Source organism: Haladaptatus sp. R4 (assembly GCF_001625445.1).
Lineage (GTDB): Archaea > Halobacteriota > Halobacteria > Halobacteriales > Haladaptataceae > Haladaptatus.
This window is the reverse complement of record NZ_LWHG01000021.1, coordinates 941279-1049977: the sequence shown is the minus strand read 5'-3', so window position 1 is coordinate 1049977 and position 108699 is coordinate 941279. Positions and strand designations below refer to the sequence as shown.

Genomic DNA, 108699 nt, shown 5'->3' with positions numbered 1-108699 from the left:
TTAAGCCTGTCTGCGTTTCGGTCAGTACTGGAGTGCGCGAGCCTCTGGGAAATTCGATTCGCCGCCTCCATTCATACTTCATTCATTACCCTCACAGAGCCACCGCTCTGTGGGGGTTTCTCTATTTCTATACCCCGGTGTAAGACCGCTACGTTTAAAGTGAGCGACTTCAAAGAAGAGACTGCGCCAAGGTGGCAGAGTCCGGCCGAACGCAGCGGCCTGCAGAGCCGCCCATCGCCGGTTCAAATCCGGCCCTTGGCTTTTCGAATTACTGACCTCCGAGCGATCGCTCTCCCATCTGTGATCGCTTACGTACTTTTGATACTACTCTCGGTAATATCGCTTCACTCCGATTTACCAGTCTGCTGTCCGTTTTTCCGTGACCGAGTGACATCTATCTGGCACCTAACGTACTCAAAATCGGGTAGGTCTACTGCTCAGAGTGAAACAGGTCGGTTTTCGTCCGCGCTTTGATATAGAGCGTCGATGACCTCCATCGTTCGGGTTGCATCGTCCGCGTCGGTCTCCGGGGACGATTCGGTTTCGATGCAGTCGACGAACTGCTCGATTTCGAGTACGTACTGGTTTACGTGGTCGAAGTATTCCGTGGCACGACGATCGTCGATTTGATACTCCAGTGTCGTTCCGTCGTCGCTTTGTGGGAGGAATGGTTCGGCTGCTTCGAGCCATCCGTTCGTCGCTTCGATACGGCAGTGTTGTGTGGGCTGTGTCGTGAACGAGGAAGATATCTCCGCTGTCACACCGTCTTCGTATTCGAGGATCGCGGTCAGTTCCGTTTCGACGCCGTTGTGCATCGTGGTTGTCGTCGCGTACACTTGCTCCGGTTCCCCGAGGAACAATCGAACAATGTTGACTGCGTAACTGCCGACGTCCATGAGGCTCCCTCCTGCGAGGTCGGGGTCGAAACGGACGTCGTTCGGTTCGTCCAGTACGAATTGGAAGCGGGCCTTTACTGATCGGATATCCAACTCACGACACAACTCGGCTGCACGTCGTGTTCGGGGGTGGTAGCGGTACATGAACGCTTCCATCAGTGTCACTCCCCGCTCGTCGCAGTACTGACCCAACTCTCGGGCTTCGTCGGCGTCCACTGCAAGCGGCTTTTCACAGAGGACGTGTAGGCCGTGATCGGCGGCCCGTTTCGTCCATTTGGCGTGGAGCGCGTTGGGGAGCGGATTGTACACGGCTTCTATCTCGTCATCGTCGAGCAGTTCCTCGTAGGTCTCATAGGCTCGTGGTATTCCGAGTTGCTCTGCGACCTCCTGTGCACGTGCGCGATTCCTCGACGCGATGGCAACGACTTCGTGTTCGGTCTCCTGAATCGCGGGGATGACGGTTTCCGTACCGATGTTCGCGGTACTGATGATGCCGAATTTCATATCTACTGTCTATCCTTCTCCGTTATGAATGGAAGTGTCCACTATGTCGGCAAGAACGAACGGTAGAAACTAGCGAAGTCGTTCTACGTGCGGGTAACCCATGCGAGGGCCGCACCGATACCGATCGCGGCGATCGCACCAACTATCTGCCCGACCATTAGTAGGGCACTGCCCGATTTGTGCGCCCATGGCATTCCGACGAGGGTTCCGATTCCGATGAGTACGAGCAGAATCCCGAACGCGACGCCGAGTGGTTCGAGTGGATCTTCGATATAGCGGTTCATATCCGTGTTCTGCGTTCGGACGACTTATAATATCTCCTGAACGGTGTCGGCCGCACGTTTCGAGATCCGGTCACGCTCGCCGAGCGCGCGCTATGCAGCGCTCGCCCAATCATTTCGGGGTGAATTTCGGCCGGAACGACGCTTGTGTTCGTTCGCTTCGGAAGCGCTTCGCGCTTGTGCTCACGTCTTCACCGTTCATTGAGGCGCTTCGAGCCTCGGTAGCGCTCACGAACTGCGTCTGTTCTAGTTCAAATCCTTCGGGCCGCTTTGCTCGTCACGTTCGTTCCTCGCAAAAGCGGGCTGGAAGGGATTTGAACCCCTGGCCGTCTGGTTAAAAGCCAGACGCTCTGCCTAACTGAGCTACCAGCCCTCATCTCCTCTTGCGAGTTGCGACGTTTAAACGTTTGCCATTCTGATCCGGATTCCGCATCCATCTCCGGGGTGCGTACAGTTTTCTCCCCCGGTACCCACTGTCAAATCATGACCTCGTTCGAGACCGAACAGGGGGACGAGTTGCGTGATTTCGTCCACCAGCTCTGTTCGTTCGACACGACCGGTGGAAAGGAAGGCCCCGCACAGGAATGGCTCCTCGACCGCCTTTCCGAGATGGGCTTCGAGACGTACGAATGGACGGCGCATGCCGAGGAACTGGCGGAACACCCGTCGTTTCCCGACGACCCCGTCGAAATCGAACACACCGAGGCGAGTGCCGGCGGGCCGAGCCTCGCGGAGCGCCCGAGCGTCGCGGGCGTGTTGGAGTTCGGTAATCCGGACGACGGGCCGACGCTCGTCCTGAACGGCCACATGGACGTGGTTCCGGTTGCCCGCGAATCGTGGGAGACCGACCCGTTCGAACCGACGTGGGACGGTGACGACCTCACCGCGCGCGGCGCGGTGGATATGAAGTCCGGGGTTGCCGCCTGCGTCTTCGCCGCGAAACACCTTTCGGACCATGCCGAGGGCTTGAACGGCCGTCTCGTCGTCGAGAGCGTCGTCGGAGAGGAGGAGGGCGGCTTGGGTGCGGCGGCCGCCGCGCTGTCGAATCCGTATCCGTTCGAACGCGATGCGGCCATCGTCGCGGAGCCGACTGATCTCACGCCGGTCACTGCCGTCGAGGGAACGGTGATGAAACAACTCCACATCGAGGGACGATCCGCCCACGCGGCGACGCGGTGGCGCGGCGAAAGCGTCCTCCCGCATTTCGAGGCGATTTCACACGCGTTCTCCGAACTCGAAGCGGAGCGGAACGAGTCCGTCACGCATCCGCTGTACGACGAGTTCCCCATCTCGTGGCCCATCGTCATCGGCACCGTCGAGGCCGGAACGTGGTCGTCGTCGGTTCCCGCGACGCTCACCGCGGAGATGCGGTTCGGCGTCGCGCCGGGTGAAACAGTGGACGAAGTAGAAGCGATGTACGAAGAGCGCCTCGCGGACGTCGTCAAGGAGAACGACTGGCTTCGCGAGCATCCGCCCACGTTCGAGCGGTTTTCCATCCAGTTCGAGTCCGCGGAGACGGACGCGGACGAACCTATCGTCGGCGCGCTCCAATCGGCGATGGACGATTCGGGTCTCGACACGACGCTTCGCGGCGAGACCTACGGTGCGGACTCGCGCCATTACGTCGCCGCGGGAATTCCGACCGTTCTCTTCGGACCGGGGACAATCGAACAGGCCCACTTCCCGAACGAGACGGTTCACTGGCCGGACGTGGTTACTGCAGGAACCGTGTTGACGGGGACGGCTCGAACGTTCCTCGGCTAGCCCGGGACTCGGTTACTCCAGTTCCTTTTCGAGCGCCCGCGCGACGACCTGTTCCGGTTCTTCGCCCGCGAGTGCGGCTTCCCGACGGAGCTCGCGATACAGGTCGGCCGGGAGCGAGAGGGTGACTTCACCCAGGGTCACGTCGTGGGTTCGTAGCGCGCGCTCGGGTGCGGTCCCGTCGTTGATGTCGCTGACGATGGCGCGCACTTCGCGTACGGTCAACGAGTTGTCGAGAATCGCCCACGCCAGCAGATAGCGAGCGTCGCCGTCCACGCGGGCGATGTGTTTCGCCGCCGTCGGTGCGATGTGCCCCATCGCGACGTGGCGTCGGATCGAACGCGGCAGGTCGTGCACCCGTGCCCACTTTCTGATGAACGCGACTGTCGTCTCCCCTCCCGCCCGCTTTGCAGCACCCTTGTAGGAGCCGACACCTCGGACGAGCGCTGCACAGGCCGCTGCCCCACGCAACATGTAGACGTTGTCTTCTCGCCCCGGGCTTCCCTCCGCGAACGCACGGACCGTTAACGCGGCTTCCTCGACGCTCTCGGGGTCGTCGGGGTCGAACGCTTTGGCTTCCCGTGCGTGCGCGCCGGTAACCGACACGTCTCCACGGACGACTGGTTTTCCGACCGGGGATTTGCGATCCGCAGGTGGCTCCTTCTCGGGGCCGTTGGTCATTGTTCATGCTGTGGAAGGGACGAGGTAAAAAGGAACCGTTCAACGGAACGTGTTTATATTCTTATATTCGATGCGAAAGGTCCGCTCACTCCATGTAAATCGAATCGATGTCGTCGGAGAAGCGTGAGCGGATGTTGCGACGCTTTTTCTTCATCGTGGGGGTGAGCAGGTCGTTGTCCTCGGTGAACTCGATGGGGACGAGGCGGAACTGCTTGATCTGCTCGTACGATTCGAACTGGGGGTTGATCCGCTCGATTTCGTCTTCGATCCAGTTGGAGACCGTATCGTTCCGACAGAGTTCACGGTCGTCGTCCGGGAGGGAAATCCCCTCGCGGGCGGCCCGCTCACGAACCTTCTCGACGTTGGGGACGATGAGCGCGCTGACGAATTTCCGGCCGTCGCCCATGACCATGCACTGTTCGACGATTTCGCTGGCGGCGAAGGCATCCTCGATGGGGCCCGGTGGGACGTTCTTGCCGGTCGAGAGAACGAGCAACTCCTTGGCGCGTTCGCGGAACGCGATGTAGCCGTCCGGTCGGATCTCCACGATGTCGCCGGTTCGGAACCACCCATCCTCCGTGAAGGCGCGTTCGGTCTCCTCGGGTTTGTTCCAGTAGCCGTCGGTGACGTTCGGACCTTTGACGAGCAGCTCGCCGACGTCTCCCGCCGCTTCCGAGAAGTCCTCCCCGACGATCGATTCGTCGACCCGAACCTCGACGTCCACGACGGGGTAGCCGATGGTGCCGATTTTCGGCGCTTCGGGTGGGTTGACGCAGATGACGGGCGAGGTTTCCGTGAGTCCGTAGCCTTCGAGGATCGGCAGTCCCATGCCATGATAGAGCGCACACAAATCGGCCGACAGACTGCCACCGCCGCTGATGAAGAAGTCGATGTTGCCGCCGAGGCCCTCCTTTACCTTGTCGAAGACGAGTCTGTCCGCGAGAGCTTTCTGTGCACGGAGACTCAGGCTTGGAGAGTCCGTTTCGTGGTACGCAACGCCGACGTCCGTCGCCCAGTCGAAAACGCGGCGGCTGAAGTCGCTCTCGTCGGCCTGTGCGCGAATCGCATCGTAGATCCGCTCGTAGACGCGAGGGACGCTGGTTCCGGTGGTCGGTTTCACCGTTTGGAAGTCGTCCTGTAGCGTGTCCGGGCTTTCCGCGTAGGCGATGCACGCACCGGCGGCGAACAGCATGAAGTGACCCGCGGTCCGCTCGAAAACGTGTGCGAGCGGGAGGAACGAGACGGCTTTCGAATACTCGTCGATGACGGGACACTCCTTGTCGGGGCGCGGTCCGAACCGACGATAACATTGGTTGACGTTCGACCGGAAGTTCCAGTGGGTAAGCTTCACGCCTTTGGGTCGGCCCGTCGTCCCGCTGGTGTAGATGAGCGTGGCGAGGTCGTCGGGGTCGCGGGCGTCGAGCCACGATTCGTACTCGTCGAGGTCGAAGGCCGCCTCTCCCCGGTCGTGTACCTCGGCGAGGGTGTAGATGTCGTCTCGGTCGTACTCCCGCGAGAGCGAATCCATCACGACGATGAATTCGAGGTCCAACGCGTCCTCTGCCTCGAACACCCGCTCCAGCAAACTTTCGTTTTCGACGACGACGCCCGTGGCTTCGGGGTCTCCGAGGAGGTATTCGACCTGTGAAACGGAAGAACTCCTGTACACCGTCGTCACGACAGCGCCTGCGGCGAGCAACGCGAAGTCACTCTGTGCCCACTCCATTCGCGTGTCCGAAAAAATCCCGACTCTGTCGTCCGCTTCGACGCCGAGGTCGCGGAATCCGGCGGCGAGGTTCCGGACGATATCGCGCATCTTCGGGTACGAAATCGACCGAAACTCGCCGTTCGGTGCCGCCGGGAGCACGGTTTCGGTCAGTGAGCGACGGTAGATACCGCCCTTGTACTGCTGTGCGGGACGATTTTCGTGTCGTTCGGCGCTGTCTTCGAACATTCGGGACAGCGTCGTCCGCTCGATGACGGGGTCGGTAAACTCTTTCTCGGCGTCACGCCACTCCATACCAATCACTTGTGTGTTCTCCCCCATTAAGGTAGTATAAAACGATATGAAAGTTTATGGAAGTTTGTGCGATTTCTCCTGTTTCACAGCCCTTCGTGCGTGTCGAGATAATGGAGAACGCCGCGGGTGTTCAATTTCGTTTCCTCGTGAGCCTTCGTCTCTCCCCAAACCTCGTCCATCTCCTGTTGGTCGATGAGTCGCCCGATGATTTCCTCATCGTCGTCCGTGGCGGCACGTTGGGCCTCGACCGCCGCGACCCACTGTGAGAGGACTTCGCCGTACTCGTCCATCGCCTCGTCGGAGTACTCCCGCGGCCCGAAATGGGTGTAGAGGAGCGTGCTCGGGGAAATATCTCGGATCGTCTCCACGTCGTCCAAACACTGGTCCAGATCGAAATCCGTCGGTGGCGAGGTTTCCCGAACTTCACTGATGCTCGGCACCCAAATCCCGGCCGAATCGGCGGTGAACACCGCGTCGTTCGCCTCGTCGTAGAAGATGACTTGGTGTGGCGCGTGGCCCGGCGCGTGGAAGACCTCCAGGTCGTGACTGCCACAGTCGATACTGTCTCCCTCCGTCACTTCCACGATTCGGTCTTCCGGTACCGGTTTCGGTTCGGCGTAGAACTGCCACTGGTCGCCGACGGCCGCTTTCGTTCCCTTTACCAGATACTCGGGATTCACGAGGTGACGTGCACCGATTTCGTGGACGTACACGTCCGCGTTCGGACAGGCTTCCGCGAGGAAACCCGCACCGCCTGCGTGGTCCAGGTGCACGTGTGTCGGCGCGATGACCGCCACGTCCTCCCGTGCGATGTCCAACTCGTCGAGCGCGTCGAGGATTCGTTCGTAACCCGTCCCGATACCCGTCTCCACGATTGCCGGGCGCTCGGTGTCGAGGATGTACACCGCACCGTAGGCCTCCGTGTCGTACATTCCCGTGTCCAGATAGTACAAGTCGGAACAGTCACCCACCGTGACTTCCCGTAGGTCGCCGATTCCCATACCATACCTCGCGTCGGGAAACGGGAAAAACGATTCGCGTCGTCCGCGCTTTTATCCTTCTGCCGACCGATTAACGGGCATGCATCGGCGAGACTTTCTTCGCACGGCCGCCGTGGGGGGGAGCGCTGCGTGTCTATTCTCGACGGGTGGCATCGGGGCCAATTCGGCGGGCAATTCGTACCAACCACTGGGACACGTGTCCATCGAGGACGCCAAGGAGACGGTCGTCGGGGACGACGGGTACACCGCGTTCGTCGCGGCGACTGACGGGTTCGTGACGGTCGACATCCGGAATCCGGAAAATCCGCACGTACTGACCGAGCGGCGCGGTCTGCTGGAGAAACACGACGGCGGGCCGCTGACCGAGATTTGGGACGTGACGGTGGACGACGACCGACTGCTGGTCGTTGGCCCGGCGAATCCGGTTGCGAGCGACGAGGGACACGGAATCCTGCTGTACGACGTGAGCGATCCATCGAAGCCGAAGCGAGTCGCGTTCCACGAGACGGCATTTCCGATCCACAACGCCTACCTCACGGACGACATCACGTATCTCACGGGTAACAACGGGGACGGCAACCCCCTCGTGTTGGTGGACGTATCGAACGACGACCCGAAGGAAGTGGGCCGGTGGTCGATGGTCGAGTACGACCCGAAGTGGTCGGGGGTCGATTCGTGGGTGCGCACGCTCCACGACGTGTGGGTGCACGACGGCCGGGCGTACCTCGCACAGTGGGACGCCGGAATTTGGGTCGTGGACGTCTCGAATCCGAGGCATCCGACACACGTCGCGCACTTCGGCGGGCGACCGCTGGAGAAACTCGCGGAAATCCCATCGTCCGACGAGCGGGATGCCGTCGTCGGTCTGCCGGGGAACGCCCACTTCGTGATGACGAACGAGGATGCGAGCCTGCTCGCCTGTAACAAGGAGGCGTGGGATACCGACGGCCCGAAGCGAACCGGACCCGGCGGCATCGACCTCTGGGACATTTCGACAATCGAACGTCCGCGAAAGCTCACCACCATCGACCCGCCGAAAACGTCCGACCCGAGTTACGACGTTTCCCCCCTGTCGTCCATCGTCGCCGCGCTCTCGCCGGTCGACGTCGCCTCGGCACACGGTTGCCACGAGTGCGGGGAAGTCAGTTCGTCCGGCCAGTGGACGACCTCGCACAACTTCGACTTCGTCGGCGACCGACTCTACACCTCGTGGTACAACGGCGGCGTGAAGGTGTTCGACGTGAGCGACCCGTCGAACCCGGCGGAACTCGTTTGGTGGCGCAAGCCGAACGAGACCGCCTTCTGGAGCGCCGAGTACGTCTCCGATACCGTGTTCGTCGGGGGGAGTATGGGAGGGGACGGCGACGGCAGAGGCGGCGTGTACACCTTCCCAAATTACACGGGAGAACAGAAATCCTCGCCGCCGCTCACGAACGGAAACACCGCGGCAACGACGGCAACCGACGAGCAGACGGACAACGTCGCCGCGACGACGGGCCAACCCGGCTTTGGAGTCGGCGTCGCTGGCCTCTCCCTTCTCGGATTCTCGCTTCTGGCGCGTAGACGGCGGAACGAGGACTGAGTCCGAACGAGTGACCCCGGACGAACGAAGGCCAACAACCCGCGTGATCTTTCGGGAACGATTCGCTCCATAATCGACGACTCGAACCCCAAGATTACCATACTTCGAGTTCCTATGGGTGTGTATGAGTAAACAGGGCGCGACCGAATCGGCGGGGTCCGAGGACGACCTCGAATCGCGGGTCGAACGCTGGCTGACAGCCCAGATGCCCATCATCCAGATGCACGGCGGGACGAGCGCGGTCAGAAAGGCCGACCCGGAATCCGGCGAAGTCGTCATCGAACTCGGCGGGGCCTGCGGCGGATGCTCCATCACACCCATCACGTCCCAGAACATCGAGGTCGAACTCCTGAAGAAGTTCGACGAGGTTGACGACGTGACCGTCCGCATCGCCGACGACGGAACCAGCCAATGGAAGACGGATCAAGCCGAGAGCGTCATGGGAATCGACCGCTCCGAAGGCGGCCGCGGCGGTAAACTGAACGTGCCCGGCGACGACGAGCACTTCTAAACCACCTTTTTATTGCGAGGATCACTCCGCGACCCTCGATAAAAATCTGGACCAAAAGCAGCGGAAGACGTTCCTGCTCGCTTCCGCTGCGCGGGCGTGCGACTTCCTGGCCTTCCTTCACTATGTTCAGGAAGACACTCCTCACCCTCTCCGGAAGACCTCCGGTCTTCCGTGCTTTGCTTCACTTCGTTCAGCAAGACCTCGGGGGGTCCTTGGCCCGGAAAATCGGAGATTTTCCGGTAAGGATGCTGGTCTCCGCGGTTGTGTCACTGGCCGTCGAAGATTTATCGTAGAGTTATGTCCAGTATACTATGTCCGAATTCGAGACGGCGAGAGGCCGATGTCGAGTCGAAGATGGGACGATTCGGATTCAAACGAGCGTGATGGGTACGGTTCGGCGACGGATACAACATACTCCACTGAAGTTGGTCACCTTTCTCGGCGTTCTCGTTGTCGCGCTCGTGCTGAGTTTAGTGATTTTCTCCGACAAAGTGCTTCTGTTTGGCATTTTGGGCGGTGGCATCTTGGCCATCCTTTTGTTCGTCGCCCTGCAATTCCGCGTCAGCAAACTCTCGCGGGCATCGGAAATTCCGGCGTCAGCAGTAACAAAAATCGTCTACGTCGATGGCGGGAAGAGGGGCATAACGAGATATCTCGTTTACTTCGAAACGGAAGGAGAAACCAACGTTAGAGTCCTTTCGATGGGAACGTTCGGAGACACGATAGGCGATGTCGAAGGAGCGAGACGGGCCTTCGGGCGTGCTGGTCTCGAAGTCACCGAGAGTGAATTGAACGACTCGTCGTAACTACCGAAGCACTTTCTCCACGCTCGCCGCGACGCTTTTGGCCTTCTCAGCCAGTTCCTCGGAGATGTTTCCTTTCTCGACGGCCGTATCGAGTTCGTCGTCGTCGACCCGTTCGACGGTACCGTCCGGCCGCTTCACGACATCGACGTGTAGGTCCACGTAGCGAACCGAGTTGGGAAACAGTTCGACGGGCGTACAGACGTTGACGTAGGTTCCCTTCGATTCGCCGTCCTCGCTCCGGTAGGCCGTCGGATACCACCATCGCCCCTCGCGGAACTTCGTGATGGCCACGTCGCCGCGTTCGCGGTCGGTGCCGATGGCGTCGTAGGTTCCCGAACTCCCCATCGTCCGACGAACGGTGTATTTTCCGGCGTCGGGGTCACACTCCGCGACGGTGCCTTTGCCGAGCGAGAAACAGCGCCCGTCGGGCTTGCCGTGGTCGATGAACACCTCGCCGTCCGGTTCCGGACCGAACTGACGGAGGGTCGCGCCGGTCGGCGCATCCTCGGGGTGTTCGTCCGGGTCGTACAGGTCCTCGGCGAAATCGACCGCCGTACTCGCGGCGGAGTCTGCGGCCTTGATTCGGTGGTGGCCGGGCAGTGTCGTCGTGACTTCGCGCCGAGCGTCGTCCAACGCGAAGCGCGACTCCCGGCCGAACCAGCACCACGCCGTGGCTTCGGGTTCGGCGACTACCCCGGGTGTTTCGGCTGACTCGGGAGTGTCTGCAAGCGCGTCCTCGATGGTTTCGGCACCTTCCACGGCCCGCGAGAGCGCGTCGTTCATCTCGTCCAGCGTGGCGTCCGCGGCGGCGTACTCCCACCGAACGCCCCACTCGTCGGGCACGTCCGTCGGAAGCATCTCCGTCGTCCGGGCGAGTTCGCGCCGACTGGCATCGTCCGGCGCGCTGGCGACCACGCTGTCCACGCCCTTCGAGAGGCTGGCCACGCCGCCGTACACCCGAACGTCGGTCCCGAGAAGGGAGCGGTCGCGCGACCACGGCGGTTCCGGGTCGTGGACCTGTACGCGGACGCTGTCACCCTCGTCGATTCGCCGGTCGATGGAGCGGAACGGGAGGAAGCCTTCGCCGTCCCCGAGGCTCACGACTGCACCGCTTCCGAGGGTTTCGTCCACGACGCCGTCGAACAGCGCCCCCCGCGGTGCCGGGTCCTCCCAGCGGAAGGTATCGATGTCGAGGCTCGCCAACTCGTCGGCGATTCGGGTGACGGTTTCGGCGTCGCCGAAGACCCCGACGCCCTGTCTGTCGTCGGTGGTCTCGACCGTGGCGTCGTACTCGCCGGTCGCGAACTCGGTATCGAACCGCCGTCGGATGGGCGGCGAGGCCTGCACCACGTCGAAGCTCTCGCCGAGCAGGCGGGTGAGTGCGGTGGTGTAGATGCCTCTGATGCGAACCGTGCTCATAGCTGGTAGTGGAACCGACACCGAATATTCTGCGTGTGAGTCGAGAAAGCGTGCATATACCTCCCGGTTTGCGGGGAGGGGATTTCAGGATAACGAGGTTCGACTGCGGGAACTTAGTCGTCGGCGGGAACGGTGCCCGTCCAATTCGCGTCGGTGACGCTGGAATTGGAATCGGTTACGGACGGTGCTTCGACGGTATTCGACTCCGTGGCTTCCTCTTCGGTGGACTCGTCTTTCTCCCGTCGTGTCGTTTCTTTCGGCGGTGCCGAGTACATAATTCCTCGACTGTGGCTGATGGGTGTCATAGTGTACCACGTTGGGCTATTCTTCTTATTAAGCGTACTCCTACAGGAGTAATACGCCATATATACACATATTAATTCCATTAGGAAGATCATGCCGAACGGTTTACTCCTCATCCATGTGATATTGAAACATGGACGAGAAACGAGACCCGGTCGCTCGCGGAATGGACGACTCGGTCGATCTGTACGGCATCTCGACGTGGGAGGAGCGGACACGGCTCGACTGGTTTGCGACGAAGGTGTATGGGGGACTTTCCATCGTGGCGCGCGCATCCGTGATCCTTCTCGCGGCGGCGATTTTACTGCTCCAGATAGTTTTCGGCGGCTTGGCGGTGGTGGGCAACAATCCGTGGGTCGGCGTTTTCGTTTTCCTCTCCGTCGTCCCCGCGTTCGCCCTCGCGGCCTACATCTGGTATGCGGACGCGACGATGTCCGAACCCCTCCCGCTCCTCGTCGGGACGTTCTGCCTCGGCGTCCTGTTCGCCATGTTCGCGGCGGTGTTCAACTCCCGGTTGAAGCCGCTGTTCACCGGAATTCCACTCTTCGGGGCGGTCATCTACTTCTACCTCATCGTCGGACCGGTCGAGGAGACGGTCAAGTGGCTCGCCGTCCGCCTGTTCGCCTACCGGAGTGACAAGTTCGACGCCGTCATCGACGGTGCCGTCTACGGGGCGATGGCCGGACTGGGCTTTGCGACCATCGAGAACGCCATCTACATCAGCCAAGGCGTCCTCTCGTCGTCGGACGCTAATCTGATTCTGAGTGCCGGGAACATAGCCGTCTTCCGACTGTTCGCCGGACCGGGACACGTCATCTACTCCGCGTTCGCTGGCTACTACCTCGGGTTGGCGAAGTTCAACCGCGAGAACGCGGGTCCCATCGTGATCAAAGGCCTGCTCATCGCCGCGTTCATCCACGCGACGTACAACACGCTCGTCGGTTTCGTCCCCGACCTCATCGCCGCGTTCTACCCCGGTATCACCCCCGGTATCGGCTACATCGCCTTCGTTTTCGTCTACGACGGCTTCTTCGGCTACCTGCTCTACCGAAAAATCTCGCGCTACCGCGCCATGTACGCCCAAGTCGAAAATCGGGGCGAAATGGAGAACGACAACGACGGAACTCGATCCGTCGGATTCGACTCCCAAAGCGAACTGCGCGACGTGGACGGACGGGTGGATACCCAGCGTGAAGCGGAAACCCGAACGAGCACGAACGGTGGAACCGGGAGTAGCCTCCTCGGAAACGACGGAAGTGACCGTCCCGGCAACGACGAACGTGATCGTCCCGGCAACGACGCCGTCTACGCGAACCGGGAGGACGAGAACGAAAACGACGAGAACGAGAATCGGGACGGCGAAACGGACGAGGAGTCCGGAACGTCCGGCTTCGAGTTCTGAGGACTCCTATCGCTGTCCGGCGAGCAGTTCGTCCGCGTACTTCGCCAGCACGTCAACTTCGAGGTGCACCGGGTCACCGGATTCCTTCTCCGAGAGGTTCGTCACCCGTCGCGTCGTCGGGATGATGGCGACGGTGAACGTCTCCTCTCCCTTCTCGGCCACGGTGAGGCTGATGCCGTCGAGAGCCACCGATCCCTTGTCCACGATGTACTGACCGTAGCCCTCGGGGAGCGCGAATTCGTACTCCCAGTCCTCGCCGACCTCCCGCACGTCAACGACCTCGGTCGTCGTATCGACGTGCCCCTGCACGAAGTGGCCGTCGAGGCGGGCGTCGGCGCGAAGCGCCCGTTCGAGGTTGACGACGTCGCCTTCCTCCACCTCGCCGAGGTAGGTCTTTTCGACCGTCTCGGCGGCCAGAAACACCTCGAAGCTGCCGTCGTCGAACTCCTCGACGGTCAGACAGGCCCCGTTGACGGCGATGCTCGCGCCGTCCTCCACGTCCGAGAGCACGTCGTCGGCCGCGATGGTGAGTCGCCGACCGCCGTCCGAATCCTCGACCCGACGAACCTCGCCGACTTCCGCAACGATTCCGGTAAACATAACGGAACTGTGACGCCGCGCGGTTGAAAACGGTTCCGGAACCGGGCGCGATGGCGGCGGGTTTTTGGTCGGTGGCGCGGAACGAACGGGTATGACGATTGGGGGCGGGAGACCATGACGATGGGAATCCTCGACACGGTGAGTCTGGCCGCGACATTAGTGTTCGCCATTCCCGTCGCGCTCTTCGGCATCGACCGCATCGTCGCCGGGCAGTTGATTCTCGGCGGTGCGTTCGTCGCCATCGGCGTCGGTATGGTGCTGGTCCGCGAGAAACTCACGACGCCCACCGACATCCCCTCCAGCGCCGCCCAGAAAGTCGTCGGAAGGGTGGCGAAAACGGACGAGGACGAGGAAGAATAGTTATAGACGATGTGGTCGGTGGCTATGACTGTTTGACCCAAGTAACGAGCGCCCATGTTATTACTCCAGCAACAATCGTGAGAGCAATTGTGGCTGCTCTGGAAATACCTCTGGTAGGAGTCATAAACCAGTACAGGACAGCAATAATTGCTATCGTAGCGATGAAACTGGGCGATACGTTCTTAGATACCGATTTTATGAGTTCCATTCTTATTTCTAGAAAGGATATGGAAAAATAATAATTTTTGACACAAACCGAAAGCACCTCCCTTCGATTCAGTCCAACTCGTATATCTCGCCGTACTTCTCGGTCACGTAGTCGAGGAAGTACTCCGCGGTCAGCGGTTCGCCGGTGGCTTCCTCGATGAGTTCGTCGGTGGTGTACTTCTGGCCCTGCTCGTGGATGTTCTCGGTCAACCATTCGCGGATGGGGCCGAACTCGCCTTCCCGAATGAGTTTTTCCGGGTCCTCGATTTCCTCCTCGATGGTGGCCCAGAGTTGGGCGGCGAGGACGCTCCCGACGGTGTAGTTCTGGAAACTGGCGAACCCGCTCGTCCAGTGGATGTCCTGTAGACAACCCTCCGAGTCCGTGTCCGGAACGATGCCGAGATACTCCTCCATCAGTTCGTTCCAGCGGGCGGGGATGTCGTCCACGTCGAGGTCCCCGGCTACGAACTCTTGCTCGATTTCCGAACGGAGGATGATGTGCATGTGGTAGGTCAGTTCGTCGGCCTCGACGCGGATCATGTTGTCCGTGAACACCTGATTGGCCGCCTCGTAGGCCTCCTCGGCGGTCACGTCCTCGAACTCCGGGAAGCGTTCCGTGACGGTCGGGAGGAACAGTTCCCAGAACTCCTTCGTCCGACCAACATGATTTTCCCAGAAGCGCGATTGGGATTCGTGAATCCCCGAACTGCGAGGTTCGCCGAGCGGCGTGCCGTAGGCATCGTCCCGCAGGCCGAGTTGGTAGGTCGCGTGTCCGAACTCGTGAATCGTCGCGGTCAGCGGGTCCACGAAATCGTGGTCGTGGTACCGGGTCGTCACGCGGGCGTCGAACTGCGTCCCGGACATGAACGGGTGCGGCGCGGTGTCGAAGCGCCCACGGTCCCAGTCGTAGTTCAGGAGATCGAGCGCATCCCGACAGAGCGCCTCCTGATCCTCAGGGTCGAAGGTTCCGGCGAAGGCGTCGTCCGCGATGTCAGCGCCATTCTCGTGGACGTCCTCGATGAGCGGAATCAGTCCCTCCCGCAGTTCGTCGAAGATTTCCTCGACGCGGGAAAGCGGGAGGTAGGGTTCGCTCTCCTCGAACATGACCACGTAGGGGTCTTCCTCCGGATCAACGTGCTCAGCCAGTTCGATGTGAAGGTCGCGGAGGCGGTCGAGATACGGCGCGAACGTCTCGAACTCGTCTTCCGCCTTCGCCTCGCGCCACGCCGGTTGGGATTCGCTCGACGTTTCGGAAATCCGCTCCACGAGGTCGTTCGGGATGGCGACCGCGCGGTCGTACTCGCGGCGGACCTCGCGGACGACGGCGGCTTGTTCGTCGCCCAACTCCTCGGCTTCGAGTGCTTCCAGTAATTCGCCCGTTCGCCCGTCGGTCAGCAGTTCGTGGCCGATGGACTGGAGCGCCCCCAGTTGCTTCGCACGGGCCGGGGTTCCCCCTTCGGGCATCTTCGTCTGTTGGTCCCAGTAGAGAACCATTCCCGCGTTCCGAACGTTCGAAATCCGTTTTCGTCGGTCGAGGAGTTCCGCATACGGCGAGTCGAGTTCCGATTCGGCGGTTGCCATGGAAAGCAGTTGCTCTGGCAAACGCTATCAATGCGCGGGTATCGGAAAAGGGAGAATTCGGTTATTCGGCTTCGGCTTCGATTTCGCTCGTACCTTCGTCGAGGATGTCCTCGACCGATTTGCCGTTCGGTTCGTTGTACAGCAGTACGTCGAGTTTGAGCGTCGGTGCGCCGCTGACGAGGTTCTCCATGACGACGAGGCGCTCGCGAGCACGGCTCATTCCGACGTAGAAGACGCGGCGTTCGTTGTCGGTGAGGACCGGGACGGGGTCGGTTCCGGCGGTGAACTCCTCGTCGCCGGGGACCTCGATGCCCTCGTTTTCGACCGATGCCGCCATCTGCTCGACGACCTTCTCGGTCAGGTCGGTGCCGATGAACACGTGGTCAGCCTCACGACCTTTCGCGCTGTGGATGGTACCGATACGGACGCGGTCCCGCGCCGTGTCCTGATACCGTCCGCTGAAGTACGCCTTCATGGAGCGCTTCTGATAGCTCGTCACCTTCCGAACCATGTCGGAGGCGGATTTCCGTCCGGGCATGAACGGCGCGAAGTTCTTCACGAAGTCGGCGTCGAACTCCAGTTCGGTGAGGTCGTCCGCACCCTCCGCTTCCTTTCGCTCGTCGATGGCGTCGAACATCTCGTCGCGGTCGTTCGTACCGAAGGTGGACTCGGTCAGCATGTCCGCGAGACGTCGCGCCTGCAGGCCGTCGATGGGTTCGCCGTCCTCGATCTGTTCGACGGCTTCGACGTACTGGTTCAGACGGTCGGTCCACATTCGCTGGTCGGTCAGCGTGCGGAACGGGATGCCCTCGTCGATGAACTCGTCCACGAAGCGGAACATCTGGTAGCGGGCACGGAACAGTACCATCACGGTACCGTCGAACTCCTCGATGGTGTAGCGGACGTTCCGCACGAGGTCAAGCATCGACGGGTTCTCGACCGCTTCGACGGTGCCGCCTTCCTTGCGCGGTTTGAGGTTCTTCTCCTGTCGCTCCTCGATGTGGCTGACTTCCTTCTGGACGACTTTGAGAACGCGGGAGGGAGTCGGTGGGAGGTGTCGAGAATCACGTCTTCGCCGCCCTCGCCGAGCAGGAGTTTGGGGTCCGCACCCTGCCACGCGTAGACGACCTGGTCGTCGTCACCGGCGATGAGGACGTTTTCCATGTGCTCTTTCCATTCCTCGTAGATGTCGAACTGCAGTTGCGTGATGTCCTGAAACTCGTCGATGATGAGGTAGTCGACGCTGGGGAGAAGCGAACGCTGTTTCACGCGTTCGAGCATGTCGGCGAACCCGACGAGTCCGTTGTCACCCTTGTACTTTCGCCACCCACGGATGGCTTCCGGAACGTCGAATCGGTCGTCACTGCTCGGCCACGTCGGGGTGTACTTGTTGCCCTCCTGTGCGTTCGGGTCGATGTCCGGCGCAGTCGAACCTCTTCGACGTCCCACTGGAACGGAACGTCGTGCCAGTCGGCGACCTGCCGTCGGGTTCGCTGGAGCCACTGGGAGGTTGCGATAATCTTGTTGCCGAGCGTCGTCGAACGGGCCGTTCGACGACCGGAACCGCTGTACTCGTCCTCGTATTCGAGGCCGAACTCCTCACAGAATTCCTGTTTATCCTTCTCACCGACGACGTCACCACGGGAGAGATTGAGCAGTTCGTAGGCTTTCGCGTGCATCGTACAGACGTTCCCCTGGAGCGAGCGTGGGTCGACGTCGAGACGCTCAGCGAGCCGTTCTCGAACCTCGTTCGCGGCAGCACGGGTGTACGACACGACGAGGAGGTCTTTTACCGTGACTCCGTCCTGTGCGAGAATGTCCTCTACCCTATCGAGTAGTTCGGTGGTTTTACCGCTTCCCGGCCCACCGAACAACCGGGTTACTCTTGCGTCCGTCTCTGCCATTGGCGTAGTCATTACACCAGCACAGGTTCCGGGAACGTATAAAACGACGTGAATCGGAGTCGTGCCCGTTACGTGCCGCTGGACGAGCGTGTATCGCGTACCACCGCACCGTCCCGAACCTCGTCCTCGCAGTTCGGACAGACGCGCGGACCGGTCGTTCCAGGCGGTGTTGAACACACGTGCGTACGACGCCGTCACGAACGAGCCGAAATTCTGACACTCTGGGATTTATTCTGCAATATCTTGTGGGAAATAATCTCTCTTGTTCTACCGGCAGTACGGGTTACGCGAGTTTCCGGTCGGTCGAGAGACGTCAAAGAAAGAACGATCGTAGCCGGTGTTCGATATTCGTGCGACGAGTCTGTTGGCGAATCAACGGGGACTACGGATTCCAACCACAGACCGTACATTCGGTCGCCGTAAGATTATGAAGTCCACCACATTCCGGACACTGCTTTTTGTTATACTCCTGCTCCCAGTCTACTTGCTCGGTCTCGTGACCACGGTCTTCGAGGAACTGGTCGAACACGGATTCGTCGTCTCCGGTTGGTGCGGAGGCCATACATGCTATGCTAATGCACACCATCCATATAACCCTGATGGTTAAACAGACCCATACATAGCTTTGGTTGCAAAATTCGGGCGAATTGAGTCAGGGAACCGGGTCGAAATATCGGGCGAGTTCCGTCCCGAACTCCGCGGCCAACGCCCCGACCTCGTCGCCCGAAAGCACGTCGTACTCCCGTTTCATCGCCGATTCGACGTGGGCACCGAGCGCGGCGTCGAGGACGGCATCGCTCCGAAGGAACGGCACCGCGTTCGTGAACTCCCGCTCCCGTTCGACCACGTATCGGTCGCCATCGATGAACGGACCGTACGCATCCGAGTCGGCGTACTTCTCGTAGAACCCGGTCGCGTGAGCACGCACGTGAACCGGCGGTCCGTCGTGGCGCTCGATTGCCGGTCGCTCGGCCACCGACAGTTCGAAGAACAGTACGGCGGTGTCGTCGGCGAACAGTTCCGACCTGAGGACGTCGAATCCCCGCCGCGACAGCGCGTCAGCGACGCCCGACAGCGATTTCTGAAGCTGTGGATACAACTGGTCCTCCACGATGTCCGGCGCGTCGAACTGAATCGCCACGGGCGTCGTCCCGCGCTCGCCGACGAACTCGCGCACGTCCTCGGCCGTCAACGGCTTCGGCGACTGCGGGAAAAACACCGATTCGCGCGGCTTCTCCAGCAGGTCACGGGCGTAATGCTGGAGTCGTGCGACGTTCTCGGCCGAAAGGACGGCCGCCACGTTGCGCTCCGGGTCGGTCGGGTCGATGACGACCAGCGGGTCGTCGAACGTCGCCGTCCCGTGGTCTTCCGGGTCGAAGCGGACCTGCGGTGTCCACTCCGCGGCCGCCTCCAACACGCCGCGAAAGCTCCCGTATTCGAGGACGAGTAGTTCCGCAAGATACCCCGAAAATCCCTTCGTCCTGAGGTCGCTTCCGTACGCGCCGATGCCCTTCAGGAACTGCTTGAACAACAGCACCTCTCCGGCCAACTCGTCGTCCAACCGTGCTTCGAGATACTGCGTGTGAAACGGCGTCCGGTCCACCGCCGACTGGATATCCGTCGCCGACTCGACGCGATAGCAGGGGACGAAATCCACGTCGAACCCGTCGAACGCCCCTTTCACGTAGGGATGCTCGGCGTATTCCTCGTGTCCGTCCGGCAGGACGGCGTGGCCGATTTTCAGCCCGAGCGATTCCAATTCCTCACGGTCGAGGTCCGGCGGGAAGCGAACGAACAGGTCGATATCCCGGTCGCCGCTCGTCCACGTCCCGCGGGCGGTGCTCCCCACTTGAATCACGTCGGCGTCCACCGACAGGTCGGCAATCGCCGCTTCGGCGCGTTCTGTCAACTCCCGAACCGCCGCTCGCAGCCGACGTCGCTCCTCGGCGTCCGGCTGTATCCCCGCTCGAACCGCCGAAGCGACCTCCTCGAACCGTTCCATCGGGCGAACGTTTTCCACGAACGCGTGAAAACGTATCGATGCTGTCGGACGAAAACGAAAGCCCTATCAAACAACTCGGTCTATGGATGAATGCAGTCGGAAGCCGCCGTAGCTCAGTTGGTAGAGCACCTGGTTGTTACCCAGGTTGTCCCAGGTTCGAGCCCTGGCGGCGGCGTTTCTTCGAATTCGTTATTTCCGTCAGAGGGTTCCCTTTGTCTCCCACCGACGCGAGCAGAACCCGGTACGCTAAAGAGGTGTGGCAAATTAGAGTTGGTTGATACGGGCCCTTAGCTCAGTCTGGTTAGAGCGCTCGGCTCATAATGACATCTGTCGATTTCAGGTGGCATGGGATACCGGGTGGTCATTGGTTCGAATCCGATAGGGCCCATTTGCTGGTGCGAACTTCGTTCGTGAGCGGCAGCAATATGTCGCCCGAAGGTTCGAATTAGACCGGACACGCGCAACATCGTGAGCATGCCCGGGCATTGTTCGAATCCGATAGGGTCCACTTCTGCCGAACGACCCGGTTAATCGAGGCGGTTTCCAACGCCTTCCGGTTGAGCGATGAAGGAGATGTAGCGACACACGACTCGCCGTCGGGTTCTTTGCCGTGCCAGTGCACCCCTCCGGGCGAGAGTATCACGTGAACGTATTCTCTATGACTGTCGGTAACTAGTCCTCGGATCGGGTCGCTGCCTCGATTTCGTAGGGAAGCGTTGCTGCCAGTCGTTTTGCGACTGTCGGGCTCAAAAAACCGGCCAGTTCCATCGCTTCCGCTTCGTACGAATCGAGGTCCAGCACGCTCCGAAAAAACCACGAGACGGTTACATACGTTTCGTGAAGCGTTGCAGCCCGCTCACGTCCAGCGTCCGTCAGCGTCGCGCCCTTGTACGGCTCGTAGGTCACGAGCTCGTCGTTTTCGAGTCGCTGGAACATCGCGGTGACCGACGCCGGTGACTTGTCCAGCGTTTCAGCGACGACGTTCGTCTGGATCGGCGGCTCTCGTCGGTGTTCGAGGATGTACAAGGCCAACAGATACTGTGTAACTCCACTCATCGCGATTCGGCGGACCCCTCCGAGACGACGTCTCTGTCGTTCGCCAGTTCGTCGGGGTCGTCGCCCGTATCGTCATCGAGCTTTTCGGGGGGTTCGAAGAGCGTCGCGTACACCCACGCCCACGCTTGGGTGCGGGCACGACGGGAACGAGGGATCACGGTTCAGGCCCTCCGAACCAAGTGCTGGCGCACCGCTCGTTGGCACTCTTCACACGTACTATCGAGCCGAGCAACCGTCGTCAACACCGGATAATCGACCGGGAAATCCTGGTAGATGTATGGGATCAGATTCCGATGGCTTATCCCGATTTCACCGCCGTGATTCGTGGTACTCCGGAGAAACTCCTGGCGCTGCCGAGCGAGCGCCTCGCATCGGTCGCGATGGTCCGTGAGCGTCTCGTGACGACGGTGGAGTTCATCGAAATCGAGGGCGGTTAGAGGTGTCTCGTTTTTCGCGGTGATCCACTCCGTGATGTCGGTGACGACTGCGCCAGCATCGTCGAGTCGTGAGGCTTCGCGTCGGAGTGCGCGTCGTAACACGTCCACCTCCACCCGTCGGATATTTGCCTCCGAGACGACCGCTTCCTTGAGTTCGGGCGAGAATGACGTCTCCGTCGTCGGTGCGAGCGCAACTGCCAGTGATTCCGAAAATTCGGCCTCGATAGTCGCGTGGAGGGACTCCGATTTTTCGGCGTCGTCGGTGATCTGGGGTCGGATCGTCTCGGCGAACGTCCGCCGAACGATCTGACATCGATCCTCCGTCGAGTGACTTACGTGGGAAAGTGCGCCCGCTGCAGCCGTGACGCCCTGCACTGACCGCGGTGTCGGCTCGGGTGGCAGTTCTTTCACTCGGTCGGTGAAGCGTTTGATCGCGTCGAGCTTCGCTTCGGTTGCGTCTCGTTCACACCGAATTCGTGTTTTCGCGTCGTCTATATGTGTACTCACAGACATTCTATACCTCCGTTTGAATTGGTGCACTAACGAGCCCGCCCGGAGATGGGTACCGAGCGAGGCCGAAGTACGCATCCATGACCGCCGATTCGGCACCGTCGTGGACAGTACCCGAGAGTGCCTCCAAGACGACCGTGCTGCCGTACTTCACGTTGCCTCGTCGGGACGGAGGCTCGTGTGCGATGCTCTCTCTCAACACGTATTTTAGGTGCACCTAAAACACCATAACTACTTCGATTTTTAGGACAACCTAAATCAGAATCTCTGTGTGCTTTAGGTGGCGTAAAAACATGCGGTAGCGACGGAGACCATCGCCGAGTTCGTACGGACAGTCGATTACGACGACTTCGACGAGCAGGTGATGGGCGAGCGAGGTAGACCGAAGTATCGAACGACGACCACGATCATTGCTGTGATCGCTTCGAGGATGTGAACTGATCGGTGTAAATCCGTGCTAGTTGGGTGCGCCGCCGGAACGGTCGGAAAACAGCGACTGTGTATCGATTTCATCGGTAGTAGCGAGCGCTTCGAGTTTTTCCCCGCCGATCGCTCCGTCGAGATACCAGCGACCGATCTCCGTGATCGCGTAGTAGTTTCCTCGCTCAGGGTCTTTAAACACGAGGCCGTTATCCTTCAGAACACGGATTCGGCGTTTGACTTGCGAGTGAGAAACCGGGACGGTGAGGTTGGATTGAATCACCTTCGGTGGGGCCGCAATGTCCTGCTCGGCAAGCCATTCGAGGATCGCGTCGTCCACTTTTGTCATCCATGAAACAAGTGGCCGCATTGCTTGAATACTCGTTCGGGAGTCTCACTCTTAAATGTGCTGTGAAGCCGATTCCCGCTACGCTTCCGGTCGTCACACCACGTCTCAGGGGACGATGAAAACACGAATTTTTGCATCTATGATCTGAAAAATAACAATGAATAAGTTCTGCGAGCGGTAATCGCGACCAGTATGGACCCCGCAAACCATTTGGGAGGCGGAAGTTCGATACGACGGTTCAAGGCTGGGGTCGCGTACACTCGCCGCTGTTTCCGATTTCAACTTCGCCATCCGGTGGTCGTTTGCTTCGGTCTCGCTCAACTCGTCGGCGTGTGGGGGATACTGTCCGTCGTTGGCCTCTTTTCCCTCACCTCGACGAACGCGATATTCGACCCGCTGACCGTTCTGGCTGTCGTACTCGGTTACCTGCTCGCTTCGGTGTTCACTACGCTCGGTAACGCCGTCATTTCCGGATACGTTCTCGCGGTCGAATTGGGTACGCCGGGACCACTCACGTACACGTTACAGCACGTCCGCCGTCGCCTTCCGGAACTGCTCAAGTACGCCGTGTTCTCCGCCGTCGTCCTTAGTTCGATCCGGCTGTGTACCGTAGCCCTCCGTCAGAAGACCGCGGCCGGGGAACTGCTCGCTCGGTTCGTTTCGGGGACACTCTTGATAACGTGGTACGCCGCGACGATCTATGCGATTCCGATCCTGCTGTTCGAGGGCGGAGGGTCGATGAAACGTGTCTTCTCACGGAGTACGTCGCTCCTGCGCGAAACGAAGTGGAGATATGCGACCACGATGTCGGCGTGGCCGGTACTGCTCGCCTCCGTTATCATCGGTGTCGAACTGCTGTTTTCGATCGGTGGCGTCGTTGGCCTGTCTTGTCTTTTCGTCGCCGTTGTCTCCGGCGCTGTGGTTTATCGAACCTACAATGCGATGTTCAGGATGTACCTCTACGGCGAAGTCGCGGGCCCGTTCTCCCTCTCGAATACGCAGTGACGGCGCACGTTTTCACGGACGAAAGAATAGTGTCTACTGGTTCTCATCGTGGGATTCCGAACCGTCTCAGCAGAAGCCCGCTCGTCCGCAAATCGCACTCGCGGCGGCACCACAGCCCAGATACTCCACGGCCTCGACGATGACGGCACACGCGCCCGAGCACACGACGTATCCGACACCGGTCTCGACGGCGGGTGCACAGATTTCGAGACATTCCGTAACGCCCACCGGGTTGCCAGCGGAGCACAGTTCGTTGACCACGAACTTGCACGTACCGCAGCTAAGGCTGGCTTCGGTCGTGAACTGCCCCGAGTCGGTTGTCAGGTCCCGCTCGACCTGGTTTATCATGACCGGCTGTTCGTCTCTGGTACCGTAGAACCTGAGGGAGCCAGTTCCCGCTTCCGTGTCCCGTTCCCCGACCATCGCGAACGATGCGAGCGTGACTTTCGAGTCTCCGTCGTCCGCGAGAAGGACGTTGAGAAATCCTGCCTTGTCCTGTCCCGCTTCCGATTCGAACGGCAACGCATGCAGTACTGGGTTGTGAGCGTCGAGTTCGCTGTCGGTCGTCGTGAGCGAAAGGCTGACAGTTCCTGCCGGGTTGGGGGACAGCGCCTCTTCGCTCCGCAGGTGACCGCTCAGTGGCTGCTCCGAAACTGCGGAATTGGCGTGCGGCCGCACGCTATCGGTACTGATCAGTTCGGTACCGGTGACGTGTATTTCCGAATCGGCCCCGCTCTGGGCTTTTGCGCTACCGAGCATTCCCATCCCGGTACCGAGTCCGGCACCGGCTACACCGATGCTTTTCAGTAGTGATCGACGATCGAGGTCGGCTCTCTTTTCTTTCTCATTAGAGTCTTCTTGACTCATTGCATTTCAGAACTATATTTCATTACAAAATACATTATTTGCTGAAACAAGATTGCGGGTTGAGAATCGTTTGGACCGTACGCACTGTTCACGCGGTGGGAAATCGGCACGGGTCGATTCCGAACCGGAGTGTGCGCCGTTCGAAACGAGAGCAGGGTCGGTGACAGAGCGTCCGCTTCGTCGGAGGTTCGTTCCCCGGGAACAATATCATCTTAGAGAATTGTTCTCTCGTCTGTGAGTTCGAGAAAAACGGCTTCGAGGTCGGTTCCGCCGTCGGTACCCATTCGGTGCTTGAGCGCCTCGGGGGATCCTTCGGCGATCAACACTCCGTCGTAAAGAATCCCGACGAGGGTGGCGACCGCTTCGATTATCGGCAATACGTGCGTGGAAAGGAATACGGTTCGTCCCGATTCGGCAAATTCGACGACGAACTCCTCCAACACCTTCGATGACCGGGGATCCAATCCGGAGAACGGTTCGTCGAGAAAGAGTACGGCCGGGTCGTGCATGAGTGATTGAACGAGACCGATTTTTTGTTTCATACCCTTCGAATAGGTCGAAATCCTGTCTCCGAGATCGGCGGTTATCTCGAATCGGTCGATCAGGTCCCCCAACCGCCGGTCGCGCTTCCAATCCGGCGCGTCGTGAAGTCCGGATGCGTACTCCAGTTGTTCGTATCCAGTGAACTCCTCGTACACCGGTGGCCGTTCGGGCAGATATCCTATCGAGGACGAAAGATCGGATCCGGCGTCGAGCGGATGACCATCGATCCGTGCTGTCCCCCGAGTGGGTTCGGTCAACGTCGTAAGCATCCGTGTCGTCGTCGTTTTCCCGGAACCGTTCGGACCGAGAAACCCGTAGATCTCTCCTTCGGGAACACGTAATTCGAGATCCTTCACAGCGGTCGTCGTTCCATAACGCTTCGTCAAGCCGTCCGTTTCGATTGCGTTCATACTGAATCTGGACGAGGGTAAAGCACAGTTTTGCTGTCCGGATTTCGCTACCGCTCACGACGTGAGTTCGTGTCATGAAGCCACACGAACCGTCGCATACAGACGGGTCGTCCCTCCCGTGTATATATCTGTCGAACTGACGCACCCATATAGCGAATTTTTGATCCAAACAGAGTCTTCTTGCACCCATTCAGTATTATTTTCAGTTTTTAATAGTTGAAAATAAAAAAGTTTATGTGCCTGCCTTCGAACCTGTGAAACGGATGATTTCGAACGACCCTCCATCGAGACGGAGAACGAACGATACGAACCGGGTGGTCGAAAACGATGAGTGATCACGGCCAGTCGGAGAAATCGTTGGCAGAAAAGTTCCACGAGTGGAACCACAATCCGTCCAAGTATCCGAAACGGACGGGTGCAGTGATGGCCGTCGTCGTGTTCGTGATCGTCGCTATCGGCGACTTTCTCACCACGTATCAGCGATTGGGTGTGGACATCAAACTCTCGATAGTGAGCGGACTCGTTCTCGGTTTCGTCGTGGCAATCGTAACGTACTTCGCGGCCCAGTCAGCCATCACCGGAAACTCGTCCGGCAACCGAGGTGGCGGTTTCTAACGTAGATCACCGAACAGTCACAATGGGCGACAAAACGACCGAATGGGTCACGAAGAGCGTTCGTATCGGCCGAACGGAGGCTGTACGGACGTGGCGGTCAGTCACACGAAACCGCCGTCAACTGCTGTTACGAGTCGTCTTGAGGATTCCCCTCATCTCGATGTTGACGGCGATTTCCGTCGTTTTTGGATTGCTCGTTCGTAACGACCCACCTCGAACCGTCTCCACCCGCCTTCGACTCGTCGTCGTCCTCTGTTGGGTATTCTTCGCCTTCATATTCGCTGTCCGGGCGTTCGGGAAGACACACCGTGTCGATCGGATCGATCTCCTGCTTACGACGGTTCCTCCACGGGTAGTCGTGGGAGGATTACTCATCGCGGAATTCGTGAGGGTGGGAACCAGTATACTCGTCCCCCTGTTCCTGATGGCCGTCGGGTTTTCGTACGGATCCGGCGATATCGTTACCCTCTTTACGATGGTGAGCGGCGGCCTGTTGGCCATCGTCAGTGCCCTCTTCGTTGGATATGCCGCCGGTATTTGCGGTGCCATTTTCGTCACCCGATCCGAGATAGTCGCTCGCCATCGAACGGGAATCAGTGTCCTCTTGCTGGCTATCATGGTGCCGACTGCGCTCGCCCTGCAACTTTTTGGTCACGCTGGCGCTCGTTCGCTCGATGGTTTGACTCCCGTGGTTCGGTACGTTCCGATCGGTTGGTACGCCGATATCGTTTTTTCCGGGACGCCACTTGCCGTTTCGACGGGACACGTCGTGGGCGGTGTCGTTGGAACGTTCGTCCTGGTTCCCCTTCTCACGTTCAGCATCGAACAGCTAGCGACGATCCACTGGTACGGTGAACGTATCCAACCGCCCTCGGAAACGAAACGCGACGACGAAAGAGTGGACCCGGATTTCGATGCGCTCTCGGCAGCCCTCGGGGCAGTTGCCCTACTGTTTCCCGCCGGGATATCGTATCCGACCGAACGGGTCTCCAAGAAGACGCTCCTCCGCGCCCTCCGTCGTCCGAGCAAACTGAGCCATCTCGCGTTACCGATCGGAATCACTGCGGTCATGGTCGCGACCATTCCCCACGAAACGCTTCGAAACGAATTACCCGTGATTACGGCACTGATGGGCTCGTGGACCGCCGGTGCCGCTTTCACGCTCAATCCTCTCGGTGACGAGGGTCCGATGCTGCCGCTTACACTCAGTTCGTCACTCACCGGTGAGCAGTTCGTGTCCGGCCTGTTGCTCCCTGGAGTACTCATCGGCGTTCCAGTCGAAACGCTCCTTACGCTGATTGCGTGTGTTTCCGACGGTTGGCGATTGCTTCCGACGATCGAGATGGGTGTCGTCGGCGTTCTCCTCGGCCTGACGGCCGTCGTCTTTGCGGCGTGGATCGGTATATCGGCACCTCGTTTCGATGGGGTAACCGTCTCCCAGCGACGAGGGCTCGGTACGCCGAGCACGACTGCACTCGTCGCCTATTCGGGATTCGTTATCGGTGTCAGCTACACGGTGTTGCTGCTTTTACGAACACCATCGACAGCCCGAGCGATTACGACGTTTGGCCCCCTGTCAGGGGGCGTTCCGCTGCAATGGTTCCGCGTCGCTGGATACGCGTCGTTGCTCTCCATTTCGACGGGGGGCAACCTGATCGCATGTAGAAACGCTGTCAAACACTTCCGTCATTCGAGTCTAAACTGAATAATGAGTTTAACTTTATATTATATATGTGAAAAAAGGATTAATATGTTAGAATCCCTGTCTTTCACTATAGGCAATAACTCCTGAAAGAACGAAGCCACTTTGGTAGCGTGATTACCCATAACCATACTGTAAAAGAAATCAAGCTGACATAAGAGAAAATGAATCAGATAATCGATGCCGAATGGTCCTCCGAGATAACGCAGACCTGGGAGAGTATAGAATTCTTAACAGGCTCGTCCCGTCGCATCCATATCCTCCGTGTGCTCAGCGATCGAACGCTGGATTTGCGTGATCTTCGGGACCGATTGGACGTTCCGAGGACGACGCTTCAACGGAACCTCACGACGCTCGAACAGGAGGGATGGGTCAAGTTCCCCGCCGCGGAAAACGGGTATACTGCCACCGTATCGGGGCGATTGGTGGTTCAAGCGTTCATGGATACCATCAGCACGGTACGTTCCGTGGAGAATCTGGAGCCATTTTTGCGGCATATCGCCCCCGATTCGGAGTTGAACGTCGATCTGTTCGCGGATTCCACGGTAGTCACGCCGGAACCCAGCCAGCCGTACAAACCGGTAAACGAACTGTTCGAGATGATAGAGACCGCCGACAGCAGCCGGTCGTTCATGATTTGGCCCACGATCTCGAAATTCTTCATCGATCTACGCCGTCGATCCACGAAAACAGCCGCAGACAAGCGAGTCATCGTTCCGAGACGATCGGTCGCATCCTCTAGCCAATCGCTCCTGAAAAGCCTCGGTGATTCGTTCGAAGTCCGATCTCCGGAGTTGTACTCCTACGATGGGTCCATTCCGTACGGATTCATTCTATTCGACTCGACGATCGTCCTGCTAGCGATCGACGAAATCGGACGGGTAAGCGTGTTCGTCAAATCACAGTCTCCCGAGGCCGTCGAATGGGGTGAAACCGTATACGAAGAGTACTACAGCGACTCCTCGCGTATCGCGGACGACGCTTTGACCGAGTAGAGTGTGCTCTCCCTTCGAGTACTCGCTCGATGAGCGATGCATATGAAAAAATAATTGCATTTCCCAATGATAATATTAATAACGCCACGCTATATTCGTTAAAATATGGTCCTCAAGCTACTGACCGAGCCGGAATCGTTTTTCCGTGATCGAGTCGAAAATCCGGGAATTCTCATCCCCACGGTTATCGTCCTCCTCGTCGCACTGGTCGCGGCCGTCGGTACCGTACCGCGAGCGAACATCAGCGGACAGTTCGCTTCGACCGCGGTACAGTCCCAGGGGCAGCAGATGAATCAGTCGATGTCGAACGCTATCGGCGGGGTGGCGAGCACCGTGACGATCGTCTTCTCGTTCGTCGGAATCCTACTCGCGTGGGCCGTGTACAGCATCGCTTTTTACGCCATCGCACGCTTCGCGTTCGGCGGTTCCGGGTCCCTGGGCGACACGTTCGCGTTCACCGGTTGGGGGTACGTGCCACTCTTCATCCATCAGGTCATCGGCGCGATCGCCGCCTACTACGTGTACAGCGGTGTGAACCTCCCGAGCAACGACGACGCCGCAATGACCGCATTTCAGAATTTACAGTCCGATCCCGCCCTCTTCGTGGCAGGTATCGTCGGTGTCGTCCTGTTGTTGTGGAGCGGTTGGATCTGGACGACCGGGATGGAAAAGTTACACGACCTCTCGCGCCGAAACGCGGTTATCACCGTCGGAATCCCGGTCGGAATCGCGGTGATACTGCGAATCTCGGGGTTGGTGTAGTACGGAGAGTGCGACCGTAGCAGGAGCGCTCGCCGATAGCATTTACAATTGACATACCACCAACCAACGAAATCATGAATACGAACGAAACAGCCGTTATAGACGTTTCGAACGTCACGAAACAGTTCGGTTCCGTAACCGCCCTCCAAGAACTCAATCTGACGGTCAACGACGGGGAGATCTACGGGTTTCTCGGCCCGAACGGTTCCGGGAAATCCACGACGATCAACGTCCTGTTGGATTTCATTCGCCCGACGAGCGGACAGGCAACGTTGTTCGGCCAGGATTCTCACGCCCATTCACACCGAATTCGCGAGCGTATCGGCGTCCTTCCCGACGGCTTCGACGTGTACGACCGCCTCACGGGGTACCAACACATCGAACTGACTGTCGAGTCGAAGCGAGCGGCCGACGACCCGATGAGCATCCTCGAACGGGTCGGTATCGAGGACGCCGCCGACCGAAGGGCGGGTACCTACTCGAAAGGGATGACACAGCGGCTCGTGCTCGGAATGGCGCTCGTCGGCGAACCGGAACTCATCATTCTCGACGAACCGTCGACCGGTTTGGACCCGAACGGGGCGCGTGAGATGCGCGAAATAATCCTCGAAGAGAACCGCCGCGGAGCGACCGTCTTCTTCTCCAGTCACATTCTCAGCCAGGTCGAAGCGGTGTGTGACCGCGTCGGCATCCTCTCGAACGGGTCGCTCGTGGCCGAGGATTCGATTCGGAACCTCCGCGAGAGGATGGACGCGACCACCCAGTTGACGCTCGTCGTCTCCGAAACGACGCACCGCGTGCTCGACGCGATTCGGAGTTGCGATGGGGTCGAAAGCGTGACCGCGGAAGGTGATCGAATAGCGGTCGCAATCGGGAACGGGTCGAAAGCGGACGTGATCGAAGCCGTCGAATCGTCCGGCGTCGAGTTACGGGACTTCTCGGTGGTTGAGGCGTCGCTCGAAGACCTCTTTGCGGCGTATACGGAAGGCCAGGAGGTGATCGCATGAGTTGGCGTGTCATCGCAAAAAAGGAGTTTCGGGACGCGAGTCGGTCACGACGCCTGTTCGCACTCATCCTCGTGTTCGTGCTCTTCTTTGCGGGTACGTCGTTCGTCATCATCAAAATCATCGACGTACTCGCGGAAACGACACGACGAACGTTCCCGTTATCGCGTCGCTCATGACGCCGATCGGAATTTTCCTCCCGGCGGTCGGTATCTTCGCCGGTTACCGTTCGATAGTGAGTGAACGTGAGTCCGGGAGCCTCAAACTGCTGCTCTCGCTTCCACACACGCGAACTGACGTCGTTATCGGGAAGTTCATCGGACGCACCACCATCGTCGCAATCGCGACGGTGATCGGATTCGTCGTCGGCGGTGGCATCATCCTCGCTCTCGGAGCGACGTTCCCGGTCGGAAGCTACCTCTCGCTTCTGGTACTGTCGTTGGTTCTCGGTGCCGCGTTCGTCAGTATCAGCATCGGTGTTTCTGCCGCTCTCAAGTCCGAGGACCTGATCGTTCTGATCGGGTTCGGACTGGTCATCCTGTTCACGCTCCTGTGGGGTATCCTGACTGGGATTTTCGGACTGGTGCTCGACCGTTATGGCATCGGCTCATCGGCGTTCCAACAGGATTTGCTGTCGTTTATCCAGATTCTCAACCCGAAGACGGCGTTTAACTACGCGTTTTCCACCGTTTCGGCGGTGAACAAGATACCGGAGGGCCATCTGTTCTGGCAACACGGTTGGATCGGGTTCGTCGTCCTCGGTCTCTGGATCGTGCTCCCGTTGGCGTTCGGTCGATGGCGGTTCGCCCACGCGGAGTTGACCTGAACGGACTGCGACGAAAGTGAACGGCGGACGGAGCTATCGAACCGGTTCACACGTCGGGGGTTTCCAGAATGCGCGGCACGCCCTGTGCGGTGATCGTTTCACCGACGAGGTACGACGAGGCCGGACTGGCGAGGAACTGCGCGATGTCTGCGATTTCCTCGCTCGTTCCGATACGGCGCTTCACGTCCCCTCGGTCGATGTTGTCGGCGCTGACCCCCATCTGAGTCTCGACGCCCGGCGTGGCGACGAACCCGGGCGCGATGCAGTTGACGCGAACGTTCTCGTCGGCCCACTCGAACGAGAGCGTTGACGTCAGGTTGATGACGGCGGCCTTCGCCGCGCCGTAGTGGCTCATCTGCGGCGCGCCACCCTGCCCGGCGACGCTGGCGAGGTTGATGATAGCACCGCCGCCGTTCTCGCGCATACGCTCCCCGGCGACCTGCGTGCAGTGGAACGTCCCGTGAAGGTTGATGTCCACGATGGTCTCCCACCCGTTCTCGCTGATGTCCTCGAACGGGGCCATGAAGCTCGCACCGGCGTTGTTGACCAACACGTCGATGCCCCCGAACTCATCGACGGTGGCGTCCACGAGCGCCTCCACGGCATCGCGGTCGGTCACGTCGCACTCGACCGCCAGCGCGCGACCCGAGGCGTCGCTCGCCGCTATCCCTTCGGCGACCGGGTCCACGTTCCCCTGTTCGCGCGAGCAGACGACGACGTTCGCGCCGTCGTCGGCGAACCGCTCGGCAATCGTTCGTCCGATACCGCTCGATGCACCCGTCACGATTGCGGTCTTCCCGGCGACGCTGAACTGTTCGACGGTCATACGCGATCCTCCGCTGTCGGTCGTCCCGCGACTGAAATTTCCATTGGTAACTACAGTCGCCAATATTTCGCCGCATGGTAATAAATGTGGATTCCCCTCTTCGATCGTTATCTTGATCTCCCGGGAACGCCAGTACACAGCTGATCGTGGGAGATGAACCCCTGACCATGCAAGACGAACGAGGGAACTGGCGGGCGGTGTTCTGGGACATCGGCGGCGTCATCCTCGATACGGCGTCCGTCCGACGTGCACACGAGGAGTTCGTCGGAACCATCGTCGCGCAGCGTTCGGGTGACGAATCGGTCGAGGATGCCATCGAGCGCTGGCGAACCGCCGTCGGCGAGCATTTTCGGGAGCGCGACGGAACGGCGTTCCGGAGCGCACGAACCGCCTACGACCGCGCCGTGGACGAAATCACGGGGGAGGTGATTCCCGAGGACGAGTGGCGACCCGTCTTCGAGCGCGTGATGGCCGAAACGCTGCGACCCAATTCCGGTGCCGTCGAGACGGTCGAGCGACTGGCGACGACGGACCTCCATGTCGGCGTCATCAGCGACGTGGACACCGAGGAAGGAATCCATATTTTGGAGACGTTCGGCGTGCGGAACCAGTTCGATTCCATAACGACCTCCGAGATGGTCGGTCGAACGAAACCGGATCGACGGATGTTCGAGACGGCCCTGGACGCCGCGAACGTTCCGGCGAGCGACGCGCTCATGATCGGCGACCGGTACGACCACGACATCTTCGGGTCGTCGGCGGTCGGCATGACGGCCGTCGCGTACGGGGCGGACGACGGGCCGGAAACCGACTACGCCATCGACGACTTACGGGAAATCCTCTCGATCGTCGGCGTCGAACCGGAAAAAGAAGAATCGGACTGACGACTATCCGTCGTACCGAACCAGATGCTCGACTTCGCTCGGGTCGAGGTCCGAAAACGCGTCTCGCGCGATAACTCGCTTGTGGACCTCGTCCGCGCCGTCCACGATGCGGAACTGGCGGACGCTCTCGTAGAAATCTGCGAGCGGGAGGTCCTTTCCGATGCCGTTGCCGCCGCAAATCTGGACGGCCGTGTCGATTGCGTCCTGAACGACGTTCGCGGCGTACACCTTGCTCATCGACACCGCGATACGGGCCTCCTCGCCCGCCGCGATTTGCCCGGCCGCGTGGCGAACCATCGTCCGAACCGCGTGGAGTCGGGTCTCGATTTCGGCGATTTCGAACCGGATCGCCTGCTTGTCCGAGAGCGGACCGTCGAAGGCCTGTCGCTCGTCGGCGTAGGCTTTGGCGATGTCGAGGGCGCGTTCGGCCATGCCCGAGTAGCGCATGCAGTGGGTCAACCGCGCCGGACCGAGTCGCTGTTGGGCGATGGCGAACCCGGCGTTCTCCTCCCCGAGCAGGTTCTCCTCCGGGATTCGAACGTTCTCGTACTTGATCTCCGCGTGGCTCATGCCGGTGACGCCGCCGCCGACGTGCGGGATGTCGCGCACGACTTCGACGCCGGGGGTGTCGGACGGGACGAGGAAGATGGAACACCCCTCGTAGGGGTGGGCGTCCGGGTCGGTCAACGCCATCACGAGGAGGACGTCGGCCTCGCTTCCCTGCGTCGTCCACCACTTGTGGCCGTTTATCACCCACTCGTCGCCGTCCTGCTCTGCGGTTGTACCGCTCCGCTCCGAGGCGCTCTGCGCCTCGCGTTTCTCCGCGGTCGTTCTGAGCATCTTCGGGTCCGAGCCAGCACCCGGATTCGGTTCGGTCATGGAGAAACCGGATTTGGCGTCGCCCGCGACCAGCGGGTCGAGCCAGTTCTCCTTCTGCTCGTCCGTTCCCACCAGTTCGAGGGTGTGCATGTTGCCCTCGTCCGGGGCGTCCACGCGGATGGCGGCGGGTCCGAGGAGGCTCCGCCCGGCTGCCTCGAAGACGGGGAGCATCTCGTGGAACGCCATCCCCAATCCGCCGTGTTCCTCCGGAATCTGGGGTGCGTACACGTCGTACTCCTTCGCTTGCTCGCGGAGTCGCCGCATGGTGTCGTCGGAAACGGGTTCCCCGCCGAGATGCTCGCGTTCGACGGGAATCACCTCGTCTCGGACGAACGTTCGGACGCGTTTGGCGACGTCTCGCCCTCGTTTCGGGTCGTCGTACTCCATATCCACAACGCCGATTCAACAGTGTAAAAGTATTTCCCTCGTTTCGTTACCCTCGTAAGTTCTATACCGAGCATCCACGTACAATCGAGCGACAACGAGGTCGGCGGGACGAACGGACCGTCACACGAGCCGACTGCGGACTGGAGGACTACTGATGACCAACGAAAATGGGGATTACTTCGAACGACTCGTCGATACGAACGCGCTCCGGACGTATCTGGAAGAACAGTTGGGCAACGCCGAGGGGTACGACGTCTCCCACCACGCGGAGGGCCACTCCAACGAGACGCTGTTCGTGACGTGGGGCGACCGGGAACTGGTGATTCGGCGACCACCGCCGGGCGAAACGGCCGAGACGGCCCACGACGTGCTTCGGGAGTATCGGGTGATGGACGCGCTTCAGGACACGGCCGTTCCGGTTCCAACGACCGTGTTGGCCTGCGAGGACCACTCGGTCATCGGCAGCGACTTCTACGTGATGGACCGAGTCGAGGGCGACGTGCTCCGGGACGAGGAGCCACCGCGCTTCCGAACCCCGAACGCGCGGCGGACCATCGGCGAGGAACTCGCGGACACGCTCGCGGCGATTCACAGGCTCGACTACGAGGCGGTCGGTTTGGGCGAGTTCGGCTACCCGTCCGGCTACACGGAACGGCAGGTCGAACGGTGGACCAAGCAACTCGACTGGGCGTTCGAACGAACGACCGAGGAGCGGGCCGTCCCAGAACTGGAGACGGTCGGCGATTGGCTGGCCGACAACTGTCCCGACGAACACGAACACACGCTGGTGCACGGCGATTACAAACTCGACAACGTGATGTACGGCCCGGAGACGCCGCCGGAAATCGTCGGCGTCTTCGACTGGGAGATGGCGACGCTCGGCGACCCGCTGGCCGACCTCGGGTGGATGTTGTCGTACTGGCGCGACCCCGGCGACCCCGAACCGGCGACGCCGGAACTGGTTTCGACGTTCATGGAGGCCGACGAGTACCCCACTCGTAAGGAACTCGTGGAGCGCTACGAGGATGCGGCGGGTATCGAGTACGAGAACGACCGATTTTATCGGGCGCTCGCGGTGTACAAACTCGCCGCGCTGGGCGAGATGTTCTACCGGCGATTCCTCGAAGGTAACAGCGACGACCCGATGTACCCGCAGATGGAGGAGCAGGTCCCTGACCTCGCACGACGCGCGGCGGGTATCATCGACGGGGACGAGCCGCTGTAATCCCAAAACCTTCCAAAATTCCATAGAACTGGATTCAAAACACCGATAGTTCCTAAGAGGGCCATTTTCCCTTACAGAGATAAACGGCCGCGGTGGAGTTAAGATGGCAGGGATGAAACCCATGTCGTATGCCAGACACGGATATTCGACGGGTGACTGTGCTCGGTGCCGGAAACATGGGCCACGGAATCACGGAAGTGGCCGCCATCGCCGGGTACGACGTCACTATGCGCGACGTCGAGGAGGAGTTCGTCACGAACGGGTACGAGAGCATCGAGTGGAGTCTAGAGAAGTTGGCCGAGAAGGGCCTCCTCGACGAGTCAGTCGAGGACGTTCTCGCACGCGTCGAGACAGCAGTCGATCTGGAATCGGCGGTGGCCGACGCCGACCTCGTCATCGAGGCGGTGCCCGAGCGGATGGACCTCAAGCGGGAGGTGTTCATCGACCTCGACGAGTTCGCTTCCGAGGACGCCTTGCTGGCGTCGAACACGTCTAGCCTGAGCGTTACGGAGATGGCCGGTGTCACCTCCAGACCGGAGGACGTGGTCGGCATGCACTTTTTCAACCCGCCGGTGAAGATGGACTTGGTCGAAATCATCTACGGCGAGCGAACGAGCGACGGGACGGCGGAGGCGGCGTACGAGTTCGCCGAATCCATCGGCAAGACGCCGATCTACGTCCGGAAGGACGTTCGCGGGTTCGTCGTCAACACCGTCCTCGGTCCGTTCGGGGACGAACCCGCATGGATGGTGTCGAACGGCGAGGCGACGATACGCGAGGTGGACGCCGCCATGGTCCACCAGCGGGGCTACCCGATGGGACCGTTCGAACTCATGGACCTGACCGGCATCGACGTGGGCTATCACGTCCGCAACGAGTCCGGGCGGGAGATTCCGCCCCTCATGGCCGAGAAGGTCGAGAACGAGGAACTGGGACAGAAGACGGGGAAGGGGTATTACGACTACGAAGACGGAGAGACGTCGGAGACGTCTCAAGTAGACGGCGAGGCCGTCGATGGAGCGGGAGTCAACTACGAACCCGGCGACGGTGACGGGTTCGACACCCTGCGAATCGAGGCCCGGATGGTCAACGAGGCGGCGCGACTCGTCGGGGAGGGCGTCGCCCGACCCGACGAAATCGACACCGGCGTCCGTCTCGGACTCGGGTTCCCGGAGGGTATCTGCCGACGCGCGGACAAAATCGGTCTCGACACCGTTCTGGACAAACTCGAATCCCTGTATCAGGAGACCGGCGAGGCGAGGTTCGAACCGGACGACTATCTCGTCGAACTGGTCGAAGCCGGAAAAACCGGCGAGAAAGCAGGCGAAGGATTCCACGAGTATTCGACCAGCGGCGACGGTCCGGGTACCTACCAGTTACTCAACTACGACCTCTCCGACGACGGCCTGCTCGCAATCGAACTGAACCGGCCGGAGCGCCTGAACGCCCTTTCGGCCGATTTGCTCGGTGAAATCGACGATCTGCTCACGTCGGTCGATACCGACGACGTGCGCTGTGTCACGTTCGAGGGCGCTGGCGACCGCGCGTTCAGCGCCGGAGCCGACATCGGCGGGTTCGCGGACGCCACGCCCACGGACTTCATGGACGTGACGCCGACGTTCGAGACGGTCAACGAGTTCGAGCGTCCGACGATTGCGAAAGTGGACGGCTACTGTCTCGGTGCCGGGTTGGAATTGGCGCTCGCCTGCGACATGCGGATCGCCACGGAGAAATCGGAGTTCGGTTCCCCCGAGATTCGTCTCGGACTCATTCCTGGCGGCGGCGGCACCCAGCGACTCATCAGACTGCTCGGCGAGACGCGCGCCAAGGAACTCGTGTTCCGGGGCAACCGCATCGACGCCGACCGCGCCGAGGACTGGGGCCTCATCAACCGTTCCGTCCCCGTCGATGAGTTCGACGACGTCGTCGCGGAGTTCGTTGACGACATGCTCGAAGGGCCGCCAGTCGGCCTGAAGGTGGCGAAGAAGGTGATGAACGAAGGGGCCGACGCGAGCCTCGACGCCGCGCTGGCGATGGAGAGTCAGGGCTTCGGTCTGCTCATGAGCACCGACGACGTGCGCGAGGGAACCGCCGCGTTCGGCGAGGACCGCGACCCCGAGTTCACGGGGGAGTAGCCGTGACGATTCCGTTCGAGGAACTGGAGGTCGGAAAACGGCTGACGACACCCACGCGCACCATCACCGAGGCCGACGTCGTCAACTTCGCGGGCGTGAGCGGCGACTTCAACACGCTTCACACCAGCGAGACCGAGATGGCCGAGTCGGAGTTCGGGGAGCGAATCGCCCACGGCGCGCTCGTGTTTTCGGTCATGACCGGCCTCACGCGGCGCATCGTCCACGAACGCGCGGAGACGGTGGCGTTTTACGGCGTGGACCGACTCCGCTTTCGAGCGCCCGTCTTCTTCGACGATACGGTTCACGTCACGTTGGAACTGATCGAGAAGGAAGCGCGCGACCATCCGACCGGGAACGGCGTCGTCCGATACGAGGCCGAGGTGCTGAACCAGCGGGACGAGGTCGTGTTGTCGTGCGAACTCCTCTCGCTGGTGCGGTGAGCGAGGTAATGGGTGGCTCTGCTATTTTTTGTACTCGTCGTCCAGTCCCTCGAATATCTCGGGGTCGGTGCGGAACTTGAGCACGTTGTGCACCACCGAGTTGCGGATGTTGTCGATCACGTCCCCGTGTTCCTTGTAGAACTCGTGAATCCACTGTGATTCGGCTTGCCGGTTGGGGAACATCATCACCGTCTTCCACTGGTACTCGCCGTCCGAGAGGAAGTAAAACAGCGTGTTGGGGTCGTCACGGATGTACTCCATCGCGGCGCGCCAACTGTCCGCGAAGTGTTCCGGGTTGAACTTGAACTCGAACAGGCCGAAGATGTAGTACTCCTCGTTGGGGATGATGGCCTCCCGGAACACGCCCTCGTTCCGCATCTCGCGGATGGATTCGCTCACGGTGACGTGCGACACTTCGATGTCGTACTCCTCGGCGAGGATGGTCGTCAACTCCCGCGATGACAGCTGTGGGTCACGTGTCAGTTCCCGCAGAATGGCGATGTCCCGCTCCTTGAACTCCCAGTTCGGTGATTCCGTCTCGTCGGTCATACTGTTCCTTCCGGAGAACGGGTTATCAGGGTTCTCCTTCGAACGAGGCGCGAAAACGAGAATCATCGTGGGTTATGTTCGTTTCGAATACTCACAGACCGAGGCGGTCGGCGCGCGGGAGCGAGGGGCGACAAGCGTTAGCGAGGAGTCGGTTGGGGAGGGTGTGGTGCGGAGGCGGTGCGGTCTCATTGACGTCTGTAACTGCTCGCATCATTGTTGCAACTATTGGAGTGAAGACCTCGAAAGCCCCCCATTCGCTACGAGTCGTGTCTGGCTGATGTGTAGTTGCAATTACGAGGAAGACTTCCTCGAAAGCCCCCGCCCGCTCGCGGTCCTCCGGAAGACGTTCCGGCTCACATTCGTTCGCGGGCTGCGACTTCCGTGATCACACTCACATTCGTTCGCGTGACGCTCGACCGACATCTCGCCTCGGCATAACCGCCTGCCTCGGCGAGAGGGGTCACTGAGACGACCAGGCGGTGCGCGAACGGGCGGCCCCTTTCAATCCACCGTCAGAGCAAGCTCTGACGAGCCCTCGTTCACTGCGTCACCGGCGCTTTGCGCCGGCTTCCAGCGGGACCGGAGGTCCCGCCCGGTTCACGAGGACACCCAAACGACAGTACCGCAACCGTCCACACACCTCCCCAGCCGATTCCCTCCACTCGTTGCACTCGTTCCGCTCATCCCTCGCACGCTGTCAGCACAGCCCTGCGGACGAAATGTCCGCAGAACTGTGCCAGCGCGCGGCCACGGCGGCTCAACGATATCGTGCAGTCTAGCGGTCGGTCCCCTTCCCAGCACAGAATCTAGCAAAAACTTGCTCTTGAACCTCTAGAACAGGTCGTCGGAGATGATGTTCTTCTGGATTTCGCTGGTCCCTTCGTAGATTTTCGTGATGCGGGCGTCGCGGTAGTAGCGCTCGACGGGGTGGTCGGTGACGTAGCCAGCGCCGCCGTGGACCTGAATGGCGTCGTCGGCGACGTCGACGGCGTGCTCGCTGGCGAACAGTTTGGCCATGCTCGCAAACCGGGTTGCGAGGCGGTCGTCGCCCTCCTCTACGTGCGAGGCGGCGCGGTAGGTGAGCGACCGGGCGGCTTCCACGTCCGTCGCCATGTCGGCGACCTTGTGCCCGATTGCTTGGTAGTCCTTGATGAGGTTCCCGCCCTGCTCGCGCTCGCTGGCGTAGTCGATGGACTGGTCCACGGCGGCCTGCGCGACGCCCACGGCCTGCGAGGCGACGCTCACGCGACCGGACGCGAAGAAGTTCATCAACTGGTAGAAGCCCTTGTCCTCCTCGCCGATGACGTTCTCTGTGGGGACGCGCACGTCGTCGAGGACGATTTCCGCCAGGTCCGAGGCGCGGATGCCGAGCTTGTTGTCTATTTTCGTCGGCTTGAACCCGTCCGTGTCCGTCGGGACGAGGATGGCGCTGATGCCGCGGTGCGGCGGTTCGGCGTCGGGGTCGGTCTTCGCCATGACGACGGCTACGTCGGCGACGGTGCCGTTGGTAATCCACATCTTGTTGCCGTTGATGACGTACTCGTCGCCGTCCGTCTCCGCGACCGTCTCGATTCCGGCGACGTTCGACCCGTGGCCCGGCTCCGAGATACAGCTACAGCACGCCGATTGGCCGTTGGCGATTCGGGGGAGCCACTCCTCTTTCATCCACTCGTCGCCGAACTTCCGGATCATGTTCGACCCGAATCCGCGACTGCCGATGGCGCTCCCGATACCCGCGTCGGCCCGCCACAGTTCCTCGGTGACGATGATTGACGAGAGGGTGTCCATCCCCGCGCCGCCGTACTCCACGGGAATACCCGGAGCGAGCAAATCGAGCTCCGCCGCCTTCTCGATGAGCTCTTCGGGATACTTCTTCTCCTCGTCGTGCTCCCGCGCGACGGGCGCTATCTCCTCCTCGCCGAACTCGCGCACCGCCTCGCGTATCGCACGCTGCTCGTCTGACAGTCGAAATGACATACCCGGATTTAGGATTCCAATGAAAAGAATCTTCGGCATCTAACCAACCGTTGGTAACAAACGGTCGGAATTTGCGTACGATCATCTCCAACTCCGTCCATATTTCCCACCCCGTTACCGACTGCTCCTACCCCGGCCGTTTTTCCGGACTCGACAGTTTGATTCCGTGCGAAACGGTAGTACGGGAGGAGATGAGTGAGAATCCCGAGGGGGCGATGGTCGGTCGAGACCTCGAACGGCGGGAGGATCCGGCGCTCGTGACCGGGCGAGCGACGTACACCGACGACCTGCACGCACCCGGAATGGCGTATCTCGCCTTCGTGCGGAGTCGCTACGGCCACGCGACCGTCGAGGACATCGACACCAGCGATGCCGAGGCCACGGATGGCGTTCTGGGGGTCTACACGTGGGAGAACATCGAACACTCGGACACCCCGGGAACCATTTCCGTCGAAACCGGGTTTCTCGACAACGAGATTCCGGGCCACCCGATACTCGCCGACGGGCGAGTGCGGTATCACGGCCAGCCGGTCGCCGCCGTGGTCGCCGAGGACCGCTACGTCGCCACGGACGCCGCGGACGCCGTGAATGTTGATTACGACCGTCTCGACGCGGTGACGACCCCGATAGAGGCGACTGCGGAGGGGGCGCCCGAGATTTTCGAGGGCGTCCCGAACAACGTCGTGACCGTCACGGATATGGGCGATGCGGACGCCACCGCGGGAGCGTTCGAGGACGCCGACCACTCCGTCGAAATCGAACTGGAGAACAACCGCCTCATCGCCAACGCGATGGAGCCGCGAGCGGCGCTCGCGGAGTACGACGACGTCGAGGAGTCGCTGACCGTGACGATGACGAGTCAGTCACCACACGGCCATCGAGGTAAGCTCTCGGACACGCTCGGCATCCCCGAGAATCGAATCCGCGTCGTCGCGCCAAGCGTCGGCGGCGGCTTCGGACACAAGGGCCACCACCACCCCGGCGAAGCGTCGCGGCGTGGTGTTCCCGCGAACTCGGAATTCCGGTGAAGTGGACCGCCACGCGGTCGGAAAACTACCTCGCCGGTGCACACGGCCGAGACCACCGGACGACGGCCGAACTGGCGTTCGACGACGACGGCACGATTCGGGGTCTCAAGGCCGAAACCCACGCCGGACTCGGGGGCTACGGACTCGGCGTCAGCCCCGCGCTTCCGGGCTGGTACGGCCGCCTGCTGGCCAGCCAGTACGACATCCCCGCCATCCACTGCCGGACTCACAGCGTCCTGACGAACACGGCCCCCGTCCACTCCTACCGCGGCGCTGGCCGTCCGGAAGCCATCTACGTCACCGAGCGACTCGTGGACCGCGCCGCGCGGGAACTCGATACCGACCCCGCCGAGTTCAGACGTCACAATCAGATTCCACCCGGGGAGTTCCCCCACGAAACCGCCGTCGGCGCGAACTACGACAGCGGCGACTACGAAACCGCACTGGACGAAGCGCTCGACGCCGTGGGATACGACGAACTCCGCTCACGGCAGGTGGACGGAAACGGACAGGTGGACGGAAACGGACGGGTGGACGGGAGGAAGCGAGACGACGGCCGCTACCTCGGCATCGGCCTCGCCTGCTTCGTCGAATCGACCGGCGGCGGGTTCGAGAGCGGCGTCGTCCGCGTCCACCCCGACGGCGGCGTGACGGTCTACGCGGGGACGCACTCCCACGGCCAGGGCCACGGGACGACCTACGCCCAGATAGTCGCCGACGAACTCGGCGTTCCCTACGACGATATCGACGTAGTGGAGGGCGACACGGACCGCATCCCGACCGGAACGGGAACTTTCGGCAGTCGGAGCACGATTGCCGGTGGAAACGCCGTCGCCGAGAGCGCGGGTGAAGTCGCCGAAAAGGCCCGACGCATCGCCGCCGACCGGTTGGAGGCCGCCCCCGAGGATATCGCACAGGAGGACGGCGAGTTCCGCGTCGTCGGCGCACCGGACCGTGCCGTCGCGTTCGAACAGGTCGCGAGCGCGGCCTACAGCCGTCAGCTTCCGCCGGACGAATCGGCCGGGTTGGAGTCCACGACGTTCTACGACCAGGACGGGACGGCCTACGCCTTCGGCTGTCACGCCGCCGTGGTCGCGGTGGACCCCGACTCCGGTGAAATCGAGGTCGAACGCTACGTCGCCGTGGACGACTGCGGCGAGCAGGTCAACCCTCGAATCGTGGAGGGGCAGGTCCACGGTGGGGTGGCACAGGGCATCGGACAAGCGCTCTACGAGCAAGCCGTGTACGACGATGCCGGAACGCTCGTCACCGGGTCGATGCAGGATTACGCGATTCCGAAAATCCAGCAGATTCCGACGATGGAGACCCGGAGCACCGTCACGCCGAGTCCGACCAACCCCCTCGGCGTGAAGGGAATCGGCGAGGCCGGGACCATCGCCGCACCCCCGGCGCTCGTCAACGCGGTTCTGGATGCACTTGCGCCGTTCGGCGTGGAGAGCATCGACATGCCGCTGACCGAGGAAACAGTCTGGCGCGCGATTCGAGAATGATCGTAAGCAAGTCGCAGGATCGTAAGCGAGTCGCCCGTTGCTCCGTCGGTCTATTCGTAGCGAACGTTTCGCAGGTCGCCCTTCGTATCGACATCCAGTAGAACCCCCGGATCGCCGGTTTCGATCAGTGCGGAGTGCTCGCCGTCGAGCAGGATTTCACGCCCGCCGATATCCCCTGAAACGTCCGCGAGGGCGTCGAAGTGGATGGAATCGAAGAGGACGGGGTTGCCGCGTCGGCCGTCGAAGGCGGCGGCGAGGGCGTCCCCGGAACCTGCACGATACGCGGAAACGAGGCGGTTGATGCTCCGCGTTTGGACGTGTGGCATGTCGCCGAGCGCGAAGACGATGGCGTCGTACTCCCGTCCCCACTCGACGCCCGCCCGGACGGACGTGGCTTGGCCGCGTTCCGCGTCCGGATTTTCGACGATGGGCAGGCCGAACCCGTCGAGCGCGTCCCGAACCCCGTCGGCGTTTCCGCCGACGACGACGGCGACGGCATCGAGTTCGCTCGCGTAGCGGAGATTTCGCGCGGCGTGTCGAACCAGCGGGTCGTCGTCGAGCGAGGCCAGGAGTTTGTCCGACTCGCCGAAGCGCGAACTGCTACCGGCGGCCAGCAAGACGCCCGCGACGGACGCGTCCGGACGGGTGGCTACCGCATCCCCGTCCTCGTCCGATCCGTTGAACGGCGGTCGAATTACCGGGAGCGTCACGTCACGACCTCCGTCGGGACGAATCGAACCGTCTCCCCGACGTCGAGCGAATCGCGCACCCGGAGGTAGCCGTCCATTTCCAGCACGCGGGCACAGTCGGCGAGGATGCGCGGCGAGAATCGCTCGCCGTAGATCGGAACCGACGAGTCGGCGTGCCCGAGCGGAACGAGTTCGTCGCCCCGGTGTTCGACGGGAACAATGAACTCGACTTCGCGGTCCGGAACCGCGAGGTCGCACCCGAGTCGCGTGCGTTCGGTCGGTTCGGCGGTTTCTCCGGTGAGAAGCGCTCGGCAGACGGAAACCGCGCCGAGGAACGCGGCGACCGGTTTGCCGGGAAGTGCCACCACGACGGCGTCGTGGTCGGGGAGGGTGGCCACCCGGACGTGACTCCCGGGGCGAGTGTCGATGCCGTCCACGACGTTTTCCCCGAGGTCTGCGAGCGCGCGACGGACGTGGTCGCCGTGCGCCGCCGCCGGTGCCGCCGCTCGTCAGAAGCACGTCGGCCGCGGCGGCGTGTTCCGCGACGGCGTCCCGAACCGCGTCCGGGTCGTCGGGTACTGGAGCGACGACCTGACGCTCGTGGCCCCACGACGCCACGAGATTGGAAAGCATCGGCGAATCGCGGTCGGGTTGGCGACCCTCCACGAGTTCGGTGCCGGTGCCGAGGATGCGGACGGAGAACGGTTCGCGGACGGGAACGGTCGAGACGCCGATGTCCGCGAGCAGACCGGCGTCGGGCGGGGTCAGTCGATCCCCTGCGGAGAACAGGGTTTCGTCTCTCCTCGCGGTCGTCCCGCGGCGGAAGACGTTCCGTCCGGGTTCGATGGATGGACCGGAGAGTGTGGTATCGCCGTTCTCCTCTTCCAGTTCGGACTGCTCGCGTTCCAGAACCGCATCGGTATGGCCGGGAAGCGACGCGCCGGTTGCGATTCGGATCGCTTCCCCCGCCTCGATTTGTGGTGGCTCGTCCTCCGCACCGATGTCACCGACGACGCGGAGAGGATAGCCATCAGCGGCGGCGAACGCGTAGCCGTCCATCGTCGCCCGGTCGTGTGGTGGAACGTCGGCGGACGCGACGACGGCTTCCGTGAGGATACGGTCGGTAACTTCCGCCGGAGGGACCTGATTCGTCAGCCCATCTTCGAGAAGCGTTGTACGCGCCCCTATCGTCCGGTCGAGCGCTGTTTGTCGTGAAACCCGGTTCGTCACGGGGACCTGTACGGGCGGAGAAATGAAAGTTATTCCCCATCCGTAACCGGGATTGGTCTCCGAATTCGGGAAAAGCCTTATTGTCTATTCCATAATGATTACATGTGACAGATGATTCCAAGAATCACGACGGCGGGAGGACGGTGAGTTCGCGTGGAGTTCAGTGACACGTTCGAGATCGCGGACACCACTCGCGAGGAGGCGTGGCTGGCGCTCTCCGACCCGGTGATGATAAAAGAGGCACTACCGGGCTGCCAGTTCCTCGTGCGCGTCGATGACGAGGACGTGGACTTCGACGAACTCCGCGAGCAGGTGTCGGACGACGACCCGCCGACGCTCCCCGAGGCGGACACCGAGGAGATCGCCGAGCGGGCATTCGAGGAGGGGGCACACTACGCGGCGCTGATGGAGATCGGCGTCGGCAGCGTCAAACCCTCCTTCGAGACGGTCGTCACCATCACCGAACGGGAGTTCGGCCACATGTCGGCCGAGGGTGAAGGTGAGGCCAGTAACTCCTCGTTCGAACTCGAAGCGGGGATGCAGTTGGAGGAAACCGAGAACGGCGTCGCCGTCGATTGGCAGGCCCAGACCGACGTGTTCGGGCGCGTCGCGCAGATGGGCCAGCGCGTCATCAATCCGGTGGCGAACCGCGTCGTCAACCGGTTCTTCGGCAACATCGAGGACCAGCTACGGGACGTCGAAACCGACGACAGCAGCGGAATCACGGACAAAATCAGGGATATGCTATGACCGAACACGACATCACGATCACGGTAAACGGCGAGGAAAAGGACCTCACGGTCGAATCACGAACATTGCTCGTCCACGCACTCCGGGACGAGTTGGGATACACGGGGCCGAACGTCGGATGTGAGAGCAGCACCTGCGGGGCGTGTACGGTGCATCTCGACGGCGACGCCGTCAAATCCTGTACCGTCCTCGCGGTGCAGGCCGACGGATGCGACGTAACGACCGTCGAGGGGTTGGCCGACGGCCCGGAACTCAACCCCGTTCAGGAGAGTTTTCAGGAGGAACACGGTCTGCAGTGTGGCTACTGCACGCCGGGCATGATAATGACGGCCCAGCAGTTCCTCGAAGAGAACCCCGACCCCTCGCGGGAGGAAATCCGCGAGGCGCTGGAAGGTAACCTCTGTCGGTGTACCGGCTATCAGAACATCGTCAACGCCGTCGAATCCGCCGCCGAGAAGATGCGGGCCGAGGGTGCCACCACCGCTGCGGAGGGGGACTGAGATGTCCATCGAAACCGTGGACGCGGACGACGTTGATATCGAGGAAGTCCTCGGTTCGGCCATCAAGCGCCGCGAGGACCCGTCGCTCATCACCGGCCGCGCGGAGTACACGGACGACATCCAGCGCCCGGACATGCTGCACATGGCCGTCACGCGGAGCCAGTACGGCCACGCGAAAATAAACTCCATCGACACCAGCGACGCCGAGGCGATGGACGGCGTCGTCGCGGTGTACACGGCCGAGGACTTCGACGTCCCCGGCGAACTGCCGGTCGGATGGCTGCTCGACAGTCTCCGAACCCCGGCCCACCCGATTCTGGCGAGCGACCGGGTACGCTATCAGGGTGACGCGGTCGCGGTCGTCGTCGCCGACGACCGCTACATCGCAGGGGAAGCGGCCGACGCGGTGGATGTGGATTACGACCGTCTCGACGCGGTGACGGACCCCGCGGAGGCGCTCGAAGACGACGCGCCGGTGCTCCACGAGGACCAAGGCGACAACGTCGCCCTCGACTGGGAACTCGGCGACGCCGACACGACCGACGCGGCGTTCGAGGAACGCCGCGACGGTCGTGGAAGCCGACCTGCACAACCAGTATCTCATCCCGAACGCGATGGAACCGCGGGCGACGGTGGCCGAGTACAACGGTGGCACCAACGAGCTTACGGTGGCCATGACTTCCCAGAACCCGCACCTCCACCGCCTTCTGATGTCCGGGGTCATCGACCACCCCGAAAACAAACTCCACATCCGCGCCCCGGACGTGGGCGGCGGCTTCGGGTCGAAGATTCACCACTACGCGGACGAGGCGCTGACGGCGCTCTGTGCCCGCGAACTCGAACGACCCGTGAAATGGGTCGCCACCCGTACCGAGACCTACGAGACGGACGCTCTGGGACGCGGCCACGTCACCCACGCCAAGATGGCGCTGGACGAGGACGGCCACATCACCGGCTTCGACGTGGATACGAAGGCCGCTCTGGGTGCCTACCTCTCGACGTTCGCACCGGCCGTGCCGACGTACCTCTACGGGACGCTCCTCTCCGGACAGTACGACATTCCGGCCATTCACGTCTCCGTGGACGGCGCGTTCACTAACGTCCCGCCGGTGGACGCCTATCGTGGCGCTGGCCGCCCGGAGGCGTCCTACGTCGTGGAGCGCATGATGACGCTCGCGGCCCGCGAAATCGGCGAGGACCCGGCCGAATTCAGGAGGAAGAACTTCGTCGACTCGGACGACTTCCCGTATCAGACGCAGGTCGCCGTCGAGTACGACAGCGGCGACTACGAGAAGACGCTGGACGAGGCGCTGGACGCGCTCGACTACGACGAACTCCGCGAGCGACAGGAGAAACTGCGCGACGAGGGTCGTTACATCGGCGTCGGCCTCTCGGCGTACATCGAAGCCTGCGGGCTCGCACCCTCCGAACTCGCCGGACAACTCGGCGCACAGGCCGGGCTTTGGGAGAGTTCGCTCGTCCGCATGCAGTCGTCCGGGACCGTCACCGCCTACTGCGGGACGTCGGGCCACGGACAGGGCCACGGGACGACCTACGCCCAGATCATCGCGGACGAACTCGGTGTCCCCTACGACGACGTGGAAATCGTCGAGGGCGACACCGACGAGGTACCGCAGGGAATGGGTACCTACGGAAGCCGAAGCGCGGCGGTCGGCGGCAGTTCGCTGGCGACGAGCGCCGGAAAGATCGTGGAGAAGGCGCGGAAGATCGCGGCCCACCAGTTCGAGGCCGACGTGGACGACGTGGAGTTCGAAAATGGAGAATTCCAACTCGTCGGGGCCCCGGACAAGAGCGTCTCCATTCAGGAAATCGCCGGGCAGGCGTACCTCGCCCACGACATCCCGGACGACATGGAACCCGGTTTGGAAGCCACCTCGTTCTACGACCCGGAGAACTTCACGTTCCCGTTCGGACTCCACGCCTGCGTCGTGGAAGTCGACCCCGAATCGGGCGAGATCGACATCGAACGCTACGTCGCGGTGGACGACGTCGGCAATCAGATCAACCCGAAAATCGTGGAGGGGCAGGTCCACGGCGGCGTCGCACAGGGCCTCGGACAGGCGCTGTACGAGGGCGCGGTGTACGACGACAACGGCACGCTCCTCACGGGATCGATGCAGGACTACGCGGTTCCGAAGGCCGAACACATCCCGGAAATCGAGACACGAAGCACGGTGACGCCGTGTCCGCACAACCCGCTCGGCGTAAAGGGCGTCGGCGAGGCGGGCACCATCGCCGCGCCACAGGCACTGGTCAACGCCGTCACGGACGCGTTGGAACCGTTCGGTGTGGACGACATCGACATGCCGCTAACGCCCGAACGCGTGTGGAGCGCGGTCGAGGAGAGCGGAGGTGAGAACTGATGTTCCCGGCACAATTCGACTACTACAAAGCGTCGAGCGTCTCCGAGGCGCTCGATCTGATGGAGGAACACGCGGACGAGGATCCCGAAATAATCGCGGGCGGTCACAGCCTGCTCCCGACGATGAAGTCCGGTCTCGCCAGCCCCGGTGCACTCATCGACGTCAGCGGTATCGATTCCATTTCGGGTATCGAGACGGACGGCGACGAGACGACGGTCGGCGCGATGACGAACTACGTCGACGTCGTGAACTCCTCGGACCTCGCGGAGAACGTGGCCGTCTTCCCGGCCACGGTCGAACAGATCGGCGACGTACAGGTACGGAACCGCGGCACCATCGGCGGTAACCTCGCGCACGCCGACCCTGCCTCCGACCTCCCGGCGGCGGCCCTCGCGGCGGACGCGACGATAGTCGTGGAAGGTCGCGACGGCGAACGCGAGGTTCCGGTTGACGACTTCTTCCTCGGCATGTACGCGACGGACGTCGGCGAGGACGAACTGCTCACGGGAATCCGACTCCCGAACGCGCCCGAAATCGGCGGTGCATACGCGAAGAAACCGAGTCCGTCCTCAGGCTACGCCATGGTCGGCGTCGCCGCCGCCCTCGGAGTCGACGGGGACGAGGTGACCTCGGCCCGCGTCGCGGCGAACGGGGTGATGGACCACGGCGTCCGTCTCGAACCCGTCGAGGACGCGCTCGTCGGCGGATCGACGGACGAGGATTCCCTCGCCGACGCCGCCGACCACGCGGGCGACGACCTGGACGAGATGCTGATGATGGACGACGTACAGGCGTCCGCGGAGTTCCGCGCTCACCTCCTGTCGGTGTACACGAAGCGTGCGCTCGGGGCCGCGGTCGAACGAGCCAACGGCGGTGGTGCCGCCGCCGACTAAGTCTTGAACGACCGCACCCAATGGGTGAGTGTGATTGACACGACGGAACCGACGAGTCCGCGCGGCGTGACCGGAGGGTATCGATGACGGGCCCGGACGGGTTCGACTCCGTGACGGAAGCCGAACTTCGGTCGGTCTTCGACGACGAGGAGTACGTCGCCGAGGACGAGATAGTGACGACGGTCCTGCTGGCGCTGCGCATGGGCAAACCCCTTCTCGTGGAGGGTGAGCCAGGTGCCGGGAAGACCGAACTCGCCAAAGTGCTCGCCGAGGGGTTCGACACCGATCTCGTTCGTCTCCAGTGCTACGAGGGACTGGCTGCCGAGAACGCGCTGTACGAGTGGAACTACACGAAGCAACTGCTCGCGATCCAGTCCGGCGAGGGCGGCGTCGCGGACGACGACTCCGTCTTCGACGAGGAGTACTTGCTCTCCCGACCGCTTCTCGAAGCGCTCTCGGGCGACGGCGACCGGCCACCGGTGCTCCTCGTGGACGAGGTGGACCGCGCGGACGAGGAGTTCGAAGCGCTGTTGCTCGAAATCCTCTCGGACTTTCAGGTGTCCATCCCCGAACTCGGCACCGTCGAAGCCGTGACGCCGCCGGTCGTGATACTCACCTCGAACCGAACGCGAGGGCTGAGCGACGCGCTGAAACGTCGCTGTCTGTACCTGTACGTGAACCCGCCGTCCGTCGAGAAGGAGCGGGCCATCATCGAACGGAAGGTGCCGGAACTCGCCGACGGACTCGCGGCGGACGTCTGCGGCGTCGCCCAGCAACTCCGGGACCGCCCGCTCAGAAAGCGTCCCGGCCTCGCCGAAACGCTCGATTGGGCGGAGGCGCTGACCGTCCTCGGTGACGGTGGCGAAGACGGCGAGGACGAGCACCTCTCGGTCGAAACGGCTCGGCAGACCCTCGGCTGTCTGCTGAAGGATGCCGAGGACGTCGAACGAATCGACGACGATGTGCTCGAATCCCTGCTCGCGGAGGTGCACGCCGAGCCGTGAACTCTCCGCCGTCCGACCGTCCCGCCGACAGGCTCCGGGCCGAACTCGTGGAGTTCACGGTACAACTCGATCGAACGGGCGCGAACATCCCTGGGGATGGTGCGCTCTCGGCCGCACGGGCGCTCACCGCCGTCGAACGCCGTGATCGCGGGAGCGTACGGACCGCGCTTCGCGCGACGCTGCTCTCCGACGTGAGCGCCCGAGAGTCGTTCGACCGACTGTTTCCCGTCTTCTGGGCGCGCCTTCGTGGCGAGGACCGACCGTATCCGGCGGACCCGGCGGATGCGCCCTCACCGGGCAGGCCGAACGTCGGGAACGACGGTGCGACCGCCGAGGAGGACGGCGAGTCCAAACCGAGCGAGGACGAGGAGAAAGGATCGGAGACGGGAGCGGGAGCGACCGTCTCGCCGGAGCGCTCCCCGCTCGGGGAGACGGGGACGAAGACCGCCGCGAAATACAGTCCCAGCGGCGATTCGGATCGGTTTTCGACGGCGACCGTCGCCGTCCGCGACGAGGAACGGGTCGCGGACGCGACGGCGGAATTCACGCGGGCGGTGTCGTCGCTTCCCGGACGACGGTGGGACCCCGCTTCCGTCCCCCGCGGCGTCGACGCCCGCCGAGCGCTCCGCCGGAGCGTCGAGAGCGGCGGCACGCCGCTTCCCATCCCCGGTCGCGTTCGAAAGCGAACCGAGACCCGCGGTGCGGTGCTGGTGGACGTGAGCCAGTCCGTGCTCGATACCGTGGACCGCGGGTTCCTCCTGCAGTTCCTGCGCGAAGTGCGGACGGCGTGGCGACGGACGCCGATATTCTTCTTCGACACCGAACTCCGCGAGGTGACCCCGGCGTTCGACGAACCGACGCTACACGACGCGCTGGGTGCGTTGGAGGCCGCCCAAGCCGAGTGGGGCGGCGGGACGCGGATCGGCGGCGCACTCGGCACGCTTCGGGACGAACACGCCGAAACCATCGACTGGCGGAGCACCGTCGTCATCCTCAGCGACGGGTTGGAACGCGGCGACGTCGACGACCTCTCGACGGCGATGGCGTGGCTGTCACGGCGCGCCGGACGGGTCATCTGGTTGAATCCGTTGGCCGTGTCACCGGCCTACGAACCCGCCTGCCGTGGGATGCAGGCGGCGTTGCCGTATCTCGACGGCCTGTACGGCTTTGCCGACCCTGACGACCTGTATCGAATCGCAACCGAACTCTCCCGCCACGGTCCGGAGCGCACGCTCACGAGACCGCGCGGGGATCAGATGGAGGAAGTACAATGAGCGAAACCGAACGAAGCGAGTGGAGTGTACCGGAACGGGAACTGATGGCGAGCATCCGCGAGCGACTGGACGCCGACGGACCGGCCATGTTGGCGACGGTCGTCGACGTTCGCGGGAGCGCGTACCGCCGACCCGGCGCGAAGATGGTCGTCTCGCCGACCGAGGGCGGCGTCGGCGCGATTACCGCCGGATGTCTCGAAGACGAAGTTCGGAACCTGGCCGACCGGGTGATCGACGATGGGAAGCCGACGCTGGAGACGTTCGACCTGACCGGCGACGACGACGAGTGGGGCCTCGGCGTCGGTTGCAACGGCATCATCGATCTATTCCTCGAACCGCTCGACGAGGGGATGCGGCCCGCCGTCGAAGCCTACGAGGCGGGAGAAGCGATCACTGTCGCAACCGTCGTGGCGAGCGACGACGAGACCGTCGATGTGGGCGAGCGGGCCTACTCAGATGACTTCGACGGCCTCCCCGAGGAAATCGGCGACGCGATTCGGGCCGCCGACATCGAGCGCTCGCGGACCATCGACGTGGAAACGGACGAGGGGACCGTGACGACCGTGTTCGCGGACCGCATCGTTCCGCCGACGGAGTTGGTTATCCTCGGCGGCGGTCACGACGTTGCGCCCGTCGTGGATCTGGCGCTGAACGTGGATTTCCGCGTGACGGTCGCCACCTTCCGCGGTGCCGACCGGGCGAGGGAACGATTTCCCGACGCCGACCGGGTGCTCTCGACCTCGCCGCGGTCGTTGACCGACGACGTGGCGTTCGACGGGGATACCTACGTCGTCGTGATGTCGCACAACTTCATCGACGACCGCCTCGCGCTCGCCGATCTGCTCGCGACCGACGTGCCGTACGTCGGTTTGATGGGTCCGCAGGAGCGATTCGAGCAGATGCTCGACGAGTTCGAAGAGGAGGGCGAGGCGTTAGGCGACCTCGATCCCGTCTACACGCCGGTCGGCCTCGACCTCGGCGGCGGCGCGCCGTATCAGGTCGCCCACAGCATCGTGGCCGAGGCGTTGGCCGTCAAAAACGGCCGCGAGGGCTCACACCTCAGGACGGTCGATGGCACCGTTCACGATCGAGCGGAGACGCCGTCCGAAACTCACTGATTCGGGAGTTCCTCCGACCTCAGTTCCTGTCTCCGCTCGACTGCTCGAAATCTTGGAGAGCAGTCGTTTCTCATCCGACGACTATCGCCACGCCTCGTTTCAGCAGTGACACCCGTGTAAATTCCCTATTGAACGGTTTGACCCGAGTGAACGATCAGAACGAACAGAGAACGTGGATCTGTAAGCGCGAAAATCGGCCCGACCGTCTCCCGTGTTCGTTCTTAAACTGTGCATAAATAAGGTGGAACGGAACTGTGTTTCGCACATGGCTATCTGGCAGCGATATACTCCCCAAAATCTGATTCGTCTCCTACGGAATCCGGAACTCATTCGTGGGGAAACGCGACGTCTTCGAAAGGACGCGGTGAACACGAACGCGTACGTGTCCCGACTCGTGAACGACGACACGCGTATGGACGTGATGGCGGAGGACTGGGACAACCTCGTCATCCTGGACGCCTGTCGCTACGACCTGTTCACCGCACGGGCCGACTTCGGCGGACGGACGACGAGCAAACTGTCGCCCGGAAGCGAGAGTTGGGAGTTCATGCAGGCCAGTTACGTCGGGCGCGAACTCCACGATACGGTGTACGTCACCTCGAATCCACACGCCTACAAAATTCCGGACGGGACGTTCCACGCCGTCGTCAACCTCTTGGACGACGATTGGGACGAGGAGACCCGAACCGTCCTGCCCGAAACGATCGTCGAACGGACGCTCGAAGCCCACGAACGGTATCCGGACAAGCGAATCATCACCCACTTCATGCAACCGCACTATCCGTTCCTGGGTGAGAAGGGGAAGGAACTCGACTACGCCGGGATCGAGATGCAACTCGACGAGGACGAAATCAAGAAGGATCCCCATCCGTGGAACGCGCTTCAGTACCGCGAAACGACGAACGTGTCCGGTATCGTCGCCGCGTACGCGGAGAACCTCGATATCGTGTTGCCGCACGTGGAGCGACTGCTGAACGAACTGCCGGGCAAGACCACCATCACGTCCGACCACGGCAACCTCATCGGCGAGCGAACCTATCCGATACCGGTTCGAACGTACGGTCATCCCCGCGGATTGCACAAACGCGAGTTACTCGAAGTGCCGTGGGTAGAGATCGACTCGGACGAACGCCGGGACGTAAAAGCGGAGTCGCCGGAGGAAGGAGACGAGATGGCCGACGACGTCATCGAGGACAGGTTGCGCCATCTGGGCTACGCGGAATAGCACGGCTTGCGGGGGTAGTTACAGCGACGCCAGACGGGCGATGTAGATGAGACTCAAAACGTGATCGCTCGTGTCGAGCGGCTCCGGTCCCTCGGAGCCAAAGCGGTCGGTTTCCGAGAATCCGTACATGTACGACTTGAGCGACTCGTAGGCACCGTCGCTCACCCAATCGATGTCGGCGTAGTACGAGAGTGCGTTTCCGGTGTGTTCGAATCCGGATTTTTCGATGAGGAAGTCGAGCCATTCGAAGACGATGACTTCGGCGCCGTATCTCGTCGGGAGGTCGGTCAGATAGGGTTTCTCCGGAAGCCCACCGGACGCCAACAGCTTCGTCTGTAGTTTCAGTAGTTCCTCGCGTTGTCCGAGTCGGAGCAAGTCCTCCGCCGACTGTTCGTCCTCACCCGCGGCCAGTTCCAGGGGTGGTTCGTCCTCGGTAGCCATCCGACGAAGTTCGCGCAGGTCGTAATCGGCAGGTTTGATGCTCATTCTGATATTTAGAAGACAAGCATTTCAACCTATTTAACTCTTGGTACGGGCGGATTAGAGAATCGTTGCTCAGAAAGAAGATATGTTTGGCTACTCGTCAGACGCGCCGCTTCGCCGCTTTCGTGCGACGAGTGCGAGGCAGAGGACGCCCGCCAGAAGGCCGAACACACGACCCTTTCCGCTTCCGCCGGATTCGGCCTCGAAGTCGTCGGTTTCGAAGTCACCGGGTTCGAACTCGGACGCTTCGTCCTCGCTCGAACCGGAGCGGCGTTTGTAGGCAAACAGGGCGGCACCGACGACCAAGAGTAGACCGAGAAGTGGCTTCAACAGTCCCAACGAAGGGGAATCGAACGACTTCGGTTTCGTGCTGGCGGTCGCGGGTGCGGAGTCCTCGTCCGGGTACACTCGTTCCTCGACGAGCGCCGGTTTTTCGATGTTGATTTTGAGGAGTGACATCACGAGTTCATTCGTCGCGGAAGAACGTTATAGCTTCTGCCTCTTCGGTGTCGTCATCGACGAGCGACAGCGCACTGGAACGGATTTCGGAGGGACCGCAAATGGGGGAGAATCCGTTCCAGACGCGATCATCCGTTCGGAAGCTAGGGTGAAGAGAGCGACCCCCGAACGGCTTCACCCAGCGTCCGTCGCACGCCGGGACTGACGACGAGGAGAACGCCGACGTAGACGATGCCACCGAGCGAAACCAGCGTCAGAAGGTCGCTCCAGGACCCGACGGGGAGCGACCGGTGGACGATCGAGACGACGGCGAACATGGAAAGGCTCGCGCCTACTTGTGCGACCATCGGCCGCGAAACCGGTTGGACGCCGACCAGTTCACCCCGGAGGAAACGGAGCGCGCCGAGATACACGATCGACTCCGCGACGACCGTCGCGAGGACGACACCGATCACGCCGAACCTGAGCGTCAACAGGACGCCGAGAGCGAGGTTGACGGTGACGGCAACCGCCGACAGTCGCATTGCCACGTCGGGTCGGTCGAGACCGTTGATCGCCTGGAGGAGCGGCCCGCTCTGCGTCCGAACGACGCGGTAGAGCGCAAGCCCGACCAACAGGAGGGCGGCGTCACGGTACTCCGGTCCGTATACCGTCACGACCAGCGGTTCGGAGAGCGCAAGCGATCCGAAGAGGACGGGAAACGCGAGGATTCCGGCGTAGGCGAGCGTGTTCGAGATGTCGCGCGCCGCCCCGTCCGTTCGGCCGCGTCTTGCGCTCACCGTCGCCATGAGTCCCCGACCGGCCATGTCGGCGACGAAGACGGCGGGGAGTGTGAGTTTCCACGCGACTTCGTACAGCCCGACCGCCGACGTTCCGTTCACCAGTAAGAAGCCGAGCAACAACACGTCGAGGCGGTCGTACGTCGTGCTCAACAGGGACCCCGGGATGCTGTACCGGGCGTAGTCGGCGAGACTCCGGACGAACGAGCGGGACGGGATGGTCGGGCGCGCAGCGACGTACGCGACGATGGGGGGAACGGTCAGCGCGGAAGCGAGTGCGAGACCGTACACCATTCCCGCGGACCCGACCACGGTGGCGGTGCTGAGGAGCGCGACGAAGCCGATCTGCAGTGGAAGGGTGAGCGTCGAGCGAAGGGTGTCCACCCACGTCGCGGCGCTGATCTTCCCCCGCCCTTGAACGAGGTTTTCGAGGGATTCGTACACCGATTCGGTGGCGAGCAAGCAGATAATCAGGAACGGAGCGAGCGCGAGACCGGTGTAGTTCCGAAGGAAGTCACCGGCGAGGAGGGCGACCACGGCGGCGAGAACGACCCACCCGGCGTCGAACAACAACTGTGCGCCGAACGCGGGTGGGCGAAGCGCGTCGGATTCCGAGAGGCGCTTTTTGGCCGCCTGCGACCAGCCGTTCATCGGTCGGTCGGCGAACTTCACCAGCGCGAAGAGGAGGTAGACGCCGCCGAACGCGCTCGGGCCGAGCCATCGCGCGAAGACGATGGTCCCGGCGAACCCGATTCCGGCCATCACGAACTGCGCGATGGTTCCACCGAGGGTTTCCCGGCTGAGGCTTGTTTTCGCAGCCTCGCTCATACGTAACCGAGGTCGCGGAGTTGCGCCTCGATGGCCGGTGAGAGGGCCACATCGTCCGTTACGACCCGTCGGTTCAGCTCGTTCACGAGCGTATCCATTCGCTCCCGTGGCTTTGCTATTTCGCCCACCTCGTGGAGGCCGTCCGGCGTCTCCCACCCGTAATAGTCGGCAGCGGCCATGCCGTACATTTCCGTGTCCAGCGGCTCGATATCGAAGCCATCGCGGGTGAGCGCGGTCCGGTGGCGGTCGGTCAGGCCGTGATACTCGACCAGCCGTTCGGGTTCTCCCCCCGTCTCCGATCCATCAAGCAGGCTTCTCCCCCTCGAATCGCCGTCGAGGTCCGCGATGTCGAGAACCGTCCGATGGACGTCGAGCAGAGAGACCGGATCGTCTCGCATTTCGGCGGTTTGATCCCCATTGTCTCCATCGCTCGCATCGGCCAGCCAGAGACACAACGGAATCCGCGTTACATCCGGATACAGCCCGCAGAGGTGTTCCCACGCACCGTATTCGCCGAGAGCTTCGCCGTGATCGCCGAGCGTGATGACGCAGTCGAACGACTCGCGGAGTTCCGCGAAGATGGCGCGGTAGCGGTCCGCGAGGTAGCGAACGCCGTCGTCGTACGCCTGCCGGATTCGCTCGGGGTCCGCATCCGGCGAACCGAGCGTGGCACGAAGGCCGTCGAGTTCCGGCGGTTCGACCGTCCGGAACTCCTCGGGCGCGGAATACGGCGTGTGGGCTTCCATCAGGTTGACGAAGAGGAACTCGTCGTCGCCGAAATCGGTGTCGCGGACGAATTCGAGCGCCTCGGTCGCGCCGTCGTCACGGGTCGCCCGACCCATCCCCAAATCACGAAGCTTGAGGAACGCGCCGCGTTTGAGCGACGGGACGGTATCACAGTCTCCCAGTAGGATATCGCGCAGGGCGAAGGCGTAGCGTTCCGGTCCCATGTCGCGCGTCTCGGTGATGAAGCCGTCCCAATCGAAGACGTTCGACGAGAGGGCGTCGAGTCGCCAACTACCCTCGAACCGGTCGAACCCTCGATGGAAGTCGAACGGGCGGGAGATATTGACGTTCGCACTGAACGCACGGGTGGTGTACCCGCCTTCGAGGAAGATCTCGGGAAGCACGGGTTCCGGACAGTCGAGGCCCTGTGCACCGGCGTAGACGCCCAGTTCGCTCGCGTATTTGCCCGCGAACAGCGAGGCGTGCGCCGGAACCGTCCAGTGCGAGGTCGAGTAGGCGTTCTCGAACCGGGCTCCCGGTAGCCAGTCGAAATGCGCGTCGAATGCGTCCTTGCGAAGGGTATCGAGGACGACGAGCGCGACGTTCATCGGTACCCCAACGCCGAGAGGCGGTCGGCGGTCGATGCCGTTTGTCCGTCCGCACCTTTCGTCCCGTTCGCTCCTTCCGTCTCGTCCGGCCCCACCATCCAGCTTTTCGGATCGTACGTTCCCGAATCGGTTCCGCTCGTGACTACCCACGGCACGTCGCGGAGGGCACGAATCGGCGTGTTGTCCGGATGGCCGTAGATGTACCACTCGCCGAAGCCGTTGCCGTGGTCCGCCGTGATGACCACTCGGTCGGCGTCCAGATTGTCGAGCAACACCGCCACCTCTGAGAGGGCGTAGCGGAGGTTGTCCCGGTAGGAACTCCACACTTGCTCGCGGGTGAGGTCCCCCCGTCGCAAGCGTTCCCAGACGCCCACGCGCTCGCCGAACTCGCCGCGACTCATCTCGTCGCCCGGAAGCGGGTCGGGAATCGACGGGAAGTGTGGTTGCATGTAGTGGACGACCAGTTTGTCCGCGTCGATCTCGCCGTCCCCGATGGACCGTCCGGCGACGATAGCCCGGTCGGTGACTGCGCGGGCGGGAACCGTCCCCAACTCGTCGTCCCACCCGTCACGCCACACTTCGACCAACTCGGCGAAGTTCCGCGAATCGAGATGCGCCGCGGAGTTTGGGTTCGCGGTGACGTGGACCGTGTCGGAGCAGTCCCGGGGGTCGAAGTTCGCGTGCATCCACTCGTCCGAACGAGTCCCTGCCGACGCGAAGCGCCAGACGCGCTTCACGAAGGGAATCTCGGGTGCGACCTCACACATACAATCGAACCGACAGCCGTCGAGGACGACGAGGGCGTCCCACGAGTGGTCGTATATCGACTCGCCGAACGACTCCCGTCCGGCTAGTCGCCGGAGAAAGCCTTTGTATAGCTCGTAGGCGGACGCGTCCACGCCGGTCCATCCATCCTCGTGGACGCGGTCACTGCTTTCGCCTAGCCACTCCTTCAGCGTCATCGACCCCCTCCAGCGTACCGAACCCTATCGACCGCGTCCCAGACCCCTCGCCGCCAAAGCCAGTCGTTGACCCTGCCGAGCGTCGTCTTCGGAACGATCCGTTCCTCGTACCGGGTCGGATACTCGCGCTGCAACCGGGCCTCGTTTTCGGCATCGATGCTGGCCCGCGTTCGGTCGGGATGTTCCATCGTCAGCGTCGGGTCGTACCGACAGGGGCCGTAGGATTCCATTCGCCAGCCGAATTCCGTGTCGTCGCGCCACCCGGCGTACTCGCTCCTGAACCCGCCCGCGTCGAGCGCTGTTTCGCGGTCGAACGCCAGATTACAACCGACGTACAGCCCCGTCCCACGGTACGTTCGTCCACCCGACACGCTTCCCTCGACGCACACCGCGCCATCGGAGACGGCGCTCTCCACGCTCGCGACCCAGTCGGGTGGCGGTCGGCAGTCGTCGTCGGTGAGCGCCACGATATCCGCGCTCGCCGCCTCGATGCCTGCGTTTCGTGCTTCGCAGATGTCGAGCGTCGCGTCGTCGACGACCAGCACTTCGAATTCGGCGACGGTCTGATTTCGCAGGGCGGCGACCACGGCGTCGTGGTCGTTTTCCGGGACCGTCGGAATCACGACCGAAACCCGCGGTTCACTGGATTCGTATGGGTTTCGAATCATCGGTATCCACCGCGGCGCGCTTTTTCGCCGCCTCCGCGTGCGTTCGGTTGACCAGTTCGAGGAGCGATTCGGCGAACGTCGTCCTGTCGTAGCGACGGGCGAACCGTTGAATCTCGTCGGCGTCGAAATCCGAGGGGTCGAATCGTTCGACGGTTTCGCGGAGCGATTCGACGGTGGGTTCGAACCCCAATCCGGTCGTTCCCTCCACGATTTGGTGACGGGTGTACCCCTCGTTCACGCCGATGAGCGGTTTCCCGGCCGTCAACGCCTCCGCACCGACCAGACCGAAATCCTCGTCCTTGGGTGCGTAGACGACGGCGGTGGCGCGGGAAACGATATCCGCGACGTCTTCGACGTAACCCAGAAGTTCGATGTTGTCGTGTCCGCGTGCGCTCCGTTCGAGCGCTTCGCGTTCTTCCCCGTCACCGACGACGAGGAGACGCTCGTCTAGGCCCGCGAACGCATCTATCACGAGACCGATGCGTTTCTCCGGCGCGAGCCGGGACCACGTCACGAAGTACCCGTCGTCGCCGTCGTTCCGCCAATCGCCGGTAACCGGCGGATAGACGACCGCCGCGTTCCGGCCGTAGTATCGCTGAATTCGGTCGCGGACGAGTTCGCTGTTGGCGACGAACCGGTCGACGTAGTCGTTGCTCTCCTTGTCGAGTGCTCGCCAGCACTTCGCATAGCCTTTCAGCGCGAACTTGATGCCCGGATAGTCGAACTCCCCGAGTCGGTCACGATAGAGGTCGTACAGCCATCTCGGCGGACTGTGCGGGTAGTGAATCACCGTCTGCTCGACCGGCGGGACGTAGGATTTCGAAAGCGGCGCGCTCTCGATGAGTACGTCGTACTCCGTCAGTTCGTCCGCCGCGTCGGTCATATCGAGCGATACCGAGAGGGTTTCCAGTGGATTCATCCCCTCGTTCTTCCATTCGAGCAGTCGTCCCGAGAGGCCACGTGTGTACTTTCCCTGCCGTATCGGAACGACGGTCACGTCGTCGGGAATTCGGACGTCGTTCGCCACGTACATCGTGTAAATCGGCGCATCGAGCACGCGCGCCGCTTCGATGGCGAATCGCTCACCACCGCCCATACCCGGGAATCTGTCGTGCAACACCGCTACGTCGTATGAATCCTGTCTCATTGGCCCACCCCTGAGCGTGACGATGCTACAGCACGCTATAGTATAAATTGTGGTGGGCATTTTGAAAAATACCGGCTCTCTATCCGTCGAGCAGGGGGCGTTCCCGACCTACTCGAACATCGGATGGGTATCGAGTAGTTCCGTGATGACCTCGCGGACCTCCTCGTTCTCCTCCTCTTCGGGAACGACCGGGTCCATCCCGTCGAACACTTCGTGGACCATCGCAACGCCGTCCGAAAGCGTGTCCAACCCGTAGCCCCCTTCGAGAACGAACCCGAGAGCCGCGTTCGACTCGTCCGCCAGTTCACGAACTTGGGCGGTGAGCATGCCGTATCCCTCCGTCGAGACACGCATCCGGGAAATCGGGTCGTGCCGATGAGCGTCGAACCCTGCGCTCACCAACACGAGGTCGGGATCGAATTCGAGAACTGCGGGTGCGATGAGTTCGTCGAAGACCGAGCGATATTCGGGGTCGCCCGCTCCCGCCGGGAGCGGTGCGTTGAGCGTCGTCCCGTTTCCGCCCCCTTCGCCCGCTTCCTCGATTTCGCCCGTGCCGGGATACAGTCCGTCCTCGTGAATCGAGATGTAGAACACGTTTCCGTCGTTGTAGAAGATGTCCTGCGTGCCGTTCCCGTGATGGACGTCCCAGTCGATGATCGCGACGCGTTCGGCCCGGTCGTCGTCGATGACCGCTTGGGCTGCGACGGCGGCGTTGTTGAAAAAACAGAACCCCATCGCGTCGTCTTCTACCGCGTGGTGTCCCGGTGGACGCCCCAACGCGAACGGCGTCGCACGTCCGTCTTCGCCGTCCAGTGCGCTGTTCGCAGCCCATTTTGCGAGCCCCGCGCTTTCGAGTGCGGCATCCCACGTCGCTTCGACGGCGACGGTGTCCGGGTCCCAGTTACCGCCACCGCTATCACAGAACTCGCGTAATTCCTTGACGTACCCCTCGTCGTGAACCGCCGTGACGTCCGCTTCCGTGGCGGGTGGTGACTCTACGTATTCGACGCCGTGTTTGCGCGTGAGGGCCTGCCGAATCGCACGTAGTCGGTCGGGGTTTTCCGGGTGCCGTTTTCCGGTATCGTGAGCTAAACAGACCTCGCTGTAGCCGAAGTTCATTCGAACAGCCTGAAGTAAGTCTCGATGTCCTCTGCCTTAACGGTTCGCCGGTCCGCGTGATGGGCGAGGATCGTTGCCGCCGATGCGACGTTGTCGGCGTAATCTTCGAGGATGTCCGCAAGCGCCACCCGCGCGTCCATCGAGACCCGATAATCGTCACCGATATCGAGGCGGGCAATTCGATCGACGGGGGCGACCGGAAGGGTGAGTTCGTCCTTGTCGATGACCTGTTGGACGCCGAAATCAGCCGCCATCAGTGTCTTCCGTCTATCTTTCGTCGCCTGTTTTGCAGCATCCACGGCCAGCTCCGCTCCGTGACTCTGAATCCGTCGGGCGAGTTCCTCGGCGGCATCCGCACTGACACGAAGGGTACCCGCATTCCGTCGGATTATCGTATCGACCGGCGCGAACGGAAGCTCAACGCTCATAATCCAACAGCGGAAGTCTGTCGCCCTTAATCTTTCCCTACTGTCGCTCGCGGCAAATCGGACACGCGGAAATCGCTATCACAATAAAAAGGACGACAGTGCAGCCATCACGAATTAAAACGACGACGCCAAACCCTCGGACACGATGAGCGACCAACACGAACGTGACCGAACGATGGCGAAGGAAAAGGAAGACGAAGCAGAACAGGAAGGGGAAGCCGAGGCCGAACAGGCCCGCGAAGAGGAACTCGAAGACGAGACGGAAGTCGAACAAAAGCAGGCCCGTGAAGACGCCGCGACCGACGAACAGAACAAGGACAATCACCGCGACGAAGAGCCGTTCCAGAGCTAATTCGGAACGTCCGAAAACGCGTTAGAACACGTCCTCTGCGTCGAGTTTCCCACCACGACGCTCGCCGCGAACGGTCACTTCCTGCCCGAGGTGAACGTCGGCATCGGTCTCGACGCTTATCGTTTCTTCACCGTCGTCCAACACGACAGGGTTACCCGCTTGAACGACCGTTCCGGTGAACTCGACCTGTTCGCCGTCGTCGGCCGAGGTCGTGTTCGCGTCCGCCGTCGAGTCGGATTCCGTCTCGGTCGTCGTTTCTTCGCTGTCGCCTTCGACGTCGCTTCCGAACGCGTCGAGTCCGGTTTCCGCCTCGTTCGTGTCGTTGTCTCCGTTCGCCGCGTCCGTCGGGGAACTGTTGTCGAGGACGGAGATGGTCGATTGCCATCCGGCGGAGGCTTCGATGTCGTCCGCCCAGCCGTCCTTGATGGAGACGTCCGCGAACGCGACTTTGTCGCCCGGCGCGAGTTCTCGGTCGGCCTTTTCACCCCAGAGCGCGACGCGGATGTCGCCGGTTTCGTCCTGCACGCGGACGTTCTTCACTTGGCCTTCCGACCCGTCGTCGCGGTCGAACGTGCGTTTCGGGTCCGATGAGCGAATCACACCGGTGATGTCCGCCGTGTCGCCGATTTCGAGGTTCTCGATCGGCGTGCTCTCGGGAACGTATTCGATGTCGGCGTCGATTTCCTCGACCGCACCGCGGTTGCCGACGTGGAGTTCGAGGTTCCCATCGCGCTCGCGGACGTATCCGTCCACGATTTCGACGGTGATGCCGGGTTCCAGTTCCTCGACGATGTCAGCGCGCTCGTCCCAGAGCGTGATTCGGATTCGGCCGGTTTCGTCGCCGACGGTGAGGTTGGCGACTTTGCCCTCGGAGCCGTCGTCACGGTCGAACGTGCGGACGGTACCGGTGTCGAGTAGTTTACCCGGAAGGTTCACGTCCGAGAGGCCGAGCGAGAGGTCGGAGACGGAGTAGGAGTCCTGAACCTGCACGTCGATCTCCGTATCGTCGTCGGGTTCGGCTTGATCCACGTTGACCTCGGTTCCGCTGTAGCCGTCCGTCGGGCGGCCCTTGATCCGCAGGACTTGGCCGGGTTCGAGTTCCTCCTCCGCGCCCCGTGCCTGTTCGTCCCAGAGCGAGATGCGAATCGACCCGGTTTCGTCCGCGACGTCGACGTTCAAGACGTGACCGTCCTCCGCGTCGTCGCCGTCGCGTTCGAACGTTCGGATATCGCCGACGCTCGTCACCTTGGCAACGAATTTCACTTCTTCGATGCCGGGTTCGATGTCGGCGACGCCGTTCACCTCGCTTTCGTCCAGTTCGTGCGCGATGAGCATTGCGGCGGTTTCTTCGTCCGCAAGCCCACCCATCTGTTCGACTTTTTCCTCGACGGCGTCCCGGAACTCGTCCAGAGAGATGTCGGCGTCGAGGTCCCCATGTACCTCGTCTATAACGCCCATAATCGTACTCGGTTGCAGGGTTGGCCGTCGCTTAAGCGTTGTCTTTGTGTCGGGGAACGGAAGTCCGCCGACCCCGATCCGGTTCGAATCATAGCTATCAGTGGCCGCATTTTCGTTGATAAAGTTACGCCCCGTGCCTCGATGACGCTTTCGTGGATCGTCAGTTCCCGTCGCTGGACTAACTGTCGTCGGTGTTCGCGACCACTTTCGATTTCCCCATGCTCTCGTGGGTGACTTTCACCGATTTCGGAACCGAACCGGCGAACGTGAGCGTCGCACGGTACTCGATTTTGGTGAGACACTCCGAACAGCCGACGGTCCCGCTCTTCTGCTTCGTTCCGACCGTCACCATGTACGTCCCCGTTTTCGCGTCGGTTTTCGTGCTCTTGAGGTAGGGTATCGCACAGGAGTCGCTTCCTCCTATCGTGCCGGTGATGACCATCCGCGAGTCCTTGACTTCGACGGACGCCTCGTTTTTCGGGGTTCCGCAGTTCGAACTGAGGACCTTCACCGTTCCGTCCTTGAGATTCGACTCGCCGTCGCCCGCCGAAGTCGTGGTCTCCGATCCGGTCTTCGTCGTCATCTCTTCGCTCGTCGTCCCGTCCGCCGTGGTCGTCGTGGTGGTTGTGGTCGTGGTGGTCGTCGTCGTACTCTCGGACCCCGAACCGCCGGGACTACCACCGTCTCGACTGAGACAACCGGCCAGTATGCCGACCGTCGTCGCCGCGCCCGCTCGTTTCAGGATGTCTCGTCGTTGCATACTATCGGATACTATACCCATTCTAAAAACTGTCCCGTAGACGAAAATAGCGATTTGAGTTATTCTCATAGTCCCGCCGGGTGCGAATCGTGTGGTTGCCTCGCATCCACACACCGCCACCACATCGCAAGCGCTATTAAGCCGAGCGCGAAATGAATGAATGAGTCCTGGTAGGGTAGTGGACTATCCTCTTGGCTTGCGGAGCCAGGGACCGGAGTTCAAATCTCCGTCAGGACGCTCACTTTGTTCGCGACCTGACTTGCCCTACGCTCGCGTCCGCTCGCGTAGGACTCCGTCAGGACGTCATTCTTACGGAACCAACTCACGAGAGCCGAGGCTCTCGTGAGTCGTGGAGGAAGATGACGACTGCGGAGATTTTGAGCAGACGAGACGCAGCGCGCGAGCGGATGTGAGCGTGACCGTCTCGGAGAGTTCAAATCTCCGTCAGAGCACTCACTTTGTTCGTGCTCTGACTGGCCTCACATTCGCTACACTCATGTGAAACTCCGTTAGACCGCTCACTTCGTTCACGCTCTAACGTGGTTTACCCTCGCTACACTCGGGTAAACCTCCGTCAGGACGTTCATTTCATTCACGACCTGACTGGCCCTACGCTCACTCCGTTCGCGTGGGACAGTCGTCAGAGCTTCGCTCTGACTGGCCCTACGCTCACTCCGTTCGCGTAGGACTCCGTCAGGACGCTTCTCGAATCCAACGAGCGAAGTGAGTCGGATTCTCACTTCGTCGCGCGCAGTAGAACCTTCTCGTTGCTGAACTCGGTCACGTTCCCATCTTCAACAGTCACGTCGTACACCTCTTCGGCTTCCGGCCCGCGGACGAGTTCGTCCAGTTCCTCGCGCGCGTCCGCTCCGGGATCGGTTCGTTCGGCCCACGACTCGTAATCGAGGGATTTTCGCATGGTCGTGAGTTCGTCAACCGACAATCCGACCTCGCCGAACCGGTCGCGCCACTGCGCGGCGGAGTAGGCCTCGCCGTGAGTCGAATCGCGGAGGCGTTCGAACCGGTTGTAGAACGTCGCCAGTTCGTCGTCGTCCGGGATGGGTTGTCCTCGAAGGCGACGACGCCGCCGGGAGCGAGCACGCGCGCGACTTCCGACACGAAGGCGTCCGGGTTCGGGAAGTGGTGGGCCGCGATGCGGCAGGTGACGGCGTCGAACGCTTCGTCCGAGAACGGTAGCCGCTCCGCGTCGGCGACGGTGCCGACCACCGGAAACGCGTCCGTCGCCGTTTCGACCATCTCGGGGGTTGCGTCGGCGGCGACGACGGTGTCGGCGTCGGCGGTTTCTGCGAGCGCGCCAGCGGTGTGTCCGGCACCGCAGGCCACGTCGAGGGCTGTCGATGCGCCGTCGCACCACGACGCGAGGAGTTCGAGGTCCGCACCTTCCCGGTGAACGTCGCTGTCGAGATAGGAAGCGGCCACGGCGCCGAACGAATCCGTCGTCGCCCGCTTCCGTTCGAGTTCGTCCATGCGCGACGGTACGTCGAGCGGTGCGAATACCGTTACCGTTTGACCAATATTCGCGGAAAGATGTGGATGGATGTACGGGTCGGTGACCGTGGTATGTTTTGTCTGGCCAAATCTGGTACGAACCGGGACACTTTTGAATCTCGGCTGAATATTTACTCGTGTATGAGTAAAACTGAAACCTACCGTTTGTTCGTTCGTGATCTGAAGAAATGGGCCGCGAAGAAAGCCGCTAAATAACCATTCTCGGTTCGAACCCCCGACGATAACCCAGTCAGGTCCCATGGGGGTTCGTTTTCCTCGGTTCGGTGTGTGACTGTTCATCGTCGGAAAGGAATTTTCGTCTCGACGAACGAGTAGTCGTATGGAAACTTACCTTCGGGCCGGACTCGCCATCTACAACGCTGGGGAGTTTCACGCCGCCCACGACGCGTGGGAGGATTACTGGTTGGACCTCGACAGCGGTACGGCGGACGAACGTTTTCTCCACGGACTCATCCAGTTCACCGCCGTGGTGCACCACACGACGGACTCGAATTGGACGGGAATCCGCGGCCTCGCCGAGAGCGCGGCCGCTTACCTGGGCGACCTTCCCGAGGAGTATCGAGGCGTCGACGTCGAGACGGTTCGGAGCTACCTCCGTGCCGTTCGTGACGACCCCGAGTACGTCGAGCGGGTAGCACCGCCACGCTTGACCGACGACGGGGCCGTCCTCCGTCCCGACGACCTCGATTTCGAGGAATCGGCCGTCGCCGCACTCGTCTTCGCCGAGGAGTTCGGCTACGATGAGTCGGTGCTCGAACGGGCTATCGAGTTCGCGCGGACGGATTTGGATGCGGGCGACGAAGGAAGTCGGTTCATCACGTTCGTCATGGATTTCGTCCGCCAACCTGAGAACAGGGCGTTGATCTTTCAGCGTCTGGCCCAACACGTCGAACGACGGGAGTTCCGGGAGACGGACGTTGACGGCCTGTTCGAGTAGATGCCGTCGCTCGGAAACGGAGACACGAGCAGGATATTGGGAATGATTTATGGTCGTGACTCCCGCTAGGCACAGACAATGAGCGAGGTTTCCGCGAGCGTCGGGCGTTATCTCAGCACGATTCACCTCGTGAGCGAGAGCACCGGCCGTCCGGCCAAAACCGGCGAACTGGCAACGGCGTTGGACGTGAGTTCCGCCAGCGTCACCGAAATGCTCACCACGCTCGAAGCGCGCGACCTCGCGACGTACGAGAAGTACAAGGGGGCGAGGCTCACCGACGAAGGCGAGGAAACCGCACGCGAAGTGATGTGGAAACACTGTCTCGCGGAGAACTTCCTGCTTTCCGACCTCGAAATCGATAGCCCGGAGGAAGCACGCGAGATGGGGAACGCCCTCTCGGACGAGGTGGCCGCGCGTATCCGCGAGCGTATCAACCATCCGTGTACCGGGGAGTGTAGCGCACCACATACCGAGTACAACGAGTGCTGTGACGACGTGCGCGACACGGAACCGACTCCCGAGTGACTGGCGAATTCAGGCGAAGCGGACGATTTTCTCGAAGGCATCGGACGGAAGCGTTTCGCCCGACGTGATTCCCCGTGCGGCGGTTTCCCCCAGCGAATCGGTGACGAACTGACGGGCGACGAGTGCCTTCCGGTCGTTTCCTGCCGCGAGTTCCCCGTCCGCTTCCGACAGCAACAACGCGGCAGTGTACACGTCGAAGACGTAGTCGGCCAGTTCCTTCGCGTGGTGCTGTGCGTAGTCGTCGCCTTCCGTCGCTACCGCCCCGAGCGCCTCCTGTAGCCCGCCGAGTTCGTCGCGCGTCGTCGTCACGAGGTCGGCGAGTTCGTCGTGTTCTACGCCATCGAGTCGATCACGGATCAGGGCCAGTGCCGGTTCGTGTGCGTTTTCGCGTGCCATCGAACGAAGCACGTCGAGCGAGAGGATGTTCGACGTTCCCTCCCAGATGGGGAGTACCTGTGCATCGCGCAGAAGACGGTGGGTGACGAAATCGTTTACGTAGCCGTTGCCGCCCTGGATCTCCATCGCGTACGAGGCGACGTCGACGGCCATCCGTCCCGTTCGGAACTTGGCAATGGGGACGAGCAGTCGCATCAATCCGAACGCGTCCTCGTCACCTCGCTGGTAGCGGTCGAACGCCCTCCCGGCATCGAAAGTGAAGGCGGTCGCCGCTTCGTGTGCCACCGCCATCTCGACCAGGTCGCGACGCATCAGCGGATACTGGTCGATGGCCTTCCCGAACGCCTCGCGGTTGGCCGCCCGAACCTTGCTCTCCAACAGCGCCCGTCCCATGAGACCGCACGACGCGAACGCGTTCGCGATCCGTTCGAGGTTGAGCATCTCGGACATGTAGCGGAACCCCGAGTCGATTTTCCCCACGAGAGACGCCTCGGTGCCGTCGAATTCGACCTCCCCTGTCGGGACGCTGACCGTCCCGAGTTTGTCCTTCAGGCGGCGAATCGTGTATTCGTTTTCCTCGCCGTCACGGGTCGTCTCCGGCACCAAGAACAAGGACAGTCCATCGGTTCCGGCGGGTGCGTCGGGTCGCCGGGCGAGCGTGAGAACCGCTCCGGAATCGACGTTCGAGCAGAACCACTTCTCGCCGGTGAGTTCCCACCCGTTTCCGTCCTCGACGCGCTCCGCGATGGTTTCGGTCGCGCCGACGTCGCTTCCGCCCTGCCGCTCCGTGAGGAACATCGCGCCTTGGAGCAGGTCGTCGTACTCGCGGGTCGTGAGTCGGTCGAAAGTTTCCGAGAGCGAACCGTCGCCACCGGAACTGTCGCCCTCGGACCCGTCAGCGAACCGTTCCAACACGAGCGCGACACCGGCCGTCATCGCGACCGGACAGGTCAACCCCACGTCGGCGTAGGCGAGCAGGTAATCCATCGTCAAGTGATGGAGCATGGGCGCCGGGGCGTCCTGCTCGGGAGGTGCCCGAAACGAGTCGGCGACAGCACCCGAACCGTACACCAGTCGCTCGTTTTCGAACTGGTGAGGATGATATTCGACCTCGTTCACGGCATCGCCGAACCGGTCGTAACGCCGGAGCTCTGGACCGTGTTCGTCGATGTCGTCCGAGTGCTCCGCGATGGTGGTTCCGACGATGTCGCCGAACTCGTCGAATCGCTCCTCGGCCCATCCTCGGTCACCGCCGTAAGTGCGTTCGACTTCGTGCTGTAGTACCGGGTCGTACTGCCAGTAGTTCAGCCCTCGCCCGCGGTCGAATTGCCCGTAATCGACAGTCATGCTGACGAAGGAATCGCGCGCGAGCCAATTAAACGATGTCCCGAGAGGAACGATTACAGGATGTCCCGGTACACGCGACCGAAGGCGATACGCTGAAGGGTTCCAATCGCGGCTTCCTCCTTTTCGTGGTACGTCACGGCGACGACCGTTTCTGCTGCGGGTGCGACGTGCCACGCGACGCTGTCCACGTTTTCACTGCCCTCCACGTGTCTCTCGAAATCGTCCGGAACGTCGGCGTCGAACTCCTCCGTGGTTCCGGTGTGCGTTTCGAGGAGGGAGGCGAAAAGCGCGTCCCGCGCGGTGGAAACGACGTCGCTCGTCACCCGCTCGCCGTACTCGTCGCTGTCGAATCGCATCGCTTTCGCCGTTTCCTTGACGACGGTCTGTGCTGCCGGACCGACGTCCTCGTACTGTTCGCGTGCGGTCGCTTCCGTTGCCGGAGAAAAAACGCCGTGCGTCTCCATGAGCGATACGTTTCGGGGCGGGGAACTATTCGTTTTCGTCCTGTGCCGAGTCCGTTCCGTTTGCGTCGTCGTCCTCCGAACCCTCGCTTTCGTCGTTCATCATCTGCTCGGTCATCTGCCGTGCTTCCGCCATGATTCGCTGTGCGTCGGCACCCATCGCCGCGTCCCGACCGTAGCCACCGGCTTGCTGGAGTTCGTCTTCGAGTCCGTGCCCACCGTGTCCACCGTTTCCATGGCCGTGGTCGTGCCCGTGACCGTGGTCGTGGACCGTATCCTCGAACACCTGCGGATACTCCTCTTCGTCCGCGTACTCCGTGATTCGCGGCGCGAGTTCGTCGGGACCGTCCTCGTTCCACCCCGGCGCGTACTCGTCGAGCCACGATTCGTGTTCGTCGTCCCCGAGAATGGCCGCAAACGCGAGATGATTGGCGAGATGTTCCCCGTCCGACTGTGGCGTTTCACACACTGGACACGCATATCCCATACGTGCGATACGGTTTCCGCATTGAAAAACGATTCACTCGGTGCCGACCGGGTCGAGTTCGACTAACATCACGAGCGCGTCCTCACCATCGCCGTAGTATTGCGGTATCGTCCGGAGATACCGGAACCCGAACTCCTGATACAGCGAAATCGCCGGTTCGTTGCTCGCCCGAACTTCGAGCTTCACGCTGTGTGTTGACTGGAACTGCAACCCGGACAGCGCTCGCTTGAGCAATTCCCGCCCGATTCCTTCGCCACGGCGGGACGGATGCACCGCGAGGTCCTTGACGTGCCCGAGTGGCTGTCCGTGGTTCGGAATCACGTCCGCGACGATGTAGCCGATGATCTTCACCCCGTCCGTGGCGACGAGAAACGTCGGCTCGCCGACGTACCGCTCGAACGCGGCGAACGGCCACGGCTGTTCGAACGACGCCTTCTCGATGCGGAAGATGGCGAGCAAGTCCGCATCTTCGGCGGGGCGAATCGAAATCGACCCCGTCTCGCTCGCAGTGGCTGTCACGAGTGTGACTTCGACGCGGAGAACTAAAGCGTTCGTGCCCACCCACCTTTTTATTGCGAGGGTCGCGGAGCGACCCTCGATAAAAAGCTGGACCAAAAGCACTCCTCCTTCATTTCGATGGCTGACTCGCGTTGCGAGTCAGCCATCCCCATTCAGTCGTCGGCCCAGAAAATCAGGGATTTTCCGGAAGAATACTAGCGGCCAGCGGTTGTGTAGATTCCGTCGTTTGTGTGAAGTCGGCTTCACCAACCCAATACAGTAGACTGACCAACCGCTAGTCGCTAGCATCAACACCGAAAGACCTGCGGTCTTACGAGCCATCAAAATCGCCCTGCGATTTTGAGACTCCGGAAAATCGAAGATTTTCCGAACCGACGATTGAATGGAGACGAACGACTCGCTCTGCGAGTCGTTCGTCAAAATGAAAGAGGAGTGTTTTTGGTCCAGCTTTTACAGGGAGGCTGCCAGTGTTCGGGTCGCAACGACCCGAACGCTGGCTTTCGACCGTCGTAAAAGGTGGATTCTAGTCGTCCGCGGAGGCCGCTGCGTCGCCGCCTTCGACTTGCTTCTTCGTGTGGGGCAGCTTGCCACCGTCGGCGAGAATCTGGCGCTCACGTTCGGACGCGTCGAGCGTCGCGGTGAGTTCCCAGTCGCCGTTCACGCTGACCGTGAACTCTTCCTGGCCGGAGCGGACCGCTTCCGAAACGTCGTCGACGATTTCGATGTCGTCGCCCTGTTCGATCTTCTCGTAGTCGTCCGCGTCGATGGTGAGCGGGATGAGACCGAAGTTGAACAGGTTCGCCTTGTGGATGCGGGCGAAGCTCTGTGCGAGGACGCCGTCCACGCCGAGGTACATCGGGCACAGTGCCGCGTGTTCGCGCGAGCTACCCTGACCGTAGTTCTCGCCAGCGACGAGGAAACCACCGTCGGAGTCGAGTGCGCGCTGTGCGAAGTCGTCGTCAACGCGCGAGAGCGTGAACTCGGAGAGCTTCGGGATGTTCGACCGGTACATCAGGATGTCCTGCGTCGCAGGGATGATGTGGTCGGTCGTGATGTTGTCCTGCATCTTGAGCAGGGCCGGGCCTTCGAGCGTGGATTCGAGTTCGTCCTTCAGCGGGACGTCGCCGATGTTCGGGCCTTTGATGAGTTCGTCGTCGACGGCCTGGTCGGGGGCGATGAGGTCGGGGTCGTCGGCGGTGGTGCCGTAGTCGTTACCCATCTCGAATCCGGGCGCGTCGAGGTCGCCGAGTTCGTCGGCGAGGTCGCGCGGGTCGATGATTTCGCCTTTGATGGCCGCCGCCGTGGCGACTTCGGGCGAACAGAGGTAGACGGAGTCGTCCTCGATACCGGAGCGACCCTCGAAGTTGCGGTTGAACGTACGCAGGGAAACGGAGTCCGAGGCCGGAACGTGACCGATACCGATACACGCACCACAGGTCGCCTCGGAGAAGTTGACGCCTGCCGCCATCAGTTCAGCAACCCAGCCCTCGCGGGCGAGCATCTCGGATGCCTGTTTGGATGCCGGGGCGACGATGAGGTCCGTCTTCCGGTTGACCGTGCGGCCTTCGACCATCTTCGCGGCGGGGAGGATGTCCTCGTAGCCACCGTTCGTACAGGAACCGATCATGACCTGGTCGACCGACTGTCCGGCGACTTCGCGGACAGGGACGACGTTGTCGGGCATCGATGGCTGTGCGATGAGCGGTTCGACCTCGGAGAGGTCGATGACGATCTCGTCGTCGTACTCCGCGTCGTCGTCGGCCTGGAGTTCGACGTGCTCGTCCTCGCGGCCGAGGGCGCTGAGCCACTCCTCGGTCTTCTCGTCCGTCGGGAAGATGGAGGTCGTCGCGCCGAGTTCCGTGCCCATGTTGGTGATGGTCGTCCGTTCCGGAACGGAAAGCGTCTCGACACCGGGGCCGGTGTACTCGAAGATTTTGCCGACGCCACCTTTCACGGAGAGGCGACGGAGCATCTCGAGGATGACGTCCTTCGCGGTGGACCATTCGGGGAGTTCGCCTTCGAGGCGAACGCTGACGATCTCCGGCATCTCGATGTAGTACGGGCCGCCACCCATGGCGACTGCGACGTCGAGACCGCCGGAACCGATCGCGAGTTCACCCAGGCCACCGGGAGTCGGCGTGTGGGAGTCAGACCCGAGCATCGTCTTGCCGGGTGCGGCGAAGTTCTCCTTGTGGACGTTGTGACAGATACCGTTACCCGGACGGGAGTAGTGTGCACCGAACGTGCCTGCCGCGGAGCGGAGGAATCGGTGGTCGTCCGTGTTCTTGAAGTCGAACTGGTAGGTCTGGTGGTCACAGTACTGGGCCGCGATCTCGGTCTGGACTTCGTCCATGTCGAGTGCCTCGAACTGGAGCCAGACGAGTGTCCCCGTGGTGTCCTGTGTGAGAACCTGGTCAATCTCGATCCCGATTTCCTCACCGGTTTCGAGTTCGCCCTCGACGAGGTGCTCGCCGAGAATCTTTTCCGTCAGTGTTTGTCCCATATCAGACGAATATCGACCCTCCGAAGGTATAAATCCCGCGTGTTTACGTTTTCATCGTTCGTGGTAAATCAGGCTCTCGTCAGGCAATCATTGCGAAAATGAGGGCGGTCAAAAGGGTGAGACGACGAAAATTAGTCGAAACGAACCTCCACGATTTCGACCTCGGTAACGATCGGCGTATCGTCGTCGGCCCGTCCCCACGAGAGGGACGGAACGACGTCGTAGGCTTCGGTTCCGTTCTGTAGTTCGAGTCGAACCGTCCGCCCGTCCGCGAGCCACCGATTTATCTCCGCTCGGTGGTCGTCGGCGAACCGGTTCGTCTCCGCCGTGTTCTTCCCGCGGCGAACCGCGACGACCTCGACGGAAAGCCCGTCGGCGCTCGTCCGGAGGTTCACACGGAGGGGGACCTGTGCACGCTCGTCGGAGAGGAACGGAAACGCGAGGACGGCGTCTTCCGCGTCCTCCAACCGGTCGATCTCGGTTCCCAACCCTTCACGGACGGCATTCACCGATTCCTCGACGGAATGCATGGATTCCTGTACCGATTCCTCGATGCCGCGGCGAAGCTGTTCGCCGAAGTCTGGGTCGAACGGGCTGGGATGACCCTTTCCGTGTCGTTCGCGCCCGCGATGCCGGTGATGCCGTTGGTCGTGCATCTGCCGTGCGTGCGTTCGCCCTCTTTTATGCCCTCCTCCCCGACGGGCCCCTCGCCTCTCGTCGTCGTGGGGTCCCCGTTCCAACCCTCGTCGAAGCGCCTCCTCCCACGACAGGTCCAACTCGCGCTTTCGGTGTTTCAGCCGTTCGAACACTTCGTCGTCGTCGATGGTGATTCGGATGTTCCGACTCATATCAGTCGCTACCGTCCCCGGTATCATAACTGTTTCCTCTGAACGCACATCAAAATCACATTGAACACACATTAAACATACATTGGACGCACATCTAGTGCATAGATTTATGACACCCGTCGACAAACCCCCGGGTGATGAACCCATCCATCACGAAGGACGACCGGGTCAAAGTACTCGGTTCCGCCACCTACGACGACATCGACGCCGAACACGTTCGCGTTCTGGGCTCCCTTACGGTAAAGGGCGATACGCACGCGGAACGAGCGAAGGTCGCGGGTTCGGCGACGATACGGGGTAATCTCGACGTGGATTCCATCACGGTCTCCGGATCGACAAAAGTCGCTGAAGACGTGACAGCGGACAGCGTCTCCGTGTCCGGGTCGCTATCGGTACGGGGAACCACGCAGGCGGACACGCTCGATTGTTCGGGGTCGGTGAAACTGGAGACGGTCACGGTCGATCAGTTCGAAACCTCGGGTATGGCCAAAGTGGCGACGTTGGACGCCGAAGCGGTGCGGGTCCACGGTGCGATCCAGGTGGGTCACGTCGAGGCGGACGACATCCGGCTCAACCTCGTCGGCGAGTCGGTCGTTTCGTCCATCATTGGGGATTCCATCGTCGTCGGTCGGCGTCGGCCCGACGGTTTCCTTCGAGCGAAGTCCATCGAGGGAAGCGATATCGCGCTTGACTACGTGGACGTGGAGCGAGTCGTCGGCGACCACGTCAAACTCGGAGCGAACGCCCGCGTCGGCGTCGTTGAGGCGGAGGAACTCGATATGGCGGACGGGGCGGTCGTCGACTCGGCCGAATGATACGGTACCGTTCCTAATCGATACGGGTACCGCCACTGATCGACACGGGTACCGCCACTGAGTGACATGTGAACGATGCGTGAATGGTGCGTGTGTGAGACACGCACGCTGCGCGAGAACGGTAACGGCTTTAGTTTCTCGGACACGCCGTCCGCCTATGTTCCAGAGCGGAACGTTCGTCGCAGAACACATCGAGGAGGTTCGGAGACAGCAGATACAACCGAACGGCGTCGATCTGACGCTGGAGAAGGTGTACGAACAACGGGATTCCGGGCGAATCGGGCGAAACAACAAGGAAATCGGCGACCGTCACCGGATCGAATCCGAGCAGATGACGGAAAAGTCGCCGGAGAACTACTACCTCCCGGAAGGTGGCTACATCGTCCAGTACGCCGAAACGGTCGAAATTCCGGAGGGGCACGTCGGCTTCATCTATCCGCGGTCGTCGCTCATGCGTAACTCGTGTATGCTCAACACGGCGGTGTGGGACGCGGGCTACGAGGGGAAGGGTGAAGGATTGTTGCAGGTCCACCACGACATCGAACTCGAACGCGGTGCACGTATCGCACAACTCGTTCTCGCAGAGGCGGACCACGACGAAACCTACGACGGCGACTATCAGCGCGAGAACTTGGACTGAGTGACGGCGGGAACGAACGTCGTTTCATCCCACGGAATATCTCAATCGATTCAATTCTCAACTACCGGCAACAAATCTTTAGTTTATTTGATCGTAACCAGAAATTGTGATGGTTGACAACAACTCACAAGGTCGGCGACGATTTCTCAAAAGGACCGGGGCGGCGGCGGTTGCGTCCACGATACCGTTCAGCGGGGCAGCGGCGGCGGATGGTGGTGTGCTGGACGGTGCGTTCGACGATACGACGGATCTCCTCCAGGAATCTCTCGTCGTCTTCGAGAGCAACGACGACGTGGATCAACTCGGTACGTTGAGCCTTGCTAATGGCTATCACAAGTTCGACGTGCTCCCTATCGGCTATACCGAACTTTCGGTGAGCCAGTTGGAGACGATAGCTGACTGGGAATCGGTTCGATACGTCCGAAAGAACGTCGAGTTGGACTACTACAACGACGACAGTCGGCAAGTTACGGGAGCCAACGACGTGCAATCGGACCTCGGGTATACCGGGACCGACGTGCACACCGCAGTCATCGACTCGGGTGTGGACGGCGACCATCCGGACCTCGAATCCAGTCTCGTCGCCAACTGGCAGTGGGTCGGTAACCCGCTCGACTCACCGACGTTGTGGACCCGCGCGAGCGTTCTCGATACCGACACGATCGGGCACGGAACCCACTGCTCGGGGTCCATCGCGGGCGACGGGACGAAGAGCGACGGGAAACAGCGAGGGATGGCTCCGGATGCGAACCTGACGGTGTACGCCGCGGGTGTGAGCCTGTTAGTCGTGAAGGCGGCCGCGGCGTACGACCACCTGCTGTCGCGCGTCCAGAGCGGCGCGACGGACGTAAAAATCGTCTCGAACTCCTACGGTTCCTCGAACGGCGAGAAGTTCCACCCGGATCAAGCGCTCAACGTCGCGACGTGGCACGCCTACCAAGCGGGGCTACTGCCGGTGTTCGCGGCGGGCAACAGCGGACCGGACACGAACACGCTCAATCAGTACGCGAAAGCGCCGCACGTCCTCGGCGTCGCGGCGACGAAGGACGACAAGACCGTGACCGACTTTTCGTCCCGTGGTCGGAAACAGGATAGCACCAACACCCCGGACAACTGGGACCGGAAAACCGCACTCGACAATCTCACGGCGTATCACGACGGCGGTGGGAGTTCCGGACCGTACGGAATCTACCGTCCCGGTATCGGTGCACCGGGCAACGAGATAGTCAGTACGATGTCGCCCGATGACGCGCTACAGGCAGAAAGCCCGGAGGATGGTCGGCTCTGGTATGCAACCATCAGCGGGACGAGCATGGCGACGCCGATGGTCGCGGGAATCGCCACGCTCGTCGTCGACGCCTATCGGAAGAACAACAACGGCGACATCAGCCCGCTGGAACTACTCAATACCCTCACGGCCGAGGCGGAGGACACACACGACAACTACACCGCGTGGAACATCGGAACCGGGTTCGTGGACGCCGTCGATTCGGTAACCCGTGCCGAGAACGGTTCCCTCGGTACGTACGGCGACGTGAGTCTCGTGAGTAACTGAGGATGGGGAAAATCGACACGCCTATTTTTATCGGATTTCGATTTCGTCCTGAGCGAACGTGGCGGAGAAAGACGTACTGAAACGATGTTCCGAATGCGGCGAAAAGTTGCTCGAAATCTATCTCGAAGGCGGCCTCTGTCCGGACTGTCGTGAATCGTAACTCACCAGCGTCGAGTTCCGATAGCGAGCACTCGCGTCGACGATAGCGACGGGTGGGTTTCGAAACGAAAGGTGTTTTGCGGGGTTGTTCACAGTTAGAACCGTGAACAAAAACCGCGTTCAGTTCTACGCACTCTATCTCACCCGATTCGCCGCCGGGTTCGGATTCATCACGCTGGCGACGCTCCTCCCGACGTATCTCAACGTTTTGAATCCCCAGTCGGGCGTCGTCGTCGGATTGTTCGTCTCCGGACTGACCGCCGCACAGTCGATCGCCGTCGTCCCGCTTGCGTGGGGTGGCGACCGATACGACAAACGAACCGTGTTGCTTGGAAGCATCGTGGTTTCCATCGCGGCCTACGTCGCGTTTCCGTTCGTGGAGAGCAGTTGGGGCTTCATCGCCGCGCGTGCGCTCCAAGGGGTTGCCCTGACCGGAACCGGCCTCATCACGCTCGCGCTCGTCGGTGAACTCTCGACGGCCGACACGCGTGCGAACCATATCGGGAAAGCCAATTCGGCGCGGTTCGCGGCGTCCATCCTCGGGTCTATTTCGGCCGCGACGTTGTATCAACAGTACGGGTTCGACGTGGTGTTCGGGGTTATCGTCGCCCTGCTGGTTCCGGCGCTGTTCGGCGTGTTGTTGTTCGTGGAACCCGACGACACGCGAATCGAAGGCTTTCCGTTCTCGGATTTGGCGCTCAATCGCAAACTCCTGACGCTGACGAGTTTCCGCTCCCAGTACGCCGTCGCGGTAACGATGGTTCGAAACTGGGTCGTCGTATACGCGGGACTGAAGGCGTCTCAGGGTGGGTTGGCCTACGCGGCGCTCGCCGTCAGCGCCGTTCTCATCTCGGAGAAGTTCACGAACATGCTGTTTCAACCCCACACGGGACGCCTTTCAGACCGATACGGCCGCGCTCTGTTCGTCTTCTGCGGCGGCGGCCTGTACGGACTCGTCGCGCTCTGTATTCCGTTCTCACCGGCCATCGGTCGGACGCTCGGACTTCCGTCGATGTTTCCGATCCTCGGGCAACTCTCGCCCGCGTTCCTCCCCCTGGTGGGGTTGAACGCGCTTCTCGGCATCGCCGATAGCTTCCGCGAACCGGCTAGCATGGCGCTGTTCGCCGACGAAGGGGTCGAGGGCGGCGGCGTGGCGAGCAGTTTCGGCGTTCGGGATTTGGTGTGGCGGCCGGGGAGTATCCTCGCGCCGATTCTCGCCGGAATACTGACGACCGGACCGGGTATCCAGTGGGTGTTCTATTTCGGCGGCGCTGCCGCCATTTCCGGCGTCCTGACGTTCCTCGGCGTACTGTCGTACTCCCACGGGACGAAGGCGCTGACACAGTGGTAGCGACCACTGACGGCTCCAATCCACCAACGTACCGATGTGTCCCAAAGTCGAATATTTCCCATCCATAGAATACATTATACTATCAACATCTCATAGATACAATTAACGTCGAACGGTAGTTTTACTACGATGAATGCGACGTGCTACTGCAGTCGTTCTGCTCGTTTGCATCGTGAGCGCGGGAGCGATTCCCGCACTCGGTGTGAACGTCGGCGGGCGACACTCCGACACCGGACCGACCACGGCAACCACGAACAGTTCGACGAACGTGACCATCCTCTCCTACAACGACATTCAGACCGCCGCGGCGAAGGACGGCAACGTGCCGCGGCTCGTTAACCGAATCGACGAGCGTCGGCAGGCCCACGACAACCCGACGTTCGTCATGGGCGGCGGTGACGAACTGTCACCGAACGCGCTCTCGCCCGTCTCGGGGTGGCACGCACCCGTTGACGTGTACGATCTCATTCATCCCGACGCGGAAGCGGTCGGAAATCACGACCTCGACTACGGAACTGACGCGTTCGCGAACGCGTCCCCGCCGAGAACTTCCCGTGGCTTGCGGCGAACCTCGTGAACGAGACGACCGGTGACACCATCGAGGGAGCACAGCCCTACGAGGTCGTCCACCGTGGCGGCGTCAAAGTCGGCGTCGTCGGTGCCATCTATCCCGGCGTCGATGGCTCCGTTTCGGAGAACCTCTCGGCGCACAACATTACCGCGAAACCCGTCGTCCCGACGCTGCAGAAGTACGAGAAGCTACTTCGGCAACAGAAGAACGTTGACGTGGTCGTCGTCCTGCTCCACGAAGGCACCAAGGAAGCCGAAACGGTCGCAAAGCAGACCGACGCCGACGTGGTGCTGACCGGTCACGACGAGGTCGTCTACCGACCGCGCGTCGTGGACGGAACCATCATCAGCGAGACGGAAGCCCGCGCCGAGTACCTGAGTGAAATCAACCTCACGGTCGAGGACGGCGACGTCGTCGGCGCGAACGGCCGACTCATCAACATCACGGAGTCGACGCCGAAGAACGAAACCGTCTCGCGGATCATCAACGACTACCGTTCGGAAGTCGACCTCGATTCGACTATCGCGTACACCGAGACACCGCTCGACGCGCGATTCTCCACGAACTACCACCGCGAGAGCAACTACGGCGACCTCGTGACCGACGCGATGCGATCCCAAACGGGTGCCGACGTCGCCATCACCAACGCCGGTGGAATCCGTTCGAACGGTGTTTACGGCCCCGGAAACATCACGGGCGGGGACGTGTTCAACACGCTCCCGTTCGGGAACAAGGTCGTGACGGTTCGACTGACGGGCGCACAACTCAAGGAGACGCTCGCGAGCCAAATCACGACGATGGAAAGTGACGCCGGACAGCAGTACGGCGCGGAGATGTCGATGCAGGTCAGCGGCGTCCGCTTCGAGTGGGTCGGCCACGACGGAAAACAAAAAATACGCGACGTCCGGGTCGATGGAAAACCGCTCGATCCGAACGCGACGTACGAAGTCGCCGTCAACGACTTCATGGCTGGCGGCGGCAGCGGCTATCCGCTCGCCGACAAGCCGGTCGTTCAGCGCACGGACAAACTGCTCTCGACCACCGTCGTGGACTACCTGAAATCGAACGGAAAAATCGCGCCGACGACGGACGGCCGAATTCAGCGCGTCGATACGTCACTCGCCGACGAATCCGTCTCCCTCGACGGGCACGGAAACGCCGTCATGCAGTTCGACGCACCGGACGACTACGACGCAACCGCCCCGAACACGTTCGTCGTCTCCACTCCGGACAACCGCACCGTTGCCACGGAGAAAGTCACCTACGACGCCGACGAGGACACGCTCACGGTTCGGTTCGACGACGCCGAACTCGCGTCGCTCGTCGGCTGTAATGAAACGGCACAGCTCGACCTCTACGGCGAGTATCGATCCTCGCAGTACGACCGCGTCTACTTCAACTACTCCCGGCTGAACGCGGACGTGACTGCGACGCTCGCGGACCGGAACGGACACGGCGCGAACGAGCGCGACGGAACGAACGAGACGAACGAAAACGAGGACACCAACCGAGCGACGGTGCCGCCGATGGCGGCCGTCTGATCGATCGGTCGAATTCGTCTGTCGGTTGAATTCGTCTGCCGGTCGAACGTTTCCTTATTTTCCGAGGTCGAACAACTCGGCGGCCTGTTCCATGTCCTTGTCGCCGCGGCCGCTCAAATTCACGAGAATGACGTCGTCCTCGTCCTTTTCGGCGGCTAGCTGTTTCGCCAGTGCGACGGCGTGGCTCGATTCGAGCGCGGGGATGATGCCCTCCAGTTCGCTGAGTTCGCGGAACGCGGCGAGCGCCTCCTCGTCGGTGACGCCGGTGTACTCACACCGTCCCGTCTCGCGGAACTGGGCGTGTTCCGGACCGACGCCGGGGTAGTCGAGTCCCGCAGAAACCGAGTGAACTTCCACGTCGTCGTTCAGAATCCGCGTTCGCATCCCGTGCAGGATGTCGGTCGTGCCGTTCGCCAGCGGTGCGGCGTGGCGCTTCGAGTCGGTGCCTTCGCCGCCGCCTTCCGCACCGTACAGTTCGACGGGGTCGTCGCGGAACGCGTGGAACAACCCGATGGCGTTCGACCCCCCGCCGACGCACGCGACGCGGCCGTCGGGGAGTTTCCCGGCCTTCTCCTGAATCTGCTCCCGTGCCTCCTCGCCGATGACCGACTGGAAGTCCCGAACCATGCGGGGGAACGGATCCGGCCCGACGACGCTTCCGACGAGATAGTGCGTGTCGTCCACGTTGTGGGCGAAGTCCTCCAATGCGGCATCGACCGCGTCCGCGAGTCCCGAATCGCCGCGCGTGACCTCGTTCACCTCGGCACCCATCAGGCGCATGCGGAAGACGTTCATCTTCTGGCGCTCGACGTCCTTTTTGCCCATGTAAATCTCGGTGGGAATGTCGAGCAGCGCGCCGACCATCGCCGTCGCGGTGCCGTGTTGTCCCGCGCCGGTTTCCGCGATGAGTCGTTCCTTGCCCGCCTGTTTCGCCAGCAGGGCTTGCCCGAGACAGTTGTTGATCTTGTGTGCCCCGCCGTGGAGCAGGTCCTCCCGCTTCAGGTAGATCCGTGCACCGTACTCCGCAGAAAGCCGTTTCGCGTGATAGATCGGTGTCGGCCGACCGGCGAACGATTCGAGCAGGGACCGGAACTCCGACTGGAACTCCTCCGTCTCCGAAATTTCGTCGTACGCTCCTGCTAACTGTTCGAGCGGTTCCTCCAGCGGTTCGGGAACGTGTCGCCCCCCGAACGTCCCGAACTCGATGGATTGTTCTCGTGACATAAATCCAGAATGGTTAGTAGAGAACATAAATCTACTCCACGGTACTACTCCGTCCGTCGGTGTACAACTTCGTCGGGAAGTACGGGGAAGCGAGTCGGCAGAAGCGTTACTGCATATAGCCGAGGTCGGCCAACCGTTCTTCCACGTTGCCCTCGTCGTCGCCCAATGAACCGTCGTTCTCCTCGTCGTATTCGGGGTAGGACTGCGAACCGGCGTCCTCGACGACCGGGATCACCGTCCCGTCCATGCGGTCGCTGTAGGGCACGCCGAGCGCGGACATGATCGTCGGCGCGATGTCGAAGAGGTGTGCTTTGGTCGGCATCGCGTCCACGTCGATGCCTTCCCCTTTCGCGGCGACGATGCCTTCGAGTTTGTGGTTCCACGGTTCGGTCGGCGGCGCGAAGTAATCGCCGAGCAGTTGCGCGGAGATGAACTGGCCCATCTGGTTCGGAATCGTCACGATGTCCGGCGCGTTGTCCGCGTTCTTCCCGTGGAAGTAGTTCTCGCGGGGCACGACCTCGCCGAAGATGGGTTCTCCGTCCGGCGTTTCGACGCCGCTGAGTTTCTCGATGAGCTCGTCACGCACCTCGTCGTACTTCTCCGGCGGGACGATGCCGTTCGGTTCGCGGCCCTGCAAGTTGATACGTACGCCGAGTTCGGTTCGTGCACGGACGTAGGCGGTCGATTTGGCGAAGTCCACCTGTTCGTTCGCCATCCGAGCCACGTTCTTCGGCGCGTACTGTTTTGCGATCTCGGCGAGACCGACCTTCTCCAATCCGGTTCGGATTCGATGCGCGGTGAAGCCGAACTGGGCCACTTTCGCGGCCAGCCGTTCGAACGTGTTCGGCTCCCACGTCTTCGTGTCCTTCCCTTCCCGGAGTTCGTCTTGAATCGGGTTCCACGACGGCATTCCGCGTCCGCCGTTTCGGGCCTTCACGAAGCCCTCGTCGCGGAGGAACTCGTTGACGCGGAACTCGTACTTCTCGTACGGTCCCATCCCGTGGTCGCTCGCGATGAAGACGGTGTTCGGGTCACACTCCTCAAGCAGTTTCCCGACCTGCCTGTCTGTCTCCTCGTAGACGGTCTTCACTTTGTCCCAGTCGCCGTCGAACTCGTGGAAGACGGTGTCGGGCTTCTGGAACTGGACGAACCCGAAGTCGGGTTCGTAGTCGTCCGCGAGGTAGCGGAACGCTTCCCCTCGCATGCGGACGAGACTCGTATATTCGTCCATCTTCTGTGCGTCGGTGTAATCCGACTCCTCGCGGGAGTAGGTCGGATACACGCGGTATTCGCCGATCTCTTCGCGGATGTCGTCCAGCAGTCCATCGGGGGAACAGCGCGGGTTTTCGGGACCGATGAACCCCGGAATGAGCGCGCCGTTGATGTCGTCCGGCGGGTGTGTCACCGGGACGTTGACGACGACGCTCGTGAGGTCGTGTTGGTCGAGCAGCGACCAGATCGAGTGTTCCTCGACGTCCTGCCCGCTCACGACGTGGAAATCGTATCCGTCGTAGGCGACGAACCCGCAGACGCCGTGTTTCCCGGGGTTGACGCCGGTGTACATCGACGGCCACGCACTCGGGGTCCACGGCGGCATCTGTGATTCCAGCGGTGCGGATGCGCCACCGTCACAGATGGAGCGGATGTTGGGAATGACGTCGTCCTCATACAACCGCTCGAAGACGGGCAGACATCCGGCGTCGATACCGATAAGAAGAACATCTACGTTACTCATTTACCATCACCTAGATCGTACCTGCGACCAGCGCGTGTCGTTCCGTTCGTCGAGCAAGAGGTGTCTCCTTGCATTACGACGCTCGTCGGACTCATTGGAACCTCCTACACTCCCTAGTCATTTTATTATGCTACTCTTAATTCTGGAACCGAATAGTCATTCCCCTTCACCGTCAGTGAGGGTAACACTCGGTTCGTCGATGACCGTCCGCTTCCACGTCCCGCGTGTGAACCACAGAGCCGCCACGATGGCTCCGATTATATTTCCGAAGGCCATCCCTACCCAGATACCAGTCGGCCCCATATGCTGGACGAACGCGAGGAAGTACACCGTCGGGACGCGCCCGAGCCACAGCGTGATCATCGAGAACGCCATCGCCAATTTCGTGTTGCCTGCACCGCGATACGCGCCGAGGAGCACCTGTAGGACGGCCATAAACGCGAACTCGACCGATCGTATCCGGAGGTACTGACTCCCGAACTTGACCGTTTCGTGGGCTTGGTCGGTTCCAGTCGCCATGAAGACGCCGACGATAGGGTGGGGAAACAACGCTGCAACGATTGCAACGATGAACATCACACCCGCGCCAACCTTCGCCGCGAGCCACACCGCCCGCTCCGCACGGTCGGGTTTCTTCGCGCCGAGGTTCTGACCCACCATCGTGTTCGTCGCTCGTCCCAGCCCCATCGCCGGGAGGAACACGAGCGACACGAGGCGGTTTCCGAGTCCGTAGGCGCTGACCACCGCCGGTTGGAACTGGACGATCATCGCGGTCAGCGAAATCATCGCGAGCGAACTCGTGGACTGTTCGAGAGCGCTCGGCGTGCCGATTCGGATTATCTTCCAGATAAGACCGAGGTCCGGGACGAGGTCGTCGACGCTGACGTTCGGTCCTGCGTCGGTGTAGAAGAGGACGTACAGTCCGAGAACGCTCGCAACGGCCCGTGCGGAGATGGTCGCGAGCGCCGCGCCCCGAACGTCCATGCCGTGAATCGGTCCCGCCCCGAAGATGAGAACCGGGTCGAGAACGACGTTGACGGCGACGCTCACTAGCATGATACGCATCGGGGTACGGGTGTTGCCGTACCCGCGCATCAACGACGTGAAGACGAAGAACCCGAACAGGAAGGGCAATCCGAGGAAGTACGTCTCCATGTACTCCCGAGCGAGCGGAACGACCTGCGTGGCCGTCGCGCCCTGCGACGGCATCACCGAGAGCATCGGTTCGGTGAGGAAGTATCCGGCGATAGCGAGGAGGACGGAGAGTAACAGGACGAACGAGAGAATCTGGCCCGCGACTTTTCCCGCGGATCCTTCGCTGTCCGCCCCGGTGAACTGGGCGACCAAGATGCTCCCGGCCGTCGTAAACCCGCCCGCGACGGAGATGAGGAAGAAGATGAGCGGAAATGCGATACTCATCGCGCCGACCGCGGCGGACGACAACCGTCCCAGCCAAAAGGTGTCCGCAACGTTGTACATCACCTGTAGAAGCTGAATGACGACGATCGGCCACGCGAGTTCGAACATCGGTCGCACCAGTCCACCCTCTGTGATCGAACTGCTGGACTGTGTGCTGGTCATCGTACCTTCGAAACGAAACACCTTGACATCAAGATTCCGAATCGTCCTCGGATCGACGAACTGTGCCGTACTTCCTTTCGAATCGTCGTTTCGAGACCCACGGCTCTACCCCGCTCCGGTCAGACGGTTCTCAAATCAGTCGTTCTGTCGCACGACGTTCGAACTCGTACTGACTCGCCGCTCAAGCGGTCGTCGATTAAACACCCCCTAAATCGCGTTATTCGGGATAATTCGCGGTTATGGCTTCAGTCTCGCTATCGCTTGGGCGGGCGTCGACCCCGAAGCACACCGACCGTGCTCGTCCTTGGCTCTCCATTTATTGTTGGAAATCTGTCGGACCTGGGGACACTGTGCGGGATTTCGAACGGCGTATTCTGGCAAACCAATGGGCATACTTCGGCTTGGACGACTGTTAGATTAAGTAATTACCAGCTACAACAGCGTAGCACTAACCTGAATCGAAGTTTGGGTGAAAATACTTGTGTGGATAATTACTGCCGGAGCGACGCGATGGCACTGGCTGGCGTCGCCCCACGACACGAACGTCCGCTCGTGTCGGATGCGATCCATTCGCCGTCGTCCGTCTCTCGAAGGGAGGGTCGGTCGGCGGGACTCTCAACCGTGTATTCCGGGTCATTCAGGCTGATCGCCATGGTAGTCTGTTGGCATGCATCTACCTTTATTATGTGACGTATAATTGAATAGTCTGGAATGGATATGAAATGGCGACCTCGATTCAGTGCTCCAAACTGGCACGTTCGGCCACGTCACGCGGTTTTCACGGTTCTATACGTCCAATAATGTCTGTTTATGGATTTGTTTGTCCCCACTGTTCGTGATGTTTTCGAACAGTAGCTTAAACAGTTCACACCGAAAAACGGAGTTGTAACTCTAATAGGTGAGGACTACATACATCAAGTACATCCCCGCCGTGTGTTTCTCACCGGAGCACCTTTTGGCCTTGGGGCTACCGGGCACGGCGTGGGATGGTTTCATGCTCTGTGAGTGCGTCGGAAAAGCCCTTTGCTCCCGAGAGAGCATGTGCAGTGTTGGGTGACGCGCCAGCAGAACGAGGGGCGGTTCTTCACGCCGTACGCTCGACATAATTCTGATGCTATCCGGCGAAATGGTAATGACCTCGCCGAGGAGATATCCCTACCATGCCGAAGATTGCCCTGATCGGTGCGGGGAGTATGGTCTTTGCGAGGAAATTGATCGGGGATATACTCTCGTTCGAGGAGCTTTCGAGCAGCGAACTCTCGTTGATGGACATCGACGAGCACCGCCTCTCCCAAACCCATCGAATCGCCGAGGCGATGATCGAGAACGAAGGGCTCGATGCGAGCGTCGAAGCGACACTCGACCGCCGAGAAGCGGTCGCGGACGCGGACTACGTCCTGAACATGATCAACGTCGGCGGAACCGAACCGTTCGAAAACGAGATTCGTATCCCCGAGAAGTACGGCGTGAAACAATCCATCGGCGACACGACCGGACCGGGCGGGATTTTCCGCGGACTCCGTACGATTCCGACGATACTCGACCTCGCCGCCGACATGGAAGAATTGTGCCCCGATGCCCACCTTCTCAACTACACGAACCCGATGGCGATCCTCTGTAAAGCTCTGTTCGACGCGACTGACATCGACGTCGTCGGTCTCTGTCACTCCGTTCCGCACACGGCCGAGGCCATCGCGGAGTACGTCGGCGTCCCGGCGTCGGAACTGGAGTACTGGGTCGCGGGTATCAACCATATGGCGTGGTTCCTGGAGTGTGAACACGACGGCCACTCCGTCTACCCGGCGCTCCGTGACGCCGCCGAGAACGACGAAACTTATCGAAAGGACACGGTCCGGTTCGAGATGCTGAAACACTTCGGCGCGTTTCCCACCGAATCGAGCCATCACATGAGCGAGTACGTCCCGTACGTCCGCACCGACGACGCGGCCATCGAGGAGATGGTCGGGACGAACTTCGCGGAGCGGATGCCCACCGCGACGTATCTGGAAGGGTGGAAAGCCCGTTCGGCGGAACGGGACGACCCCGAACTCGGCATCGACCTCGATTCGGTCGGCGTCGAGCGCTCGGAGGAATACGCGTCCAGAATCATCCACTCGCTCGAAACCGGTACCCAGCGGCGGTTCAACCTGAACGTCCCGAACGCGACGAACGCCATCGAGAACCTCCCGAACGACGCCTGCGTCGAAGTCCCCGTTTTCGTCGACGGAACCGGTCTTCACCCCGCGTCGGTCGGCGCGCTTCCGACCCAACTCGCCGCGCTCGACCGCCAGCATTCGGCCGTGTACGAACTCACCGTCGAAGGTGCGCTCGAAGGAAACCGGGAGAAAATCCACCAAGCCGTCAAACTCGACCCGCTTTCCGCCGCGGCCTGTTCGCTGGACGAACTCCACGAGATGACCGAGGAACTCATCGAAGCCAACGCCGAATACATCCCGACGCTGGAATAGGTCGAAAACGGGATTTCGTCGGAGAAACTGCGGGCATGCGACTGGTCGGATTCAAAATCCAGCGTACCGGTTCGCTCGTCACTTCGTTCCTCGCTGCACGGGCGCGACGGGATTTGAACCCGCGACATCTTGGTCCGGAACCAAGGACTCTGTCCACTGAGCTACGCGCCCTCACCACGCCGTACAGGCGGTGTCCGTTTAACCATTGTGAAAATCGGGCGCGTCTCCCTTCGTTGTAACTCTCCGTCGATCAGTTCGTGAAACCGAACGGGACGAATCGAACGGCAGGTTGATAGAAAACGATCCGGTTATTCCGACTATGAACGTCCTCCCGGTCCTCTTCACCGTCGGAATCTTCGGCGTGATCGTCTACCGTCGATTCAAGCGGTCGTTCGGGCGGCAACCGGTATCGAAGAAGCGTCTCGGACTCCGAGCGGTGCTCATCACGGTCCTCGTCGCGTTTGTCGTGGCGTCGTCGGTGACGAGTCCGGTGAACCTTCTCGAAGACCTGGTCGGCGTGGGTATCGGCGGCGTCACTGCCGCCATCGGTCTCACCTTCACGGAGTTCGAACACACGGACGACGGTGCGTTTTACGAACCGCACCCGTACGTCGGACTCGCCGTCTTCGCGCTGTTTCTCCTCCGGTTGGCGAGCCACTTGTATCCGCTGGTGATGGGTAACGCGGCGAACTCCACGACGACCGGCACTTCCGCATCCGGAATGCCGACCGATCCGCTGACGGTCGTGGTCCTCCTCGTGTTCCTCGGCTACTACGCCTGTTATTCGACCGGCGTTCTCGTCGTCTCTCGACGGACCACCCCGACGGCGTCGGAGTGAGTTCCGTCCCCCTTCGTTTCCCTCCGTCCGTCCCCTTTCGCCCCCCTCCATTCGTCTTCCACCCCACCAATCGACGCCTTACTCCTGTCGTGCGACTTCGTGCCGACCGAACCCGTATCGGAGTCGGTTCGCCAACCGGCGCGAGAAGCGGCCATCGTCCCCGGAACGACTGCCGAACCGCTCGGAAAGCGCCTCGTAGATGAGCGGGACGGGAACTTCCTGTTCGAGTGCCTCTTGAACCGTCCACGTTCCGGTCGAACCGCCCGCGATGTGGTCGGCAACGTCGCCCAAATCGGTGCCCTCCTCGCGGAACGCCTCTTCGCAGAGTTCGAGGAGCCACGAGCGGATGACCGCGCCGTTGTTCCACGTCCGCGCGACGGCTTCCAAATCGAGGTCGTAGCGCCCCTCGTGGAGCAGTTCGAACCCTTCGCCGTAGGTCTGCATCAGTGCGTATTCGACGCCGTTGTGGACCATCTTGACGTAGTGGCCGGACCCCGATTCGCCCATCCGGTCGTGTCCCGCCGGGCCGGTCGCAACGGCGTCGAAGACGGGCGTTAGTTCGTCGTAGGCCCACTGCTCCCCACCGATCATCAGCGAGAAACCGAGTTCGGCCCCCGCCGGGCCGCCGCTCGTTCCACAGTCGAGATAGGTCGCGGAAGTCGTCTCGTTTCGGCGCACGGAGTCCTCGAAGTACGAGTTTCCACCGTCGACGACGACGTCGTCCGCGTCGAGGTACGGTTCCAAATCTTCGAGGGCGGCGTCCACGGGGTCACCGGCGGGAACCATCAACCAGATCCGTTTCTCGTCGCCGAGTTTCTCCGCGAGGTCCGCGACCGAGTCGGCCGGTTCCGCGCCCCCTTCCGCGGCGGATTCGACGGCTTCCTCCGCGACGTCGTACGCCACGATATCGTGTCCAGCGTCGAGGGTTCTGTCCACTACGATGCGACCCATCCGTCCGAGTCCGATGACGCCCAGTTGCATGGGTGAACCCTGCGTGGCGGGGGTGGTAGGGGTTGCGATTTTGCGGAGTCAGTACGAACCGTATCGGTCGAACCGTTCGAATACTGGATATCCAGCGTGTCGCCGTCCACGACGTCCGTGACCGTTACCTGATCGCTGTCAGTTACCGACGCCGCGGTCGGCCTGCTTGCTAACCCGCCGATGATACCGAGGATCAGTAGAATGAGAACGATCATGAGAACTCTCTTCCGGGTTGTTGCATTCATTTATATAACTAAAATCAACACATTGCACTATGAGCATTTTGCACGCGAAGAGACACATCGATAGCAATCGGTGCAAAACTGGATGGCGGCTATCGGTACTTCTTCGGCAAAATCACTCTTCTTTCCAGTCTTTCAGGATTTTAGGGAGTTGCGCACCTGACCCCTACGTCGTTCGGTCGAGTCACGAGCCACGAACTCGAACGACGATAATCGTTTGTATCTTTCATCCGGTCCAAACAAATAACAATACGGGGGGTGTGTTGAGGGTATGAATGAGGATAGAATCGTTTGGCGATTGAATCTCGTTATCGTTCTCCTCTGTCTCATCGCCGTTTTCGTCACGATACCGTATCTCATGTTCGTGGTCCGGAACTTCCCGAATTTCCTCTTCGCCGTCGTCACGGCTCTCGGAACGATGGGCGGATTCCTCCTCGTCAGGACGTATCGGACGGTTCGGAGTTGATTTCACGCGATCAATGGACGGGAACCTTTATCAGCGACGCCGCGCAGAGTCACAGGTATGAGCGCGATGGTGTCGGTAGTACGTCTGTAGCGTAGACGACGAGCCGATAGTGTTTCTCGCCGATTCACCATTTAGCGACAGGGATTTGCAGCCATGACTGACGTTCCAAACGACTACGAACCAGAGCGTATCGAGCGAAAGTGGAAGGACGAATGGCAAGACTCCGACGTGTACACGCCGGATGGCGATTTGGAGTATGTCATCGACACGCCGCCACCGTACCCGACGGGTAACCTCCACATCGGCCACGGACTCCAGTGGAGTTACATCGACTTCGCGGCGCGCTACCACCGACTCAAAGGTGAACAAGTCCTCTTCCCGCAGGGATGGGACTGTCACGGTCTGCCGACCGAGGTGAAGGTCGAGGAGAACCACGACATCCACCGCACCGAAGTCTCCCGCGAGAAGTTCCGTCAACTCTGCATCGAGCACACCGAGGAGCAGATCGACTCGATGAAGGAGACGATGAACGAACTCGGGTTCTCCATCGACTGGAACGCGGAGTTCCGCACGATGGACCCCGAATACTGGGGGAAGACTCAGCGCTCGTTCGTCGAGATGGAGGACCACGTCTACCGCGACGAACACCCCGTCAACTGGTGTCCGCGCTGTGAGACGGCCATCGCGGACGCGGAAGTCGAGAACGAGGACCGGACGGGAACGCTCTACTACGTCACGTTCGACGGCGTCGGAAACGACGACATCGAGATCGCAACCACGCGCCCCGAACTGCTCGCGGCGTGTGTCGGCATGGCTGTCGATCCCGAGGACGAACGCTACGCCGACCGTATCGGCGATACGTTCGAAGTTCCGCTGTTCGGGCAGGAGATCGAACTCGTCGCCGACGACGACGTCGACGGCGACTTCGGAACCGGCGCGGTCATGATCTGTACCTTCGGGGACAAACAGGACGTGGACTGGTGGGCGCGACACGACCTCGACCTCCGTCCAGTGTTCACCGAGGACGGCCACCTGAACGAACTCGCGGGTGAGTTCGAGGGATTGGCCATCGACGAGGCGAAAACGGAAATCGCCGACGCGTTGGCCGAGGAGGGCTACCTGAACGATTCGGAACCGACCGAGCAGTCCGTCGGCACCTGCTGGCGGTGTGACACCCCCATTGAAATCCTCTCGAAAGAACAGTGGTTCGTCGAAGTCGAACCGGACAAAATCGTCGAGAAAGCCCAGGAAGTCGAGTGGATTCCCGAGCACATGTACGCCCGTCTCGAAGAGTGGGCGGACGGGATGAGTTGGGATTGGGTTATCTCCCGCCAGCGCGTCTTTGCCACGCCGATTCCCGCGTGGGAGTGCGAGGAGTGTGGCCACTGGCACATCGCGGACACCGAAGAGCTACCCGTCGATCCGACCGAAACCGGTCCCGCCACCGGCGACTGTCCCGACTGTGGTGCGGACGCGTGGACGGGCGAAACCGACGTCATGGACACGTGGATGGATTCGTCCATCACACCGCTACACATCACGGGATGGCCCGAGGACCTCGACTTGGACGAGTTCGAACCCGTTTCGCTCCGCCCGCAGGGCACGACATCATCCGGACGTGGGCGTTCTACACGCTCCTCCGCGTCGGCGAACTCACCGACAAACGGCCGTGGGACGAAATCCTCATCAACGGCATGGTGTTCGGCCCGGACGGCAACAAGATGAGCAAGTCGCGCGGCAACGTCGTGACGCCGAAGGACGCCGTCGCGGAGTACGGTGCCGACTCGGTTCGGCAGGCGCTGGTGCTCGGCGGACAACCCGGAAGCGACGTGCAGTTCCAGCCGAAGGAGGCCACTTCGGCCTCCCGATTCCTCACGAAGGTCTGGAACATCTTCCAGTTCTCCCGGAACCACTTCGACGAGAACACGCCGGAAATCGCGGACCCGGCCTACCGCGACGCGGACCGATGGATCCTTTCCCGTCTCTCAAACGCGGCCGACAGCATCGCCGAGGACATGGAAGCCTACCGCTACGACCGGGCACTCAGAACGCTCCGCGAGTTCGTTTGGGACGACCTCGCGGACGACTACCTCGAACTCGTGAAAGGCCGCCTCTACGAAGGCCGTCCCGGCGAGCGGAACGCGGCCCGCCACGCGCTCTACACGTGCGTTTCGTCCGTCGTCCGCATGCTCGCGCCGTTCTCGCCGTTCTTCGCCGAGGAAGTGTACAGCTACCTTCCCGGCACGGAAGCGAGCATCAATCAGGCTTCGTGGCCCGACGTCGAGATGCACGACGAGGAGGCCGAACTCGCGGGCGACATCATCGCCGAAGTCGCGAGCGAGGTTCGAGCATGGAAATCCGAGGAAGGAATGGCTCTCAACGGTGAAATCAACCGTATCGAGCTGTACGACGACTCGGAGCGCCACCCCGACACCTACGACTTGAGCGAAGCCGTGAACGGCCCCGTCTACCTCGAAGAGGGACGACCGAACGTCGAACTCGCGCCGGTCGGCGTCGACCCCGACCACTCGTCCATCGGTCCGAAGTTCCGCGACAAGGCGGGCGCCGTCGTCGGTGCACTCGAATCGGCCGACCCCGCCGAACTCAAGGCTCAACTGGACACCCACGGCGAAATCACGCTCGACGCGGCGGGCGAGGAAGTCACGCTCGACGGTGATTGGGTCGAAATCGAGGAGGAGTATCGGGCCGAAAGCGGCGAGGAAGTCGAAGTGCTGGAGACGGAGCACGCGACGGTCCTCGTCTTCCCCTGAAAAACATCGTCGCTTCGGCTATTTTTCGCCCTTTGGAAGGGGAACGCGGCGATCAGTTCGTGGAGAACTCCGGGGTGAGTCCTTTCCACTTGTTGTCGACGGCCAGAACCCCGTCGCGGTAGTCGTAGCTGTCGTCGCCGGAACTGACCGCTCCGCTGGCGGTGCGGCCGGAAACGTCATCGCCGCTGTTGATAGACGAATCACCGACCGCGCTCTTGCCGAGTCCACCGACGACCTTGAACGAGTAGCTCTTCGATGATCCCGAACCTTCGAACGTGACGGTGTTGTGTCCAAGCGAGGGCGTGATGACTTCGAGATCGTCGATGTAGGTGTGAATCGCGCCCGAGTGGTTGAAGTCGGTGATGCGACCCGTGTAGATGTACGAATCGGTTCCGCCGGTGACGGCCCCGCTGGCCGAGTGACCGGACGCCGAATCGCCGGAGTTGGCCTTGCTGCCCTTCTTGACCGAACCGGAGACGGTGAAGTCGTAGTCACCCGTTTTCCCGTCGTCGTAGTCCTCGATTTCGAGCTTGTGACGACGCGTGACGTCCACGGTTGCCGTACCGGCGTCGAGACCGATGTGTGAAAGCTCACCGGTGTACTGCCACTTGTCCGACCCCGACCCGACTAATCCGTTGACCGAATCGCCGTTCGGGTCGGCCTCGACGTCGTGGTCGTCGGAACTATCGGTCGGGTAGATGTCGCCCGTGACTTCGAGATAGTAGCCGTAGGTGTTCCCGTCGTCGGTGCCGCTGAACGTCACCGTCCCGTCCGACCGGTTCAGATGGACCTTGAGGTAGCCGTCGAGGTTCAACGACATTCCGGCGACGTCCCGTTCGTACAGATACGTGTCGGTCCCGGTGCCGACCGTCGAACCGTCGCCGCTGTCGCCGTCCACGTCGTCCTCGCCGCCGATACCGTGTTTTCCCTCGACGGAACCCGTCGCCCGGAAGTAGTAGTCGAACGTGCCGTCGCCGCCGCCCGAGAACGAGATGTCGTTCTTCGGGCCGTTGAGGTTCGGCGGATTGCCGACGTGACCGCCGCCCTTCGCGGCCTGTTGGGCACTGGTCGGGACGCCGTTCGGAACGGAGACGTCGGGGTTGTGTCCGACGTTTTGGTGGTCGACGTTGCCGTGATACAGCCCGTCCGCGCCGTCGCGGGCGACGAGCTGACAATCCCTGACTCGGGCCAACCCCTCCTCTTCCTTGTCGCCCTCCCAAATACAGTAGGAGGCGTCGGGGTGTTCGAGCAGGATGTCGCAGTTCTTGATGGTACAGTGACCGCCCTCCTTCACCCAGATACCGCGAGCGTTGACCTTGGTCGGATCGTTGTATCCCGGTGCAACGTCCTTGTCGACGTGGACGACCGAGTCCTTGACGTACGAGCCGTCGGTGCCGATACGGAAGTTGTCGAGGTTGTTGTTGCGCGCGTAGCAGTTCTCGATGTGGACCTCGCCGCCGCCACCGCCACCGTCGTTGGGGGGCCGAGCGGCCGGGTGCGGCCCCGTAGACGGCGTGACCCGCCCAGTGACGGAAGTAGCCGTTGCGAATCGTCAGCGTCCCGGCGTGGTTGATGCCGACGAAAATTGGGGTGCCGTAGCCGATGGTGGATTTGTCGCCGAAGTAGACGTTCTCGATGAGACCGTGCCCGTTCTCGTCGGGGACATCTACCGAGAACATCTCGCCGCGGTCGCGGTCTCGGCAGTCGAACAGACCGCGGAATCCGATGTTCCGAATCTTCCATCCGCTCCCCTTCGCTCGAACGCGGACGTAGGCTTTGTCGGCGCTGATGTCGAACAGTTTGTTTTCGAGCGTGTCGCCGTCGCGGAGGACGTACTTTTTCGTTTCGCCCGCGCCGACGGTGATAGTGTCGTAGTCCTCGGCGGCGGCAATGCCAGTCGCGCCGAGGCCTGCGGCGGCCGCCGCGGCGCTCGCGCCGGTGAGTTTGAGATAATCCCGTCGGTCGAGGAGGCGGTTCCGTGTCGAGTCGGTATCGTCGGTCCCGAATCCGTGCCGGGTCCCGTCCGATGGCTGGTCCTTGTCAGACATAGTTGAACTACGCAACGTGTTATTCTTCGCCTTCGACGTTCCCGTCACCGGATTTTTGCTCGCAAAATGGCCTGAGAAGGTCTATAAATAATTTTCTTCAAAATATTGTATTTTATCTATTGACTTGTATTCTACAAATAGATGAACGCGTTCCACCGGCGGATTCGCGGCGGACGCCGTCTGCCGGTTCGTCGAGGTCAGTTGTCACCGGCGGCAGCGCGGTGCTCCGTCAACCGTGTCAGTCGCTCGCTGAGCGATGCGGACGGTTCGAGAAACTCCGTCCCGCGCTCGATGGTGCGAGCGGACTCGCAGTGTTCGATTGCGACGTCGAACTCGCCGCGCTCCTCGTGGACCGCCGAGAGTCGTTCGTAGGCCTTGACGGCGGCGCGGTGTGCACCGATATTCCGATGGAGTTTCGCTCCGGCGTCCCAGTGCCTGCATGCTTCCGCGTGAGCGTCTCGCTCCCGGGCGAGCGTTCCGAGCGCAACCGTCGTCCGCGCCGCTTCGTACCGATATCCCATATCGTGGAAGTCGTCGAGCGACTGCCGGAGCCGTCGTTCGGCGATCGGGAATCGCCCGCGGTCGCGCGCGATTCGTCCGATCACGCGCCGACATTTCGCCGCACCGAACCGGTTCCCGGCCGGTTCGTATCGGTCGAGCGCCGTGCGTGCGCGTTCCGCGGCCGTATCGAGGTCACCCCGCTTCCGGGCGACCTCGCCGAGCGCGACGAGGCTGTCGGCCTCGACCGTTCGGTCGCTGATCTCCCGAGCGAGTTCGTTGCTCTCCCTACAGCGCTCGTCGGCAACGTCTTCGGCACCACGCTCACAAGCCAGCGTTCCGAGCGTCGTGAGGCTCCACGCTTCACCTCGTCTGTCGCCGGTTTTCCGACGGATATCGAGGCTCTTCCGATGGTAGCGTTCGGCAGCGTCCAAGTCCCCCCGTATCCGGCGAATCAACCCCAACTGGGCGAGACAGTACGCTTCGACGTTGCGAATCCCGCTCTCCCGACAATACTCCAACCCTTGGGTGCAGTACGACGTCGCCGAATCAAGGTTCCCCCGATGGGCGACGGCTCGACCGATGCCGTGGAGGCAGTTGGCCCTCACCTGGTGGCCGTCGAACTCGTCCGAGAGGTCGAGCGCCCGTCGATACTGTTCGATGGCCGTCTCCAGCGTGTCGGTCCGCGCGACGATACCGGCGAGGTTGGTCAGCGCCAACGCCTCTCCGCGCATATCGTCGAGTTCCCGATACAGGTCACGACACCGGGAGAAAGCGGTCTCCGCCGTTCCGATGTCACCACGGGCCATCGTGACCAGTCCGAGGTTCATGCGCGTCACTGCGCACTGCCGCCTGTCATCCGCTTCGTGGTAGTGGTCGAGCGCACGAACGTACTGTTGCTCGGCGGTGGCAAAATCACCCCGTTGCCACGCGATGGTTCCGTGACCGTGGAAGCGCTGGCCGCGAAGCTTCGTCGCCCATTCGGAGCCGTCGGCGTCGGAGACGTGGGGGGTCAGGGCCTCGTACTCGTCGTCCGCCCTGTCGAGTGCGCCCGTCTCGCGTGCCATTTGCGCCCGCCACAGCGTACAGTCGGCGGCCATTGAGGACGAACAGACGGCAGGAAGCTCGAAAAATGAATCGTCGGTCCGTCCGAACAAGGGAGCGAGTCCGGGGCGACGTCGCCCGGCCGCGAAGAACCGTTCGACGGTCGTGTCGGCCCATTTGCCGGGATCGGACCCGATACGGTCGAGTATCGTCGTGTCGACGTTCAGTACCGTTGCGAGCCGCTCCCGCTTTTTCTCGTCGTCGGCCACTCTGAGAACCGCCGTGAGGCATCGTCCGGCTCGCCGACTCGCCGCATGGTCGGTCGTGGTTTCGAGATACTGGTCGAGAAACAGCGCCGACCACGCCCCGTGAATCGTCCGGTACGGGGCAGCTTCCGCGTCCGTCGACGGATCCGTTTCGAAGACGAGCCGTCCGTCAAGTTTCAAAAACGCCTCCCGAACGGCCTCGATATCCCCTTCGTCGTCGGCGAGCGCGTACACGAGCGCGGGATGGACGCCGACGCCGGACAGGTCGAGGAGCATCAGGAGGATGCTCACGTCGAGCACGAGGCCGTCGTCGGGGAGCGTTTCTAGCGCTCGCTGGACGGTTTCGACGAACGTGGTTGGCGTCTCGGCGTCGTAGACAGTGAACGGGTCGGCGTGTGTCACCAACCGATGGACCAACAATAGCGGCTCGCCCGGGCGGGTGCTCGGAGGGGACTGTTCCGCCCCGCTCGTGCCGCCGGATGTCGTCCCGTCCAGTCCGCGTCGAACCGCACGACCGACGTCGTGACCGGTCACCAACTCGAACCGTCGAACGAACCGCTCGCGTTCGATGTCGTCGAGCGGCGGGACCGAAACCGTCTCGATCGCCTCGCGTCGGTACGCTTCGAGTCCGGCGTCGGTCGGGAGCGACTCGGGGTCCTCCCACTCCCCTTCGCGCGCGTCGAGCAGGAACGTCACGGCGTCGGTCCCGCGGAACGCCTTCATCACCCGGAAGATGTCGCTCGCTTCCATCCGCACCGCGTCCTCGACGACGACCAAGACGTGACCGTCCGCCGATGCCGTTCGAAGCTGTTCCCGGATGACGGCGGGCGAGTCGAACATCACGTCGGTGTCGCTTCCGCGGTAGAACACGGGGCCGAGACCCTGCTCGTACCACCGACACGCAACGGACTTACAGACGGTGCTCTTTCCCGAACCGGGGGAACCGAGCAACACGTGGTCGGTCCCGCGGTAAAGCGACCTCACGAGGTCATCGGTGAGGTTGAATCGGTCCTCGTCCCGTGTCCCCTCGCGGTCGATGGCGTACCCGGCGTGAACGTCTACGAGGTCGAATCCCGTCCGCCACGCGGTCGTCGGAGACATCGGATCGCGCCGCGCGAAATAGTCGGGCGTCAGACGGACGAACGCTTCGGTTTCACGTGCGATGCGCTCGGCGTCGCCGGTTCTCGGCAGTCCCATACCCGTTGCCATCGTTGCCGGTGTGAGGCCGCGCAAGTCGTCCGTCACCTCGACTGTCTCGTCGAAAGTCCGCGTGTAGCATTCCTCGGCCCACCGGACGGCGTCGTCGGCAGCGGTCTGTATCACCCCCGAAATGGTCCGGTCCTCATCGTACGCGATAACGGTGACCGTCGTCGTCTCCGCTTCAGTGAGAACCACCCCGAACGGCGGGACGTGAGCCGATTCCGGCTCCGGAACCCACGCCGAAAAAGGGTTCCTTTCGGCCGCCATCGTCGTTAGCGGTCCCGGGAACTCCTCCGTGATCGAGTCCAACAACGACTGGCTGGCGAGTAGTTCGACCGGCACGTCGTGTCGAACGACCTGCTGCAGACAGCAATCGAGCAGCTGTGGCGCGGCCAGAGCTGGGAGCGAAAGCCGGACGCGTTCGGCCGTGACGATTCGCTCCCGAACACCGGCCGGGAGGTGATACGGTGGTGCATCGACGCTCTCCTCGGTGGTCGCATCGGAAACCATGGCCGACCGGAGTCTGTCGTCGGGAGGGAGCGACACGAGAACGTCCCGAGCGTCGAGGATGTCCGCGAGCGTGGCGATGGCGGACCAATACCGGTCCACGACCCGCTGGCCGTCGGCCGTCACCGTGTAGCCGTCGGCCGTCCGGTGGAGGATTCCGGCGGTTTCGAGGTCACGAACCGCTCGGTTCACGGTCGAACGGGATGCGTCGAGGTTTGCGACGAGATCCCGTTTGTCCCGTGTCGTCGTCTCGACGCACTCGATGACGGAACGTCGGTCGGCGACGAGTCGCATCGCGTCTCGGCGACTCGCGTCCGTCGTCCACCGGGAGCCATGGTTTCCCGGGGTCACGACCCCCGCGAGGCACCGTTCGTACGCACGATACGGCTCCCAGACCAATATCCCGATCGAGGTCGGAACGATACCGTCGTCCCCCGATTCGATGAGATCCCAGTCGCGCAGTTCGATGAGCGCCTTGTTGACGGTCGGCTGCGAGAGACCCGTCCTGTCGGCGAGTGTGCGTTTCAGTGTCGGTCCATCCGTTTCCAGTACGCAGGTGAGGAATCCGTGACGCTGGACGAGCGTTCCGAATAGTTCTTCCGCCGCCGAGTTGAGTGACATTTTGTTACGATGATCGTCATTTACATTTCTCAATCCAATATAATAATTCTATCTTTGAATGTGTGATTTGAAAACGTATTTTTTCGATATCGATCGCTTGGGTACTCGTAACCGACCGACCGAGCTATGTGCGTTCTGCCCGGTGCCCGGCACGGGGATTCGAGATTCGGTTGAGCCGTCGTGCAGTGGACGAACCGCCGGAGTTATGCGGACTTTGGCGGTACCTCCGGGCATGGACGACCGAGTTCACGAACACGCGGAGATTCTGGTCGATTGGAGTGCACGGGTCGAAGAAGGCGACGACGTCGTCGTCGTGGTCGATGAGGGTGCACACGACCTCGCCGTCGCCGTCGGCGAGAAACTGGGCGAGCGAAACGCGAACATGCTGACAGTGTACCGGTCCGATGAGATCGAACGGGCGTTCCTTCGGACACACGACGGCGACTTCGACGAGAACCCTGCACCCGAACTGGCGATGTACGAGAACGCGGACGTCGTTCTCGTCCTCTCCGGAACGCACAACACGATGGGGAAGGCCGACGTTCCGGGGGAGACGAAGCAGGCGTACGACAAATCCCGGATGCTCATCCGCGAGACGCGCCTCGGAACGGACTGGATTTCGACGCAGCATCCAACGCGTGCATACGCACAGCAGGCGGGGATGGCCTACGAGGAGTATCGGGATTTCGTGTACAGCGCCGTGCTCCGCGACTGGGAGGCGCTGGCCGATGAGATGGAGAAGATGAAGACGCTCATCGACGAGGGAAGCGAGGTTCGAATCGTCAAGGAGAACACCGACGTCACGATGTCCATCGAGGGGAGAACGGCGGTCAATAGCTCCGCGTCGGTGGCATACGACTCGCACAACCTCCCCAGCGGCGAGGTGTTTACCGCACCGCACGCCACCGAGGGCGAGGTGTTCTTCGACGTGCCGATGACGCATCAAGGGCAACACATCCGGGACGTTCGGCTCACGTTCGAGGACGGGGAGGTCGTGGCGTTCAGCGCCGACACCGGCGAGGACGTGCTGGCGGACATCTTCGACACCGACGAAGGGGCACGCAAACTCGGCGAACTCGGCATCGGCATGAACCGTGGCATCGACCGCTTTACCGACAGTATCCTCTTCGACGAGAAGATGGGCGATACGATTCACCTCGCTGTCGGACGGGCCTACGACTCGTGCCTTCCCGACGGTGAAACGGGTAACGACAGCGCCGTCCACGTCGATATGATCACCGACATGAGCGAGGACTCGCGCATGGAAATCGACGGTGAGGTCGTCCAACGAAACGGCACGTTCCGGTGGGAAGACGGGTTCGAGGAATAACCGCGAGCGGCGCGAGGCGCGAAGCGCCTCGAAAGACGAGCGGGACGTTTTTGGTCTCTCCGTGAGCGACGAAGGAGCGAACGGATGGCTCGGGAGAGCTTTGCTCTCCCGGCGCAGATTTTCACGAGGAGGGGTGGGAGAAGCCCACCCGACGAGGTAAAAAAGTGCGCGGTTATTTCCACCAGTCGCTTCTGCGCTCCCGCTCCGAAGCGTGTTGGAACGGCGGTGCGAGTTCCGACTCGTCGAGGCCGAATCCGTAGCCCAACCAGTAACCGGTGTACCACCCGACAGTGTCGGTATCGACGCCCGAAATCGAGATGATGAGCTTATCGTACTCCTCCAGTGCGGAGTCGCCGTCGGGATCGGTTCCACGGATACCGCCGCAGGACCCGCTCGTTCCGGGATTGCACGGAAGCGTCTCGGGGAACTGAATCACGATATCGGCCGCGGACCGATTCCTCGTGAACGAGAACGTAACGTTCGACGGAACCGTCCCGTCCGCGCTATCGGCGTAGTAGTCGAGCGCGTGCCGGACCTGATTTTTGACCGCGGCGCGGTCCTTCGTCGCGCCGAGATACACCGTAAAATCCGGGTCCCCCCACGGGAGATTGCGCTCGGTCGCGTCCGGTTGGGGCCGCGTCGAGAGTGCCGCCGAGGCGGCCATTATCGACTGCGGAGCGGAACTGTGGTTCAACCCGAGCGTGTGGCCGAGTTCGTGTTTCACGATGAGAACGGTCGAACCGTTCGAAAACGAGTCGTCCACGTCGATTTTCATGGGACGGGAAATCTGCGCGGAGTCGGTGATGTACGGTGCACAGCCAGCGGCGTTTTCCACGCGTGGACAACTTTTCACGGTATCGACGAAGTTGATCACGAGATCGGGATGTTCCGCATTCGGCGTCAACTCGTACTGAACCGAGTAGCCAGCGTACTGCTCGCTGTGGTTCTCCCAGTAATCGAGCGCCTGTCGTACCTCGGGAGCGTAGTTACGCGAACCGTCGGCACTCGCGTTGATCGCAATCTGCACTGGCCCGTCCCCCCACGGGTTCGTGCGGTCGGCGACCATTCCGGTTCCCGTTTCCGCTCCTGTCTGCTGGTTCACTGTCCGCGTCGGGTTGGTTACGGTGTGTGTCGTATAGTCGAACTGCGCGCCAGCACACCCTGCGAGGACGAGGCAGGCAACGAGCAACAGTACACGCCGCTTCATCGTTACGTTATCCGACGCTAGCCCTATCAAACCTTCCGGCCTCGGAAAATCCAGTTCGGAGATAGCTTGGAAATACGACCCTTGATCGAAGCGGGTTATTATTTTCAGAATCAAAAATCAGTATTGAATTGTCAAACATATTTCGTTCAGTGACTGATCGATGGCGATTTTAGGGTACGGATAACGGGTTAAGCACTCATTGGGGAACCACATTCGGACGTTCCAAGTCGTTTCACGACGCGATTGTCGTCGCTGATTGACCGTTCAAAACCGTTCAATCCGTTATGATTCTGTTGAAATAGGAAACTGTGCATAACCATCGTTCTCACTTATTGGGGGTGATATCGATAACCAAACCGGGCAGCATGACGCACATTAAAGCAAGCGCCGCTTTGACGATAGTTGCGATAGAAATACTCGCTGGGGTCGCATTACTGGCCGTCGCATTTGGTATCTAAATGAATAGCGGCTGAGGGGAGTAAGCCCCCTTCTGTTCGGCCCAGTATTCGGCTCAGCGTCCGAACCATCCCCGGATTATCTCCGGAGGCACGTCGGAGGATTCCGACGGCGTGTCCGGGCTACCAATATGGCACGGACTTGCACCGGCAAGGATTCACCGTTCCATCCATTCTTCGCGGTCCGCGTGCCGACAGCGTCGGCACGCATCGACGCGGGGGTTTCACCGTCGCGCCGTTCGGTGGCAGTGCCACCAAATCCCTCGGTGGGTTAGCTTCCTCCCCTCTCGGGTCGGTTCGCACACCTCATCGGTCACGCGAAGTGGTCTCGTTTCTGTTTCAGAGCCAGTGGTCTCCCACTCCGGACTTGCGTCCGGTTGCCTACCCGGCGGGTGGGGGGACTTTCCTCACGTAGGTACCGGAAATCGGTACGTCCGCACGCAGCGATTACCACGTGCACCGCGGAAACCGGGCTCCCTCTGCCGAGGAAAGCTAGTCTTTGCACGCGTTTAAGCCGTTCGATACGAATAGTCATGGGCCCTTAAAGCCGGCCAGATTGAAGGGAAGCGTTGAAGGTGTTTGTATGCATAAACCATCTGTATGTCTGAGGCACAGGCAGTAACCCTCTCCTACGAGGATGGCACGCGCGCGGTCGAACTCGCTCGGGAGGCAGTCAATTCTTACGTGATCAACGGACAACGAGAACAGCCAGGAAGTATGCGAGAAGCGTTCTACGCACGCACTGGCGTATTCGTCCGGCTCGAATCCACCCGTGGTCGTGGAAGCCTACGCGGGTGCGCAGGTGCCTACGACACGAGCGAACAGTTGGGGCACGCGATCGTCGATTCCGCCATCGCGGCGGCGAGCGAGGATTCGTGCGGGTCGGAAATCGAGCCCGCAGAGTTGTCGAATCTCAACATCTCCGTGTTCATCGTCGAGGATACCAAGTTGTCGAACGATCCGGCAAACGAAATTCGACTCGGGCGACACGGGGTCGCCATCGAAGGTCGTGGCGGTGCAGCGTGGATGTATCCGACCCTGCCGGTCGAACACAACTGGAGTACATTCGAGTATCTCGACCGAACGTGTCGCAAGGCTGGTCTCCCGCACGGAGCGTGGGAAGACGACGACGTGACGGTAACACTAGTCGACGGACCGGTGTTCCGCGAGCGCGAACCAGAGGGGAGTATCGAGCGGATTTAAAAGTCGACGGCCGCCGCGTCTTCTTCAGCACGGCGAGCAGCGGCATCGATATCGAACTCCCGGACCAGTTCACCGTCACGAATCAGCGGCTGTAGCAGCTTCTCACCGTCCGCGTCGTGGCGTGCGAGACCGACGTGATGGTCGCCATCGGCCGTGCGATACACCTGTTTTCGTCCGGAGAGCTTACCGCGCTTGGACACCGGTTCGCCATCGACTTCCACGATGTCGAGCGCGAAGTCGACCGGATTCGCGTCGCTGACGTAGCTTCCGACGCCGAAACCGTCCACGATATCGTCGAGATTCCGGAGTTCTGCCGGGCCGAGACCGCCGCTCGCGAAGATATCGACGTCCTCGAAGCCGTGTGAATCGAGTTCCCAGCGAAGTTCCCGCAGGATGTGCTCGAAGTTTCCACGACGCGACCCCGTGGTGTCGATGCGAACGCTGTCGAGGTCGTCGCCGAGCGCGTGCGCCGCGCGAAGCACCTCGTCCTTTTCGTCGGAGAAGGTATCACAGAGCGCGACACGGGGAACGTCCTCGCCGACCGCGGCGTCGAACGCGCGCCACGCGTCCTCCTGGTTGCCGTTCCCGAAACAGATCATCAACGCGTGGGGCATGGTGCCGCCGGGTTCTCGTCCCAGTACCTCACCGGCCGCGACGTGCGAGAACCCGTCCAATCCCGCGACGAGCGCGGAGCGCTCGACAACGGCCGCGATGGACGGATGGACGTGCCGCGCGCCGAAACTCAGGACCGCGGACTCCGGTGCCGCGAGTCGTGCTTCGAGCGCGTTCGTCGCCATTCCCGACGCGTGTGAGAGAAATCCCAACAGCGACGTTTCGTATCGCGCGAAGTCGAGGTAGTCCCCCTCGATGGACATGACCGGTCCGCCGTCGAACAGTCGACCTTCCGCCATCGCGTCCACGTCGATTGGAAGCCCGGTGAGAAGGTGGGCCGCGTCTTTCACGCCGGAGAGGAGTTCGAACTCGCCGGTCGGGAACTGGTCTGCGGTCACTTCGACGACGACGTGCGGGTTCTTCCCGACCGCTTCGAGCGTCGTCTCTGTACGAAGGAAGTAGGCATCCGTCGCGGTTCCGTCGCGGATGGACTCCTCGGAAACCACGTCGAATCGGTCGCTCACGCGAACCTCCTGTCTTGCATATCCGGGGGTATTCCCCGCGAGAGAGAAAAAGGGCCGGATTCGTCGGTGTGAAAAGCGGAATCTGAAATCGCAGTCGATTCGAAGCGCTGTGATACGTCGTTACGGTCTACGATGCAGTGTTGCCGTGAACGTGCGAGAGGTCCGACACCGTGGGCGCGTTCACGATGGTGACGGTGTTGCCGTTCTGCCGGACTTGGAAGGCATCACCGAAGCCCGTGCTGTCTGGCACCGTCCACGTGTTTTGCTTCCCGTCGACCTTCTTCGCGTCGTGGTAGTTGAGCAGTTTCTTGTAGGCGTTCACGAATTGTGTCGCGTCCCGCTTCGAGTCCCACTTCGTCTTGAAGACGTAGCCGGTCTCGTTTTTCGGCTCGTTGGGGTTCGTGTAGACGACGATCTTGTCGCCGTCCCACCCGTCGGTCGGTTTGCTCTCGTAGTTGAGCGGATCGACCGTTTGCAGGCTGTCGCCGTTCTTGTTGAAGAAGTTCCGTGCGGGGATGATCTGTGTGGTTCCCTGACTCTCGTAGTACGGATACATGAACATCGCGAAGATGCCCGTTTCACCGACTTGACCGTAGTTCGGTCGCCCCTGCGGGTTCAGACGCGTCCAGCCATTGCTCGTCGTATCCTGCACCGAGATGTTCGACGGTTCGTCGCTCGGATACTTCTCCGGGTGGATTATCTGTTCGGTGCTGGCGGGCGGGTTCGAGTACAACTGGTTGACACCCTTCCAGCCCGATTGGTTGCGAATGTATCGGATGAACGCGGGACCGTCGCTGTACGGTTGGTATTTGATGAGGTACGGTCCGATGTTGGCGAGATCGCCGCCACTGCTCTGCTCGGTGTCCGAGAAGCACGTCCCCTTCCACTGGTTCTGACAGCGGTTCTGATAGAGGAACTCGATGTTGTTGGCTTCCCCTTCGAGCAGGCCATTGACGGCGTTGGTCCGTTCCCGGGTGGACTTGTTGAACGACGTGATGTCGAAATGCTGGTCCTGAAGCGCGTGCATCAGTTCGTGTGAGAGCGTACTCTCGCTCACTTTCAGGTGTTCGTTATCGTTCGAGACGAGGACGATGGAGTCCTTCGACGGACTGTAGTAGCCACCGACGGACGAACCGGAGTTCGTGTTCTGTACCGCGATGGAGTCCGTCGATTCGTTGATCATGAACAACGATTCGTACTTCGCGTTGTCGAACAACTGCCGGTTTGCGGGAACGGACTGGTTGCTCTGTTGCTTGCGGAACTCCTTTCGCGAAATGATCTTGACGGGGACCTTCTGTGTGAACTCCAGATGGCGGATCTTCTCGTCACGGGCCATCGCCCGATTGACGACCGCTTCGACTTCCGACTGATTGAAGCCGTCGCTCGCGTCAACGGAGAGCGTCTCGTTGTACCAATATCCGTTCTCCCAGCCGAGAACGTCGGATTTCGGGTCCGGCGGGTGAGTCGTTTTGTTCGTGTTCGGTCCGGACACTGCCGTCCCGTCGCTCTGCGATGTGCTCGTCACGTCAGGGCCGCTCTGCGATGTGCTCGTACTCGTATTCGTCCCAGGTGCTTGGGCACACCCCGCGAGAACGAGCATGAGGGCTAGTGCAACTACGGTAAATGTTCGCATTCTCGTGCCTGCAACGTAGGACTGCTATGTAAAAAAGCTCGTGAAAGCGAGGCAAAATAAACCTGACGCGAAACCGTTTCCTGAAAACCGCCCGTAGTTCCCAGTATGAACGTCGATTCCGACTCGACCGCCGTCGTCGTCGTCGATATGCAAAACGGCTTTTGTCATCCGAATGGGAGTCTGTACTCCCCCACAAGCGAGGACGTTATAGACCCGATTCGAGACCTCCTCGCGCGCGCTCGGGACGCAGGTGCGTCCGTCGTGTTCACCCGCGACGTGCACACGCCCGAGCAGTTCGAGGACACTCACTACTACGACGAGTTCGACCGCTGGGGCGAACACGTCCTCGAAGGTTCGTGGGAGGCCGAGGTCGTGGACGACTTCGACGTTCGCGAGGACGACCACGTCGTCACGAAGTACACCTACGACGCCTTCTACCAGACCGACCTCGAAGGCTACCTGAACGCCCACGACATCCACGACTTGCTCATCTGTGGGACGCTGGCGAACGTCTGTGTGCTTCACACTGCCGGAAGCGCCGGACTGCGCGATTTCAAACCCATCATCGTGGAGGATGCGGTCGGCTACATCGAGGAAGGCCATCGGGACTACGCCCTCGAACACGCCGCGTGGCTGTTCGGCGAAGGGGTGGAACTGGACGATATCGAGTTCAAATAGTGACGAAGGTTTTTAAACGAAGATGGGACCAGATTCGTCAGGATGACCGATACCAGAGACTGAAGGACGAATACGAAAACAGCGCGGAGTAAGCCAAAACAGGGACTCGATAGCTCAGCGAATCTCCACCGAAATCGAGTCGCCGACCGAAAAGTCGTGGCCGGGACGGACGAGTTTCGCGCCGAACTGCTCCAGCGAGACGAACAGGGAGAGGCCGGTAATCGGTTCGCCGTTCGCACAAACCCTCACGTCGTCCCACGTCACGGTGCGACCGACGGACCTCCCGACACGAGCGTCGAACAGTGAGACTGGCTCCGGGGCCACTGGTTCCGATTCCGTTTCCACTCGACCTTCCGGTGCGCGGAGCGCACCGCCATCTCGCGGCGTTACCGCTCGATATTCCGGCGTACGGAGTACGCCGCCTCCCTCGTAGTGTGGCAGTCCACCATCCAGTACCACGGCATCGCCGCCGACCACTGCTTCGATGCCCGCGAAGCGCTCGCCGGGGGCGGGATGCACCGGCGAATCGAGGACGACGAACGTGTCCCCGGTCTCGACCACTTGCCCGGTGCCGTCCCACGGAATCGGTTCCACGTCTACCGGAAGGTCGAGCGGGAGCGACCCGGATGCGCGCACGGGGTTCGATCCGAGTTCGCGGAATCCGAGATGAATGTGGTTTGCGACCCACGGCGCGAAAAAACCCGAGCGAACCAACTCACCGAGCGAGTCGCCGACTTCGACCGTGTCTCCCGGTTCGACCGATGGGTCGACGTGCAGGGTGCGCGCGAGGTAGTCGCCGGTATCGATCACGATGAGATGGTCATGCTCCACGGCGTAGGGTTTCGACGGGGCCGTTACCGTCCGGGTTTCGACCACCTCACCAGCGACGGGACTCGGCGCGAGGGGCGTCCGTGGCTCCTCGTTGTCGGGATAGAGGTCGATAGCACAGCCGTCATCGTGTGCGGCGTACGGCGAGTTGTAGATCGAAAATCGAGGATAGCGCGACAGCACGTCAGGGGGAAGCCCGACCATGAACCCAGTTACGAGCGGGAGCGTTTACATACATCGGGTCACAATAGTGGCCCATGCGTGTGCTGCGTGGGCAGGCGGAGACGCGGGATGAGGACCGGCAGGTCACTGCCGCGATGCTCACGGAGACGGCGGACACGGAGGAATCCGCGGTCCGCGTCTGGACGCCACATCGACAGGTCGCGTTCGGGCGGCGGGATACCCGTGCCGAGAAGTACGACGTCGCGAAATCCGTCGCGCGGGCGTGTGGGTTCGAACCTCTCGAACGAAGCGTCGGTGGACGTGCCGTCGCATACACCGGAACGACGGTTGCGTTCGCCAAAACGGTCCCGCTGGCGGACATGCG

General features: G+C 61.5%; 97 protein-coding genes, 6 tRNA genes, 1 other RNA gene and 6 pseudogenes (1 of these 110 running past the window's edge). 51 read left to right on the top strand and 59 right to left on the bottom strand.

Annotation, left to right across the window (positions count from 1 at the left end; all coding sequences use genetic code 11):
- The first annotated feature begins 185 nt into the window (after positions 1–185).
- Positions 186–261, top strand: a tRNA-Cys gene (locus tag A4G99_RS14950).
- A gap of 176 nt (positions 262–437) precedes the next feature.
- Here A4G99_RS14950 and A4G99_RS14945 read toward each other — a convergent pair.
- The 3 genes from A4G99_RS14945 to A4G99_RS14935 form a co-directional block, all read right to left on the bottom strand.
- Positions 438–1400, bottom strand: a complete 963-nt coding sequence (locus A4G99_RS14945) for a Gfo/Idh/MocA family protein (protein ID WP_066145082.1) — start codon at positions 1398–1400, stop codon at positions 438–440.
- A gap of 83 nt (positions 1401–1483) precedes the next feature.
- Complete coding sequence (locus A4G99_RS14940) at positions 1484–1684, bottom strand: hypothetical protein (protein ID WP_066145080.1); 201 nt, start codon at positions 1682–1684, stop codon at positions 1484–1486.
- A gap of 296 nt (positions 1685–1980) precedes the next feature.
- A tRNA-Lys gene (locus A4G99_RS14935) sits at positions 1981–2054 on the bottom strand.
- A 110-nt stretch (positions 2055–2164) separates the two neighbouring features.
- Between A4G99_RS14935 and A4G99_RS14930 the strand changes: the two genes are divergently transcribed.
- Positions 2165–3445, top strand: a complete 1281-nt coding sequence (locus A4G99_RS14930; protein ID WP_066145079.1) for a M20 family metallopeptidase — start codon at positions 2165–2167, stop codon at positions 3443–3445.
- Between the two features lie 12 nt (positions 3446–3457).
- Here A4G99_RS14930 and A4G99_RS14925 read toward each other — a convergent pair whose 3' ends face one another.
- The 3 genes from A4G99_RS14925 to A4G99_RS14915 all read right to left on the bottom strand — a co-directional run bounded on the left by A4G99_RS14925 (position 3458) and on the right by A4G99_RS14915 (position 7144).
- Complete coding sequence (locus tag A4G99_RS14925) at positions 3458–4123, bottom strand: hypothetical protein (RefSeq protein ID WP_066145076.1); 666 nt, start codon at positions 4121–4123, stop codon at positions 3458–3460.
- An 85-nt stretch (positions 4124–4208) separates the two neighbouring features.
- The gene (locus A4G99_RS14920) at positions 4209–6143 is read right to left on the bottom strand and encodes a long-chain fatty acid--CoA ligase (RefSeq protein ID WP_066145310.1); all 1935 of its coding nucleotides are present in this window, start codon (positions 6141–6143) and stop codon (positions 4209–4211) included.
- Positions 6144–6226: 83 nt separating this feature from the next.
- Positions 6227–7144, bottom strand: coding sequence for an MBL fold metallo-hydrolase (locus A4G99_RS14915; protein WP_066145074.1), 918 nt, complete (start codon positions 7142–7144; stop codon positions 6227–6229).
- Between the two features lie 79 nt (positions 7145–7223).
- Between A4G99_RS14915 and A4G99_RS14910 the strand changes: the two genes are divergently transcribed.
- The 3 genes from A4G99_RS14910 (at position 7224) to A4G99_RS14900 (ending at position 10043) form a co-directional block, all read left to right on the top strand.
- Positions 7224–8726 (top strand): LVIVD repeat-containing protein, encoded by a 1503-nt coding sequence (locus tag A4G99_RS14910; RefSeq protein ID WP_066145072.1) that lies wholly within the window; start codon positions 7224–7226, stop codon positions 8724–8726.
- Between the two features lie 124 nt (positions 8727–8850).
- Positions 8851–9237, top strand: a complete 387-nt coding sequence (locus A4G99_RS14905; protein WP_066145070.1) for a NifU family protein — start codon at positions 8851–8853, stop codon at positions 9235–9237.
- A 383-nt stretch (positions 9238–9620) separates the two neighbouring features.
- The gene (locus tag A4G99_RS14900) at positions 9621–10043 is read left to right on the top strand and encodes a hypothetical protein (protein WP_150123112.1); all 423 of its coding nucleotides are present in this window, start codon (positions 9621–9623) and stop codon (positions 10041–10043) included.
- Here the strand turns inward: A4G99_RS14900 and A4G99_RS14895 are convergent, their stop codons facing one another.
- Together A4G99_RS14895 and A4G99_RS26010 are read right to left on the bottom strand one after the other, a co-directional pair.
- Positions 10044–11462 (bottom strand): DUF402 domain-containing protein, encoded by a 1419-nt coding sequence (locus A4G99_RS14895; RefSeq protein WP_066145066.1) that lies wholly within the window; start codon positions 11460–11462, stop codon positions 10044–10046.
- Between the two features lie 113 nt (positions 11463–11575).
- Positions 11576–11737 (bottom strand): hypothetical protein, encoded by a 162-nt coding sequence (locus tag A4G99_RS26010; protein ID WP_190303768.1) that lies wholly within the window; start codon positions 11735–11737, stop codon positions 11576–11578.
- Between the two features lie 161 nt (positions 11738–11898).
- Between A4G99_RS26010 and A4G99_RS14890 the strand changes: the two genes are divergently transcribed.
- Positions 11899–13167 (top strand): PrsW family intramembrane metalloprotease, encoded by a 1269-nt coding sequence (locus tag A4G99_RS14890; protein WP_066145064.1) that lies wholly within the window; start codon positions 11899–11901, stop codon positions 13165–13167.
- 6 nt (positions 13168–13173) lie between these two features.
- Here A4G99_RS14890 and A4G99_RS14885 read toward each other — a convergent pair whose 3' ends face one another.
- Entirely contained in the window at positions 13174–13767 is a 594-nt protein-coding gene (locus tag A4G99_RS14885) for a riboflavin synthase (protein WP_066145062.1), read from the bottom strand.
- Between the two features lie 120 nt (positions 13768–13887).
- On the opposite strand from A4G99_RS14885, the gene A4G99_RS14880 reads away from it, so the two are divergent.
- Together A4G99_RS14880 and A4G99_RS14875 are read left to right on the top strand one after the other, a co-directional pair.
- Positions 13888–14127, top strand: a complete 240-nt coding sequence (locus tag A4G99_RS14880) for a hypothetical protein (protein WP_223301892.1) — start codon at positions 13888–13890, stop codon at positions 14125–14127.
- 32 nt (positions 14128–14159) lie between these two features.
- Positions 14160–14366, top strand: coding sequence for a hypothetical protein (locus A4G99_RS14875; RefSeq protein ID WP_223301891.1), 207 nt, complete (start codon positions 14160–14162; stop codon positions 14364–14366).
- A 37-nt stretch (positions 14367–14403) separates the two neighbouring features.
- Here the strand turns inward: A4G99_RS14875 and A4G99_RS14870 are convergent, their stop codons facing one another.
- The 4 genes and pseudogenes from A4G99_RS14870 to cca form a co-directional block, all read right to left on the bottom strand.
- The gene (locus tag A4G99_RS14870) at positions 14404–15915 is read right to left on the bottom strand and encodes a carboxypeptidase M32 (protein WP_066145057.1); all 1512 of its coding nucleotides are present in this window, start codon (positions 15913–15915) and stop codon (positions 14404–14406) included.
- A 61-nt stretch (positions 15916–15976) separates the two neighbouring features.
- Positions 15977–17819 (bottom strand): annotated as a pseudogene (locus A4G99_RS14865) (UvrD-helicase domain-containing protein).
- 382 nt (positions 17820–18201) lie between these two features.
- Positions 18202–18381, bottom strand: coding sequence for an HVO_0416 family zinc finger protein (locus A4G99_RS24445; protein WP_082837829.1), 180 nt, complete (start codon positions 18379–18381; stop codon positions 18202–18204).
- Positions 18382–18471: 90 nt separating this feature from the next.
- Complete coding sequence (gene cca / locus A4G99_RS14860; protein WP_066145305.1) at positions 18472–19821, bottom strand: CCA tRNA nucleotidyltransferase; 1350 nt, start codon at positions 19819–19821, stop codon at positions 18472–18474.
- Positions 19822–19923: 102 nt separating this feature from the next.
- Here cca and A4G99_RS14855 point away from each other — a divergent pair.
- Both A4G99_RS14855 and A4G99_RS14850 read left to right on the top strand, forming a co-directional pair.
- A tRNA-Asn gene (locus tag A4G99_RS14855) sits at positions 19924–19996 on the top strand.
- Between the two features lie 106 nt (positions 19997–20102).
- Positions 20103–20209: transfer RNA gene (locus tag A4G99_RS14850), tRNA-Ile, on the top strand.
- Positions 20210–20493: 284 nt separating this feature from the next.
- On the opposite strand, the gene A4G99_RS14845 is transcribed toward A4G99_RS14850, so the two are convergent.
- The 5 genes from A4G99_RS14845 to A4G99_RS14830 all read right to left on the bottom strand — a co-directional run bounded on the left by A4G99_RS14845 (position 20494) and on the right by A4G99_RS14830 (position 22593).
- A complete protein-coding gene (locus A4G99_RS14845) occupies positions 20494–20877 on the bottom strand; it encodes a metal-dependent transcriptional regulator (protein WP_066145055.1) in 384 nt (127 codons plus the stop codon).
- Positions 20874–21035 (bottom strand): hypothetical protein, encoded by a 162-nt coding sequence (locus A4G99_RS26005; RefSeq protein ID WP_190303767.1) that lies wholly within the window; start codon positions 21033–21035, stop codon positions 20874–20876. Before A4G99_RS26005 ends, A4G99_RS14845 begins: the two co-directional genes overlap by 4 nt.
- Before the next feature lie 3 nt (positions 21036–21038).
- Positions 21039–21827 carry a hypothetical protein gene (locus A4G99_RS14840; protein ID WP_066145053.1) on the bottom strand — a complete coding sequence of 263 codons (789 nt, stop codon included), beginning with the start codon at positions 21825–21827 and terminating at the stop codon, positions 21039–21041.
- Position 21828: 1 nt separating this feature from the next.
- Positions 21829–21978 carry a hypothetical protein gene (locus A4G99_RS26000; protein ID WP_190303766.1) on the bottom strand — a complete coding sequence of 50 codons (150 nt, stop codon included), beginning with the start codon at positions 21976–21978 and terminating at the stop codon, positions 21829–21831.
- A gap of 303 nt (positions 21979–22281) precedes the next feature.
- Positions 22282–22593, bottom strand: coding sequence for a hypothetical protein (locus A4G99_RS14830; RefSeq protein ID WP_066145048.1), 312 nt, complete (start codon positions 22591–22593; stop codon positions 22282–22284).
- Between the two features lie 192 nt (positions 22594–22785).
- Between A4G99_RS14830 and A4G99_RS14825 the strand changes: the two genes are divergently transcribed.
- Positions 22786–23598 (top strand): hypothetical protein, encoded by an 813-nt coding sequence (locus A4G99_RS14825; protein ID WP_150123111.1) that lies wholly within the window; start codon positions 22786–22788, stop codon positions 23596–23598.
- A gap of 66 nt (positions 23599–23664) precedes the next feature.
- On the opposite strand, the gene A4G99_RS14820 is transcribed toward A4G99_RS14825, so the two are convergent.
- Positions 23665–24465, bottom strand: a complete 801-nt coding sequence (locus A4G99_RS14820) for a halocin C8-like domain-containing protein (protein ID WP_082837828.1) — start codon at positions 24463–24465, stop codon at positions 23665–23667.
- A 212-nt stretch (positions 24466–24677) separates the two neighbouring features.
- Positions 24678–25418, bottom strand: a complete 741-nt coding sequence (locus A4G99_RS14815; protein ID WP_066145042.1) for an ABC transporter ATP-binding protein — start codon at positions 25416–25418, stop codon at positions 24678–24680.
- A 327-nt stretch (positions 25419–25745) separates the two neighbouring features.
- On the opposite strand from A4G99_RS14815, the gene A4G99_RS14810 reads away from it, so the two are divergent.
- The 7 genes from A4G99_RS14810 to A4G99_RS14785 all read left to right on the top strand — a co-directional run bounded on the left by A4G99_RS14810 (position 25746) and on the right by A4G99_RS14785 (position 31322).
- Positions 25746–26033, top strand: a complete 288-nt coding sequence (locus tag A4G99_RS14810; RefSeq protein WP_066145040.1) for a hypothetical protein — start codon at positions 25746–25748, stop codon at positions 26031–26033.
- Positions 26034–26055: 22 nt separating this feature from the next.
- Positions 26056–27738: a hypothetical protein gene (locus tag A4G99_RS14805; protein WP_066145038.1), complete on the top strand. Its 1683-nt coding sequence runs from the start codon at positions 26056–26058 to the stop codon at positions 27736–27738.
- Positions 27739–27899: 161 nt separating this feature from the next.
- Positions 27900–28730 carry a winged helix-turn-helix domain-containing protein gene (locus A4G99_RS14800; RefSeq protein ID WP_150123110.1) on the top strand — a complete coding sequence of 277 codons (831 nt, stop codon included), beginning with the start codon at positions 27900–27902 and terminating at the stop codon, positions 28728–28730.
- A 105-nt stretch (positions 28731–28835) separates the two neighbouring features.
- Entirely contained in the window at positions 28836–29492 is a 657-nt protein-coding gene (locus tag A4G99_RS14795) for a Yip1 family protein (RefSeq protein WP_066145034.1), read from the top strand.
- Between the two features lie 74 nt (positions 29493–29566).
- Positions 29567–30499: an ABC transporter ATP-binding protein gene (locus A4G99_RS14790; RefSeq protein ID WP_066145032.1), complete on the top strand. Its 933-nt coding sequence runs from the start codon at positions 29567–29569 to the stop codon at positions 30497–30499.
- The gene (locus A4G99_RS29415; RefSeq protein ID WP_190303765.1) at positions 30496–30675 is read left to right on the top strand and encodes a hypothetical protein; all 180 of its coding nucleotides are present in this window, start codon (positions 30496–30498) and stop codon (positions 30673–30675) included. Before A4G99_RS14790 ends, A4G99_RS29415 begins: the two co-directional genes overlap by 4 nt.
- Entirely contained in the window at positions 30672–31322 is a 651-nt protein-coding gene (locus A4G99_RS14785) for an ABC transporter permease subunit (protein ID WP_190303764.1), read from the top strand. The genes A4G99_RS29415 and A4G99_RS14785 overlap by 4 nt, the downstream gene beginning before the upstream one ends.
- Positions 31323–31368: 46 nt before the next feature.
- Here A4G99_RS14785 and A4G99_RS14780 read toward each other — a convergent pair whose 3' ends face one another.
- Positions 31369–32148: an SDR family NAD(P)-dependent oxidoreductase gene (locus tag A4G99_RS14780; protein ID WP_066145030.1), complete on the bottom strand. Its 780-nt coding sequence runs from the start codon at positions 32146–32148 to the stop codon at positions 31369–31371.
- A gap of 167 nt (positions 32149–32315) precedes the next feature.
- Between A4G99_RS14780 and A4G99_RS14775 the strand changes: the two genes are divergently transcribed.
- Entirely contained in the window at positions 32316–33032 is a 717-nt protein-coding gene (locus A4G99_RS14775; RefSeq protein WP_066145027.1) for an HAD family hydrolase, read from the top strand.
- Positions 33033–33035: 3 nt separating this feature from the next.
- On the opposite strand, the gene A4G99_RS14770 is transcribed toward A4G99_RS14775, so the two are convergent.
- Entirely contained in the window at positions 33036–34298 is a 1263-nt protein-coding gene (locus A4G99_RS14770; RefSeq protein WP_066145025.1) for an acyl-CoA dehydrogenase family protein, read from the bottom strand.
- 154 nt (positions 34299–34452) lie between these two features.
- Between A4G99_RS14770 and A4G99_RS14765 the strand changes: the two genes are divergently transcribed.
- From A4G99_RS14765 to A4G99_RS14755, 3 genes are all read left to right on the top strand, one after another.
- Complete coding sequence (locus tag A4G99_RS14765) at positions 34453–35523, top strand: phosphotransferase family protein (RefSeq protein WP_066145023.1); 1071 nt, start codon at positions 34453–34455, stop codon at positions 35521–35523.
- A gap of 128 nt (positions 35524–35651) precedes the next feature.
- Positions 35652–37658, top strand: a complete 2007-nt coding sequence (locus tag A4G99_RS14760; RefSeq protein WP_066145022.1) for a 3-hydroxyacyl-CoA dehydrogenase/enoyl-CoA hydratase family protein — start codon at positions 35652–35654, stop codon at positions 37656–37658.
- A 2-nt stretch (positions 37659–37660) separates the two neighbouring features.
- Positions 37661–38098, top strand: coding sequence for a MaoC/PaaZ C-terminal domain-containing protein (locus A4G99_RS14755; protein ID WP_066145020.1), 438 nt, complete (start codon positions 37661–37663; stop codon positions 38096–38098).
- A gap of 21 nt (positions 38099–38119) precedes the next feature.
- On the opposite strand, the gene A4G99_RS14750 is transcribed toward A4G99_RS14755, so the two are convergent.
- Together A4G99_RS14750 and A4G99_RS14745 are read right to left on the bottom strand one after the other, a co-directional pair.
- Positions 38120–38647: an Lrp/AsnC family transcriptional regulator gene (locus A4G99_RS14750; RefSeq protein ID WP_066145302.1), complete on the bottom strand. Its 528-nt coding sequence runs from the start codon at positions 38645–38647 to the stop codon at positions 38120–38122.
- An 831-nt stretch (positions 38648–39478) separates the two neighbouring features.
- Positions 39479–40624, bottom strand: a complete 1146-nt coding sequence (locus A4G99_RS14745) for an acyl-CoA dehydrogenase family protein (RefSeq protein WP_066145018.1) — start codon at positions 40622–40624, stop codon at positions 39479–39481.
- Positions 40625–40815: 191 nt separating this feature from the next.
- Here A4G99_RS14745 and A4G99_RS29410 point away from each other — a divergent pair.
- A pseudogene (locus A4G99_RS29410) lies at positions 40816–41960 on the top strand (xanthine dehydrogenase family protein molybdopterin-binding subunit); the annotation flags it as partial.
- A gap of 3 nt (positions 41961–41963) precedes the next feature.
- Complete coding sequence (locus A4G99_RS29405; protein WP_394337459.1) at positions 41964–43163, top strand: xanthine dehydrogenase family protein molybdopterin-binding subunit; 1200 nt, start codon at positions 41964–41966, stop codon at positions 43161–43163.
- 50 nt (positions 43164–43213) lie between these two features.
- Here the strand turns inward: A4G99_RS29405 and A4G99_RS27360 are convergent, their stop codons facing one another.
- The 3 genes and pseudogenes from A4G99_RS27360 to A4G99_RS29860 form a co-directional block, all read right to left on the bottom strand.
- Positions 43214–43873, bottom strand: a complete 660-nt coding sequence (locus A4G99_RS27360) for an NTP transferase domain-containing protein (protein WP_223301904.1) — start codon at positions 43871–43873, stop codon at positions 43214–43216.
- The gene (locus tag A4G99_RS27355) at positions 43870–44289 is read right to left on the bottom strand and encodes a hypothetical protein (RefSeq protein WP_223301907.1); all 420 of its coding nucleotides are present in this window, start codon (positions 44287–44289) and stop codon (positions 43870–43872) included. The genes A4G99_RS27360 and A4G99_RS27355 overlap by 4 nt, the downstream gene beginning before the upstream one ends.
- Positions 44290–44392: 103 nt before the next feature.
- Positions 44393–45082: pseudogene (locus A4G99_RS29860) on the bottom strand (molybdopterin-binding protein); the annotation flags it as partial.
- A gap of 153 nt (positions 45083–45235) precedes the next feature.
- On the opposite strand from A4G99_RS29860, the gene A4G99_RS14725 reads away from it, so the two are divergent.
- The 8 genes and pseudogenes from A4G99_RS14725 to A4G99_RS14690 all read left to right on the top strand — a co-directional run bounded on the left by A4G99_RS14725 (position 45236) and on the right by A4G99_RS14690 (position 54230).
- On the top strand, positions 45236–45832 hold the full coding sequence (locus A4G99_RS14725) for a CoxG family protein (protein WP_066145017.1): 597 nt from the start codon (positions 45236–45238) through the stop codon (positions 45830–45832).
- Positions 45829–46332, top strand: coding sequence for a (2Fe-2S)-binding protein (locus A4G99_RS14720; RefSeq protein WP_066145015.1), 504 nt, complete (start codon positions 45829–45831; stop codon positions 46330–46332). The genes A4G99_RS14725 and A4G99_RS14720 overlap by 4 nt, the downstream gene beginning before the upstream one ends.
- Position 46333: 1 nt before the next feature.
- Positions 46334–48716: pseudogene (locus A4G99_RS14715) on the top strand (xanthine dehydrogenase family protein molybdopterin-binding subunit).
- Complete coding sequence (locus A4G99_RS14710) at positions 48716–49609, top strand: xanthine dehydrogenase family protein subunit M (protein ID WP_066145012.1); 894 nt, start codon at positions 48716–48718, stop codon at positions 49607–49609. Before A4G99_RS14715 ends, A4G99_RS14710 begins: the two are co-directional and overlap by 1 nt.
- 83 nt (positions 49610–49692) lie before the next feature.
- Positions 49693–50613: a MoxR family ATPase gene (locus tag A4G99_RS14705; RefSeq protein WP_066145010.1), complete on the top strand. Its 921-nt coding sequence runs from the start codon at positions 49693–49695 to the stop codon at positions 50611–50613.
- Positions 50610–51887 (top strand): VWA domain-containing protein, encoded by a 1278-nt coding sequence (locus A4G99_RS14700; protein WP_066145008.1) that lies wholly within the window; start codon positions 50610–50612, stop codon positions 51885–51887. The genes A4G99_RS14705 and A4G99_RS14700 overlap by 4 nt, the downstream gene beginning before the upstream one ends.
- Positions 51884–53005, top strand: coding sequence for an XdhC family protein (locus tag A4G99_RS14695; RefSeq protein WP_066145006.1), 1122 nt, complete (start codon positions 51884–51886; stop codon positions 53003–53005). The genes A4G99_RS14700 and A4G99_RS14695 overlap by 4 nt, the downstream gene beginning before the upstream one ends.
- A gap of 265 nt (positions 53006–53270) precedes the next feature.
- Entirely contained in the window at positions 53271–54230 is a 960-nt protein-coding gene (locus A4G99_RS14690) for a hypothetical protein (protein WP_066145004.1), read from the top strand.
- An 18-nt stretch (positions 54231–54248) separates the two neighbouring features.
- Here the strand turns inward: A4G99_RS14690 and A4G99_RS14685 are convergent, their stop codons facing one another.
- The 9 genes from A4G99_RS14685 to A4G99_RS29285 all read right to left on the bottom strand — a co-directional run bounded on the left by A4G99_RS14685 (position 54249) and on the right by A4G99_RS29285 (position 62437).
- The gene (locus A4G99_RS14685) at positions 54249–54716 is read right to left on the bottom strand and encodes a FlaD/FlaE family flagellar protein (protein ID WP_066145002.1); all 468 of its coding nucleotides are present in this window, start codon (positions 54714–54716) and stop codon (positions 54249–54251) included.
- A gap of 90 nt (positions 54717–54806) precedes the next feature.
- Positions 54807–55172, bottom strand: coding sequence for a hypothetical protein (locus tag A4G99_RS14680; protein WP_066145000.1), 366 nt, complete (start codon positions 55170–55172; stop codon positions 54807–54809).
- Positions 55173–55315: 143 nt separating this feature from the next.
- Positions 55316–56779 carry a lipopolysaccharide biosynthesis protein gene (locus tag A4G99_RS14675; protein ID WP_066144998.1) on the bottom strand — a complete coding sequence of 488 codons (1464 nt, stop codon included), beginning with the start codon at positions 56777–56779 and terminating at the stop codon, positions 55316–55318.
- The gene (locus tag A4G99_RS14670; protein ID WP_066144996.1) at positions 56776–58113 is read right to left on the bottom strand and encodes a sulfatase-like hydrolase/transferase; all 1338 of its coding nucleotides are present in this window, start codon (positions 58111–58113) and stop codon (positions 56776–56778) included. Before A4G99_RS14670 ends, A4G99_RS14675 begins: the two co-directional genes overlap by 4 nt.
- Complete coding sequence (locus A4G99_RS14665) at positions 58110–59075, bottom strand: hypothetical protein (protein WP_066144995.1); 966 nt, start codon at positions 59073–59075, stop codon at positions 58110–58112. Before A4G99_RS14665 ends, A4G99_RS14670 begins: the two co-directional genes overlap by 4 nt.
- A complete protein-coding gene (locus A4G99_RS14660; RefSeq protein WP_066144993.1) occupies positions 59072–59743 on the bottom strand; it encodes a glycosyltransferase family 2 protein in 672 nt (223 codons plus the stop codon). The genes A4G99_RS14665 and A4G99_RS14660 overlap by 4 nt, the downstream gene beginning before the upstream one ends.
- Positions 59715–60890 (bottom strand): glycosyltransferase, encoded by a 1176-nt coding sequence (locus tag A4G99_RS14655; RefSeq protein WP_223301890.1) that lies wholly within the window; start codon positions 60888–60890, stop codon positions 59715–59717. Before A4G99_RS14655 ends, A4G99_RS14660 begins: the two co-directional genes overlap by 29 nt.
- A 108-nt stretch (positions 60891–60998) precedes the next feature.
- Positions 60999–62009 carry a histone deacetylase gene (locus A4G99_RS14650; protein WP_066144989.1) on the bottom strand — a complete coding sequence of 337 codons (1011 nt, stop codon included), beginning with the start codon at positions 62007–62009 and terminating at the stop codon, positions 60999–61001.
- Positions 62006–62437, bottom strand: a complete 432-nt coding sequence (locus tag A4G99_RS29285) for a histone (RefSeq protein ID WP_066144987.1) — start codon at positions 62435–62437, stop codon at positions 62006–62008. Before A4G99_RS29285 ends, A4G99_RS14650 begins: the two co-directional genes overlap by 4 nt.
- A gap of 145 nt (positions 62438–62582) precedes the next feature.
- Here A4G99_RS29285 and A4G99_RS14640 point away from each other — a divergent pair, with 145 nt between their 5' ends.
- Complete coding sequence (locus A4G99_RS14640; protein ID WP_066144985.1) at positions 62583–62789, top strand: hypothetical protein; 207 nt, start codon at positions 62583–62585, stop codon at positions 62787–62789.
- Positions 62790–62810: 21 nt separating this feature from the next.
- Here the strand turns inward: A4G99_RS14640 and A4G99_RS14635 are convergent, their stop codons facing one another.
- Positions 62811–64247 carry a single-stranded DNA binding protein gene (locus A4G99_RS14635; RefSeq protein ID WP_066144983.1) on the bottom strand — a complete coding sequence of 479 codons (1437 nt, stop codon included), beginning with the start codon at positions 64245–64247 and terminating at the stop codon, positions 62811–62813.
- 178 nt (positions 64248–64425) lie between these two features.
- Complete coding sequence (locus tag A4G99_RS14630) at positions 64426–65007, bottom strand: hypothetical protein (RefSeq protein ID WP_066144979.1); 582 nt, start codon at positions 65005–65007, stop codon at positions 64426–64428.
- Between the two features lie 164 nt (positions 65008–65171).
- On the opposite strand from A4G99_RS14630, the gene A4G99_RS14625 reads away from it, so the two are divergent.
- Positions 65172–65244, top strand: a tRNA-Arg gene (locus A4G99_RS14625).
- Between the two features lie 499 nt (positions 65245–65743).
- Here A4G99_RS14625 and A4G99_RS14620 read toward each other — a convergent pair.
- A pseudogene (locus A4G99_RS14620) lies at positions 65744–66495 on the bottom strand (class I SAM-dependent methyltransferase).
- 361 nt (positions 66496–66856) lie between these two features.
- On the opposite strand from A4G99_RS14620, the gene A4G99_RS14615 reads away from it, so the two are divergent.
- Positions 66857–67474 (top strand): DUF309 domain-containing protein, encoded by a 618-nt coding sequence (locus A4G99_RS14615; RefSeq protein WP_066144977.1) that lies wholly within the window; start codon positions 66857–66859, stop codon positions 67472–67474.
- A 78-nt stretch (positions 67475–67552) separates the two neighbouring features.
- Entirely contained in the window at positions 67553–67999 is a 447-nt protein-coding gene (locus A4G99_RS14610) for a metal-dependent transcriptional regulator (RefSeq protein WP_066144975.1), read from the top strand.
- A 9-nt stretch (positions 68000–68008) separates the two neighbouring features.
- On the opposite strand, the gene A4G99_RS14605 is transcribed toward A4G99_RS14610, so the two are convergent.
- The 6 genes from A4G99_RS14605 to A4G99_RS14580 form a co-directional block, all read right to left on the bottom strand.
- Positions 68009–69742 carry an acyl-CoA dehydrogenase family protein gene (locus A4G99_RS14605; protein ID WP_066144972.1) on the bottom strand — a complete coding sequence of 578 codons (1734 nt, stop codon included), beginning with the start codon at positions 69740–69742 and terminating at the stop codon, positions 68009–68011.
- Between the two features lie 53 nt (positions 69743–69795).
- Positions 69796–70206, bottom strand: a complete 411-nt coding sequence (locus tag A4G99_RS14600; protein ID WP_066144970.1) for a DUF5809 family protein — start codon at positions 70204–70206, stop codon at positions 69796–69798.
- Between the two features lie 25 nt (positions 70207–70231).
- Positions 70232–70690, bottom strand: coding sequence for a DUF5810 domain-containing protein (locus A4G99_RS14595; protein ID WP_066144967.1), 459 nt, complete (start codon positions 70688–70690; stop codon positions 70232–70234).
- A 33-nt stretch (positions 70691–70723) separates the two neighbouring features.
- The gene (gene rimI / locus A4G99_RS14590; RefSeq protein WP_066145297.1) at positions 70724–71209 is read right to left on the bottom strand and encodes a ribosomal protein S18-alanine N-acetyltransferase; all 486 of its coding nucleotides are present in this window, start codon (positions 71207–71209) and stop codon (positions 70724–70726) included.
- 523 nt (positions 71210–71732) lie between these two features.
- Positions 71733–73712: an aconitate hydratase gene (locus A4G99_RS14585; protein ID WP_066144965.1), complete on the bottom strand. Its 1980-nt coding sequence runs from the start codon at positions 73710–73712 to the stop codon at positions 71733–71735.
- Positions 73713–73843: 131 nt separating this feature from the next.
- Positions 73844–74560: a hypothetical protein gene (locus A4G99_RS14580; protein WP_066144963.1), complete on the bottom strand. Its 717-nt coding sequence runs from the start codon at positions 74558–74560 to the stop codon at positions 73844–73846.
- Between the two features lie 137 nt (positions 74561–74697).
- Between A4G99_RS14580 and A4G99_RS14575 the strand changes: the two genes are divergently transcribed.
- The 6 genes from A4G99_RS14575 to A4G99_RS14555 all read left to right on the top strand — a co-directional run bounded on the left by A4G99_RS14575 (position 74698) and on the right by A4G99_RS14555 (position 81192).
- Positions 74698–75375 carry a hypothetical protein gene (locus A4G99_RS14575; RefSeq protein WP_066144961.1) on the top strand — a complete coding sequence of 226 codons (678 nt, stop codon included), beginning with the start codon at positions 74698–74700 and terminating at the stop codon, positions 75373–75375.
- 61 nt (positions 75376–75436) lie between these two features.
- The gene (locus tag A4G99_RS14570; RefSeq protein WP_342764478.1) at positions 75437–76015 is read left to right on the top strand and encodes a deoxyuridine 5'-triphosphate nucleotidohydrolase; all 579 of its coding nucleotides are present in this window, start codon (positions 75437–75439) and stop codon (positions 76013–76015) included.
- A 109-nt stretch (positions 76016–76124) separates the two neighbouring features.
- Positions 76125–77570 (top strand): S8 family serine peptidase, encoded by a 1446-nt coding sequence (locus tag A4G99_RS14565; protein ID WP_066144957.1) that lies wholly within the window; start codon positions 76125–76127, stop codon positions 77568–77570.
- Between the two features lie 262 nt (positions 77571–77832).
- Positions 77833–79080 carry an MFS transporter gene (locus A4G99_RS14560; protein ID WP_066144955.1) on the top strand — a complete coding sequence of 416 codons (1248 nt, stop codon included), beginning with the start codon at positions 77833–77835 and terminating at the stop codon, positions 79078–79080.
- A 133-nt stretch (positions 79081–79213) separates the two neighbouring features.
- Positions 79214–79657: a hypothetical protein gene (locus A4G99_RS27345; protein ID WP_223301887.1), complete on the top strand. Its 444-nt coding sequence runs from the start codon at positions 79214–79216 to the stop codon at positions 79655–79657.
- Positions 79654–81192, top strand: a complete 1539-nt coding sequence (locus A4G99_RS14555) for a bifunctional UDP-sugar hydrolase/5'-nucleotidase (RefSeq protein ID WP_223301886.1) — start codon at positions 79654–79656, stop codon at positions 81190–81192. The genes A4G99_RS27345 and A4G99_RS14555 overlap by 4 nt, the downstream gene beginning before the upstream one ends.
- A 54-nt stretch (positions 81193–81246) precedes the next feature.
- Here A4G99_RS14555 and trpB read toward each other — a convergent pair whose 3' ends face one another.
- The 4 genes from trpB to A4G99_RS25990 form a co-directional block, all read right to left on the bottom strand.
- Positions 81247–82416, bottom strand: a complete 1170-nt coding sequence (gene trpB / locus A4G99_RS14550) for a tryptophan synthase subunit beta (protein WP_066144953.1) — start codon at positions 82414–82416, stop codon at positions 81247–81249.
- A 106-nt stretch (positions 82417–82522) separates the two neighbouring features.
- The gene (locus A4G99_RS14545) at positions 82523–84151 is read right to left on the bottom strand and encodes an alkaline phosphatase family protein (RefSeq protein ID WP_066144951.1); all 1629 of its coding nucleotides are present in this window, start codon (positions 84149–84151) and stop codon (positions 82523–82525) included.
- Between the two features lie 156 nt (positions 84152–84307).
- Positions 84308–85732 (bottom strand): MATE family efflux transporter, encoded by a 1425-nt coding sequence (locus A4G99_RS14540; protein ID WP_303645617.1) that lies wholly within the window; start codon positions 85730–85732, stop codon positions 84308–84310.
- Positions 85733–86223: 491 nt separating this feature from the next.
- Entirely contained in the window at positions 86224–86385 is a 162-nt protein-coding gene (locus A4G99_RS25990; protein ID WP_190303762.1) for a hypothetical protein, read from the bottom strand.
- Positions 86386–86892: 507 nt separating this feature from the next.
- Between A4G99_RS25990 and melA the strand changes: the two genes are divergently transcribed.
- Positions 86893–88200: an alpha-galactosidase gene (gene melA / locus A4G99_RS14530; protein ID WP_066144944.1), complete on the top strand. Its 1308-nt coding sequence runs from the start codon at positions 86893–86895 to the stop codon at positions 88198–88200.
- A gap of 98 nt (positions 88201–88298) precedes the next feature.
- On the opposite strand, the gene A4G99_RS14525 is transcribed toward melA, so the two are convergent.
- Positions 88299–88371: transfer RNA gene (locus A4G99_RS14525), tRNA-Arg, on the bottom strand.
- A gap of 148 nt (positions 88372–88519) precedes the next feature.
- Between A4G99_RS14525 and A4G99_RS14520 the strand changes: the two genes are divergently transcribed.
- A complete protein-coding gene (locus A4G99_RS14520) occupies positions 88520–89038 on the top strand; it encodes a DUF1453 family protein (protein ID WP_066144942.1) in 519 nt (172 codons plus the stop codon).
- Positions 89039–89116: 78 nt separating this feature from the next.
- Here A4G99_RS14520 and gnd read toward each other — a convergent pair whose 3' ends face one another.
- Both gnd and A4G99_RS27340 read right to left on the bottom strand, forming a co-directional pair.
- Positions 89117–90019, bottom strand: coding sequence for a phosphogluconate dehydrogenase (NAD(+)-dependent, decarboxylating) (gene gnd / locus A4G99_RS14515; RefSeq protein ID WP_066144940.1), 903 nt, complete (start codon positions 90017–90019; stop codon positions 89117–89119).
- Positions 89974–90234, bottom strand: coding sequence for a hypothetical protein (locus A4G99_RS27340; RefSeq protein ID WP_082837823.1), 261 nt, complete (start codon positions 90232–90234; stop codon positions 89974–89976). Before A4G99_RS27340 ends, gnd begins: the two co-directional genes overlap by 46 nt.
- Before the next feature lie 298 nt (positions 90235–90532).
- On the opposite strand from A4G99_RS27340, the gene A4G99_RS14510 reads away from it, so the two are divergent.
- Together A4G99_RS14510 and A4G99_RS14505 are read left to right on the top strand one after the other, a co-directional pair.
- Positions 90533–90727: a hypothetical protein gene (locus tag A4G99_RS14510; protein ID WP_066144938.1), complete on the top strand. Its 195-nt coding sequence runs from the start codon at positions 90533–90535 to the stop codon at positions 90725–90727.
- Positions 90728–90880: 153 nt separating this feature from the next.
- Positions 90881–93498, top strand: a pseudogene (locus A4G99_RS14505) (valine--tRNA ligase).
- 52 nt (positions 93499–93550) lie between these two features.
- Here A4G99_RS14505 and A4G99_RS14500 read toward each other — a convergent pair.
- Positions 93551–94792, bottom strand: coding sequence for a hypothetical protein (locus A4G99_RS14500; RefSeq protein WP_066144936.1), 1242 nt, complete (start codon positions 94790–94792; stop codon positions 93551–93553).
- A 232-nt stretch (positions 94793–95024) separates the two neighbouring features.
- Between A4G99_RS14500 and A4G99_RS14495 the strand changes: the two genes are divergently transcribed.
- Complete coding sequence (locus tag A4G99_RS14495) at positions 95025–95552, top strand: hypothetical protein (protein WP_150123109.1); 528 nt, start codon at positions 95025–95027, stop codon at positions 95550–95552.
- A gap of 191 nt (positions 95553–95743) precedes the next feature.
- Here A4G99_RS14495 and A4G99_RS14490 read toward each other — a convergent pair whose 3' ends face one another.
- A complete protein-coding gene (locus tag A4G99_RS14490) occupies positions 95744–99682 on the bottom strand; it encodes a tetratricopeptide repeat protein (protein WP_066144932.1) in 3939 nt (1312 codons plus the stop codon).
- 232 nt (positions 99683–99914) lie between these two features.
- On the opposite strand from A4G99_RS14490, the gene A4G99_RS14485 reads away from it, so the two are divergent.
- Positions 99915–101012, top strand: coding sequence for an aminopeptidase (locus A4G99_RS14485; protein WP_066144929.1), 1098 nt, complete (start codon positions 99915–99917; stop codon positions 101010–101012).
- A gap of 172 nt (positions 101013–101184) precedes the next feature.
- Here the strand turns inward: A4G99_RS14485 and A4G99_RS14480 are convergent, their stop codons facing one another.
- Complete coding sequence (locus tag A4G99_RS14480; protein WP_066144928.1) at positions 101185–102219, bottom strand: matrixin family metalloprotease; 1035 nt, start codon at positions 102217–102219, stop codon at positions 101185–101187.
- 467 nt (positions 102220–102686) lie between these two features.
- An RNA gene (rnpB, locus tag A4G99_RS14475) (RNase P RNA component) lies at positions 102687–103158 on the bottom strand.
- A gap of 116 nt (positions 103159–103274) precedes the next feature.
- On the opposite strand from rnpB, the gene A4G99_RS14470 reads away from it, so the two are divergent.
- A complete protein-coding gene (locus tag A4G99_RS14470) occupies positions 103275–103877 on the top strand; it encodes a TIGR00296 family protein (protein WP_066144926.1) in 603 nt (200 codons plus the stop codon).
- On the opposite strand, the gene A4G99_RS14465 is transcribed toward A4G99_RS14470, so the two are convergent.
- Positions 103874–105013: a nicotinate phosphoribosyltransferase gene (locus tag A4G99_RS14465; protein WP_066144924.1), complete on the bottom strand. Its 1140-nt coding sequence runs from the start codon at positions 105011–105013 to the stop codon at positions 103874–103876. The two genes, A4G99_RS14470 and A4G99_RS14465, sit on opposite strands and share 4 nt — an antisense overlap.
- A gap of 127 nt (positions 105014–105140) precedes the next feature.
- Positions 105141–106538, bottom strand: a complete 1398-nt coding sequence (locus tag A4G99_RS14460) for an Hvo_1808 family surface protein (protein WP_223301885.1) — start codon at positions 106536–106538, stop codon at positions 105141–105143.
- A 213-nt stretch (positions 106539–106751) separates the two neighbouring features.
- On the opposite strand from A4G99_RS14460, the gene A4G99_RS14455 reads away from it, so the two are divergent.
- On the top strand, positions 106752–107324 hold the full coding sequence (locus A4G99_RS14455) for a cysteine hydrolase family protein (protein ID WP_066144920.1): 573 nt from the start codon (positions 106752–106754) through the stop codon (positions 107322–107324).
- Between the two features lie 114 nt (positions 107325–107438).
- Here the strand turns inward: A4G99_RS14455 and A4G99_RS14450 are convergent, their stop codons facing one another.
- Positions 107439–108356 carry a hypothetical protein gene (locus A4G99_RS14450; protein WP_066144919.1) on the bottom strand — a complete coding sequence of 306 codons (918 nt, stop codon included), beginning with the start codon at positions 108354–108356 and terminating at the stop codon, positions 107439–107441.
- A gap of 53 nt (positions 108357–108409) precedes the next feature.
- Between A4G99_RS14450 and A4G99_RS14445 the strand changes: the two genes are divergently transcribed.
- Positions 108410–108699: the 5' end (the start) of a lipoate--protein ligase family protein gene (locus tag A4G99_RS14445; RefSeq protein WP_066144918.1), read on the top strand. 397 nt of this gene lie beyond the right edge of the window; 290 of the gene's 687 nt are visible here — the first part of the coding sequence; the start codon lies at positions 108410–108412; the stop codon falls past the right edge of the window.

Excerpts from the sequence above, each read along its gene's own strand:
- A4G99_RS14945 (WP_066145082.1), bottom strand. The coding sequence starts at position 1,400 with ATGAAATTCGGCATCATCAGTACCGCGAACATCGGTACGGAAACCGTC.
- A4G99_RS14940 (WP_066145080.1), bottom strand. The coding sequence starts at position 1,684 with ATGAACCGCTATATCGAAGATCCACTCGAACCACTCGGCGTCGCGTTC.
- A4G99_RS14930 (WP_066145079.1), top strand. The coding sequence starts at position 2,165 with ATGACCTCGTTCGAGACCGAACAGGGGGACGAGTTGCGTGATTTCGTC.
- A4G99_RS14925 (WP_066145076.1), bottom strand. The coding sequence starts at position 4,123 with ATGACCAACGGCCCCGAGAAGGAGCCACCTGCGGATCGCAAATCCCCG.
- A4G99_RS14920 (WP_066145310.1), bottom strand. The coding sequence starts at position 6,143 with ATGGAGTGGCGTGACGCCGAGAAAGAGTTTACCGACCCCGTCATCGAG.
- A4G99_RS14915 (WP_066145074.1), bottom strand. The coding sequence starts at position 7,144 with ATGGGAATCGGCGACCTACGGGAAGTCACGGTGGGTGACTGTTCCGAC.
- A4G99_RS14910 (WP_066145072.1), top strand. The coding sequence starts at position 7,224 with ATGCATCGGCGAGACTTTCTTCGCACGGCCGCCGTGGGGGGGAGCGCT.
- A4G99_RS14905 (WP_066145070.1), top strand. The coding sequence starts at position 8,851 with ATGAGTAAACAGGGCGCGACCGAATCGGCGGGGTCCGAGGACGACCTC.
- A4G99_RS14900 (WP_150123112.1), top strand. The coding sequence starts at position 9,621 with ATGGGTACGGTTCGGCGACGGATACAACATACTCCACTGAAGTTGGTC.
- A4G99_RS14895 (WP_066145066.1), bottom strand. The coding sequence starts at position 11,462 with ATGAGCACGGTTCGCATCAGAGGCATCTACACCACCGCACTCACCCGC.
- A4G99_RS26010 (WP_190303768.1), bottom strand. The coding sequence starts at position 11,737 with ATGTACTCGGCACCGCCGAAAGAAACGACACGACGGGAGAAAGACGAG.
- A4G99_RS14890 (WP_066145064.1), top strand. The coding sequence starts at position 11,899 with ATGGACGAGAAACGAGACCCGGTCGCTCGCGGAATGGACGACTCGGTC.
- A4G99_RS14885 (WP_066145062.1), bottom strand. The coding sequence starts at position 13,767 with ATGTTTACCGGAATCGTTGCGGAAGTCGGCGAGGTTCGTCGGGTCGAG.
- A4G99_RS14880 (WP_223301892.1), top strand. The coding sequence starts at position 13,888 with ATGGGAATCCTCGACACGGTGAGTCTGGCCGCGACATTAGTGTTCGCC.
- A4G99_RS14870 (WP_066145057.1), bottom strand. The coding sequence starts at position 15,915 with ATGGCAACCGCCGAATCGGAACTCGACTCGCCGTATGCGGAACTCCTC.
- A4G99_RS24445 (WP_082837829.1), bottom strand. The coding sequence starts at position 18,381 with ATGGCCTCCGCACCAACCGGAGACGACGAATCCGTGTTCGACCAGTTC.
- cca (WP_066145305.1), bottom strand. The coding sequence starts at position 19,821 with ATGGAACGGTTCGAGGAGGTCGCTTCGGCGGTTCGAGCGGGGATACAG.
- A4G99_RS14845 (WP_066145055.1), bottom strand. The coding sequence starts at position 20,877 with ATGAGTGGAGTTACACAGTATCTGTTGGCCTTGTACATCCTCGAACAC.
- A4G99_RS14840 (WP_066145053.1), bottom strand. The coding sequence starts at position 21,827 with ATGTCTGTGAGTACACATATAGACGACGCGAAAACACGAATTCGGTGT.
- A4G99_RS14830 (WP_066145048.1), bottom strand. The coding sequence starts at position 22,593 with ATGACAAAAGTGGACGACGCGATCCTCGAATGGCTTGCCGAGCAGGAC.
- A4G99_RS14825 (WP_150123111.1), top strand. The coding sequence starts at position 22,786 with ATGGACCCCGCAAACCATTTGGGAGGCGGAAGTTCGATACGACGGTTC.
- A4G99_RS14820 (WP_082837828.1), bottom strand. The coding sequence starts at position 24,465 with ATGAGTCAAGAAGACTCTAATGAGAAAGAAAAGAGAGCCGACCTCGAT.
- A4G99_RS14815 (WP_066145042.1), bottom strand. The coding sequence starts at position 25,418 with ATGAACGCAATCGAAACGGACGGCTTGACGAAGCGTTATGGAACGACG.
- A4G99_RS14810 (WP_066145040.1), top strand. The coding sequence starts at position 25,746 with ATGAGTGATCACGGCCAGTCGGAGAAATCGTTGGCAGAAAAGTTCCAC.
- A4G99_RS14805 (WP_066145038.1), top strand. The coding sequence starts at position 26,056 with ATGGGCGACAAAACGACCGAATGGGTCACGAAGAGCGTTCGTATCGGC.
- A4G99_RS14800 (WP_150123110.1), top strand. The coding sequence starts at position 27,900 with ATGAATCAGATAATCGATGCCGAATGGTCCTCCGAGATAACGCAGACC.
- A4G99_RS14795 (WP_066145034.1), top strand. The coding sequence starts at position 28,836 with ATGGTCCTCAAGCTACTGACCGAGCCGGAATCGTTTTTCCGTGATCGA.
- A4G99_RS14790 (WP_066145032.1), top strand. The coding sequence starts at position 29,567 with ATGAATACGAACGAAACAGCCGTTATAGACGTTTCGAACGTCACGAAA.
- A4G99_RS29415 (WP_190303765.1), top strand. The coding sequence starts at position 30,496 with ATGAGTTGGCGTGTCATCGCAAAAAAGGAGTTTCGGGACGCGAGTCGG.
- A4G99_RS14785 (WP_190303764.1), top strand. The coding sequence starts at position 30,672 with ATGACGCCGATCGGAATTTTCCTCCCGGCGGTCGGTATCTTCGCCGGT.
- A4G99_RS14780 (WP_066145030.1), bottom strand. The coding sequence starts at position 32,148 with ATGACCGTCGAACAGTTCAGCGTCGCCGGGAAGACCGCAATCGTGACG.
- A4G99_RS14775 (WP_066145027.1), top strand. The coding sequence starts at position 32,316 with ATGCAAGACGAACGAGGGAACTGGCGGGCGGTGTTCTGGGACATCGGC.
- A4G99_RS14770 (WP_066145025.1), bottom strand. The coding sequence starts at position 34,298 with ATGGAGTACGACGACCCGAAACGAGGGCGAGACGTCGCCAAACGCGTC.
- A4G99_RS14765 (WP_066145023.1), top strand. The coding sequence starts at position 34,453 with ATGACCAACGAAAATGGGGATTACTTCGAACGACTCGTCGATACGAAC.
- A4G99_RS14760 (WP_066145022.1), top strand. The coding sequence starts at position 35,652 with ATGCCAGACACGGATATTCGACGGGTGACTGTGCTCGGTGCCGGAAAC.
- A4G99_RS14750 (WP_066145302.1), bottom strand. The coding sequence starts at position 38,647 with ATGACCGACGAGACGGAATCACCGAACTGGGAGTTCAAGGAGCGGGAC.
- A4G99_RS14745 (WP_066145018.1), bottom strand. The coding sequence starts at position 40,624 with ATGTCATTTCGACTGTCAGACGAGCAGCGTGCGATACGCGAGGCGGTG.
- A4G99_RS14720 (WP_066145015.1), top strand. The coding sequence starts at position 45,829 with ATGACCGAACACGACATCACGATCACGGTAAACGGCGAGGAAAAGGAC.
- A4G99_RS14710 (WP_066145012.1), top strand. The coding sequence starts at position 48,716 with ATGTTCCCGGCACAATTCGACTACTACAAAGCGTCGAGCGTCTCCGAG.
- A4G99_RS14705 (WP_066145010.1), top strand. The coding sequence starts at position 49,693 with ATGACGGGCCCGGACGGGTTCGACTCCGTGACGGAAGCCGAACTTCGG.
- A4G99_RS14695 (WP_066145006.1), top strand. The coding sequence starts at position 51,884 with ATGAGCGAAACCGAACGAAGCGAGTGGAGTGTACCGGAACGGGAACTG.
- A4G99_RS14690 (WP_066145004.1), top strand. The coding sequence starts at position 53,271 with ATGGCTATCTGGCAGCGATATACTCCCCAAAATCTGATTCGTCTCCTA.
- A4G99_RS14685 (WP_066145002.1), bottom strand. The coding sequence starts at position 54,716 with ATGAGCATCAAACCTGCCGATTACGACCTGCGCGAACTTCGTCGGATG.
- A4G99_RS14680 (WP_066145000.1), bottom strand. The coding sequence starts at position 55,172 with ATGTCACTCCTCAAAATCAACATCGAAAAACCGGCGCTCGTCGAGGAA.
- A4G99_RS14675 (WP_066144998.1), bottom strand. The coding sequence starts at position 56,779 with ATGAGCGAGGCTGCGAAAACAAGCCTCAGCCGGGAAACCCTCGGTGGA.
- A4G99_RS14670 (WP_066144996.1), bottom strand. The coding sequence starts at position 58,113 with ATGAACGTCGCGCTCGTCGTCCTCGATACCCTTCGCAAGGACGCATTC.
- A4G99_RS14665 (WP_066144995.1), bottom strand. The coding sequence starts at position 59,075 with ATGACGCTGAAGGAGTGGCTAGGCGAAAGCAGTGACCGCGTCCACGAG.
- A4G99_RS14660 (WP_066144993.1), bottom strand. The coding sequence starts at position 59,743 with ATGATTCGAAACCCATACGAATCCAGTGAACCGCGGGTTTCGGTCGTG.
- A4G99_RS14655 (WP_223301890.1), bottom strand. The coding sequence starts at position 60,890 with ATGAGACAGGATTCATACGACGTAGCGGTGTTGCACGACAGATTCCCG.
- A4G99_RS14650 (WP_066144989.1), bottom strand. The coding sequence starts at position 62,009 with ATGAACTTCGGCTACAGCGAGGTCTGTTTAGCTCACGATACCGGAAAA.
- A4G99_RS29285 (WP_066144987.1), bottom strand. The coding sequence starts at position 62,437 with ATGAGCGTTGAGCTTCCGTTCGCGCCGGTCGATACGATAATCCGACGG.
- A4G99_RS14640 (WP_066144985.1), top strand. The coding sequence starts at position 62,583 with ATGAGCGACCAACACGAACGTGACCGAACGATGGCGAAGGAAAAGGAA.
- A4G99_RS14635 (WP_066144983.1), bottom strand. The coding sequence starts at position 64,247 with ATGGGCGTTATAGACGAGGTACATGGGGACCTCGACGCCGACATCTCT.
- A4G99_RS14630 (WP_066144979.1), bottom strand. The coding sequence starts at position 65,007 with ATGCAACGACGAGACATCCTGAAACGAGCGGGCGCGGCGACGACGGTC.
- A4G99_RS14615 (WP_066144977.1), top strand. The coding sequence starts at position 66,857 with ATGGAAACTTACCTTCGGGCCGGACTCGCCATCTACAACGCTGGGGAG.
- A4G99_RS14610 (WP_066144975.1), top strand. The coding sequence starts at position 67,553 with ATGAGCGAGGTTTCCGCGAGCGTCGGGCGTTATCTCAGCACGATTCAC.
- A4G99_RS14605 (WP_066144972.1), bottom strand. The coding sequence starts at position 69,742 with ATGACTGTCGATTACGGGCAATTCGACCGCGGGCGAGGGCTGAACTAC.
- A4G99_RS14600 (WP_066144970.1), bottom strand. The coding sequence starts at position 70,206 with ATGGAGACGCACGGCGTTTTTTCTCCGGCAACGGAAGCGACCGCACGC.
- A4G99_RS14595 (WP_066144967.1), bottom strand. The coding sequence starts at position 70,690 with ATGGGATATGCGTGTCCAGTGTGTGAAACGCCACAGTCGGACGGGGAA.
- A4G99_RS14585 (WP_066144965.1), bottom strand. The coding sequence starts at position 73,712 with ATGGGACAAACACTGACGGAAAAGATTCTCGGCGAGCACCTCGTCGAG.
- A4G99_RS14580 (WP_066144963.1), bottom strand. The coding sequence starts at position 74,560 with ATGAGTCGGAACATCCGAATCACCATCGACGACGACGAAGTGTTCGAA.
- A4G99_RS14575 (WP_066144961.1), top strand. The coding sequence starts at position 74,698 with ATGAACCCATCCATCACGAAGGACGACCGGGTCAAAGTACTCGGTTCC.
- A4G99_RS14565 (WP_066144957.1), top strand. The coding sequence starts at position 76,125 with ATGGTTGACAACAACTCACAAGGTCGGCGACGATTTCTCAAAAGGACC.
- A4G99_RS27345 (WP_223301887.1), top strand. The coding sequence starts at position 79,214 with ATGCGACGTGCTACTGCAGTCGTTCTGCTCGTTTGCATCGTGAGCGCG.
- trpB (WP_066144953.1), bottom strand. The coding sequence starts at position 82,416 with ATGTCACGAGAACAATCCATCGAGTTCGGGACGTTCGGGGGGCGACAC.
- A4G99_RS14545 (WP_066144951.1), bottom strand. The coding sequence starts at position 84,151 with ATGAGTAACGTAGATGTTCTTCTTATCGGTATCGACGCCGGATGTCTG.
- A4G99_RS14540 (WP_303645617.1), bottom strand. The coding sequence starts at position 85,732 with ATGACCAGCACACAGTCCAGCAGTTCGATCACAGAGGGTGGACTGGTG.
- A4G99_RS25990 (WP_190303762.1), bottom strand. The coding sequence starts at position 86,385 with ATGGCGATCAGCCTGAATGACCCGGAATACACGGTTGAGAGTCCCGCC.
- melA (WP_066144944.1), top strand. The coding sequence starts at position 86,893 with ATGCCGAAGATTGCCCTGATCGGTGCGGGGAGTATGGTCTTTGCGAGG.
- A4G99_RS14520 (WP_066144942.1), top strand. The coding sequence starts at position 88,520 with ATGAACGTCCTCCCGGTCCTCTTCACCGTCGGAATCTTCGGCGTGATC.
- gnd (WP_066144940.1), bottom strand. The coding sequence starts at position 90,019 with ATGCAACTGGGCGTCATCGGACTCGGACGGATGGGTCGCATCGTAGTG.
- A4G99_RS27340 (WP_082837823.1), bottom strand. The coding sequence starts at position 90,234 with ATGATCGTTCTCATTCTACTGATCCTCGGTATCATCGGCGGGTTAGCA.
- A4G99_RS14510 (WP_066144938.1), top strand. The coding sequence starts at position 90,533 with ATGAATGAGGATAGAATCGTTTGGCGATTGAATCTCGTTATCGTTCTC.
- A4G99_RS14490 (WP_066144932.1), bottom strand. The coding sequence starts at position 99,682 with ATGTCACTCAACTCGGCGGCGGAAGAACTATTCGGAACGCTCGTCCAG.
- A4G99_RS14485 (WP_066144929.1), top strand. The coding sequence starts at position 99,915 with ATGGACGACCGAGTTCACGAACACGCGGAGATTCTGGTCGATTGGAGT.
- A4G99_RS14480 (WP_066144928.1), bottom strand. The coding sequence starts at position 102,219 with ATGAAGCGGCGTGTACTGTTGCTCGTTGCCTGCCTCGTCCTCGCAGGG.
- A4G99_RS14470 (WP_066144926.1), top strand. The coding sequence starts at position 103,275 with ATGTCTGAGGCACAGGCAGTAACCCTCTCCTACGAGGATGGCACGCGC.
- A4G99_RS14455 (WP_066144920.1), top strand. The coding sequence starts at position 106,752 with ATGAACGTCGATTCCGACTCGACCGCCGTCGTCGTCGTCGATATGCAA.
- A4G99_RS14450 (WP_066144919.1), bottom strand. The coding sequence starts at position 108,356 with ATGGTCGGGCTTCCCCCTGACGTGCTGTCGCGCTATCCTCGATTTTCG.